The sequence below is a fragment of the Streptomyces sp. NPDC048185 genome (assembly GCF_043202495.1).
In the GTDB taxonomy this organism is placed as follows: domain Bacteria; phylum Actinomycetota; class Actinomycetes; order Streptomycetales; family Streptomycetaceae; genus Streptomyces.
Genome location: NZ_JBIDAN010000015.1, coordinates 64535 through 174919, shown reverse-complemented (window position 1 = coordinate 174919; position 110385 = coordinate 64535). Strand labels below are relative to the sequence as shown.

The window sequence follows — 110385 nt, the reverse complement described above, 5'->3', positions numbered from 1 at the left end:
GTGCGGGACGACTTCGGCCCCGGCGACACGGTGCTCTTCGCGCCGCCGGACCTGCCGTACGCCGGCCGTATCTGCACCGCCCGCTACAACATCACGATGCTGGACAGCTCGCTGCTGGACCAGGTCGCGGCCACCGGCCCCGCACGAGTGACGCAGCCCGTCCGGCTGACCGGCCACCGGCCGTACTCCCCGGCTGCGGCACGCCGGCTCAAGAGCACGATCGTCCACCTGCGCGATGGCGTTCTCGCCGACCCGGCCGCCGTCGCCGAGCCACTGATCACCTCGACCAGTGGCCAGCTCCTGGCGGCCGCCGTCCTCTCCGCCTTCCCGAACACCGCCCGGACCGATCCGACCGCGCAGGACCGCACCGACGCCCACTCCGCGACGCTCCGGCGGGCCGTCGCCCACATCGAGGATCACGCCCACGAGCCCCTGACCGTCGCCGACATCGCCGCCGCGGCGCACGTCACCGTCCGGGCCCTGCAGTACGCCTTCCGCCGTCACCTCGGCACCACGCCGCTCGGCCACCTGCGCCGTGTGCGGCTCGCGCAGGTCCACCGGGACCTGCGAGCCGCCGACCCGGCCGACGCGAGAGTCCGGGACATCGCCGCGCGCTGGGGGTTCGCCCACCCCGGCAGGTTCGCCACGCTCTACCGCGACGCCTACGGCACCAGCCCGTCGAACACCCTGCGCGGCTGAGCCACGACGCTCGTCCGGACCGCGGTCGTCACGGCCCGTTCCCGCGCGGGGCCGGTGTGCGTGTGGCGTTCCAGCGAGCTGCGCAGCGCGTGGTCGATCCGTGGGGGCAGCCGGCCGGAGTGCGGCCACCGCACGAGGTGCTCCGCGACCTCCCGCAGCTTGGTGTTCGTGTGCTGGGACACCTCCTTCAGGACCGTCCAGGCAGTCTCGGGCGTCAGCCTGCCGTGGGCGACGACGACTCCGATGGCCTGGTCGACGACGGCATGCGAGAGGACCGCCCGCTTCAGATGTCGGATCTCTTCCTGGAGGGCGCACATCGTACGGTCGGCATCCTCGATCTCGGGCATGGTGGCGCTGCTTCCTGACGCGACGGGTGGCTCTCAACCGCGTGTGCCCGGGCCGAGCACCACACGGGGGCCGCGGAACGAAAACCTTTCGCGACGCCTGTCCGGAAAACGAAAGAGCCGGCCGCGGGGCTGGGCGTCCTCTTCCGGCAGGACCGTTCCGTCCAGGTGGTCGTGGGCGACGTGGGCGTGGGGTCGTTCCGGTCGTCGAGGCCGACGTCCTGGGCATGGGCACCGAGCGCGCGGTGCGATCAAGCGCCCGCCCGGCTTCGCGCCGCGCAGGACGCCGACCACGCCGTGCCCGGCGATCCGGGTGCAGACCTCGTCCAGATGCGAGGAGCGCAGGCGGCCGGCGATGTAGCGGGCGGTTTCCGACTCCCGGTTCGACGGCTCCGGGTGCTGGTGCGGGTGGTGCCGCCGGGCGGTCCAGCTCGGTGTCGTGCCGGACGGGCGCGGTGATGCCTGAGGTCAGGGGGTGAGTTCGTCCTGGTGCCCGCCGCGCCACTCCGCCAGCAGGACGGTGGCGTCGTCGTCCATCCGTCCGGGGTGGTGGTCCAGTACGGCGTGCATGAGCCGACGCAGGGTCTCATGGAGGGTGAAGTGGCCGGAGTGGTGGCGAAGCACGAAGTCGATGAAGCGGTCCCTGCCGAATTCGTTGCCGTCCGCGTCACGCGCTTCGATGACGCCGTCGGTGTAGAGCACGAGCCGGTCGCCGGGTTGCAGCTGTTCGCGGCACACGATGACCGGGATCCCGAAGTCGGTGCCCATGGGACCGGAAGGCGGGCAGGTCAGGGTCGTGCCTACGCGCTGGTCGCGGATCAGGATGGGCAGGTGGTGGCCGCGGTTGATCCAGGTCAGCTCCCCGCTGAGGATGTCCAGGTCGCCAAGGATGCCCGTGACGTAGCGCTTGGTGCCGAACTGATCCAGCAGTGTCTGCTCCACCGCCCGGCTCGCCTCGGGCAGCGTCGCACCCTGCCGACGGGCATTTCGGCAGGCGGCGACGGCGAGATTGGCGGTGATCCCGGCGGCTGTGTCGTGGCCCATCGCGTCGAAGACCGCCAGATGCAGGGTCGCACCGGCCAGCGCGAAGTCGAAGGCGTCGCCGCCCAGGTCGTAGGCGGGCTCCAGCACCGCACCGACGGTGACGTTGTGGCCGGCGTACGCCGGGGGCGGCATCAGGTCCATCTGCATCTCCGCCGCGACGTTCATCGGCGCGCTGCGCACCAGCCGCGCGTAGGAGTCGCTGAAGGACCGCTTGCTCAGCAGCAGCAGCGCGAGGACCGAGGCGACGTCGCTCAACACCTGCTCCGGCTGCTCGTCCTCGGCCACGTCCGTGCGCAGCACACCCAGACGCTCCACGCCGTCCGTGATCGGGGTCCACCACCGGCGCCGCCCCTGCCGGCTGTCGGGTTCCGCGACGCTGTCCACCCGCTGCCAGGCCCGGCCCGGAAGCGTGCCGTCCACCCGCACTTCCTCGCCGCCCTCCCCCGCGTCCAGCCCTCGGCCCGTGACCTGCCGCATCATCCGGTCCTGAAGATCCACCAGGAACATGGCGCAGTCGTCCAGACCCACCGACCGGGCGTGCTCGGCCACCATCTGCGGCAGCGCCTCGAGGTTGGCGGTGTGGGAAACTTGGATCAGGTCCATCATCACCCGGGACGTGCGCTCGCGATCGATCACCTGCACCAGCCTCCGCACCGTGCGCACCGATGCCCCGCCCCCGTGGCACCAGCGCTGCGGCTCGAGTAGCCCGGCGTCCGGCCGGTCAAACCGCGTGAGCGCCTCCGCCCGGCCCGTTCGGTGCGCAGCGCACGCTGGTGGCGCAACCGTCGTTCCCGGGAGACTGCCCGGGCCCGCCCGGGCCGATCCTCCCCTGCCCTCCCACAGGACGTGTGCCGAAAGTCGGGCCCTGGCCTCCGGCCCCCCGGTCACGCTGCTTTCGCGTCCTCACCGGCCAGGAACGGACGCAGCAGCGTGAGCAGGGCGCGCGGCCGGTGCAGCGGGATGATGTGGCCGCAGCCTTCGATGACGTGTCCGGTGAGGTCGTCGGTGAACGGGCGGAGTTGGCGTTCCAGCGCGGCACCGACGGGCAGGGCGCCCAGCGCCATCGTCGGCACGGTCAGGCGGGTGGTGGCGACCACCTGCTCGATCTGTGCCGCGCTCTCGGGCAGCGCCCGGTAGTACGAGAACGCGCTGCTCAACGCCTCGCGTCCGGTGTACGCGCGGACGAAGGCGTCCCGGAGGGCAGGAGGCACCCCGTCGCCGAGCGTGCCGGCGCGCAGGAACCAGTCGACGTAGGCGGCTTCGTGGCCTTCCACCACGGTCTCGGCGAGGCCGTGCGCGGCGGAGTGAAAACCGAACCACCATGGCGGCCCGTCGGCGAGGAAGTGCTCGGCGCCGGGCAGCCTGCCCAGGAGGGACTCCATGACGACCAGGCGCCGGACGAGGCCGGGGTGGCTCAGGGCGAGGAGGACGGCCGGCGGGGTGCCCGCGTCGATGCCCACCACCGCGGCCGACGACACGCCCAGCGCGGCGAGAAGCGCCGCGGCGTCCTCGGCCAGGGTGCCCGCGTCGTACCCGGTGGCTGCCCGGCTGCTCGCGCCGAACCCGCGCAGGTCGGGCGCGATGATCCGGTAAAGAACGCTCGCCTCGTGGCGAACCGCCACCCCGCACCGTCGCCGGCCCCGCGGTCGATGACATCCGTCTGGCAGCACGCAGTACTCGGTGTCCTTCGAGTCCGGCACTGTGCCAAGATCCAACGTATGACTGTTCGATACCCGGCCCCCCTGCGTCCCGGTGACCGTGTGGGTGTCACCTCTCCGTCCAGCGGTGTCGCGAAGGAACTGCGTGAGCGGCTCGATGTCGCCGTTCGTGACGTCCAGGACCGCGGATACGAGGTCGTCATCGGCCGGTGCATGGACGGCTCCGGGCACGTCAGTGCCTCGGCCGCCGACCGCGCGGGCGAGCTCATGTCGATGCTGACCGACTCCACCGTCAAGGCCATCGTGCCGCCGTGGGGCGGAGAGACGGCGATCGACCTGCTCCCACTGATCGACTGGGACAGGTTGCGGGAGGCGGAGCCCACCTGGCTCGTCGGATATTCCGACATGTCGACCCTGATCACGCCGATGACTCTGCTCACCGGGACAGCGACGGTCCACGGCAACAACCTCATGGACACGCCCTACCGAGTGCCCGAGGGGCTCCGGTCGTGGCTCGACATCGTCGCAGCGCCACCTGGTCACCGGTTCACCCAGACCCCGCCCGGCCGCCACCGGACCACCGGCTTCGACGACTTCGCCGCGTGCCCCGACATCCGCGAGTACACGCTCGACTCCGCGGGCGCCTGGACCCGACTCGACGGGAGCGGCGACGTCGAGGCCGAGGGACGACTCATCGGCGGCTGCATCGAAACTCTGTGCAACCTCGCGGGGACGGCCTACCTCGACGTCTCGGCCTTCGCTCGCAACGAGTCACCCGACGGGCTCCTCGTGTACGTGGAGGCGGCAGGCGACGACGCTTTCACCATCTGCCGGAACCTGCACGGCATGAGGCTCGCCGGGTTCTTCGACCGGGCGAACGCCATTCTCGTCGGCCGGACCAACGCACCCGGCAACCGCTCCCTCAGCCAGCACGAGGCCGTCCTCGACGCACTCGGTTGTCTCGACGTGCCGATCATCGCCGACGTCGAGTGCGGCCATGTCCCGCCCTACATGCCGATCGTCAACGGAGCGTACGGCCGCATCGTCCACACACCGAGCCGGAGCGAACTGACACAGACCCTGGTCTGACGCATCAGGCCGGCCGCGACACCTGTCGCGGGGTGCGGTCCCGGTGTCCACCAGCGCGACGACACCGACATGGCCGGCGCCGCCTTCGACGGCCGCGATCTTCCGGGCGCACTGGGTCGGCGAGCTGTTCACCCGATGGCGTCCGGCCGGGCCGTGTCCGGTCCCTGCCCCGGCCGGCGGCAGGCTCGCGCGAGCGGGTGTCCATACGCAGCACGGAGGGGGAAAGGGTTGTTGCGCACAACGGCGGTACGCGTCTCGTGGCGGCGCCGCTCGGCGATGCCCGGCCGGTGGAGGCCCTCTCGCATGCCCGAGTCACGCCGCTCCCAACGACAGCAGGCGGTCGCCGAGTTGAGGGCGCAGGGGCGCTACGGCCCCGAACTGCGCGACGTGCTGCCCGCGTTCACCGGACTCGCTCTCGCCGCCGCCGGCCTTGTGGTGGCCCTCGCCTGGCTGTACCGCGCGCTCGGCGTGGGGGGCCTGATGCTGGGCGTGATCCTGCTTGCGGCCGTCACGGTGGTGGGGTGGCGCTGGCGCCGTGTGGCGGTTCGCCGGCGCGGCGGCATCTACACTCCGGCGGAACTGACGGCGTTGGACGAGCACGGCCTGGCGGTGGCGGCCGAACGGATGCTGCAGCGCGACGGCTGGCACGTCATCTCCATGCCGGACGCGGGCCGCCCTCGGCTGTACGCACGCGACCGCGGCGGCCGCCGACTCGACGTGGGCTTCCGTCCGGCCGACGAGGGGTCGGTCGAGGAGGACACACTGGTCGGCCCTCCTCCCGCCCTGACGGACGCGGGACGCCCCGGGGCCGACGGCCCGATCCGCGTGGTGGTCAGCCAGGTCTCGTACGGCCGTACAGATGTGCTCTGGGCCTCCCGAAGCGGAGTCCGCGTGATCGACGGCCGGCGGCTGCAGCAGTGGGCCTCCGGGACCTCTCTGGACGACCTGGACCTGCCCGGCTGACAGCCGAGGCGGAGCGGACACCCACCGGCGTCGGGCGGAAGGCTTCGACGCCGTGCTCACCCCACGCTCGGTCAGTGTCCGGTGAGGCGGGCCGTCAGGCGGGACAGCAGGGTGAGGGACTCGCTGAGCAGCTGCTTCTCGTCGGGGTCGAAGGTCTCACGGATGGCCGCTCCGAGGGCACCCGCGCGGAGTGCGCGTTCCCGTCGGAGGCGGGAGCGGCCGGCTTCGGTGAGGTGCAGCAAGAGCTTACGGCCGTCGTCGTGGTGCGGCTCCGCCCGGACCAGGCCGTCGCCGGAGAGCGCTTTGACCGACTTGGCGGCCGACTGGTGGGTGACGCCACGCAGCCGGGCAAGGTCGGCCGTGGTGAGGGGGCCACGGCGGTCGAGAAACCCGAGGATGGCGGCCTCGCCGGTCGACATGGTGTCCACGGTGCGCACCGCCCGTACCAGCTCTCCTACCTCTCGCCGCAGATCCTCGGCCAGCGCGTCTTCGTCCATGGGGACATCTTACCCACAGCTCCGCAACCTAGTTGTACAGTCGTGTTGTACATTCTCGGTCGGTCGGCGAAGACGGAAGGACCTGTGGACCATGGAACTCACCAAGTTCGGTCATGCGTGTGTGCGGCTCGAGAAAGATGGGCGTCGCCTGGTCATCGACCCCGGCGGTCTGACTGACCCGGTGGCATTGGAGGGCGCCGACGCCATCCTCGTCACGCACGAGCATTTCGACCACTTCTCGGAGGAGGTGCTGCGTCGGGCGGCCGCGGCGCGTCCGGGACTGAGCATCTGGACGAACTCTTCCGTGGCGAAGCAACTGGACGGCCTCGGCACGCAGGTGACCGTCGTCGGGGACGGGGACGCCTTCGGTGTCGCTGGCTTCGACGTCCAGGTGCACGGGACCTGGCACGCGCTCATCCACCCGGATGTCCCGCGCATTCCCAACATCGGCTTCCTGGTGGACGAGTCCCTCTTCCACCCCGGCGACGCCCTGACCGTCCCCGGTACGCCGGTCAGCACGCTGCTGCTGCCCGTACACGCCCCCTGGTCCGACGTCGGCGATCTGATCGACACGTGCGCGAGGTCGCCCCTCGCGAAGCCGTCGCCGTGCACGACGGCGCCCTCAACGACGTCGGTACGACCATGGTCGAGGGCTTCCTCGGAGAGCGGGGCCCTGGAATCCCGGCCCGCTACCGCCGATTGGCACCGGGCACGAGCATCGGGATCGACTGAGATCCGGCGCCATCCGCAAGGACGGCGCCTCCCGACCGGGCATCCCCACTGTGCGGTTGGGGTGTTGAGGCGGACGCCTTCGGCCGGCTGCTGCGGGACGGCGTCCGATCCGGTGCCGGTCCACCCGCTCTACCCCAGCGAGCGGCTCAGGCGGTACGAGTCGGCCAAGTCCCGCACCTCCGCGGACACCACCACCTCGTGCAGGTCCTCCGCACGCAGGTGCTTGCGGACCAGCAGCAGCACACCTTCCGAGAGCCGGGCTTTGGCCTCGTGCGGACGACCGGGCAACAGCCCGATCTCCACGTGCACGAACGCGACCTGCCCGGCCCCTCCCTGCCCGACATACGTTTCCGCTGCCGGCCGGAAGAAGGTCTTGCACACACCGAGTGAACCGGTTTCCTCGAGCACCATCGGATGCAGTTCCCGCACCAACTCCCGTCGGTCGAGGACGCCGACCAACTGGGCAGAGTAGTCAACGCTTATATGGGGCATGAGGGGGCCTCTCAGTGTGCATGCTCAATACACCCATCTTCCTCCATGAACGCGGCGCCGCGGCACCGGGCTCTGCTGAGGAACGCGCACCTCAAGAGTGTGCTCGACGCCGGTAGTAGTGCGTGGTGACGACAGCCAACAGCGGCCCCCACGCCACGATCGGCACGTAACAGACCGTCATCACCCACTCCCCCCACGGCGTGATCGCCATGTCGGCGTGCAACGTCGTCCACACGAAGAGCACACCGTAGACCGTGCAGGCGAGTGCGCCCAGCGCCGCGGGTACGGCCGCGGCGAGTACGGGGATGCGGCGTCCGCGGAGGCGCGGCACCCACCGGGGCCATACTTCGCCCCACGGCCGCACCAGCCCCAACGTCAGGAAGGCCAGGGCCTCCTGGAACACGGACAGCAACGGCACGATGAGGTATCCCCAGCCGGGAATGAGCATCGCGTCGTACTCGGAGTCGGCGAGCCCCAGCGGTACACCGAGCACGACGGCGAACCGCCACAGCGCCGACGGCATGGACGTCCACAAGACCGCGGCCGCCACGCGCCGGGCCCACAGGGGGACAGGTGCGGCAGTGACGAGATGGGCGGGAGTGGGTGGCAGCGTGCCGGCGGTCATGAGGACGGCTCCCTGTTCGGGGACTGATGGCGACATCCCGGAGGCTGTCACGCGCCCCCGGGCGGCGGCATCCGTCCTCAGGACGCAAACGCTCGCCTCTTCATCCGCCCCGCGGCGGGAGCGCGTGCGCCTCCGGGCGCACGCGCCCGGAGGGGAGTCCGCCGACGGAGTGAGGAGCAGAACGGAGCGGCGGCAGAGGACGACCGGTACCACCTCCCCAGGCCGTCCTCACCGCTCCAGGCGACGGCAGATGCCGCGGACGCGCGACTACCGGTTGACCGACCGCATCCCCGCCTCGTCGTACCGCTCCCCCGACGCCTCCGGCAGCTCCGCGGCGATGCGCGCCAGGTCGTCCTCGGTGAGCTCGACGTCGACCGCTCCGGCGTTCTGCTCGAGGTAGGTGCGGCGCTTGGTGCCCGGGATCGGCACCAGGTGCTCGCCCTGGGCCAGTACCCAGGCGATGGCCAGCTGGGCGGGGGTCACGTCCTTCTCCGCGGCGATCTCCTTCACCTTGGCCGCCAGGCGCAGGTTCGCCTCCAGGTTGGCGTCCTGGAAGCGGGGGTTCTCACGCCGCCAGTCGTTGGTGTCCAGCTCGTCCGGCGTGGTGAACCGCCCGGCGAGGAAGCCTCGTCCGAGCGGCGAGTACGGCACGAAACCGATCCCCAGCTCCTTGCAGGCGGGCAGCACCTCGGCCTCCACGTCCCGCGACCACAGTGAGTACTCGCTCTGCACGGCGGTGACCGGGTGCACGGCGTGGGCCCGCCGGATGGTCTCCGCGCTCGCCTCGCTCAGCCCGATGTACCGCACCTTGCCCTCGGCCACCAGCTCGCCCAGCGCGCCGACCGTCTCCTCGATGGGCACCTTCGGGTCGACCCGGTGCTGGTAGTACAGGTCGATGTGGTCCGTACCCAGGCGCTGCAGGGAGCCGTGCACCGAGCTGCGCACGTGCTCGGCCGAGCCGTCCTGCGGGCCGACGGTGCTGATGTCACCGGGCACGGCGTCGTCCATCCGGTAGTTGAACTTGGTAGCGATCACGTACGCGTCGCGCCGGCCCCGGATCGCCTCGCCGACCAGTGACTCGTTGGTGAGGGGGCCGTACATCTGGGCCGTGTCGAGGAAGGTGATGCCGAGGTCGAGGGCGCGCCGGATGGTGGCGATGCCCTCGTCCTCGTCGGTGGAGCCGTAGAACGCGGACATGCCCATGCATCCCAGGCCGATGGCCGACACCTCGAGGTCCCTCAGGCTGCGCTTCTGCATGATGTGTGCCAGTCCTTCCCTGCATGTTCGTTCGTCGTCCAGCGGCGCGAGAGCCACTCGTCCATCTGGCGACAGATGGCGCTGACCGGCATCCCGAGCCGGTACCGCGTGGCCGGCGCGTCGTACGGCCGCTGCCGTCGCACGGCCGCGACCGTACCGGCGCCCAGCCCGTACCTGTCTCCGTCTCCACGACGCTACGGCTTGGAGTGCGCTGTAGCGCAAGCGCTCGGCAGGCGGGGCGGTGCGCGCGTGTCGGTGCGGGGGGACCGTGGGGTTCCCGGCCGAACGGGCGCACGGCCCCCCTCCTTCCGTTCAGTCCTCGTCGTCGGTGGGTGCGCCCTTGAGGGCTTCGATGGCGTCCACGGCGCTGCCGTCGTGGTCGCTGCCGGCGGTACCGCTGCCGGTCTGTGCGTTGGCCGTGCGGTCGACCTCGATGATGGAGTCGGCGTGGGAGTTGTCGATGACGGTCACCACACTGCCGTCCCCTCGGCCGGTGCCGGGGCTGTCGTCCGCGGCCGCCGGAGCGGCAGCGGCGCCCAGCATGACCACCGCGAAGACGGTCGCCGTACGCGGCAGGAGCACGGATCGGCTCATACGCCCGCGCCCGCGCGCTCGGGCCGCCGGTGCGCCATGTTCCGCTCGAGCAGGCTGGTCGCCGCCTTCACGCCGATGCCGTTCTCCGTGTCGACGACGGGCAGGCGGCCGTCGGCCTCCTTGAGTCCGGTGAGCGCACGGTCCATCGCCTCGTGCGCGGCGAAGAGGCACGGGGTGCTGTAGATCGCCACGTCCACGCCGAGCGCGGACAGTTCGGGCAACGACAGGCGCGGGGACTTGCCGCCGGCGATCTGGTTGAACAGCAGCGGCTTGTCGCCGACCACGTCGCGCACCCGGCGGATCCACTCCACGCTGCGGATGCCGTCGACCAGGATGACGTCGGCGCCGGTCGCGGCGAGGGCCTTGGCCCGGTTCAGGATGTCGGCCTCGTCGGTGGCGTCGGTGCGGGCCACCACGACCAGGTCCTGTCGGGTCGCCAGCACCTGCTCCAGTTTGGTGAGGTACTCCTCCAGCGGGAGCACCTGCTTGCCGTCGGCGTGCCCGCACCGGCGGGGTCGCTTCTGGTCCTCGAGGATCACGCCGGAGGCTCCGATGCGCTCCAGCTGTTCCACCACGTGACAGGCGACCTCCGGGTCGACGTAACCGTCGTCGATGTCCACCAGCAGGTGGTGGGCGGGGAAAGCGCCCCGCAGCCGCTGGACGAAGGCCACCATGTCCGGCCAGGCGATGAAGCCGATGTCCGGCAGCCCGTAGTACGAGGCCGCGAAACCGAATCCGGAGACGAACATCCCGTCGTAGTGCCCGGCCGCGATGGACGCCGAGTACATGTCGTACACACCGATCAGCGGGGTGGTTCCCGCTCCGGCGATCTGCTCGCGCAGCTTCTTTCCGTACGTCAAGGCATGACTCCTCGGGTGGGGAACGAGGCGCGCGGTTCCGGCCGGCCACCGGGGCATCGGGCCGGCACGCACGCCGCGGAACGAACCAGCGGGCGCCGACGAGTACGCGACACGTCGGCCTTTGCCAAGACGAGAGGATTTCGAATGCGACGCGAAACGCCACCATCACGAACTCTTTACTCACCCCGTCGGCTCAACACATTCACCGCGGAAACGTTACTGAGCCACTCCGTGTCAACTCTGTTCTGAAAAGGGCTGAATGTTTCGTCAGTTGGGGGGTGAGCGGCGCGGTGCGGAAACCGAGAGGAGTCAGACGGGCTGGCCCATGGGCCGGATGGTCAGCGTGTTGAGATCGACGCCTGCCGGTTGGCCGAGGGCGAAGCAGACGGCCTCGGCGACGGGCTGGGGAGGCAGGGCGAAGGGGGGAACGCCGGCGCCTTGCCAGAAGGGTGTGTCGATCATGCCGGGGTTGACGAGGGTGACACCGACGCCGCGGGCCGTGGCGTGCAGACGCAGGTTCTCGGCGAGTCCGGTCGTAGCCCACTTGGTGGCCGAGTAGAGATTGGCGGGAGAGTTCTTCAGCCCGGCGACGCTGCCCATGAGCACGAGCCGTCCGCCGGTGGCCTCCAGGTGGGGCAGGGCGGCATGGGCCAGCAGGGCGGGGCCGAGGACGTTGGTGAGGACCATGGGCGACCACAGAGTCGGGTCGCCTGTCCCGATGGAGTCACCGGACATGAATCCGGCGTTGGCCACCGCCGCGTCAAGGGCGCCGAACTGCTCCACGGTTCGGGTCACCGCCGACTCGGTGGCCTGCCAGTCCGCCGCGTCCGCGACCAGACCCAGCAGCCGGTCGGGGTGGCCGGCGTCGTCGAGGAAGGTCTTCATTCTGGTCTCGTTGCGGCCGGTGACCGCCACACGGTGGCCGCGGTCGAGAAGCATCCGCGCGGTGTGGGCGCCGATGCCGCTGGTCGCGCCGGTGATCAGTACGGTCTTGCTGTTCATGGTCAAGCTCCTCAGGTGTGGATGGAGGGCGGCGGGCGGCGGCCCGCGCCGAAGGAGTGCCGTTCGCGTGCGCCGGCCTCAGAGAACCGGCGCCGTCAGAGGCGGGCAAGGTCGCGTTCATGGGGGGTACAGACACAACCTCGCTACCGGCAGGGCCGTGCGTATCGTGGAGGGATGGAGCGTCCGTCCGACCACAGCACTGGTGATTCCCCCGGCAACCGCTCGGAGATCCTCGACTTCCTCGTCAGCCGACGCGCCAAGCTCGCCCCGGAGCGGGTCGGACTGCCCACCGGGCGACGCCGCCGAGTTCCGGGACTGCGGCGCGAGGAGGTCGCGGCCCTCGCCGACGTGAGCACCGAGTGGTACACGCGGCTGGAGAAGGGCCACATCGGCGGAGTCTCCGAGGACGTGCTGGAAGCGGTCGCGCGGGCATTGCTGCTCGACGAGCACGAGCGCACCTATCTGTTCGAGCTGGCGAGAGCGGCTCGCCCCAGCCGCCGAAGGTCACAGCGTCGCAAGGACGTCGAAATTCCGACAGCGACACCACCGGCGACCGTGGCCGCGCCAATTTTTCCCGCTACTTCTTCCTCGACGCCGGCTCCCGCGACTTCTTCGTCGACTGGGAAGAAGGCGCGAGGGCCACGGTCGCGGTGCTCCGCGCCGAAGCCGGACGTGAACCCCACGACCGGGCCCTGCGTGAGCTCGTCGGCGAACTGTCCACGCTCAACCCCGACTTCCGCACGATGTGGGCCAGTCACGACGTCCGCATCCGCCACGAAGGCATCAAGCGGCTGAACCATCCGGAAGTCGGCACGGTGGAGATGACCTTCCGCTCCCTGGACCTGCCCCTGCCACAACGGGCCGTACACGACCTGATCATCTACACGGCCGAGCCGGGCACCCCCTCGGAGGACCGCCTCAGACTCCTCGCCAGTTGGACGGCACCGCAGACCTCGGTCACGGAACCGACCCGCCCACCCCACTGACCTCACGCGCGCCCACCCCCGCAACGGCCGCGGCGCCTGGCTCCTCCGTCCCTGCGCATCGGCGGGGGTGCCGGCTGCCGACGGGGGTAGCCGGTCATGCACGGTACGGGTGAAGGGGGATGGGCATGTCCGGGTCGGCCGACAGAACGCGCACGGGTACGGGACGCGCGAGCGCGGTGGGGATCCTCATGGCCGTACTGCTGGCAACGGCCTTCGCGGGCTTTCTGCTGGGAGCGGTCGTCGGCGAGGACGAAGTCGACGTGCACCAGGGCCTGCTGTTCGCCGCGGCCTTCCTGGTGCTGGGCCTGGGCGCGGCCGCCGGGACGTGGTGGTGGACTCGGCGCCGGGCGGCGCAGTTCGGGCTGAGCGCGAGCCGGTACATGCGGGTGGGCCGCGGCATACGGCGCGGCGAGCTGCCGGAGGACCCCGCCGAGCTGCCGGCCGCGGTCGACATCGTCACACGTCAGCGCCGTGCGCTGGATCCCCTGCAGCGCCGGTGGTGGCTCTGGCTCACAGTGGTCGCCGCGCTGCTGTGGCTGGTGAGCGCCGTGGCACAGTTGCTCGACCACGACTACGGAGACGCCTGCTTCCAGCTGCTCGTCGCCGGCATGTTCCTGGTCAACCCCCTCACCATGCGTCGCCAACGGCGGCGACTGGAGAACGTCGAGCAGGCCCTCCACACCCGTCGGCAAGCGCAGGGTACGTCCGACGCCCCCGAGGCCCCGCCCCGTCGGACATGAGCAAGATCAACGGGGCCCGGCGGGGGTGAGGACCGTTCGATGCGCACGTACGGCGCTCGGCGGCGCGCGCACCACAGCAGGAGCTCGCACCCTCCTCCAGGGGCTTCGGCAGCCTCGTGCGGCGTGAGGCCGGCGAGCGGCGTCGCGTCCTGGTCCCCCACTTCCCGCCTGCTGCCTGGTGGTGCTGACACCAGGCTCGTCACACGCTCCCCGGGTCACCGGCCTCCCGGCCACGATGACCGGCATGAGCCGACGCACCATTCTGATCACCGGCGCGAGCCAGGGCCTGGGCCGTGGCATCGCCTTCCGACTCGCCGAGCGGGGCCACACCGTCCTGCTGCACGGCCGCGACCGCGCACGCGTCGAGGGGGCGGCCTCCGAGCTGAGGGACACCGTCGCAGGTGCCTCCGTCCGCACCTACCTCGCGGACCTGTCCGACCTCGACCAGGTGCGCGACATGGCCGCCCGGATCCGTACGGCCGAACCCCGCCTCGACGCACTGGTCAACAACGCCGTCGCCGGCGGCGGTGCCCAGCCGCTCCGCCGGGAACTGAGCCGGCAGGGACACGAGCTGCGGTTCGCCGTCAACCACCTCGCCCCGTACGCCCTCACCCGCGGCCTGCTGCCCCTGCTCACCGCTTCCGCGCCCGCCCGCGTGGTCAATGTGGCCTCGATCGGGCAGGAAGCCGTCGACTTCGACGACGTGATGCTGGAGCGGGACTACGAGGGCCTGCGCGCGTACTGCCGCAGCAAGCTGGCGATGATCATGGCGACGTTCGACCTGGCCGCCGAACTGGAAGGCACCGGAGTCACGGTCAACACCCTCCACCCCGCACATCTGATGGACACCGCGGGAGTGCGCGAGTACGGCCTGACCCCGGTCACCGGCATCGAGGAGGGCGTGCGCCCCACCGTGCGGCTGGTGCTCGACCGGGACCTGGAGGGCGTCACCGGGCGCTACTTCGACCAGTTCACCGACACGCGCGCCCACGAGCAGGCGTACGACCCCGTGGCCCGGCAGCGCCTGAGAGAACTGACCCACCGTCTCCTGGAGCCGCGCCCGCCCCTCACCTGACGATCCGCGCTCAGGAGGCCGTGGGCGTCCACTCCCCCAGCCAGTCGGCGACCTCCTGGTCGGCTGCCTGGGCGTCGGTCAGGAAGGGGCGGTTCGTGCTCGCCGAGCCCGCGCCCGCGCCTGTGTTCCTGTACTCGGCGAAACGGTCGTCCTTCCATGAGAAGCCACTCATGTCGGTCCACGGCGTCGACTTGATCGCCGCGCTGAGGGCGGTGTTGCGGACGGTCGTCTGCGGGTCCAGGGTCGTGTCGCCGCCCGCGTGCCACGGGCGCCCCAGGTAGAAGGAGCCGTTGGACACATCGCCGTTGACCGTCGAGTTCGCGAGGAGAAGGCCCTTGCGTCCGGCGGGCGTACTGGGGGCGGTGACGTAACCGGCGGAGGAGCCGTCCCAGCGCTTGCGCAGGGTGATGACGGAGTGGTCGAGCACCGCTGTGGCACGGCCGAAGACGAAGTCGACGTTGCCGAGGACGTAGGAGTTGGAGACGTAGACCCGGCCGAGCCTGTCCTTGGCGGCCGTGTCCAGGAGCAGGGTGTCCTGGTCGCCGGTGACGATGACGCCGTCGAGGAAGACCTTGTCCGCGGCGGTGCGCAGGGCGACGGCCTGATGGCCGGAGAGGGACTGGTTGGCGCCCTCGTCGAAGTCGTTGGTGACGGAGAGGTTGCGAGCCTGGAAGTCGTCGGCCTCGACGGCGACCGTGGCGCTGCCGCTGGTGCCGTAGGTGCCCGAGCCGTCGGGCTTCGGTGTGCCCGCCGCGTTGTTGTAGACGATCACGGTGTCCTTGCGGCTGCCACCGGTGCCCTGGATCGTGACGTGCGGCTTGTCGGACGGGACCTTGACCGTCTCGCGGTACGTGCCCGGCCTGACGGCGATGACGACGCGGGCGGGGTTGTTCGCGGGGACGGCGTTCACGGCGGCCTGGACCGTCCTGTACTGGCCGGTGCCGTCCTTGGCGACCGTCAGCGTCGTCGCCGCGGCGCCCTTCGCGGTAGCGGTGGCTGTCGTACCGATCGAGGACCTGGGGCCCGCGCCCGACTTGACGACGGACGGGACGCTCGAGGCGGCGTCAAGGGAGTAGGAGTAGAACGCCTTCGGGTCGAAGGCCGTGCCGCCGGACTCGTTGCGTCCCGAGGTGCCGGTGAAGATGTTGCCCTTCTGCACGAGCGAGGCCGTGCCGTCCTTGATCACCGGGTTGTGGAAGCCCTGGAAGTAGCTGTTCTCCAGGACCATCGCGGTGCCGCCGCGCGCGTAGTTCCCGTACGACGAGGAGATGTCCGTGCCGGCCGTGTCCTCGAGGTAGTTGTTGTAGAGGTGCGCGTGGGCGCAGTTGTCGGCCGACGGGTTGCGCTGCTCGGTCTCGCGGATCCAGTTGTGGTGGATCGTGATGTCGGTGGTGACGTTCTCGGTCCAACCGATGCCGAAGGCCTTGTTGTTGTTGCTCAGTTCGTTCCAGGAGACGGTGACGTCCGTGGAGTCCTTGCGGACGTCGATCAGGCCGTCGGCCATGTTCCGGAAGTCGTTGTGGTCGATCCAGACGTGATGGGCGCCGTCCATCTGGATCGCGTCGTAGTCATGGTCCTTGTCGTTCCAGGTGCCCTGGTAGGTGTCCCGAATCGTGAGGTTCCGGATGATCACGTTGTGGACGCCGGTGCCGAGGAAGAAGCCCCCGCCGACGATCTGCCCGGCCGTCCCGGAGCCGACGATCGTCTTGTCCGAGGCGACCTTGATCTCCTTGCCGACCGGGGACATGCTGATCGCCGCGGCGACGACGATGACATAGGGCTCGGCGGCAGTGGCGTACTTCTCCAGCTCGGCCTGGGTGCGCACGGTGACCGTCGCGCCGTTCCGGCCGCCGTACGTGCCGTTCTGGCCGAGCGCGTCGACGGAGGCGAAACCGTCGGCGCCGGCGGTGGCCCAGGCGGGAGCGGCCACGGCGCTGCCCACGGCTTCCGCGCGGCCGGCCTCGGTGTCCGTGGCGTGAGTGAAGGCCGCGGCGGCGACCAGCGCCAGGGGGAGACCCGACGCCAGGAGACTTCTCACGTGATGGCGATGTGCCCTGCTGTGGGGGTGGCTCATCAGCTGCTTCCGATCAGTGGGGGTGCGTACATGACACCCACTGGTCGCAGCCGGGCGGCGGGAGGTTGCCGCCCTCGGCCACATGCCCGTCGACGGGTGCGGGCGCCGCGGCGCGGCTCGCGGATCACCGGCGTCGGACGGTCAGGCGGGTGGCCGTCCGGTGAGGGCCGGCAGAGTCGTCGTCCTGATCCGGCGGTAGGTGGCGAAGCCGTTCACGGTCAGTCCTGCCCAGATGACGGTGCTCACCAAGGGCCACCACAGATCCCAGCCCTGCTCACCCTGGACGAGGCCGCCGACCCAGTTCACCGCCCAGCCGAAGGCAAGCGCGAGCGCCGCCCATCTGGCCCACCGCCAGATCCGCATGGTCCCCCGGGCACGGGCCTCCTGGGACTTCTGTTCGTCCTGCCTGGATCGTGTGCCGTCCATGACTGTCGTCTACCCCCTCCGCGAGGAGTATCCGCGGTCCCTGGTGGCGTGCGATCCGTCCGGGCCGGTCAGTAACTGTCGTAGCTGGGCTTGCCGTTCGGCCGGTAGACGCCGACGACGGTGCCGCCCTTGGTCGTCGAGACGCTGACCGGCTCCAGCGCGGTGGGGATTGTTCCGTCGGCGAACAGCCGCTTGCCGGTGCCGATGATCACCGGATGGATGGTCAGCCGGTACTCGTCGACGAGGCCGTGCCGCATGAGGGTCTGGGCGAGGTCGCCGCTGCCGACGACATTGATGTCGCCCCCGTCGGAAGCCTTCAGCTCGCGTACGGCGTCAACGACGTCGCCCTCCAGCAGCGTGGAGTTCTGCCACTCGACGGACGTCAGGGTCCGGGACGCCACGTACTTGTGCATGCTGTTCAGCCGATGGGTGAACGGGTTGTCAGGATCGGCGGTCGGCCAGTACGAGGCGAAGATCTCGTACGTCTTCCGGCCGAGCAGCATCGCGTCGGGCCCCTCGTACCAGCCGGCGATGGCCGCGCCGACCTCGTCGTCGTCCACCGGCTTCTGCCAGCCGCCGTGCTCGAAGCTGCTCTCCTGGTCCTCGTCCGGGCCGCCCGGCGCCTGCATGACGCCGTCCAGCGTCAGGAACGTGCAAACGATGATCTCGCGCATGGTGCGCTCCCTTCGTCGACGGGTAGACCGCACGACCGCCGGGAACTCATCGGCGGAGACTTCCCCGGCCATTCCGGGGTCGGCGCCCTTACCTCGCCCGCGCCTCCGCTCCTTCCGTGCTCTCGCGGAGCACCAGCCGGTGGGCGACGACGAGGTCCTGAGGCGAGCGGACGCCGGCCGACGGGTCGGCTGTGGCGTCCGGGGCCTCGGCGGCCTCGTCCATCCGGCGCCGCAGCAGGTCGACGGCGATCCTGGCCACCGCGGCCTTGTCGGGGGCGACCGTGCTCAGCGTCGGCACGCTGAAGCGTCCGCCCTCCACGTCGTCGAAGCCTATGACGGCGACGTCCTCGGGCACTCTCAGCCCGTGGTCGTGGAGGGTGCGCAGCGCGCCCAGAGCCAGCTGGTCGTTGAGGCAGAGCAGCGCGTCGGGCCGCCCGCCGGCGCGCAGCGCCCGGTCCACGGCATCGGCCCCGTCGGGCATCCGGAAGGAGGCCACGGGCAGCAGCGCCGCCGGGTCGAAGGCGAGTCCCGCCGCGGCGAGGGCGGCGCGGTAACCGCGGGTACGGGCCTCGGCGGTGCCCAGGCCCGCGTCGTCCCGGCCGCCGACGGCCCAGACGACGCGACGCCCGAGGCCGATGAGGTGCTCGGTCGCCTCCCGCGCGGCCCGCTCGTTGTCGATGGCCACGTGGTCCGCGCCCTCCTCCAGGAGCTCCCCGAGCAGCACCGTGGGCGGGGCACCCGCGCGGGCACGGAGGTCCTCGGCGGTCAGGGCGAGCGGGCTGAGGATCACCCCGTCGACGAAGGTGGAGCCGAAGCCGGCCAGCGCCGCCAGTTCGTGGTCGCGGTCGGCACCGGTCTGGTGGATGAGGACGGTCAGGGAGCACCGTTCGGCCTCGCGGATGACGTGCCGGGCGAGTTCCGCGAAGTAGGGGACGTCGAGCTCGGGGACGACCAGGGCGATGATGCCGGTGCGGCCCTTGCGCAGGTGGCGGCCGGCCAGGTTGACCTTGTAGCCGAGGTGGTCGATGGCTTCCTGGACCACGCGCCGGGTCCGCTCGGAGACGTGGACGTAGTCGTTGATCACGTTGGAGACCGTCTTCTCCGACACTCCCGCGTGCCGCGCGACGTCCTTGATCCTTGGCCGTGCCACCGCTGCCTCCCTGCCCCGTACCGGCCCCGAGTGTAGATCGCGGAAGGTCCGGGGTGGGCGGGTGGCCTTGCCCGTCCGGCCTGTTGCAGGGAACGGATCACCCCGCCGCGGCCTCTTTACAGCCCATGTACATCGATGTAAAAACAAGCCACCGCACCGGGTCGGCCGGTGCGGGCCCCTGTCGCCGAACGCCGCGGGGACCACCCGGGCCGTGGTGCGCCACCGGTCCGGCACGTCCGGCCGTCGAAAGGTCAACGATGACTGCGCGATCCTCTGCCCCACCACCGCCCCCGGAGCCCGTCACGCGCCGCGGTCCGACCCGCCGCCGCCTCCTGGGCACCGGCCTGGCCGGGGCCGGCGCGCTGCTCGCCGCCGGCTCGCTGTCCGGCTGCGCCTCCCCGGCCTCGGCCTCCGGCGCCTCCGCGCTGAGCGTCTGGGACCTGTTCCAGGGCGGCGACGGCATGTTGATGGACGACATGATCAAGGCCGTCTCCCGGGGCGGGCGGGGCTTCGACGTGGACCGGACGATCCTGGACTGGGGACCGTCGTACTACACGAAACTGGCCATGTCGGCCGCCGGCGGGAGGGCCTCCGACGTGGCCGTCCTGCACCTGTCCCGGCTGGCCGGGTACGCCCCCGGTGGTCTGCTCGACCCCTTCGACCTGGACGTGCTCGCCGAGTTCGGCGTCACGGAGAAGGACTTCACGCCGGCGGTCTGGGCGCGGACGCAGCACGACGGCACCGTCTTCGCCGTCCCGCTGGACGTGCACCCCTTCATCGTCTTCTACGACAAGGAGGCCGCCGGCACCGCCGGGCTGCTGGACTCCTCGGGTGAACTCGCCCCCATGGGGTCCCCGGAGGCCCTGCTGGACGCGGGCCGCGGTCTCGCGAAGGCTTCCGGAGGGGCCGGCATCCTGTTCGGGCACGTCACCGACACCGCGCAGAACTGGCGGCAGTTCGCGGCCTTCTACGCCCAGACCGGCGCCGAGTTCGCCCTGCCCGACGGCGGTCCGCCGCGGATCGACGTCGACGCGGCGATCCGGGTCGTCTCGTTCATGCAGCGGCTCTTCGACGGCCGAACCAACCCCAACAACCTGGACTACAACGGGGCGCTCGCGGCGTTCACCTCCGGCCGCGGCGGCATGGCCATGCTCGGCGAGTGGGAGCTGCCCACGCTGCGGAAGTCCGGCATCCCGCTGGGCGCCGCGCCCTTCCCTCAGGTCTTCGGACGGCCGGCCGTGTACACCGACAGCCACAGCTTCGTCCTCCCTCATCAGGACGACCCCGATCCGGCCCGGCGGCGCGAGGCCCACCGGTACGTCGCCGAGATGATCAAGCAGAGCCTGACCTGGGCGAGCGCCGGTCACATCCCCGCCTACCAGCCCGTACTGGCCACGCCCGAGTACGCCGCGCTGAAGCCGCAGTCCTCGTACGCGGACGCCGGGAAGGTGGCGGTGCTCGACCCGCCGAACTGGTTCACGGGGGCCGCCTCCAACTTCCAGAACCGCATGTGCCAGCCGCTGCAGTCGGCGCTGCTGGGCAACACGACCGCCGAGAAGGCGGTGCGTCAGATGGTCCGCGAGGCGGACGCGCTGCTCCGGCAGCCCAACCCGGTGGCCTGACGAGCAGAAGGAGTGACCCCCGTGACCACCACCGCACCTCCCGACTCCGGCCCACTGCCCGGCCCTGTCGCCACCCGGACGGACGTCCCCGAGCGCGGCGGCAGGCCGTTCGGCCGCGGCTCCGGCCTGCTGTTCGTCCTGCCGTTCCTGGTGCTGTTCGTCCTGTTCCTGGTGTGGCCCGTCGTGCAGGGCCTGTGGATGAGCTTCACCGACTCCTCGCTGGCGATACGCGACACCGCGTTCGTCGGTTTCGACAACTACGCCGAGGCGTTCGGCGACCCGGACGTGTGGAGCAGCCTCGGCAACACGGTGTTCTTCACCGTCGTCTCCAGCGTGCCGCTGGTGCTGATACCCCTCGCCATGGCACTGCTGGTGCACAGCGGCCTGGCCGGACAGTGGGCGTGGCGGCTGGCCTTCTTCGCGCCGTACCTGCTGCCCGTGACCGTGGTGACGCTGATCTTCACCTGGCTGTACCAGCCGGAACTCGGCTTCGCCAACCAGTTCCTGGACGCCCTCGGCATGAGCCCGGTCGGCTGGCTGTCCGACGAGTCCGTCGCCATGTGGTCGATCGCCGCCCTCACCGTCTGGTGGACGGTCGGCTTCAACTTCCTGCTCTACCTCTCCGCGCTCCAGTCGCTGCCCTCGACCTTCGACGAGGCGGCCGCCCTGGACGGTGCCGGGGCGTGGCGGCGCCTGTGGTCCATCACCCTGCCGCAGCTGCGCCGCACCACGGCGCTGGTGGCCATGCTCCAGGTCCTGGCCTCGCTGAAGGTGTTCGACCAGATCTACATCCTCACCAAGGGCGGCCCGAACGCCTCCACCCGGCCTGTTCTGGAGTACGTCTACGACGTCGGCTTCACCGGATACCGGCTCGGTTACGCCTCGGCGGTCTCCTACCTGTTCTTCGCGCTGGTCATCGTCGTCTCGCTCGTGCAGCTCCGCCTCTTCCGCCAGGAGGACTGACCGTGTCCGCCACCGCTACGACCCTCCGTCCGCCACGCCGTGGGCCCCGGGACACGGCCGGCTCCCCGCTGCTGCTCGGCCACGGCCGGCTGCCGCGCGTCCTGGCCGGGACCGCCCTCGTCGTCCTGGCCGCCGTGTGGCTGCTGCCGTTCGTCTGGGCGATCGCCACGTCCGTGCAGAGCGAACAGGACCTGTCGAAACCCGGCCTCTCTCCGTTCAAGGGCGCCTTCACGCTCGCGGCGTACCGGGAGATTCTGGAACGCGGGAACGTACCCGTCTGGGCGTTCAACAGCTTCCTGATCGCCGCGCTGGTCACCGCGATCACGATGGCCGTCTCGACGCTCGCGGCGTACGGCTTCTCGCGCGGCACCTTCCGCGGGCGCAAGGCCCTGCTGGCCGTGACGGTGGCCGCCGTCATGGTGCCGCCGCAGCTGCTGGTCGTACCGCTGTTCCGCCAGATGCTGCTCTTCGACCTGGTGGACACCTACGCTGCCGTGATCCTGCCCCAGGCGGTCGCGCCGATGATGGTCTTCGTCCTGAAGCGCTTCTTCGACGGCATCCCCCGGGAGCTGGAGGAGGCGGCCCGGATCGACGGTGCCTCCGAGTTCCGGGTCTTCCGGTCCGTGGTGCTGCCGCTGTCGCGGCCGATCGTTGCCGCGGTGTCGATCTTCGTCTTCATCGGTGCGTGGAACAACTTCATGTGGCCGTTCGTCGTCACCAACGATCCCGACCTGATGACCCTCCCGGTCGGCCTGGCCACCGTGAAGGACGCCTACGGCATCCAGTACGCGCAGGCCATGGCGTCCGCGCTGCTGGCGGCGCTGCCGCTGATCGCGGTGTTCCTGCTGTTCCAGCGCCGCATTGTCGACTCCGTCGCGACCACCGGCCTCGGCGGTTCCTGACCCCGTTTCCGAAGCCGTGCGTACCCAACGATCTACCACTGGAGCATGTGTGCCCACCCCCTCCGTCCCGCGCCCCGAGTACCCGCGTCCGCAGTTCGTGCGCCGCGACTGGCTCAACCTCAACGGCGCCTGGCAGTTCGAGACCGACCGGGGCGACAGCGGCCTGGAACGCGGTCTCCTCGGCCGGGAACTGCGGGGCGAGATCCTCGTGCCCTTCCCGCCCGAGTCCGAGCTGTCGGGCATCGGCGACACCGACTTCCTGCACGCCGTCTGGTACCGGCGGACCCTGACCCTGCCCGCCGCATGGGCCGGGCGCCGGGTGCTGCTGCACTTCGGCGCGGTCGACCACGACACCACGGTCTGGGTGAACGGCGAGGAGGTCGCCCGGCACCGCGGCGGCTTCACCCCGTTCACGGCCGACCTCGGTGACATCGCCGGCACCGGCGAGGACGTCGTCGTCACCGTCCGCGCCCGGGACAGCAGGTCCGGTCCGCAGGCCCGCGGCAAGCAGGCGGTCCGGTACGCCAACCACGACTGCAACTACACCAGGGTGACCGGCATCTGGCAGACCGTGTGGCTGGAGCCCGTCCCCGAGGCCCATCTACGGCGCCCCCGGATCACCCCGGACCTGGCGGGAAGCGCCTTCCACCTGGAACTGCCGCTGTCCGGCAACCGGCCCGGCCACCGGGTCCGGGCGGTGCTGAGCGACGGTGACGGCGAGGTGAGCCGCGCCGAGGCGCGCGCCGACCTGGACCTCGCCCCGCGCCTGCACCTGCCGGTGCCCGAGGGCCGGCGCCGCGCGTGGGGACCGGACGACCCCCACCTGTACGGCCTCCGGCTCGAACTCCTCGACGCGGAAGGGGAGATCGTCGACGACGCCGAGAGCTACGCGGGCCTGCGCTCCGTGGCCCTGCGCGGGAAGGCCGTCCTCCTCAACGGGCAGCCCGTCTTCCAGCGGCTCGTCCTCGACCAGGGCTGGTACCCGGACGGCCTGATGACCGCGCCTACCGACGAGGCGCTGGTCCGCGACATCGAACTGGCCATGGAGGCCGGCTTCAACGGCGCCCGGCTGCACCAGAAGGTCTTCGAGGAGCGGTTCCTCCACCACGCCGACCGCCTCGGTTACGTGGTGTGGGGCGAGTTCGGCGACTGGGGATGCGAGACCGGGGGCTCCTCGGGCGACAACCAGAGGCCCGACGCCTCCTATGTCGCCCAGTGGCTGGAGGCCCTGGAGAGGGACTATTCCCACCCCTCGATCATCGGCTGGTGCCCGCTGAACGAGACCTACCAGAAGCTGCACGACCGGATCACGCAGCTCGACGACGTCACCCGCGCGATGTTCCTCGCCACCAAGGCCATGGACACCACCCGGCCGGTGATCGACGCCTCCGGTTACGCCCACCGGGTCGCGGAGACCGACGTCTACGACGCCCACAACTACGAGCAGGACCCGTCCGCCTTCCGGCAGTCGATGTGCGGTCTGGCCAAGGACGAGCCGTTCGTCAACGCCTACGAGAACGGCGCCGCCTACTCGCTGCCCTACGCCGGACAGCCGTACTTCGTCAGCGAGTTCGGCGGCATCTGGTGGGATCCCGAGGCGGCCGCCGGCCTGTCCGGCGAGGACCGTGAGCACTCCTGGGGGTACGGGGAACGCGTCCGGGACGAGGAGGAGTTCCACACCCGTTTCAGCGGTCTCACCGAGGTGCTGCTGAGCGATCCGCACATGTTCGGCTACTGCTACACGCAGCTGACCGACGTGTTCCAGGAGCAGAACGGCATCTACCGCTTCGACCGCGGCACCAAGCTCGACGTGGCGCGGGTGCGCGCCGCGCAGCTCCGGCCGGCGGCGATCGAGCAGCAAGAGTGAGGGAGGGCCGGGGGCCCGCGGCCGGCCGCCGGCACCGCGGGCCCCCGCCCGTCTCAGGCGCGCTCCAGTCGCCAGATCTGCGGCTGGAGACCGTTGCACGTCCACTGCTGGACGTTGGCGCCGGCCGTTCGCGACCCCTGGGCCACGTCCAGGCACTGTCCGCTGGAGCGGACGACGAGCCGGTAGTAGCCCCGGCCCACGTTCTCCAGCCGCCAGTCCTGGGCGGCGGCCCCGTTGCAGTACCACTGACGGACGTTGGCACCGGCCGCACCGGAGCCGTTCTCCACGTCGAGGCAGTAGCCGCTGTTGCGGCCGGTGAGCGTGAAGCGGCTGTCGCCGCGGGCGGTGAGGCGGAAGACCTGCGGGCCGAGGCCGTTGCACGTCCACTGCTGCACGTTGCCGCCGGCCGTCCGGGAGTCGGCGGCCACGTCGAGGCACTGCCCGCTGTTGGCGTTCACCAGCCGGTAGTCCGCGCCTCCGGCGAGGCCGGTGGCGTCACCGGTCCCGGTCACGGAGCCGGTGGCGTAGTACGGCTTGCAGACCGTGCCGTCGAAGTCGGTGGCGATCTGCAGGACCGTACGGCCGTCGGCCGAGGGCAGCAACGGGGAACTGTAGTTCTGGCAGTAGTTGATCTGCGGGTCCGGCACGTTCACCGGTGCCTCGATCTCGTACCACGGGCCGCTGCCGTTCTCGGTGTTGGCGAGGATCGTCCGGCCGCTCCCGGCGGCGACGCTGCCGTCCTTCGCGAGCAGGCGCTGTCCGACCAGCAGCAGCCGTCCGTTGACACCGCCGCCGGGGTCCGGGGCCCAGGCGATGGTCGGGGTGGCGCGGAAGTACGTGCCGTCGACCGTCTCGGGCCGGAAGCCGAGGTGGGTGGCGCTGCCCCAGTTCCAGCCGTCGGCGGAGGTGCGGTAGTGCACCACGCACTGGTACTGCCCGCCGGGGGTGCAGATCTCGTAGGCCATGACGTAGGTGCCGTTGGGGAGCTTGCGCACGACCGGCATGCCGGGCCGGTCGGTCCGCAGGGAGCTGGCGACGGTGTCGTGGCGTCCCTGCCAGGTGACGCCGTCGTAGCTGCGCACGGCGACGAGTTTCTGGCTGTGCGCGGTGTCCGTCTCGTCCGAGTAGTGGCAGACCAGAGCACCGTCCGAGGCGACGGAGAACTCCGGTTCCCACAGGCCGCCGGTACCGGTGGCCGTGGCGCACGCGGAGAGGTAGGTCCAGGTGCGGCCCATGTCGTTGCTGCGCCAGATCCGCAGTGCCATGCGCCGGTCGGACTCGTCCTGGCCGGCCGACGAGGCCCAGAGCAGGGTGCCGGCCGGCAAGGCGCCGACCTGCCGGGGCAGTTCGAACAGGGTGGTGCAGCAGAGTCCCTGGCCGGAGGCGGACTCGGGGTCGGAGACCCGGCCCACCTCGTGGAAGGTGGCGCCGTCGTCCGTGCTCTCGTGGATGGCGCCGATGCCGTTGTCGCCGTCGAAGGTGACGACACTGGCCAGGATCCGGCCGTTGCCGGCGCCGCTGTGGGCGAGCCGGACGGCGCGCGGGTACAGGCCCGTACCGTCGCGCAGCGGGGTGCCGGTGGCCGCGGCGGAGACGGCGTCCGTCGTGGACGGGGCGGTGGACGCGGGGGTGGCCGCGACGGCCGGTACGGCGAGCACCGCGCTCAGCATCGCGGCCAGGCAGAGCGGGACGGCGTGGTGGCGGCGTCTGAGGGCGTGGAACAGTCCGAGCATCAACACGTTCCCCTTTCCTGCAAGCTCCCGTGAGCTCCCGTGAGCTTCCGTGAGCCTTCGGGTGAGCCAGATCCGCGCCAGGCTAGAGCCGTATGTACATCGATGTAAACAAGGCATGCACGCCGAAGGGCGCCGGGCCGTCGCCGCTAAGGACCGGGCCTCCGCCGGGCGGGTCCCGGACGTGCCCGGTCGCCGGATCGGCCGTTCGACGACAGGGCATCCGCATGGGAGGCGCCGCAGTGCCGGGACTCTCGTGTCACCGGCGCCAGAACAGGTGGTGCGTCACCCCGCTCGGGCTGGGCACGACCTCCAGGTGGAACCGGTCCAGCAGTTCGTCGGGAGATTCCCAGAGCCGCAGGCCGGACCCGAGCCTCAGCGGCGAGACGGCCACGTGCAGGGCGTCGACGAGGTCGGCGGCAAGGAACTGCCGGACGGTGGTGACCCCGCCGCCGAGCCGGACGTCCTTGCCCTGCGCCGCTTCCCGCGCCTGTGCGAGGACCGCCGCCGGGTCGCCGCCGACGAAGTGGAACGTGGTGTCCGAGAGCGGGAACGACGGCCGTTCGTGGTGGGTCATGACGAACACCGGCGTGTGGAACGGAGGCTCCTCCCCCCACCAGCCGCGCCACTCGTGGTCCTGCCACGGCCCGCGCTGGGGCCCGAACTTGTTGCGGCCCATGATCTCGGCACCGATGTTGTGCGCGAAGTCGCGCGTGAAGTAGTCGTCGAGGCCTCGGCTCCCTCCGGGATCCGTGCGCATGGGCCAGCTGGCCGTGGCGCCGGCCCAGGCGAACAGCCGCTCGGGGCGGTCCAGGCCGAACGGAAGCTCGAGTGTCTGGTGCTCACCGGCACCGATCCCGTCACTCGAGACGTTGAAGTTCATCACTCTCAGCAGTTGATCCACGTTTCTTCCTCGTCAGGTCCCGTTGCGTGGTCGTACGGCGAGGCGCCGCACACCATGACGTCGAACGGAACGCGGCCGGATCGACAACGGCTCACGACCTTTTTCCGACACGCCCGGAAGCAGCCGTGGCGTCGTGCGGCCGTGGTCGAAAGCGACGGTTCAGGCACGACGTCCGCGCCGACGACCCACTGTAGGTATCCCGTGAGCTGGGACGACGCGGCACACGCCGGAAACGGAGCGCTTCTGCGGCGACGAGGTGACGGTGATCGCCGGCCCGACCGCGGCCGCCCCGGAAGGCGGTGCGTGCCGTACGCCGGCCATTCGTTGCCCAGGGCCCGCGGCCGACGGGTTCAGACGGTGATCGTCTTGTACTCGGTGTAGGTGCCGAGTCCGACGGCCCCGTACTCACGGCCGATGCCACTGGCCTTGAAGCCGCCGAACGGGCCGTCGAAGGCGACCGAGGCACCGTTGACGGTGACGGTACCGGTGCGGATGCGGCGGGCAACGGCGAGCGCGTGCTCCTCGTCGGCCGACCACACGCCGCCGGACAGGCCGTACTCCGTGTCGTTGGCGATCCGGACGGCGTCGTCCTCGTCGTCGTAGGCGATGACGACCAGGACCGGGCCGAAGATCTCCTCCTGCGCGATCCGCATCGAGTTGTCGACGTCGGCGAAGAGGGTGGGCGTGACGTAGTTGCCCTCTTCGAGGCCCTCGGGGATCTGTGGCCCACCGGTGACCAGGCGGGCGCCCTCCTCGACGCCGAGCCGGATGTAGTCGCGCACGCGCGCCTGCTGGTCGGGGCGGATCATCGGACCGATGAAGGTGTCGGGGTCGTCGGGGTCGCCGACCTTCAGCGACTCGATCAGCCCCTTGAGTCCGGCGACGACCTCCTCGTACCGGCTGCGCGGGGCGAGGATGCGGGTCTGGGCGATGCACGACTCCGCGTTGTTGAGCAGGGAGCCGAACTTGACGCCCGCGACGGCCTTCTCGATGTCGGCGTCGGGGAGGATGATCGCGGCGGACTTGCCGCCCAGCTCCAGACTGACCCGCTTGAGCTGCTCGCCCGCGAGGGAGGCGATGCGGCGTCCGGCGCGCGTGGACCCGGTGAAGGCGATCTTGTCGACGTCCGGGTGCCTGACCAGGTACTCGCTGGTCTCCCGGTCGGCGGGCAGCACGCTGACGACCCCCTCGGGCAGGCCCACCTGCTCCAGCAGTTCGGCCAGGAAGCCCATGCTCGGGGAGTTCTCCGGGGAGACCTTCAGCACCACGGAGTTGCCGGCGACCAGTGCCGGGATGATCTTGGAGGTGGCGGAGGAGAAGGGCGAGTTCCAGGGGATGACCGCGGCCACCACGCCGACCGCCTCACGGCGCACCACGCTGCGCACCGGGGAGGCCGGGTCGGACGAGGCGAACGTCTCCTCCCAGCCGAACTCCTCCGCGGCCTTCAGATAGGCGTTGGCCTGCCGGGTCAGGCCGGCTTGCCCGGCGCGGGTGAACCAGGCGGCCGAACCGTTCTCCAGGGTGATCAGGGCGGCGATCCTTTCCGCGTTCTCCTCGCGCAGCGCGTTGAACCGGCGCAGGATCGCGATCCGTTCGGCCGGCGGGGTCCGCCGCCATCCGCCCTCGTCGAACGACGTACGCGCCGCCGCGACCGCGCGGTCGATGTCGGCGGGGCGCGCCTGGGCGGCTCGGGCGATCACCGACCGGTCGTGCGGGGAGGTGATGCCGAGCAGCCCCGGGTCACTGGGCTCGACCCAGGAACCACCGATGAACAGCCGGTCGTAGGTGATCATGCGCTTCTCTCCTCCGCCTTCGGTGCTCTCGGCCGACTTGGACCGGACCCCATAACTGTCACTTGACTGTAGCACTTACTTCAGATTGCTTCTCACGGGAGAGACATTAGGTAGCCACAGAGGTCACATCGCGGGCCTACACTCAAGGGCGTGAGAGCCGACGCAGCACGCAATCTGGAAGCCGTTCTGACCACCGGAGCGCGCATGCTCGCCGCCGACCCCGGCGCGTCCATCGCGAGCATCGCGGCCGAGGCCGGCGTGGACCGGCGCACCGTCTACCGGCGCTTCGCCTCTCGCGAGGACCTCCTCGCCGCGATCTACGCATCACGCCTGGCGGCCGTCGAACGGGCCATCGAGGACGCCAGGCTGCGCGAGGCCCCCGTCGCCGTCGCCCTGCACCGCTACGTCGAGAACATCATCGCCGTGAACCGCACCTGGCCGGTCGACCTCACCCGCATGCTCGCCGACGAGGAGGTACGCGCACGCCGCGACGCCTCCGCCCACGAGGTCGACGACTTCCTGGACCGCGCCACCGCCGAAGTCTTTCTGCGCCCCGGCCTCCCCGAGGGATGGGCGAGCGCCCTGTTGCCCCAGCTCATGCATCTGGTCTCCCGGCAGCTGCCCGACCTGAGCCCCGCCCGGGCGGCGGACGTCGTCGTCGACACCCTGCTGAACGGCATCGGCGCACACTGACACGAGGTACCGGTGCCTCCAGGGAGGACGCTGCCCGACGCCGGCTTCATGGCCGCTCAGAGGCCTCCTGATGAACGTCGGCGGGCGGGGTGTCGAGGAGCAGGCGGGTGACCTCGAAGACGTCGGGGTTCAGGTCGACGGCGAGGCGCAGCAGTCGCAGCGGCTGGGGTCGCAGTCCGGTCACGGTCGTCCGGCGGTGGGGGCCGTGTCCGGGCGGAGTCGGGGTGAAGAGCAGGTGGAGGCCGGCGACGTCCATGAAGGCGGTGTGCGTCAGGTCCCACAGCAGGTCGGTCACCTGCGGCGGCAGCGCGTCGGCGGCGGCGCGCAGCGGGGGCAGGGTGTCGTAGTCGATGTCCCCGCACGGGGTGATGCGGGCAGAGGTGCCGTCGATGGTCGTGGTGGTGTTCATGCTGGGCACGCCCCCTCTCCGGGGGTTGATGAGCCCAAGGACGAACCACCCCGGCGAGAGGTGGACGACGATGGCGGAAAGCCCGGTGCCCTGGGTGGGGGCAACGCCCGGCTTTCCGAAAGACCGCCACCCGGAGGTGCCGGCCGGTCTCGTTGTCCGTCCACCGTCCCACACTCCGACCCCGACCCACGACTCCCCGCAAGGGGGAAATACCGCGCAGCCCGCCCGCTCGGTTCTGTTCTCCCTCTCTCGACGTGGGTATGGGGCCGCTGTAGGCAGTTACTCGGGTGCCCCGTGCGTCGAGTGCTCCGGCTGCAGCGCAGAGCCGGTTCACTTCGACGCATGACAGAACGCAGCAGGCCGGCCGCGCCTCCGACCGGAGGCTCCGGCACCGGTTCACGCGGGCGATGCGTCTGAGGCGGAGGCGGTCGAAGGTGGTCCGTCGTCATGGAGCGGGAAAGGCAGCGGGCCAGCTCTGGAACCGGCTCACCGCCGTCGACTTCTTCGGCCACTCGTTCCAGCTCGCCGCCCTGGCCATGCTGTGCTTCTTCCCCTTCCTCATCGTCGTCACGGCAGCGGTCGGCCGTGACGCCGCCACGTCGCTCGCCGATTGGCTGGGTCTGGACCAGAAGGCTGCGCAGTCTGTGGCATCCCTCTTCTCACCTCGCCAGGACACGGGCGCGCTCACGGTGACCAGCGCCTTCCTGCTGGTCCTGGGGGCGGGGGCCACCGCCGGCGTACTGCAGAACTGGTACCAGACGGTGTTCGACGTCCCCACTCGGGGATGGCGGGACAACGTGCCACGGCTCTACTGGCTCGTTTCCCTGCTCGCTTACGGCGTGGCTCAGGCTGCACTCGCCGGAGCGCTCGGCGCAGCGCCCGGCGGGCTGGTGTTCCAGACCCTGACCGGGCTCGTCGTGGCGACGCTCTTCTGGTGGTGGAGTATGCACGTACTGCTGGCCGGGGCCGTCGGATGGCGCGCCCTTCGCCCGGCTGCGGTGGCCACCGGTGTCTGCTGGACGGGCCTCGGCGTCTTCTCCTCCCGCTACTTCTCCTCGGCGATCGTGGCGAACGAGCAGGAGTACGGCTCCATCGGTGTCGTCATGATCATTCTGTCCTGGCTGGTGGCGGTCGGCGTGGTCATCCACCTCGGCGCGGTCGTCGGCCGCTTCTCCCTGGAACGACGCGCCCGCCCGTCCCCCACGAACGACCACCCGGACCCGAGCCCGGACCGGCCGCAGGACTGACGCTGCTGCGCACGGGCGGATCCCGAAGCGGCTGCGCCGGGAACAGGCGGTCCGGTCGGCATGGTTGCATCGACCGAGGCACCGGCGCCGCACGGGCCCCCGGGATCGCGGCACGACCGCCGCACCCCCGGACCGAAACGTCTTTCCACAGGAGGCTGTTGATGACTGACCGACCCTTGACGCTCATGGCCGTACACGCCCACCCCGACGACGAGGCCACCGGAACCGGAGGAGTCCTCGCGCGGTACGCGGCGGAAGGCATCCGCACGGTGCTCGTGACGTGTACCGACGGCGGATGCGGTGACGGACCGGGGGGTGTCAAGCCCGGCGATCCCGGGCACGATCCGGCGGCCGTCGCGTTGATGCGCCGTCAGGAACTCAAGGCGAGCTGTGACGTCCTGAAGGTCAGCGACCTGGAGATGCTGGACTACGCCGACTCCGGGATGATGGGCTGGCCGAGCAACGACGCCCCGGGGGCCTTCTGGCAGACCCCCGTACAGGAAGGCGCGGCCCGACTAGCGGAACTCATGCGGCACTACCGGCCTGATGTGGTCGTCACCTACGACGAGAACGGCTTCTACGGCCACCCCGACCACATCCAGGCCCACCGCATCACGATGGCCGCGCTGGAGATGACCGCGCTGACACCGAAGGTGTACTGGACCACGATGCCCCGGTCGGGGATGCAGCGGTTCGGCGAGATCATGCGCGAGTTCCATCCGGACATGCCGGAGCCGGACCCCGCCGAAGCGGCCGCGATGGCCGAGATCGGCCTTCCGGACGACGAGATCACCACGTGGGTGGACACCGCCGCGTTCAGCGGCCAGAAGTTCGACGCGCTGGCCGCGCACGCCAGCCAGGGCGAGAACATCTTCTTCCTCAGGATGGGCAAGGAGAGGTTCGGCGAACTGATGGGCACGGAGACGTTCGTACGCGTCCAGGACACGACCGGCGCGGCCCTGCCCGAGAACGATCTCTTCGCCGGACTCCGCTGATCCGCACGTCCGACCGGCCGGAGCAGCCCCGCTTACTGGGCCCTCGCCGACCGCGTGGACGCCAGGACGGACGGTGTGCGCCGGCCCGCTCGCTGCGACCGGGCCGGCCTCACGACGGGGCGGCCGTGATCCGGCCGGAGCGGCAGGCCGCACCGAGGGCCTCGTGGTCGCGTTGGTTCTGGTCGGCGTAGGACTGGGCGAACTCGGTGAGCGCACGGTCGAAGCGGTCGCTGCCGCCGAGGTAGGCGGCGAGCGCGACGGGGTCTCCGGAGCGGGCGTGGGACCTCGCCAGGCAGGCCCCGCACAGCCGGGCGAAGAGGGAGAGCAGGCCGGGGCCCATGGTCTCCGGCCGCACGATGCCCTTCCAGTCCCACAGCTGGCGCACGTAGAAGTCCCGGCCCTGTCCGTCCAGGCCGGCGACGTGCGTCCAGCCCAGGAAGATGTCGCTGGTGGTCTGGATCAGACGCTGGCCGGTCACGACCCTGCGGCCCTGGTTGTCGAAGCGTTCGCCGCCCGTGTGGGCGGCCAGCACCGATTCCGAGGCTTCCTTGGCCTGGAGCAGCAGGGGGTCGTCGTCGTCCCTGCCGAGCAGGAGCAGTACCCAGCAGCGGGTGCCGACGCTGCCGACGCCGACCACCTTGCGGGCCATGTCCACGAGCCGGTAGTGGCGCAGCAGGTGCCGACGCTCGGGCGACAGGGTCCGTGCGTAGCCGTTCACGACGGACCGCAGTTCCTCCTCCCGGCCCGCCTCGGCCGGGTCGGCGAGCAGGTCGCCGAGCGGGGTGATCAGGGGTGGGTCGGGGGTGATGCGCCGGCCCTCGGCCGTGCGGCGGGTGAGCTTCGCGAACGCCCTCATGTGTGTCCGTGTGCGGGCTTTCGCGGCCGCGTCCCCGAGCCGGTGCTCCGCTTCCTCCGCGGCCTCCGTCGCCAGCAGTCGCCGTACGTGGTCCACGTCGTCCTGGGCGTACCAGATGTCCAGGGTCGGCATGCCGGCGAACTCCCGCATGCGCTCCCGGTAGGCCCGCACACAGGCCCGGACGGTGCGGTTCTGCTCCTTGAGCGAGAAGCCGTTCGCCCGGGCCGCGATCACGAATCCGGCCGCCAGCCGTTTGACGTCCCACTCGAAGGGGCCGGGCAAGGTCTCGTCGAAGTCGTTGATGTCGAAGACCAGGCGGCGCTCGGGTGAGGCCAGGAGCCTGAAGTTCAGCGGGTGCGCGTCCCCGCACAGCTGCACCTGGAGTCCGCTGCTGGGCAGCGGTGCCAGATCCGCCGCCATGATCGCTGCGGCGCCGCGGTAGAAGCGGAACGGCGATTCCAGCATGCGGCTGTAGCGGATCGGCACCAGGGCCGGGACGCGCTCTGCGGACTGCTGCTCCAGCAGGTCGATCGGGTCGATCCGCCGTTGCCCCGTCTCGTACCATCCGTGGCACGACCGCGAGGCCCTTTTACGGGCCTTCCTGCCATGCTCGGCTCGCTCCGCCGGCGACAGGGAGGCGGTGAAGGCACTGGGTGTGGTCATGGTCCGGTCCCCGGCTCTTCCATGGGCGCCGTACCGAGGTGCCGCGGAGCCGCCGGCTCCCGGCGCTGTCGGTCCAGCCCCGGTAGAACAATGAATCCCACCTCACCGCCCCGAGCAGCAGCGCCGGATCACCCCTGACGGGTGAGCCCGGCCCTGCTGCACCACGACCACCCCACTGCGCCGCCGCGTACAAGCGTCGCGCTTCCGGACCGGGCACCGGTGAAGGCGGCCGCGCTCACCCGTGCCGGGTGATACCGGACAGTGTGGAGGCCACGGGCCGGCGGAAGCCCGGTGGCGGGCTCAGACGAGAGGCGTGTCGTCCGGCCGGGTGTCCGAGAACTCCCACCACGCGAGCGGCAGCCAGTCACCGTCCACGAAGCCGTCGACGGAGGCCCCGGTGCCCCGGATGGCGACCCGCGTCCCCGCCGGATAGCTGGTGCCGGACAGCCCGCAGACCGGGACGAGCAGTACGCCGAGACGTCGTGTCACGATTCCTGATCCTTTCAGTGCCGCAAAAGGCTGATTTGCCTTCCCTGGGTGCAAAGCATTGCATCGTGGACCAGTCTGGACAGTGAGGGAACCCACAAAAGGACTTGAACGAGCTGTACGTGATCGAGCGAGTGCACTGAGTGGAGGTGCTCGACGATGCAGGCCGTCGTGTACAAGGGACCGTTCGAGGTAGCTGTCGAGCAGGTGGAGGATCCCCGGATCCAGCACCCGAACGACGTGATCGTACGCGTCACGTCCACCGCCATCTGCGGTTCGGACCTGCACATGTACGAGGGTCGGACCGCAGCGGAGCCGGGGATCGTCTTCGGCCACGAGAACCTCGGCGTCATCGAGGAGGCCGGTGAGGGGGTGACGTCGCTCAGCCGCGGCGACCGGGTCGTCATGCCCTTCAACGTGGCGTGCGGCTTCTGCAAGAACTGTACGGCCGGCTTCACGGGCTTCTGCCTGACGGTGAACCCGGGGTTCGCCGGTGGCGCGTACGGCTACGTGGCCATGGGCCCGTACGTGGGGGGCCAGGCCGAGTACGTGAAGGTGCCCTACGCGGACTTCAACTGCCTGAAGCTCCCCGAAGGCACCGAGAAGGAGACCGACTTCATCCTGCTCGCCGACATCTTCCCCACCGGCTACCACGGCAACGAACTGGCCGACGTGCGCCCCGGTGACACCGTCGCCGTCTACGGCGGTGGCCCCGTCGGACTGATGGCCGCCTACTCGGCGCTGCTGCGCGGGGCGAGCAAGGTCTTCGTGGTCGACCGGGTGACCGAGCGACTGCAGAAGGCCGAGGAGATCGGAGCCATCCCGGTCAACTTCGCCGAGGGCAACCCGGTGGAGCAGATCAAGGAACAGACCGACGGGCAGGGCACGGACAAGGGCATCGACGCGGTCGGCTATCAGGCCCAGGCGGGTGGCGAGGGCCGTGAGGAGCCGGCGATCGTCCTGAACTCGCTGGTCGAGACGGTCCGGCCGACGGGTGCCCTGGGTGTGCCGGGACTGTATGTCCCCAGTGATCCGGGCGGGCCGGACGAGCAGGCCAAGCAGGGCATGCTGATGGTCTCCGTCGGCCGCATGTTCGAGAAGGGGCTCCGCATGGGCACCGGCCAGTGCAACGTCAAGCGCTACAACCGGCACCTGCGTGATCTGATCATCTCGGGACGGGCGCGGCCCAGCTTCGTCGTCTCCCACGAGCTGCCCCTCGACCAGGCGCCGTCGGCGTACGAGAAGTTCGACAAGCGCGTCGAGGGCTACACCAAGGTCGTCCTTCACCCGCACGAGTAGGAGCGCTTCGGGACGGGCGTGACTGGGGAGTGCCCGGGGTGTGCGTCTCGCGCCTTCGGTGCGGGGCGCGCACCCTCGCGGGTTCCTCCGCTCCGGACGCGCCCTCCGGTCGGTCGGGCGGGGCGCACTGCTAGGCTCGACGGGTCACAGGTAGCCGACGAGGAGTCACAGACGTGGTGGGTGAAGACGACATCTCCGGATGAGATCCGGACATGACGGCCACCGGCCGGCGCTCAGGAGCGCTGCCGAGGTGGTCCGTTTCGTCGTACCCCATTCCCACCGTCTGCCCAGGGCAGAGGTACACGCTCTGCCCTCAGCGCCTCTGAGGTCGTCTCATGTCCGACGCAGCGATCGTCTGCTCGCATCTTCCCTTCTCCTGGCCCGACGGCACCCCGGTCCTCCACGACCTGTCGTTCTGCGTTCCCCATGGCCGGACCGGCCTGGTCGCCCCCGACGGTTCCGGCAAGTCCACCCTGCTCAAGCTGATCGCCGGTGAGCCGGAGCCCGCCACCGGCTCGGTCTCCGTCAGCGGCACGCGCGGCCACGTCCCGCAGAGCCTGCCCCTGACCAGCGGCCTGGCCGGCCTCCCCCCGGACCGCGGCCCGGGCACCCTCAGCGAGGGCCGGGGCGTCTCCCTCGGCCTGGCCGCCCAGGTGCTCAGACGTCCCGACGGCCTGCTGCTCGACGAGCCCACCGACAACCTCGACCTGGTCGGCGCGCGCCAGTCGGAGAGTGCGCCCGGCTCCTGCCAGGGCGCCTCCCTGGTGGTCAGTCACGGCGAGCGGTTCCTCACCGGGATCGGGAACAGCCGCCGGCTGCGGCCGGCCGACGGGGTGCTGGAGGAGGCCGGATCCCTCGTGGTGTGAGCGGCGACGTGTGACCTGGCCCGCACCGAGGCTCGACGCCCGGCGGGCGACCACCCGCATTCCGGAAGGACACCCGTGCCCCGACCCGCACTGCTCGCCCACGACCTCGTCCGCGACCTGGGCGGACGACGTGTGCTCGACGGCGTCTCCCTGACTGCCTCCCCCGGCCGCCGCGTCGGCCTGATCGGGGAGAACGGAGTCGGCAAGTCCACCCTCCTGCGGGTGCTCGCCGGCGTGGACGAACCCGACGGAGGGAGCGTCAGCCGCCCCGCCGATCTCGGCTTCCTCCACCAGGAGATGCCGTTCGACGCCGCCTCGACCATCGCCTCGGTGCTGGAGACGGCGCTCCGCGAGGCCCGCGAGGACCTCGCCGAGCTGGACCGGCTCGGCGAGGAGCTCGCCCGGCTCCCGGAGGACGACCCCTGCCATCGCGCACTCCTCGACGCCTACGGCAAGCGGCTGGAACAGGCCCAGGACCGGGAGTCCTGGGACGCCGACCGCCGTGCCGCCCTGGTACTGGACGGCCTCGGCCTCGGTACGGTCCCGCACGACCGTCCGCTCGACTCGCTGTCCGGCGGGCAGCGCGGCCGGCTCGCCCTGGCCGCACTGCTCGTGCGGCGCCCCTCCGCGCTGCTCCTCGACGAGCCGACCAACCACCTCGACGACGGGGCCGCCGCCTTCCTGGAGGAGCAGGTCCGCACCCTGCCCGGGACGGTGGTGGTCGCCAGCCACGACCGGGCGTTCCTCGACGCCGTCTGCACCGACCTGATCGACCTCGACCCGGCGCTCGACGGCCCGGTCCGCTACGGCGGCAACTACAGCGCCTACCTGTCCGAGAAGCACGCCGAACGCCGGCGCTGGGAACGGCGGTACGCCGAAGAAGGACAGCAACTGGAGGAGTTGCGCCGGTCGGTTGGAGTGACCGCACACCGGGTCGCCCCGGACCGGGGCCGCGTAGACAACGAGAAGATGGGCTACGGCCTTCGGGCGGGCAGGGTGCAGAAGCAGATCTCCCGCCGGGTGCGCAACGCCACCCGGCGACTGGAGGAACTGGAGCGCGCCCGGGTCCCCGAGCCGCCGCGCCCTCTGCGGTTCGCCGCCGGTGACCTGACGGCCCGAGCCGAGGACGGCGCACAGCCGCTGGTGGCCCTGCGCGACGTGCGGGTTCCCGGCCGGCTCGTGCTGGACGTCCTGGACGTGACGGCGGCCGACCGCTTGCTGGTGACGGGCGGGAACGGGGCGGGAAAGTCGACGCTGCTCGGCGTGCTCGCCGGACACCTCCCCGCGGACGGAGAGGTGCGCAGGCAGCGCGGGCTGACGGTGGGGCTGCTCACCCAGGACACCGTGTTCGGTCGTCCCGAGCGCACCGTCCGCGACACCTACCGGCGGTCGCTCGGCGTGGCGAGGGCTGAGCGGGTACCGCTCGGCTCACTCGGGCTGATGCACGAAGCGGACCTGGACAGACCGGTGGGCGACCTCTCCGTGGGGCAGCGCCGCCGATTGGCGCTGGCGCTGCTGGTGGCCCGCCCGCCTCAGGTGCTGCTGCTCGACGAGCCGACCAACCACCTCTCCCCCCGCCTCTGCGACGAGTTGGAGGACGCGCTGGGCACCGGGCCGGGGGCGATCGTGGTCGCCAGCCACGATCGGTGGCTGCGCCGCCGCTGGCAGGGCCGTGAGATCCGGCTCGAGCCGGTCCGCGCCCATCGGCAGGGGTGACGCCGACCCGGCCGTGACGTGCGTACCACGCCCCCGACTGTGAGGGCCTCCGCGCTGAGCGCCACGAGATCTCGCTGAAACCTTTCAGTCCCGTGGTCGCGGGCGCGTGTACGCGGGGCCGCGATCGGCTGTTTCCCACAAGGGACCACCCTCGCCCGGGGCGCCCGCCTGCCGCCCGCGAACGGGCCGACTAGTCCCGGCCCACCCCGGCCTCGATGTGGGCGAGGTGGGCCGCGAGGATCTCTTCGAACGCGGCGCGACGATCCACCCCGAGGGGGCGTACGTCGCGGGCGAAGTGGGCGAGGGCCGGGAAGCGTTCGGGGTCGGCGCCCAGCACCGCGACACGGAACAGCTCCATGCCCTGCTCGAACTCGTCGGGCGTGACGGTGCTGACGCCGGCCTCGGAGGCGATCAACGCCGCGATGAGGACCGCGATCCGGTGGTAGTGCGCCGGGATCTGCTCGTCGGGCAGCCCCGATGCGCGCAGGGCCTGCAGCACCTCTTCCATGACCATCCGCGAACCGGTGCCGCTCGACGCGTAGCGTCCCCACACGGCGGCGAGCTGGGGCTGCCGCCCGAAGGCCTCGCGCGCGTGCAGTGCCAGGGACGTGATGCGCCGCTTCCAGTCGCCCTCGGGGCGGTAGCCCTCCATCGCGGCCAGGAGAATCCGGTCGGCGACCGCGCGCAGCAGCTCCGTCTTGCTGCGGAAGTGGCGGTAGAGGCTGGACGAATCCGTCCCGAGGACCGCGGCCAGCTTGCGCACGCTGAACGATTCCGCGTCGCTCGTGCGCAGCAGTTCCGCCGCCGCGTCCAAAATCTCGTCGGTCGACCAACGCCTTCGGCCTGCCATCTTGCTCCTCTCTCCGCCGTCAGCCTAACGCATGCACTTGGTGTTGCACGCACCGCGTGCATAATGGGGACATGGGGGTGCCCGATAGTCGGCACGCCGTTCATGCCCTGTCGTCCGGGCCGGACGACCGACCCGGTGTTCATCACCGGGGAACACGAAGGGACGCATGAGATGAAGAAGCCTTTGGATCGCGCAGCACTGGACTCGGCGATCGAGGAGGTCCACCGCGCCGGCATGCCGGGGCTGTTCGCCGAGGTACGGGACGGCGACGAGGTCTGGCGCGGCGCCGCCGGGGTCGCCGACCTGGTCACCGGCCGTCCCGTCACCGCCGACATGCGGCACCGCGTCGGCAGCGTCACCAAGACGTTCACCGCCGCCGCGGTCCTGCAGCAGGTCGAGAGCGGTCAGGTGGGCCTCGACTCACCTGTCGGCCGGTACCTCCCGAAGCTGGTTCCAGGAGAGCGCGGTGACGCGATCACGGTCCGGATGCTGATGAACCACACCAGCGGCCTGGCCGAGTACCTCCCCTACGCCTATCCCTCCCTCAAGGCGTACCCCTCCCTCGCGGACACCGGGCCCGAGAGCCTGGACGACCACCGGCTCACGCGGTTCGACCCCGTCGAACTGATCCGGCTGGGGGTCGCGGCGCCTCCCGTCGGCGCCCCGGGCGGCACTCCGGGGGTGTACTCCAACACCAATTACCTGCTCCTCGTCGAGCTCCTGGAACTGGTGACCGCGACGACGGCCGAGCAGTACATCACCCGGAACGTCATCGAGCGTGCCGGCCTCCGGGACACCGAACTCCCCACCGGGCCGTACGTCGACGGTCCGCATTCCCGGCTCTACGAGGCGTGGTTCGGCATGATCGACCCGCCGCGCGACTACAGCGTGTACGACATGTCCTGGGTCGGGCCGTCGGCCTCGCTGATATCGACCGTCACGGACCTCAACCGGTTCTTCGGCATGCTGCTGACCGGGGAGATCGTCCGTCCGTCGTCCCTCGCGGAGATGCGACGCACCGTCCCGGTCGTCTCCCAGGAGGGCAGGACGATCGACTACGGTCTCGGCCTGCACCCGATGAGTGAACCCGGCCGGGTCACCTTCTGGGGCCACGGCGGCACCGTGTGGGGTGGTGGAGCGCTGACCATGACCCGTGCCGACGGCCGGCGGCAGATGTCGGTCGCGGTGAACCTGCAGCGGTGGAACAGGCTGGACTCTGCCGGCAGGCCACTGCCCCATGCGATCGACGACGCGCTGGCGGCTCTTTACCGCCTGGCGATGTACGGCTGACCCGGGGAGCACGCGCGCGAGCGGACGGCGTCGGGCACACGCCTGCCCGGCGCCGAGGCGTGTGCCCGTGAGCCGGTCCGGCGCCGAGGCGTGTGCCCGTGAGCCGGCCCGGCTCGCCGCGCACCGTCCGCGTGCACGCCGGAACCGACCGGCTGCACGGGGGTCCGGGCCGAGTCGGTGCCGTTCGACGGCGGGACCACTCGTCGCAGCAGGCCGACCGTTCGTCGCTGAGACCGCGTCGTGATGTTGACCCGATCGGCGAGCGCTGATTGATTCGATTCACTTCCTTCTCGCACCACCCGTCCCCACCACTCCTCGAGCCCGTCGGTCCCCGCCCCCCGAGGTGATGGCCCGCGCGCTCCCACAACCGCAGAGGAAGCCCATGAAGCGATCACGCGCCATCTCCGCCGTCGGAGCGGCCACCGCGCTGCTGCTCGGCGTCTGCGCCGCCGGTCCGGCCTGGGCCAGTCCCACGGCCCCACCGCCGATCCCGACCCGCCAGGTGACCACGTGGGCCGCGAGCGACGACATGGCCGGAGGAACGATCTCGGACCGGACCATTCGCAACATCGTGCACACCAGCATCGGTGGAGCCGGGTTGCGGATCCGTCTCTCCAACGCCAAGGGAACCTCGACGTTGCGCCTCGACAGCGTCTACCTGGGCGTGCAGAAGGACGGAGCCGCCCTGGTCCCGGGTACCAACCAGCGAGTCGAGTTCGGCGGCGGCACCACGGCCACGATCCCCCCTGGCGCGACGGTGCTGAGTGACCCGCTCCCGGGCACGGTGCCCGCCCAGCAGAATCTGGCGGTCAGCATCCACGTGTCGGGGGACAGCGGCCCCCTCACCGCGCACAACCGCTCGATGCAACACAGCTTCAAGTCGACGAGCGGCGACCACGCCGCCGACGAAGACGGGACCGAGTTCCTCACGGAGACGGCCGCATGGGTCTGGCTGGACGCTCTCGTCGTCGACGCTCCCAAGCAGACCGGGACGGTGGCGGTACTCGGAGACTCCATCACGGCCGGCGTCGGCACGACCATCGATGCCAATCGCCGCTGGCCCGACATCCTGGCCGATCGCTTCGCAGCCCTCCCGCCGGTTCGTCAGATGGGCGTCGCGAACGAAGGGATATCGGGTAACCGTGTCCTCAGCGGCGTCTCCCGGCCGGGTGGTGCCGGCGATGCCGCCCTGGTCCGCCTGACCGGCGACGTCCTCACGAAACCCGGCGTCGAGACCGTCCTCCTGTTCGAGGGCGTCAACGACATCGGCGCCGGAGCGTCGGCGGAGGAGATCATCGGAGGCTATCGCCGGCTGATCTCCCAGTCCCATGACGCCGGCGTCTGCATCGTCGCTGCGACCGTCACGCCGTTCGGCGGTTCGGTGTACGTCGACCCGGAAGGCGAGACGGTGCGACAGGCCGTCAACGACTTCATCCGGAACAGCGACGCGTTCGACGACGTGGTGGACTTCGACGCGGCGACCCGCGACCCGGACCGGCCCGATCGGCTCCGCCCCGACTTCCACGACGGCGACGGACTGCACCCCAACGACGCCGGCAACGCCGCCATGGCCGCCGCGATCGACCTCGACGCGCTGCGGTGCGGCTGACGTAGAACGGGCTGAAAAGGCGGTCCCGCCAGTAGCGAGCTCCTCAGGTGGTGGTCCGTTCCGCCTGGTTCGGGCCGGGCATCATCGACATCAGCAGGCCGTGGGTCTCGTCGTCGGCGGCGGCCACGAGGCCACGGCCTGCCGCACCGACCGGGGCGCCGTCGACGCCGGTGACGGTGCAGCCGGCAGCCCGGCACAGAGCGATGCCGGCCGCGAAGTGCACGCTCGTGGACAGGTCGCCGCCATCGGTGACGTACCCGGCGCGCCTGCCGGCCGCGACCCACGCCAGGGCCAGGCTCGTCGAGACGACACGCGGCCGGAAGCGTTCGACGAACGCGGGGTGGCCCAGCAGGTCCACGGCCCGGAATCCGGGCGCACTCGGGAACGGCGGATCCAGGTTGACGTCCACCAGTCCAGTGGCGGACGAGGGCGTCAGCCGCGCGTCGTCAGCCCCGTCACGACGAATCCAGGCACTCTCCCCGTCGGTGAAGAAGACCTCGCCGCTGAACGGGTCGGCCACCGCCGCCGCTCCGTCGCGCAGCGCCACGTTGACGGCCACCGCCATGGTGCCGACGGCGTAGTTCAGCGTGCCGCACAGGGGATCCACCAACCACTGGCGCACGCTGTCGGCCGCGCCCTGCTGCCCGCCTTCCTCACCGAGCACCGCGTCATCGGGCCGCGCGGCACGGATGACACCGAGGATCGCCTTCTCGGCCTCCAGGTCAGCGGCGGTGGCGAAGTCCCCCGCACCCTTGTCGATGCGTTCGAGCGGCCGGCCGTACAAGGTGCGGACCACGTCGGCACCGGCCGTCGCCCCGGCTGTCGCCACTGCAGCATCGTCGGAACTCGCGTGTGCGTCGGTCACGTCGCTCAGACTATCGAGGCGCACAGGCCGCGGCACGCCCCGGCGTGCGGGGTGGGGCGGACACCACCCCGTGATCGGGGTGCTGGGCCCACTGCCTCGCGGGCCCGCGCGGAGGAGAGTTGGCCGCGTCACGAGGAGTCCGGCACGGGAGCCGGGCACCGACAGCGGAACGGGGACGCATGATGGCCAGTCATACACGGCGGAAGATCCTCGGGGGCGCCGCGGCCGTGGCCGCGGGCAGTGTCGTGGGGGGCGCTCCGGTGCCCGGCGCCCGCGCGGCCGCGGCGCAGGCGGGCCCGTCGGCCGGAAAGGGCGTCGCGAGCGAGGAGCGCCCGTTCCTGACGGGTGCCTTCGCACCGGTCACCGAGGAGCTGACCGCCTTCGATCTCGAGGTCACCGGCCGCATCCCGCGCGACCTGGACGGCCGCTACCTGCGCAACGGCCCGAACGCGCTCGGCCTCGAGGACGTCCGCGCCCACCACTGGATGCTCGGCGACGGCATGGTGCACGGAGTCCGGCTGCGCGGCGGACGGGCAGAGTGGTACCGCAACCGCTGGGTGCGCTCCTCACAGGTGAGGGCGAAGCTGGGCGAGTCCGGTCCGGGCCAGGCACCGCCGGACGACTTCGCCTGCAACACGCACGTGATCCCCTACAAGGGCCGCATCCTGGCGATGCAGGAAGGCGGGCCGCTGCCGTACGAGCTGGACGGCGACCTCGGCACCGTCCGCCCGTACGACTTCCGGTCGACGCTCGAGGGCGCCTTCACCGCGCACACCAAGTACGACGCCGCGGCCGACGAGTTGCACGCGATCGCGTACTACCCCGCGTGGGATCACGTGCGGCACATCATGATCGACGGGACGGGCCGGGTGGCGCGGGCCACGCGCATCCCCGTCGCGGACGCGCCGATGATGCACGACTTCGCGCTCACCGAGAAGTACGTGGTGATCGCAGACGTGCCGATCACCTTCGACGGTGCCGCCGCGGAGGCGGGCGCCACGGTGCCGTACGTCTGGAACGACGACCACCCCATGCGCGTGGGGCTGTTGCCGCGCGCCGGCGGCACCACGCGCTGGTTCGACATCGACCCGGTGTACTACTCGCACACCCTCAACGCCTACGACCAGGGCGACACCGTCGTGGTGGACTACACCGCGTTCCCCGCCCCGTTCCACGCCGCAGGGCGCGGCAGGGGCGGTCCCTCCGCGACCGGGGCGCCGACGCTCGACCGCTGGGTGATCGACCTGCGGGCGGGACGGGTGCACAGCAGCCGGCTGGACGACCGTCCGCAGGAGTTCCCCCGTATCGACGAAGCCCTGGTCTCACGCCGCCACCGCTACGCCTACACCGCGAGCACGGCCGAGATGTGGCGTGCGTACGAGGCCGTCGACGCGACGTGGCCGGACGAGAAGTTCACCAACTACCTGGTGAAGCACGACATGCTGCGGGGCGGCAGCCAGCTCCACCGCTTCCCCGGGGACGCCGCGGTCAGCGAGCCGGTCTTCGTTCCGCGGCACGGCGCGCGGGACGAGGACGACGGCTACGTGCTGTCGTACGTGAACGACCCCGAGCGCGGCGCGACCGACCTGTGCATCCTGTCCGCCCAGGACTTCGGTGGCCACCCGCTGGCCCGCGTCCATCTGCCCGGCCGCGTGCCGCTGGGCTTCCACGGCAGCTGGATCGCGGACGCCTGACACTCCGGCCGTGGGGTTCGGAGAGCGCGCTTCACCCGGCGCTTCGGGGATACACGTAGGGCAGTGTCATCCAGCTTGGGGGAATTGCAGTGGAGGAATCGTCACTACGGGCAGTGGGCTGGGCGCGTTCGCTGCCCATGCAGAGCACTCCGAAGGCGGCACGTGACTGGGCTCTCGGGCACTTGAAGACGCTCGACTGGACCGCCGGCGCTCCGCAGACGGTGGACGCCGTGCTGATCACCGTCTCTGAACTGGTCACGAACGCCCACGTCCACGCGCAGTCCCATGCGCAGTTGGTGATGACGTGGGACGGCCGGTGTCTGCACGTCGCGGTGCGTGACGGCTCCAGTGAGCTGCCGAGAACACGCCCGCCGAGCAGTCAACGCCTGGGCGGGCGGGGCATGTTCCTCGTCGAGGCGTTGGCGGACGAGTGGGAGGCCCGTCCGTGCCAGGACGGCAAGACGGTCATCGCCTGCTTCCGCCCGCCCACCGAGGCGGAGGAAACGACACCGGTTGCGCCGGTACGGTGACCATCGCGGCCGTGGCGTGCGACGTCGTTCGCTCGCCACGGAGCCGTCGAGCACCGCGGGTTGTCCCTGGGCGTGATGTCCGTCACTGCGTGGGTTTTTCGGCCGGGCCTGCGTGATCCTGTCCGGATGGACGCTCGTTACCTCGGTATTCCCGAGCTGGTCGAAACCCCGTCCGTGGCGGTCGTGGTCGACGTCATGCGCGCTTGCACGGTCGCGGCCTGGGCCTTCGCCCGCGGAGCCGAGAAGATCGTTCTCGCCGAGTCGCTGGACGAGGCCCTGAGGCTCAAGGCCCGCCATCCGGAGTGGGTGGCGATCAAGGACGGGGCCCCCGCGCCCGGGTTCGACGCCGTCAACTCGCCGGGCCTGCTGCGGTCTGCCGACCTCGGCGGACGGACCGTGGTGCAGAAGACCACGGCAGGCACGGTCGGCGCCCTCGCCGTCAAGGAGGCGTCGCTCGTGCTGTGCGCCGGCTTCGTGGTGGCGGAGGCAACGGCCCAGCTCCTGCGGGCCCGCGGGAGCGGCCGTGTCACGTTCGTGGTCACGGGCGAGGACGGGCGGGCCGACGAAGACCTGGCGTGTGCGCAGTACATCGCCCGAAGGGCCGCCGGTGTCGAAACGGACGCAGCCGAGTTCCTCCGCCGCGCCGGCCGGTCACGAGCCGCCGCCGAGCTCGAGCAGGGTGTGCGCCGGGGAGCCCACCCCGACGACGTCGCACTCTGTCTCGAGCTCGACCGGTTCCGCTTCGCCATGGTGGCGGCCTCGGAAGGCTCGCTCATGGTCCTGCGCCGGTGCGCCGTACCGTCGCCGGCGCACCACACTTCATGAGCCGTCGATCAGCTTCTTCACCTCGGGTGGAACCTCCGAGCCGGAGTAGGCGGCGACGAGAGCGGCTTCGCCAGGTGTGTCGCCGACGGCGATGGCCACCTGGGGGGAGATGCCGTCGACTGCGTAGGCGGTCTCCGTCGTCCCCCGCTCCTCGGCTTCGCCCTGGCCGCCGGTGTCGTCGCAGGGCGGCTCGGTGGCGACACCGATCCGTCCCCCGACCGTGAACTCCACGTCCGCGACGTCCCGATAGGTCCGGTCCTGGTACAGGATCCGGAACGCGCAGGACCCCTGCGCCTCACCGTCGCCACGGCTGTCCGCCGTGCACGCGGCCGCCGACACCATCACGACCGCCAGCGTCGCGGATCGCACGATCCAGCTCATCACACCCTCCTCACCGGCGTGCCTTCGGCGCGCCGTCATGTCCGGCCTCATGAGGAGGACGCAGCAGATGCCGTGAACGTTCGATCACCTGGTGCACCGCTCGTCCGGGTCCCGCCACTGCTGCGGCGCCCTTGTCGAAGACGTCTCAGCAGGTCGCGGCCTCTTCCACCGTCGCCCGTACCTTCAGGACGGTGTCGACTGCGGTGAGTTCGAGGAGACGGGTCAGCTGCTGGGTCGGCGCGGCCACGCGGAAGTCGGCCGCCTGGCGGGTGAGGATCAGCAGATTGAGCAGGGTCGAGTCCGCGAAGGTGATGCCGGAGGCATCCAGGACCACCTTGGGATGCTCCTTGGCCGCGCTCTCCAGCGCGGCGCCCAGGGCCGTGATCGAGTTCAGGTCGTACGCGCCTCGTGCGGCGACGACCCAGGCGCCACACCTCTCGTACTGCACCACCATGGTGTCGTCCATGGCCTGCAGCCGACTCCCGGGGGTGTCGCTCGAGCGCATCGTGACCGCTTCATCCGTAGACACCTGCGGGACCCTCCTGTGTCTCCCCCGACGAAATACTGTCATCCATTGCGCGAAAAGTATGTCATGCATTAGGCGTCAGGCAAAGACGGTCCCTAAAATGCTGTGCATGGTTGAAGTGCCTGGATCTCACACCGGATGGACGTTCGTCACGAACCACGCGCGCGTGCTTGCGGCCATCGCCGACAATCCGAACGTCCGGATCCGCGACATCGCCGCCCACTGCCGCCTCACGGAGCGCGCGGTTCAGCGGATCATCGCCGACCTCGAACAGGACGGATACCTGTCCCACACCAGGGACGGGCGCACGAACACCTACCGCATCGAGCCGGAGAAGGTTTTGCGCCACCCGGCGGAAGCCGGCCTGACGGTGGCCGCGCTGCTCTCCCTGCTCGTCCAGGACGAGTCCGACCGCGGACGGAAGCCCGGTGTCCAGTCGTCCCGCCTGGTCGATTCCGGCGGGGGTCGGTAGCGGCGGACCGGACGGGCGTCGTGCGCCTCCGTGTCCGCCAGTGCCACGCCCGCTGCGCCCCGGCCACGCCGGCGGAGGGGGAAGGGCCGCTTCGACCTCCCCAGGTGTCGCTGCCCTTCCCCGCCTGCGCGTGACTACCCGCCCGGAGCGGCCTCATTCCACTTTCGTCGGGGCTATGCGGCCGGGCTCTCGGGCAGCAGCGAGAAGACCTGGTCGAGGCCGACGATGCGCAGCACGCGCAGAGTGTGGTCGGGGACTGCGGCGAGCGCCACATCGGCCTGTGCGGCCTGGGCGTGGTTGCGGACCACGATCAGGGCGGTGATGCCGCTGGAGTCGCAGAACGCCAGGCCGGCCAGGTCCAGGACGAGGCGCTGGCCCGGCCGGAGGGTCAGCCCGGGGAGCAGGTCGCGCAGCCGTCCGGCGGTGTCGTAGTCGAGGTCTCCGACGACCTCGAGCACCGGGCCGGTGGAGGCGTCTCGGGTGGTGATCTTCAACGGGCTCATGCGGTGGTTCTCGTCCGGGGGTCGGAGGCGGGGACGCCGAGGGCGAGCAGGGCGGTGTCGTCGTCGAGTCCGTCGCCGAAGTCGTCGAGGAGGCCCGAGAGAGCCTGGATCACGGCCTGGGGGGACGCGCCGGCGTGGCCCCCGACGAAGGTGAGCAGGGCGTCGTCCCCGAAGAGCGTGCCGCGGTCGTCGCCGGTGCGGGCCTCGGTGAGGCCGTCGGTGTAGAGCAGCAGGGTGTCGCCGTGGCCGAGGACGGTCGTGGCGGTGGCGAAGGCCGCGTCGGGCAGGACGCCGACGAGGAGACCACCGGGGGTGGGCAGGAAGCCGGCTGTGCCGTCCGCGCGCAGGACGACGGCCGGAGGGTGCCCGCCCGAGGCGATGCGGACGGTGACCCTTCCGGTGGCGGGGTCGGGCTCGAGAACGCCGAAGATGACGGTGCAGTAGCGCGGGTCGCCGCGCGTGTAGCGCTCGTGCAGGACCTTGTTGAGGGTCGTCAGGGCGGAGACGGGGTCCGGGTCATGCAGGGCCGCGGCGCGCAGGGTGTAGCGGGTCAGCGAGGTGACCGCGGCGGCCTGCGGGCCCTTGCCGCACACGTCACCGAGGAAGAAGGCGAACCGGTCGCCGTCGATCCGGAAGAGGTCGTAGAAGTCGCCGCCGAGCCGGTCGGGGGACGCGGCGCGGTAGTGCACCGCCGCCTCCATGCCCGGCACGGGAGTCAGCGTGGCCGGGAGGAGGGACTGCTGGAGGACGGCCAGCGCGTCCTGGAGCCGTGCCCGGTCGGCCTCCGCCTCCTTGCGCGCCTCCTCCGCCGCCTTCCGGGCTCGCAGGAGTTCCTCCTCGTAGGCGCGGCGGTCCCGTGCGTCGAAGAGGGTGGTCCGGATCAGCAGGGGCTCGCCGGTGCTGCCGCGCTTGACGACGGAGGAGATCAGCACGGGTACGCGACCGCCGTCGGCCCGTTTGACCTCGAGGGCGATGCCGTTGATCTCGCCCTGCATCCGCAGCAGGGGCGCGAAGTGCGTCTCGTGGTAGAGCTTGCCGCCCACGGTCAGCAGGTCGGTGAACCGCATCCGGCCCACCACTGCCTCCCGCTCCATGCCGAGCCAGTCCAGCAGGGTGGCGTTGATCTTGGCGATGGTGCCGTCCATCAGCGTGGACAGGTACCCGCACGGCGCGCTCTCGTAGAGTTCCTCGGCGCTGTCCTCCAGCAGCGCGGCGAACGCCGCGTCGGACGCCTTCTCGCTCTCCGGCTCGTGCGGGTCGGGCTGCTGCCCTGTGCGGCACATCACTGGAGGCGCGCCAGGAAGTCGGTGATCGCGTCGTTGGTGGCCTCCGGCGCGGACAGGTGCGGGCAGTGCCCGGTGGCGTCGAGCGTGACCAGCCGGGAGCCGGGGATCGTCCGGTGGACGAAGGCGCCGACCTCCCGGGGGGCGATGACGTCCTGGGTGCACTCCAGCACCAGCGTCGGCACCGTCACGCCCTTCAGATCGTCCCGTGAGTCCGACAGGAACGTGGTGCGCGCGAAGACCCGCGCCATGTCGGGGTCCGTGGCGCAGAAGCTGTTCTTCAGTTCGTCGCCGAGCTCGGGCCGGTCCGCGTTGCCCATGATGACCGGTGCCATGGCCGCCGACCAGCCCAGGTAGTTGGCCTCCAGGGAGGCCAGCAGCTCGTCGATGTCGTCGGCACTGAAGCCGCCCCGGTAGCCGTCGTCGTCGATGTAGCGCGGGGACGGGGCGACCATCACCAGCGCCCCGATCCGTTCCGGAGCCTTCCGGGCGGCCAGCACTCCGATCATCGCGCTCACCGAGTGCCCGACGAACACGGCATCGCGCAGATCGAGGGCCTCGCACACCTCCACGGCGTCCTGGGCGTAGCCCTCCAGCGAGGCGTAACGGTCCGGCGAGAACGCGGCCGGGTCGGCACGACCGGAGCCCACGTAGTCGAACAGCACGACCCGGTACTCCTCCACGAGGGCGGGCACCGTCAGCCGCCACATGTTCTGGTCGCACCCGAACCCGTGCGCCAGCACTACCGTGCGGCCCCGGGGGTTGCCCGTCACCGTGACATGGTTCCTGCGCTCGATATCCACGACATCACTCTCTCAGGCCGCGCCCACCGTTCCCGCACACGCCCGTTCCGGGCGGCATGGGCGACATCGCGCCCGGGGCAGCGAAAAGCGCGCGCTCATCAAGCGGATGCTCCCGATCCGCGACAGGAAACCGTGACTTAGATCACCAGGGTCACGAGGATCAGGAGCGGGATCACGGCGAGAGTCTTCGCTCGTACCGCCGTCCTGCAGCGGCCTTGCGCTCGCGGCGCCTACCGATCGGCGGGGCGGGTCTCGTGCCAGTCCAGGACCATGACGGTCGCGTCGTCCTGGAGGTCGCCGTGGCAGGCGTCCCGGACGGCGGCCGTGAGTGCGCGGACGGTCTCCCGGGGGTGCAGGGAGCGGGTGTCACGCAGGAGCCCGGCCAGGCCGACCGCGGCGGCGCCGCGGTCCTGCATGCCGTCGGTGAGCAGGACCAGCCGGTCGCCGGAGCGCAGGCGCAGCTCCTGCAGCCGGTAGGGAACCGGAGAGACCACGCCGAACGGCAGGTTCACGGCGAGCCTGACCTCTTCCACGGTCTCGCCGCGCACCCGCCAGGGCCAGGGGTGCCCGGCGTTGACGAGTTCTCCGACGCCTGTCTCCAGGTCGATGCAAAACAGTTGTCCGGTGGCCAGACCGCGGCCGTAGGCCAGCAGCGCGTCATGGGCGTGGCTGGCCTGTTTCAGGGCGTCGCAGCCGCTGCGGCGGGCCCGGCGCAGCGCACCGACCAGCAAGGTGGCCAGCAGGGCCGAGTCGGTGTCGTGCCCCATGGCGTCCGTGATGGACAGGTGCAGGGTGTCGCTGTCGAGGCTGTAGTCGTAGGTGTCGCCGCCGATGTCGTCGGCCGGGACCAGCCCCGCGGCGAGGGTGAACCGGTCGGCCTCGCAGCACGGGGCCGAGGGCAGCAACTGGTGCTGGATCTCGGCGGCCATGCTGGTCGTGGTGGTGCGCTGGCCCATGTGGTAGAGGTCGGTGAAACGGCGGTCGGTGACGATGATGTAGGCCAGCGCGTGCGCCGCCTCGCCGACCTGTCGGAGGACGGTGTCGTCGGCGTGTTGCAGGGTCACCTCCAGCACGCCGATGCAGTCGCCGCGGTTGGTGACGGGTGCGATGACGCGCTGTCCTCCCTGGCCGTCCGGTTCCACACGCCTGCGCTGGCTGCGCAGGACGCTGTCGTAGACGCTGCCTTCCAGGTCGATCGTCCGGGACCGGGCGGCGACGTCGTCGCCGTCCACGGCCGCGGGCAACCGCACCAGCCGCCGGCCGATGAGGTCGACGAAGAGGAAGGACACGCGCTCGGCTCCGAACCGCTTCTGCAGGTCCCGCGCGACCACGTCGACGGATCGTCCGGGCGGCGCCGCCTCCGCTGCGGCCAGGAGCTCTCCCAGTTCCAGATCTGCACCGTCCACGGCAACCTCCTGTCCAGTGCCGTCACGTCTTCCCCGCAATCTTTCGAAGTCACCCGGGGCAGGCGGACACGGCGACGAAGGCCCGCGCACTCGAACGGGCCTTCGTGTACAGCACGCGGCTTCTGTCCTGGCGGTCCGCGTCGTCGCACCGACGACCACCCCACGGCGGCCGGATGCACCGGGGCCGCACGTGCCGGCGGCGGCCGTGCGGTCAGGTCTCGCCGATGACGACGATCTCGTCGCCGGTGACCCAGTGGCGTCGCTCGGTCTTGGGCGGGTTGATCCGCAGGCCGTACCCGGGGCCGGTGGACACAGCCCGGTGGTCCCGGTAACCGATGGCGCATTCGCCGCGCTCGCGTGCCGCGGCCACGAGGGTGGCGAAGGACGTCTCGTGGTCCGGCAGGACGTAGTCCGTCGCGGGCCTCAGGTGGATTCCGGGGCCTCCGCCGGCGAACAGCGCCTCGAAGACCGCGGCAAGGTGCCGGTTCTGTGAGATCTGTGCCATCAGCAGTCCGATGAGCTTTCCGCTGATGATGACGTCGGCGCCGGGGTCGACGGGGGCCAGTGCCCGGTTGCGGTCGTCGATCAGCTCGGTGACCACCGGCAGCTCGCGCCCGGTCTCCTCCTCGATGTGACGCAGCAGAAGAAGGCCGGCGAGTGTCCGGTTGTCGGGTTCTTCCGGCGGCTGTCCCGCGGCGGCGTCCCGGCCGAGGACGATCACGCTGTCGTACGAAGCGATGTCCAGGCGTCGCAGCGTCTCGAGGCACATCACGTCCCCCTGGTGCAGTCGCACGGTGAGTCCGGTGTCCCCCGGGTCACCGGCGTCGAGCACCTGCCGGGCGGGGGCCTCGTCGCCGTCCGCGATCACGTCGACGGTCGAGCCGGGGCGCACGCTGCGCCGGAACTGGTCGACCATGAGCGGTGCCCGCCGGTTCCAGCCCAGCAGGAGCACGCGTTCGCGGCCCGTGGACGCCGTCCGTCCGGACGCCATCACGTGCTTGTCGACCGCCTCGGAGCAGTCCTCCGGTGCGGCGGTGTCGTCGTCGCAGCTGATGACGACGAGCTGGTCGCCGGCGCGGATCGGTGTCTGCGGTGCCGGGCTCAGCAGAGGCACGTCGCCCCTCATCAGGCCGACCACGCTCGACGTCGAGTAGGCCAGGAGCGTCTCCCCGAAGGGGCGTCCCACCCAGGCGGGTTCCGTGGTCAGGTAGAACTCGTCACCGGCGAAGTCGAGGAGCTCACGGTGGACGAGGGAGAGCCCGGGGCTGCGCGCGGCCTGGACGATCAGGCGGGCGGTGACGGTGTCGCTCTCCAGGACGATGCCGTGACGTCCCGCCGCCAGGGCCGCCGCTTGCCGGAACCGGTCGTGCCGCACGGCGGCGACCACGACCGGGCCGGTCGGCCGGCCCTGCGGGAGGGCGGCTCTCAGGGCCAGCAGTGTCCTGACCACCTCGGGATCGGCGTCGGGTTCGCTCCTGGGCAGGACCAGGACCGAGCCGGCTGCGGCGGGGTTGGTCAGGGCGAGGACCGCGGGGTCGGTGGTCGGGCCGCTGCGGCAGATCAGCCGCGTACTGCCCAACGGCCCGAGCCTCGCGCAGAGTTCTTCCTCCATCGCCGTCTTGTCCTGGTCGGCCAGCACGACCACCGCGCCACGCCGTTGATTGGCGTTCGCGGCCACCAGTTCGCCGACCACGGTGAAGACCTGCTCGGACCAGCCCAGCACCACGGCATGGCCCTCCTCCAGGACGGTGGAGCGGCCCCGCCGCAGGGCGGTCAGCCGCTCCGTGAACGCCGTCGTGACCAGGCCGACGAGGGTGGAGACGTAGAGCAGCGCGACCAGTGCCAGCAGCACCGACAGCAGCACGCGCACGGGCGTTCCCGTCGCGCCGCCGAGCCGTAGGGTCTCACCGGTGAGGCGCCAGACCGCGACGAGCCTGGCCCCGAGGGACTCCGGCGCCTTCGGGTCCGTCCAGACCATGACGGCGCTGGCCGGAACGACGAACGTCAGGCACAGCAGTACCAGCCAGCCGACGAGGGCGGAGGCGCCACGGCTCAGCGTGGAGTCGAACCAGTAACGCGCCCTGTCGCCGAGCGGAGTGCGCCGCTGCGCCACCCGTCCCCCTTAGTCGCCCCATGCTCTCCGCACCGCACGACCTGGGCGGCACAACGGCAGTGTGGGGGATCCGTCCGGTGAACCAGGCGTGGTTCGGCGCACGTTCACACGTTAGGGAGAGGGCTGGCGTCCGCGGCGCCGACCGGCCGTCCTCGGGGGAGACGTCGGTCCCGCGGGCGTGGAGGCGCAGGGTTCCCACTGCTGCGCCCGCGGGGCCGACGGGGCGTCCAGTACCCATCGGTCCACCCGGTATGCCGGATGCGTTCTTCCGAGTCCGTTTTCCGCCCCGCGGGGACCGAACCGTGGAGGGACGACGACAGAAGGGTGGGTTCGGCCTGTCCGGCCGAACCCACCCTTCCCCAGCCACCGTTCGAGGTGGCGTGACCGCGCCGCGTTCATCGCGCGGCGGGCGTCACCACCGGTACCAACGGCCCTTGCGGCCGCCACCGGCCGCCGGGCGGACGACGAAGCCCAGCAGCCACACCACCAGGACGATCACCGCGACCCACCACAGGGCCTTGAGCGCGAAACCCGCACCGAAGAGGACCAGGGCCAGAAGAAGAACCAGAAGCAGGGGAACCATTGTCATCAACCTCCTGGCCGACGTCTGCTCTTATCTCGCCCCTACAAACACGGAATCGGCGCGTTCCTTTCACGGAACGGGGGGCATACGCGCACACCGCGCCGCTGCCCGCGTTGGTGATGCGCACTCGCCTGCCGCGCAACCGAACAGTTGCCCCGGTCGTCCTACACCGATGTCCGACCGGACCCCAGACTTGAACGGGAGCACAGTGGCGTCGAGAAGACGAGTGCGGATCGCGGTCGCCGTCGGCGTGGCCGTACTGACGGCCGCCGGAAGCGCGGTGGCCATCGCGGCCGACGACGGCCGGCGGCTGCTCCCCCGCGCCTCCTACGATCCGTTCCGCGGGTCGGCCGCCGCACAGGAATGGGTCGCCTACGGCGATCACGCCGCGGTCGTCCGGGTCGTACGGGAATCGGCGGCCCCGGCCGATCCGAAGGACGGCGATTACGTTCCCCGCACCGTCACCGCGACCGTCACACAGGTCATCTGGTCGAGGCCCGGGGCGCCGCGCCTGCCCGGGGAGGTCACCCTGCGGGCGCACGGCTGGTACACCACCTTCTGGGGCGGCAGGGAGGAGGCCGCACGGGAGGGAGCTCCCCGGCTCGAGCCCGGCCACACCTACGTCGTGGGTCTCATCGGCGGCCGAAGCGGCGACAGAAGCGCGGCGGAGCTGATCGGCGACGACGCCGCACTGCCCTACGACGACGGGACGCTCGGCCTCGGGGAGCTCGAAGGCCACGCCGTCGTCCCCGACGCGTACCGCAGGGCGGTCCGGACTCTGCCCGACGACGCGGTCGCCGGCTTCGCCGCCGGCGAGACCTACAACCGCCGGACGCTGCGCGACGTCCAGCGGCTGCTGGAGGTCACCTCACCGCGGAACGTCTACCGGCGCACGGCGTTGAGCGGTCTGTACACGGACCTCGACCTGGACCGGAAGGCGGACCGGCCCGCCGACGAAGGCACCGGAGACCTGCCCGGCCGGAGCCGCCGGAGCGTCCCCGCACTCGATCCCGGCACCGACTACTTCCTCGCCGTGGCCTGCTCCGGCCGCGGTGCGGCCGTCACGGTCCGGCTCACCGTCGACGGGACGGACACCACACACCGACTGCCCTGCAACACGGGCAGCGAACTGGTGGCCGTCAAGCGGCCACGCGGTGAGGTGTCGTACGAGATCGCCTCCGACGGGCCCGACGTCGGAGCCGTCGCGTGGAACCTGTCCAGAGCCCCCGAGGTCGCCGGCGGAAGCCGGTGAGGTCAGGTGCGGCGGTGATGCCCGCCGCACCTCGAACGGAAGGTGCGGCGGCAGGTGTCCGGAGGAACCCCGCCGGTGCGGTTGACATGGCGGCGCAAGGTCGTGGCGGTGCCCATGCCGGTGGCCACCGCGATGGCGTCGACATTGTCGTCGGTGGTCTCCAGCAGTGCCTGCGCGTGGCGGATCCGCCGGGTCAGCAGCCACTGCAGCGGAGTCGAACAGTTCCTCGAGGGGATGATTGTCCGGGGCGGGCGCCGGGGTGGTGACGAACTGGGCCTGTCCGCCGTCGCGTTGGGGCGGCACGACCAGGCGGCGGGCGGCGGTGTCGGCGACGGACGACCCGTGGTCGAGACGGACGAGGTGCAGGCACAGGTCCATGGCGGCGGCCTTGCCGGCGGACGTGAGCACGCTGCCGTTGTCCACGTAGAGGACGTCCGGGTCCACCGTCACGCGGGGGTAGCGTGCGGCCAGGACATCGGTGTGGGCCCAGTGGGTGGTCGCCCGGAGCCCGTCCAGCAGGCCGGCGGCGGCCGGCACGAACGCACCCGTGCACAGGGAGGCCACGCGCGCGCCCGACACGTGGGCGGCGCGCACCGCCTCGACCAGGTCCGCGGGAGGGTCCTCGTCGACGTCGGCCCAGCCGGGGACGATCACGGTGTCGGCGTGCGGGAGCCGGTCGAGACCGTGGGCGGGCTCCAGGGCGAACCTGGAAGTGCACCTGTAGCGGGCACGTTCCCCCGGCCGCCGGGTGCTCGGCCGGGGGCGTTGTTGACCTTGACACGGTGACAAGGTCTTCACTGCGTGCCGAGGAGGTGGTCTCGATGACGGACACGGGACAGAAGACGGGACAGGACACTGGTCAGGACACGGATTCGGCGCGCGTGCTCCGGGCGTTGGCGGACGGGCGTTCGTCCGTGCGGCTGCGGGCCGCGCTGGCGGCCGGCACGACACCGGACCCGCGCTTCGTCGGCACACTCGTCGAGCGATGCGCGGTCGAGCCCGAGTTCTTCGTCCGCGACATGCTGACCTGGGCGCTCACCCGCCAGCCGCTGTCCATGACGCTCCCCCGGCTGCTCCGCGAGGTCCGCTCGGCGCACGCGCAGGCACGGAGCCAGGCGCTGCACACGCTCTCCAAGATCGGGGACCGGCAGGCGTGGCCGGCGATCACACCGGCACTCCTGTGCGACGCCGAGGACGAGGTGGCGCGCAGCGCCTGGCGGGCAGCGGTCGTGCTCGTGCCGGAGGGCGAGGAGCCGGCGCTGGCCGCGCAACTGGTGACGCAGCTCGGGCGCGGAGGGCAGGAGACGCAGCGGAGTCTCAGCCGGGCGCTGGTCGAGCTGGGCGATGCGGCCGTGCCGCTTCTGATCGCCGCGGAGTCGGCCCCCGAGCCGCCGGTGCGCGCGCACGCGCTCGCCACGCAGCGGCTGCTGCGCGACCCGGACGCCGCGTTCCCGTTCCTGATCGAGGAGGCGAAGCGCATCGTGGCTGTCGGCGGGCCCGGCCATGGGGGAGGATAGGACGTGTTGATCGGTGAGGTGGCGCGACGGTCCGGGGTCAGTTCCCGCATGCTCAGGCACTACGAGTCGCTCGGTCTGGTGCGCCCCTCCGCGCGGACCGGCTCCGGGTACCGGGAGTACTCCGGGGAGGACATCCAGCGGATCTTCCAGATCGAGAGCCTGCGGTCACTGGGTCTGTCGCTGCGTGAGATCGGTCGCGCGCTCGACGAGCCCGGCTTCGCCCCCTCGGCGCTCGTCGACGACCTCATCCGCCGGACGCGTGAACGCATCGCGGCGGAGAACGAGTTGCTGACGCGCCTGTGCCGGATCCACGCCACGGACCCCGGCGGCTGGGAGGACGTCCTCCAGGTCGTCGCGCTCCTCCAGGCACTGGGCTCGAAGAGCGCCGACGCGCGCCAGCGTGCGGCCCTCTCCCCGGCCGCCGCGATGCCGGTGGAGGCCCTGGTCGAGGCGGCACTGCGCGAGGCGGAACCGAATGTCGCCGGGGCTCTTCGATGGGCGCTGGCACGGTCGGGCGACGGCGGCCCGGCACTGCTCGCGCGGGCCCTCGACTCACCCACCGCCGCGGTACGGGAACGTGCCGTCCGCTCCCTCGCGGAGCTGCCCGGTGACGAGGCCGCCGCACAGCTGCGCAAGGCCCTCGCTCATCCCGACCTCGTGGTCCGTGGACACGCGGCCCTCGCGCTCGGGTCACGCGGCGGGGCCGACGCGGTCCCGACGCTCATCGACATGATCGTGGACGGCAGGAACGACACCGACGCGGCGGATGCGCTGAGTGTGCTGGCGAGCGACGCCACGACGGCGGACCGGATCGCGACCGGGCTCGTCGACCGCCTCGCGCACGGCTCCACTCGGGCGCCGGCACGCGGACGGCTGACCCAGGCGCTGGCGGACATCCCGGGGACGCAGGCATCGCGTGCCCTCGGTGAGCTGACCCACGACGCGGACCCGGCCGTGGCGCTGACGGCGACGTACCTCCTCCGGCTTCGCGACGCGCGGTGAGCTCCGTCTTCACGGGTCCCGGTCAGCGGCCGGGCGCGGCCAGGCATATGACCGCGCGCCAGGGGCACGCGGAGGGCGAACGAACTCACGCATCACCGCTAGGAGGAGAGTCGTGTCGTTTCTCTGGGCCATCATCGCGGGGCTCGTCATCGGCCTGCTGGCCAAGCTGGTCGTCCCCGGGCGCCAGCCCATCCCGCTGTGGCTGACGACCATCCTCGGCATCCTCGGGGCCGTCGCCGGCAACGCACTCGCCACCGCCTTCGGCGTACGCGACACCGGCGGCATCGACTGGATACGCCACGTTCTGCAGATCGGTGTGGCCGCCCTGCTCATCGCCCTCATCACCCCGTTCTGGGCCCGACGGCACGCCTGAGTCAGGTCAGCAGGAGGTGTGCCCGCCGGCAAGTCGTCGGCGGGCACACCTTTGTGCGTCCCTCACCGGTCCCCGGCTCCCGCACGCCCGGCAGGTGACGCCCCGTTCCCGCCGTCGGTGCGGGCCGGAACACGCGCTGCGCCAGGGCGCGCGGACGCCGTGTCACCAGTGTCGCGTGGAGGCGGCCTCCGGAACAGGGGTGGAAGGAGGCGCGGGCCTCGTTCCGCCGAGCGGGACCCCGTTCGTGCGGGGCCGTGTCGGGCACCCGGACCGCATGACCACTGACCCACGCCGCCTCCGCCTGGTGCAGACCGTGCTCGACAGCACCGATGCCCGCCGGCTCGCCGAGTTCTACCGCTCCCTGCTGGGTCTCCGCTACGCCGAGGGCGACGAGCCGCCCCCGGCCGGACAGCCGGACGAGCGCGGCCGGGACTGGCTCGTCCTGCGTGCGCCCGACGGTGACCATCAGCTCGCCTTCCAGCAGGTGCCCCGTCTGCGCCGACCGGACTGGCCCGACGGCCCGGTGCCTCAGCAGCTGCACCTCGACATGAGCGTCGGCTCGCCGCAGGAGCTGCGCGACCAGCACGAGCGCGTGATCGCCCTCGGCGGCAGCCTGCTCAGCGACCGGGACCGGCCGGACCCCGACGACGAGGAACGCTTCCGCGTCTACCGGGACCCCGAGGGCCATCCGTTCTGCATCTTCGTCACGGAACGGGACGAGTAGCGGCCCCGGTCCTCGGCCCCGGCCCCCGGGAAGGGCCGGGCCACGCTCGGAGGTGTCAGCCGCGCGGGAGCAGGAAGCGGGCGAGGACGGCAGTGGCGAGGAGCAGGGCGGCGACGACCAGGAGGCCCAGCCGCATGCCCGGCAGCGAGAAGCCCCCGTGGGAATCGGCGAGCATGCTGCCGAACAGGGCGACGGCGAGCGCGCCGCCGGTCTGCCGGGAGGCGTTGAGCAAGCCCGAGGCGATCCCCGCACGCCCGGCCGGCACGGCCTCCATCAGCAGCGCGGTCAGCGCCGGCACCGCGAGTGCCCCGCCCACGCTCAGCGGCACCAGCAGGACGATCACGAGCCACAGGGGGGTGTGCGCGGCCAGCGGCAGCATGGCGACCATGGCCGCGCCGAACACCGTCTGGCCGGTGACGATCACCGCACGCCGGCCGATCCGCTCCGCCAGCCGCGGTGAGACGAGGTTGGTGGTCGTCACCAGCGCCGACATCGGGACGAACATGAGTCCGGCCGCGATCCCCGACATCCCGCGCAGCTGCTGGTAGTACAGCCCCAGGACGAAGATCCCGCCGTAGAAGGCGGCGTTGAGGGTGAAGCCGACGGCCAGGGCGGGCGCCACCCGGCGATCGCGCAGCATGCTCAGCGGGACCATCGGACTGTCGTGCCGGGCCTCCACCCGGTGCAAGGCGTACGCGGAGACGACGGCGAGCACGGCGGCGGCCAGTACGGGCTGGCTGGTCCAGCCCAGGTGGCCGCCCTCGATCGCGGCGAAGACCAGGGCGGCCAGCGCCAGTACGGCGGTGAGCTGGCCGGCGCCGTCCAGCGCGGTGGGCCGTCGCGGGGAGCGTTCCACCCGCACCAGCAGGCCGAGGATCACCGCGCCCACCGGCAGGTTCAGCAGGAACACCGACCGCCAGCCGGCGCCGTCGGTGAGCAGCCCGCCCAGCACCGGGCCCGCGGCCATCGCCACCGACCCGCCGACCGTCCACAGCGCGATGGCGCGGGCGCGCGCCCTGGCGTCCTCGTAGGCGTGGCGGATCAGTGCCAGCGAGGCCGGCATCACCACCGCGGCGGCGATTCCCTGGACGACGCGCGCACCGATCAGCACCCCGATGCCGGGCGCGAGGGCGCAGCCGAGGGAGGCGAGGGTGAAGAGGGCGACGCCCGAAGCGTAGGCGCGCCGGGCGCCGACCCGGTCGGCGAAGGCACCGGCGGAGAGCATCAGGGCCGCGAACATCAGGGTGTACGCGTCGACCACCCACTGCAGGCCGGCCATTCCGCCGCTGAGGGAGTGCTGGATCGCGGGCAGCGCGATGTTGACGGCGGAGACGTCGACGGTGATCACCGTGAAGCCGAGCAGGGCCGCGACGAGCGCCGTCGTGTTCCGCCTCGGCGCGACGGCGTCGTCCGCGGGGGCTTCGGCAGGCCGGCTCCTGGCGGGCTGCCACCGCCGGAGCGCGCGCAGCGGCGGCTCGCCGGCGCCCCCGGATGCGATGTCCTCGGACGAGGCGGCGGACGGCGACGAGGTTGCAGGCACGGCGATCTCCCGGATCAGGCGACGGACCCGCTCCTCGGGAGCGGGTGGGCGGGCGGTCCCGTTCGCCGGGCCGCGGTCCGGTGTCGTGCACCCCCTGGGCCCCGGCGGCCTGGCCGCCCGCTCCGGTACCGACTCTGCCCGGGTACGGCCCGGCCCGGCAGACCGCGCTGTACCGGGGTGGCGCGTTCCAGGTCCTGACACGGCCCCTCACGTCCCGCGACCGCCTGTCACAATGGCCGGATGGCTGCAACAGGGGACACGCGCGGCACCGAACTCGGCCGGTATCTGAAGGCGCGCAGGGCTCAGGTACGGCCGGAGGACGTCGGGTTGCCGGCCGGCGCGGGGCTTCGCCGTACCCCAGGGCTGCGTCGCGAGGAACTCGCCACGCTGGCAGGGGTGAGCGTCGACTACTACATCCGCCTGGAGCGCGGCCGGGAGACCAACCCCTCCCCCGCGGTGGTGGACGCCCTCGGACGCGCGCTGAGGCTGCGCGGTGACGGTTACGAGCGTCTGCACGAGCTGGCGGAGCTGGCGTCCGGCCGGCCCTCCGAGCTGCCCGCGTCCTCCGACCACGGTGTCCGTGACTCGGTGCTGCGCATGCTGGAATCGGTGCGCCCCCTGCCCGCCTACGTGGTGAGCCGCTTCAACCGGGTGCTGGCGGCGAATCCGCCCGGGCGGCGGCTGCTGCCGGGGCTGTGGGACTGGCCGGAGGAGCGGCGCAATCTGACGCGGTACCTCTTCCTCCACCCGGTGGGCCGGACCCTCTACGAGCCGTGGGAGGACACCGTCGCCAGCTCGGTCGCCCACCTGAGGGCAGTGGCCGGCGCCGCCCCTGACGACTCCGAGCTCACCGCGCTGGTCGGTGAACTGGTACTGAAGTCACCCGAGTTCGCGAGGCTCTGGGAACGGTACGACGTCTGCGAACGCGGGGGCGGGCAGAAGTCGTTCCGGCATCCGCAGGCGGGGGCGATGACCCTGACCTACGAGGTCATGCAGCTCGCCCGGACGGGCGGCCAGCGGATGGTGGTCTACCAGGCGGTCCCCGGAACACCGGACGAGGCGAACATGCTCCGGCTGGATCCGGAGCGGCACGCGGACGACCCGGTGCCCGCGCCACGCTCCACGCCGGCCGACGAGCCGGACTCCCCCGCGGTCCCCGTCCTCACCGGCGTGGTGTCCGCCGCGCTGTCGGGGTCGGACGTTTCTCGAACCAGTGGTGGGCGTAGGGCTCGTCGTTGAAGGCCGGGACCTCGGTGCAGCCGCTGTCGCGGCAGAGGCGGGTGGCCACCTCCAGGGCGCGCCTTGTCGGTGTCGAGCCGTACCCGATCGCTCGCTCGGCCAGGAGGCGCCGGGCCAGGCCGAGAAGGCCCGGTCAGTGCCACGGGATCTCGGTGGAGGCCAGATAGCGGAGTCCGCGATCGCGCCACAGTCGGCCGTGGCGGGCGAGGCGGTCGCGGTGGGTGTTCCAGTCCGGTGCCCGGCCGGTCCACGCGGTGTGCGCGACCGAGGCGAGGCGCGGCAGCAGCAGCGTCGTCAGGTCGTCGAACGTCTCGACCGACTCCCCGAACACCGTCGCCGAGATCCCCGCGGTGCTCTCGTCGGGGATCCCGTGCGCGGCCGGGTCCCAGGCGGCGGTGTGCCGCACCCCGCGGGGCCGGTACGCGGCGAATCCGAGGCGGGCGGCGGTCTCGGCCTGCTCGGGCGGGGTGACGTCGGACGCGTAGGGGCGGTCGAGGTAGAGGTGGGACTGCGGGGAGAGCAGCACGCGGGCACCGCCGTCCAGGACGCGCGCGAGGTCGTGATCGGTGGGGGCGAAGAACCGCTTGAGGGCCTTGACGAGGTCGACGGTGTACCCGGCCGCGAGCAGTTCGGGGCGGCGGGCGAGTTCCTCCTCGGTGTCGGGCAGGTCCATCATCGGCACGTCCACCCAGAACTGGGCGATGTCGTCCGGGCCCACCCCTGCCCGTGACGCCTCCTGCCAGGCCAGCGGGCGCTTGCCGGCGCCGCGCACCAGGGCGCGCAGTTCGCGTACGGCCAGGGCGAAACTGTCCGCGGTCATCCCGAGGGCCTCGTCACCGCCGATGTGCACGTAGGGCCCGTCCGTCGCGTCGCACACCTCGGTGAGGACGGAGGCCACCAGGGACCGGGTCGCGGGGTCGGCGAGGTCGAGCGGCGGGACGTACGGGTACCGGCCGGCCAGCCCTTCCGGCGCGGGCGCGGCGGGCAGCCCGGGCACGGCCTCGCGGAGGGCGGCACAGTGGCCGGGGAGGTCGATCTCGGGGACGACCGTGACGAAGCGTTCCGCCGCGTAGTCCTGGAGCGCCCGGTAGTCCTCCAGCGTGTAGTGCGGCCGGGGGGTGCCGTCCGTGTGCCCGGCGGGCAGCGGCAGGCGCCAGCCTTCGTTGTCGGTGAGGTGCAGGTGCAGGACGTTCAGTTTGTACAGGGCCGCGAGGTCGATGACGCGGCGCAGCTCGCCGGGCGTGAGGTAGCCGCGTGCCGGGTCGACCATGAGCCCGCGCCATGCGTAGTGCGGTGCGTCCGCCGCCTCCCCGCACGGGATGTGGTCCGTGCCCGTGGCGATCGCCTGGAGTGCGGTGGTGGCGGCGCGGAACACGCCCTCCGGCGTGGCGGACCGGCAGCTGATGCCTCGTTCGGTGACCGTGAGGCGGTACGACTCGTCGCCGGGTTCCGCGGCCCCGCGCGGTGACACGCCGACGGGCGGACCGGGCCGGTCCGACGGGGCCGCGTCGAGGGCGAGTTCGAGACCGCGCACGGCGGCGCCGGCCGCCTCCGGGGGCGACAGACGGTCGCCCAGGTGAGGGGCGAGCAGTGCGCGGACCGTCCGGCCGACCGCGGTGAGCCGAGGGTCCGTGGAGACGACCCTCCACGCTCCGCCGAGGCTCAGCACCCCGCCGGCGGTCGCTGCCGTGTGCCCCGCGAGGCCCGGAATGACGACGTCCATGGTTCTCCTCCACGCGACTGGTGCCTTGTCGGTGCCGCCTGCCGACCCGGGTGCGGCGCGGTGCCGCCGACCCGGGGCCCGACGCCTCGTCAGGTGAGCGCGGGCCCCGGGGCGGTGGGCCGTTCCGGAGGACCGGGGGCCTGCGCGCCTTCCTGCCGGAGCGGCTCGGCCTGTACGCTAACACGAAAACCGATCAATGAACGCTTTTCACGGAGTCCGGTTCCGGCCCCACGCCGGCCGGGCTCGAGGCGGAAGGAGCCCCCGTATGACACCCCCGACCGGGCCCGGTCTCGTGCTGCCGCACGGCTTCCTCATGGGAGCCTCCACCTCCGCCCACCAGGTCGAGGGGAACAACGTCTCCAGCGACTGGTGGGCCATCGAGAACCGGCCGGGCAGCTTCGTCGCCGAGCCCAGCGGGGACGCGGCCGACAGCTTCCACCGCTGGCCGCAGGACATGGACCTGCTGAGCGAACTGGGTTTCAACGCCTACCGTTTCGGCATCGAATGGGCCCGTGTGGAGCCCGAGCGCGGGCGGATCTCGCGGGCCGCCGTCGCCCACTACCGGGACATGGTCCGCGGGGCCCTGGAACGCGGGCTGGAGCCGGTGGTGACGCTGCACCACTTCACCTCACCGCGCTGGTTCAGCGAGCTCGGAGGATGGTCCTCGCCCGAGTCGGCCGACCTGTTCGCGGCCTACGCGGCCGTGGCCGCAGAGGTGCTCGCGGCCGGTGCCCGTCACGTGGCCACGATCAACGAACCCAACATGGTGGCGCTGATGCACGCCCTGAAGCGCGAGGCCGCCCGCACGCCGGTCCGCCTCGGTGACCGCTCGGGCGCGGCGGCCTTCGACCCGGGTTCCCTGGAACCGGACGCCGACGTGACGAGGGCGCTGATCCGGGCGCACCGGGCGGCGTTCGGCGTGCTGAAGGCCGCCGACCCCGGGCTGCGGGTGGGCTGGACCGTCGCCAACCAGGTCTACCAGGCCGAGCCGGGCGCCGAGGAGGTCGCCGCCGCGTACGCGGGGCCCCGCGAGGACGTCTTCCTGGAGGCCGCCCGCGAGGACGACTGGATCGGCGTCCAGGCCTACACACGGCACCGGATCGGCCCGGACGGCCCCCTGCCCGTGCCGCCGGGTGCCGCGACCACGCTGACGGGCTGGGAGGTGTACCCCGAGGCGCTGGGCGAGGCGGTACGGCACACCGCCGCCGTGGTCGGCCCGGGCGTCCCCCTCCTGGTCACGGAGAACGGCATCGCCACCGACGACGACGCGCTCCGCGTCTCCTACACCACCAGGGCGCTGGCGAGCCTGGCCGCCGCCCTGCGCGACGGCGTGGACGTGCGCGGCTACCTGCACTGGAGCGCGCTGGACAACTACGAGTGGGGTTCCTACCGGCCGACCTTCGGGCTCATCGCGGTCGATCCGCACTCCTTCGCCCGGCACCCCAGGGAGTCGGCCCGCTGGCTGGGCTCCGTGGCCCGCTCCGGGCGCCTGCCGGACGCCCCCGCCGCCACGGCGGCCGGCGTCGTCGGTGCGGGTTAGGCTGACCGGCATGGCGAAACGGGGCCCGTACGAGAAGGGCGAGGCGAAGCGCGGCGAGATCCTGCACGCGGCTCTGGAGATCTTCGCGGCCGAGGGCTACCGGGGGACCTCGCTGCGCAAGGTCGCCGCCCGGTGCAATCTCAGCCTCCCGGGGCTGATGCACTACTTCGACTCCAAGGAGGACCTGCTCACCCAGGTGCTGCGCATGCGCGACGAGACCGCCCGGATGCGGCAGGACGAGCGCACCAGCCCCGAGAGCTACCGCGAGATCATCCGGGAGGGTGCCAGAACACCCGGTCTGGTGGAGTTGTTCGTGTCCATGGCGGCGGCCGCCAGTGACACCGGGCACCCCGCGCACGCGCACTTCGCCGAGCGCTACCCGGTGCTGCGCGAGCGGGTGGCCGCGTACGTGCGCAAGGCGATGGACGAGGGCCGCATGACGACGGTCGTCCCGCCCGAGCGGCTGGCGGTGCTGCTGCTGGCGGTGGCCGACGGCATCCAGCTGCAGTGGCTCATCGACCGATCGACGGACATGGAGCAGCCCGTCGACGACGTCATGCGGCTGCTCGCTCCGCGGCAGGACGACTGACCCGGGACGGCCGGGAGACGGAGGGCGGGACCCGGTGCGGGTCCCGCCCTCCGTGCTCCCCGGCCGGCGCGCGGGGTGCGTCGTCCCCGGCGCTCACCGGGGCGCGGCGCGCGGGGCGTCGCCGTCGGCGGTCGCGGCACCGGTCTCGACGGCATCGGCCAGTTCCCGTACGGCCTCGGGCGACACCGGGCTCTGCGGGAACTCGGAGATCACGTCGAGCGGAATGCCGGCGAGGAACCGCCGCATCACCGGATCGTCCATGGCGCCGGGCCCGGCCGCGTCCGCCCGGGCGCGGGCGAACCGCTCGGCCAGGAGCGGTCCGCCCACCGGATGCCGCAGCCACTCCGCGAGCGTGTTGCGGCCGGTCAGGCGCAGCCGCGAGGGATCGCCGTCGACGGTCAGCTCGGCCGACAGCCGGATGTCCCGCGACGAGGCGCCCACCTCGATGCGGTACGCACCGCCCTCGACCCGCCAGCCGCCCTCGCGTTCGCTGTAGTGGGCCAGGTCGGCGCGGGCCAGCTCCACGACCGCCTCCCGGCTCTCCCCGGGAGCCAGGAACAGCGAGGCGAAGGCGCGCAGTTCCCTCGGCGGGCGGGCGACCACGGAGGCGGCGGGTGCGGCGCTGTAGAACTGGACCACTTCGCGGCCCGCGCGGTCACCGGTGTTGGTGACGGTCACCCACACGGTGAACGACTCGCCGTCCTCCGTCGCGTCCACGCGCAGGCCGGAGTAGGCGAACGTGGTGTAGGAGAGCCCGTGACCGAACGGGAAGGCGACTTCGCGGCGAGCCGCGTCGTATCCGCGGTAGCCGACGAACACTCCCTCGCCGTAGCGGACCCGGCCCTCCTCGCCGGGGAAGGACAGGTGGCTGGGGCTGTCCTCCAGACGCAGCGGGATCGTCTCGGCCAGCTTGCCCGAGGGGTTGACCACGCCGAACAGGACCCGGGCCAGGGCGCCGCCGCCCGCCTGGCCGAGCAGCCAGCCCTCCACCACGGCGGGGACCGTGTCGTGCCAGGGCGAGGTGCGCACGGCACCGCCGTTGGACAGCACCACGCACACCCGGTCGTTGACGGCACGGACGCGCTCCAGCAGGCGCAACTGGTCGGCGGGCAGGTCGATGTGGGTGCGGTCGAAGCCCTCCGACTCGTCCAGCGCGGCCAGGCCGAGGAAGAGGACGACGGTGTCGCTCCCGGCGGCGAGACGCACCGCTTCGTCCTCGTCGGACGCGGCCGGGCCGGCGCCCCCGGCTCCGGCGAGGGCGTAGCCCGGGGCGAACTCCACGCGCGCACCGTCGGCGAGACGTCGCAGGCACTCCAGTGGCGTGTCGAGGCGGGTCGGTGTCACCTGGGAGCTGCCCGCGCCCTGGTAGCGGGGAGTGCGGGCCAGTTCGCCGATGACCGCGACGGTGCCGGAGGACGCGTCCAGGGGCAGGATGCCGGCGTCGTTCTTGAGGAGCACGACGCACCGGTCCGCCGCCTCGCCGGCCAGGCGGTGGTGCTCTTCGGCGGAGAACCCGGGGCCGGACCGGGCGCCTCGCGTCGCGCGCCGGGCGAAGCGGGCGAGACGTTCGACCGCGGTGTCGAGCACCGCCTCGTCGAGGTCGCCGCGGTTCACGGCGTCGACGACCTCGCGGTCGGTGCGCCCGCCCGTGCCGGGCATCTGGAGGTCCAGACCGGCACGCAGTGCGGCGACCCGGTCGCGTACCGCGCCCCAGTCGGACATGACGACGCCGTCGAAGCCCCATTCGGTGCGCAGGATGCCGGTGAGCAGCCGTGTGTTCTGCGACAGCGGTACGCCGTTGAGCGCGTTGTAGGAGGCCATGACCGACCAGGGGCGGTCGCGGCGGACGATGCGTTCGAAGGCCCGCAGGTAGATCTCGCGCAGCGGGCGCTCGTCCACGTCGGCGCTGACGCGCATGCGGTCGGTCTCCTGGTTGTTGGCGGCGTAGTGCTTGAGCGCCGCGCCGACGCCCGCCTCCTGCAGGCCGCGGACCACGGCACCGCCCATCTCCGCCGTGAGCAGGGGGTCTTCCGAGAAGTACTCGAAGTTGCGCCCGCACAGCGGTGACCGCTTGATGTTGATGCCCGGTCCGAGCACCACGTGCACGCCGTGGGCCGACGCCTCCGCCGCGACAGCGCCCGCGACGCGGCGGGCGACGTCCGGGTCCCAGCAGCTGCCCAGCGCCACGGCGGGCGGGAAGCAGGTGGCCGGTGCGGCGCTGTGCAGGTCGAGCTGACCGCCGTCGCCGCTCTCCTTCGGCAGCCGCAGACCGTGCGGGCCGTCGGACAGGGAGACGGCGGGAATCCCGGCCGCGGTGAGGCCGACCGTGACGAAGTCGCCCGCTCCGCTGGTCAGTGAGGCCTTGTCGGCGAGGCCGAGAGACGGCGTCGACGGGTCCGGGTGGGTCGTCGGCGCACCTGTCGGGGGCTGCTGGGGCATACGCGCACCTCTTTGGTTCCGGTGAGGCAGATGAGTACGGGGTGGAGGGGAGCACAGGCGGGGAAAGTACAAAAACCGTAAAGTGATCGGTTTTTACTGTCAAGGGATCTCTACCAGCCGGTAGCCACGGCGGCCGACATGGCCCGGCCTTGACCGCACGGCCTATTGACGACCAGAAACCGATCACCGTACGGTTTTCGCATCTCCCCACCGACGAATCGAGGAACCGCCATGTCCCGGTCCAGTCAGCCGTCCGGTGCACCACCCGCAAGACGCGCGACGCGGCGCGCGGCACGGCACGCGGCCACCGCCGTGGTGGCCGTCGCCGCCCTGTCCGGCGCCGCGACGGCCGCCGCCGCGGCCCCGGTGCCGGCGCACGCGGCCGGGCGGAGCGCCGCCGAGGTGCGTTACGTCGCGCTCGGCGACTCCTTCAGTTCGGGGCTCGGCATCCCCGAGCAGACCGACCCGGTCTGCGGGCGCTCCTCGGCGGACTACCCCTCGCTGGTGGCCCGGGCGGTGGGCGCCGCCTCGTTCACCGACGTGACCTGTGCGGGCGCCGAGACCCGTCACATGACGGAGCCGCAGGACGCGGTCCCGCCGCAGCTCGACGCCCTGCGGCCCGACACCACCCTGGTGACGCTGGGCATCGGCGGCAACGACCTCGACCTGACCGGCGTCATCACGCGCTGCGTGCTCCTCGGGTACCTCGCCCCGCACGGAGCGCCGTGCAAGGGGAGTTACACGCTGTTCGGCACCGACGAGATCGGTTCCCGCATCACGGCCACGGCACCGCGCGTGGCGGCCGTCGTGGACGAGATCCACGCCCGCTCCCCGCACGCCAGGGTGCTGGTGGTCGGGTATCCGGCGATCTTCCCCGACGACGGCACGGCCTGCCGGGAGACGGTCGCGCTCGCCGAGGGCGACTTCCCGTGGCTGCGGGACAAGGCCAAGCAGCTCGACACCACGCTCGCACAGCAGGCCGGGGCGCACGGGGCCGCCTACGTCGACGCCTACGGCCCCTCCGTCGGTCACGACGTGTGCCGGCCGGAGGGTGTGCGCTGGATCGAGCCCGAGGACACGGCCGCGGCGGCCGGTTTCCATCCCAACGCCGCCGGGCACCGGAGCACGGCCGATGCGGTGCTCGCCGCGCTCACCCGCTGACGCCCGTCTCCGGCTCACCGCCGTCCGGACCGAGACCCAGCCGGACCAGGTAGTCGCGCACCAGGTCCTCCATCGCCACGGCTTCCGGCTCCAGCAGCCACTGGGTCTGGAGCCCGTCCATCAGCGCCAGCAACTGCCGTGCGACGACCGCCGGTTCGACCGCCGGCGGCGGATCCGCCGCCGCCCGCAGCGCCTCGACGAGAACGGTCAGCTCCTCCCGCAGGACGCGGTACCGCTCCTTGAAGTAGTGGTGGGCTGGGTGCCCCGGGTCGGTGGCCTCGGCCGACAGCTTGGTGTAGAGGGCGACCAGACCCGGGGTCGCGCTGTTGCGGGCGACCACGCCGACCAGCATCCGCAGCCGCTCGGCCGGCACCGGCTCGGGCGCACCCGGATGCGTGATGCCGGGGAACACCGACTGGGCGTCCAAGCGGTCCCGGTGGCTCAGCACCGCGGCCAGCAGGGCCTCCTTGCCGGCGAAGTGGTGCAGCACACCGGCGTGGGTCAGCCCCGCGTGCGCGGCGATGTCCCGCAGCGACACGGCGTTGAAGCCTGCACGGGAGAACAACTCGGTCGCGGAGTCGAGGATGCGGGCCCGCGTCCGCTCGCCCTTGGAGGGGCGGCGCGCGGCGTCCTCGGGTCGTGCGCTCACTTCGGCACTCTCCTGCCGTCGTCACCGGTGGATCGCAGGACGGCGCCGTCACGGCCCCGCCAGGACCCCAGGAAATTACCAGTCGGCCGACCTGACCGCGAGAAAAACCTACCGAGTGGTTAGTTCTGCGGTTAAGCTCACCGCCCATCTCGTCCGGGACGACCCTCCCCCGGCCCTCCACACGGAGTGATCCTCATGACCAGAACCGTCCGAACCGGGGCCGTGGCCGCCTGTGCCGCGGCGTCGCTCGCCCTCGCGGGATGCACCGGCTCCGGCACCACCGCCACCGGCTCGTCGGCACTGAACATCGCGACCATGACCTTTCCGCAGAGCCTCGACCCCGCCCAGGCGGTCGGCAGTGCCCTGCCGTTCTTCCAGGCCACGTACGACACCCTGGTCGAGCGCGAGCCCGACGGCGTGTTCCGCCCCATGCTCGCCACCGCGTGGAAGTACAACGCCGATCGCACGGAACTCGCTCTCACCCTGCGCACGGACGTGAAATTCGCGGACGGCTCGGCCTTCGACGCGGCGGCGGTGAAGGCGAACATGGAGCGCTTCGCCAAGGGCGGCGGCGCCGACGCCAAGTGGCTGAAGGACCTGGAGTCGGTGGAGGTCCGGGACGCCTCGCACGCGACGCTGAAGCTGAAGCAGCCCAACCCCGCGATGCTCTTCTACCTGAGCGACGCGGCCGGCCTGATGGCCAACCCGGCGGCCTTCGCCAAGGGCGACGCTCTGAAGACGACCCCCGACGGCACCGGCCCCTACCGTCTCGACAAGGCGAGGACGACGGTCGGCACCAAGTGGGTCTACCAGCGCAATCCCGACTACTGGGGCGAGCCCCTGCCGTACGAGACGCTCACGATGAGCTTCTTCGACAACGAGACGGCCATCGTCAACGGCCTGAAGACCGGTCAGGTGAACGCCGCCCTCCTGCAGAGCGCCGATCAGCAGATCAGCATCGAGTCCGACCCCCGGATGAAGACGACGAAGCAGGAGTTCGACTTCCAGGGCCTGCTCCTCTTCGACCGGGGCGGGAAGCTCACCCCGGCGCTGAAGGACCCCCGCGTCCGCCAGGCACTCAACCTCGCCATCGACCGGAAGACGATGCTCGAGGCCATCCGGCAGAACCGCGGTGAGATCACCTCGCAGGTCTTCGGCCCCGACACGCACGGCTACGACGAGAAGCTGGACACCTACTACCCCCACGCCCCGGACCGGGCCAGGGAGTTGCTGCGGGCGGCCGGGTACGGCGACGGATTCACGCTCAGGCTCCCCCGCATCGCCGCCATCGTCAACGACGCGCTCGCCGCGTCACTGGCCGGCGACTTCGAGGCCGTCGGGGTGAAGCTGGTCTGGGACGACCTCGACGGTGCCTCGGCCGTGCAGAAGGTGTTCACCGACCGCGCGTACTCCGGGATGGTGATGAACATGGGCCAGTCCTCGTCGGACTGGGTCGTGGTCGACGAACTGGTCAACCCCGGCGCCTTCAACATGTTCGGCACCACCGACGCGACCGTGCGGGACCTGGTCCCGCGGATCCAGTCCGGAACGGCCGAAGAGGCCGGAGCGGCGGTCCGGACGCTGGGCGAGCACCTGGTGGAGGAAGCGTGGTTCGTGCCCTTCTACCGGATGAGCTACCTGCACGTCTCCGACGGGTCGGTGACCATCCGCCCGCAGTCCGGCATGGCCGTCCCGTCGATCTACAACTACTCCCCCGCCAAGTGACCCGGGAGCTGCCGGGGCGGAACGGGCCGCCGACGCCCGCACCGCCCCGGACGGCCCGTCACGGATACCGAGTGCCATGCTGAACTTCATCGCCCGCCGGATCGCCTCCGGCATCCTGCTCCTGGTCGTCATCTCCCTGCTCAGTTACGTCCTGCTGTCGGTTCCCGGCACCGACGTCGGACGGCAGCTCCTCGGCCAGGGCGCCGACCAGGCCGCCGTCGACGCGAAGAACGCCGCCCTCGGCCTGGACCGGCCGGTGCTGCGGCAGTACGCCGACTGGCTGGCCCACGCCCTGCGCGGCGACCTCGGCACCTCGTGGTTCACCAGCGAGGACGTCACCCGGGCGGTGACGGGCCGACTGCCGGTCACCCTCAGCCTGATGGCCGGCGTCACGCTGGTCACCACGGTGGTCTCCTTCCTGCTCGGCGTCCTGGCGGGGGTGCGGCGCGGCGCCGTCGACCGGTTCGTCCAGGTGCTGGGGGTCGTGGGCTACGCGCTGCCCGGCTTCCTGGTGACGCTCGTCCTCGTGCTGGTCTTCGCGGTCCGGCTGAACTGGTTCCCGGCCATCGGCTACACCCCCTTCACCGCATCACCCGGCGGCTGGCTGTCCACGGTCACGCTGCCGGTGCTGTCCCTGTCGGTCGCCTCCGTGGCCGGCGTCTCCCAGCAGGTGCGCGGCGCGGTGATCGACGTCCTGCGTCAGGACTACGTCCGTACGCTGCGCGCCCGAGGTCTGCCGGCCTCCCGGGTCGTCTTCCGGCACGTGCTGCGCAACGCCTCCGCGCCCGCGCTGTCGGTACTCGGCATGCAGTTCGTGGGCCTGCTGGGCGGTGCGGTCGTCGTGGAGCAGATCTTCGGGCTGCCCGGCATCGGCAGCATGACCGTCACCTACACGACCCGGGGCGACATACCCGTGATCATGGCGCTGGTCATGCTCAGCGTCGTCGGTGTCGTCCTGATCAACCTCCTGGTCGACATCATGATCGGCTGGCTCGACCCGAAGGCGAGGGCCGCATGAGCGAGAACCTTCCGGCCGACGTACCCGCCCCTGCCGCGGGTCCTTCCAACAGCGCGGCGAGCGCCGGAGGGAGGGGGGCGGTTCCCGGTCGCCGCGTGCTGCGGCGCCTGCTGCGCAACCCCCTCGGCGCGGGGTCCGCCGCCGTGCTCCTGCTGCTCGTCGCCGCGGTGCTGCTGGCCCCCTGGCTGGCGCCGCAGGATCCCTCGGCCGCCTCGCTCGGCCAGGCCTTCGCCGACCCGGGCGGCGGGCACCCGCTGGGCATGGACTCCGCGGGCCGCGACATCCTCTCCCGCATCCTGTACGGCGGGCGCAACACCCTCGCCGGAGCGCTGATCGCCCTCGGCATCGCCCTGTTCCTCGGCGTGCCGGCCGGGCTGTACGCCGGCTACCGCGGCGGCCGGTTCGACTCCGCCGCCAACTGGACGGTCGACCTCGTCATGGCCCTGCCCGCGATGGTGGTGCTGCTCGCCTCCCGCGCCATTCTCGGTCCCCGCGTGTGGGCCCTGATGGTCGTGCTGGGCGTGCTCGCCGCACCGAGCTTCCACCGCCTGGTGCGGGGCGTCGTCGCCGGCGTGCGCAACGAGCTGTACATCGACGCCGCCAAGGTCTCCGGCCTGTCCGACGCCCGCATCGTGGCCCGGCACGTCCTGATCGTCGTGCGCGGACCGGTCATCATCCAGGTGGCCCTCGTCGCCGGCGTCGCGATCGGCCTGCAGGCCGGCCTGGAGTTCCTCGGCGTCGGCAGCGGGTCGACGGCGACCTGGGGCGCGATGCTCAACGAGGCGTTCCAGAACATCCAGCGCGCGCCCCTGCTGATGCTGTGGCCGGGCCTCGCCCTGGGCCTGACCAACGGCGCTCTCGTCCTGTTCGCCTCGGCCCTGCGCGACGGCCTGGAGGACCGTGCCGGACGGCCGGCCGCCGCCCGCCCGCGGAGTGCGCGCCGCCGCACGGCGCCGGTGCCGGGCGACAAGGACCGCAGCACAGCCGGGGGTGCGTCGGACGACCGGGCCGAGCTGCTGTCCGTGCGCGGGCTCACCGTGACCTACGCACAGCCGGACGGCACCGAGAAGCAGGTCGTGCACGGGGTCGACCTCGATGTGCGCGCCGGGGAGATCGTGGGACTCGTCGGCGAGTCCGGCTCCGGCAAGACCCAGACCGCCTTCGCCGTGCTCGGGCTCCTGCCCGACGGCGGGCGGATCGGCGGCGGCAGCGTCCTCGTCGGCGGACGGGAGGTGACCGGGCTGCGCGAGCGCGACCGCCGGGAACTGCGGGGCCGCACCGTCGCCTACGTCCCGCAGGAGCCGATGAACAATCTCGACCCCGCGTTCACCGTCGGCAGCCAGCTCATGGAGCCCATGCGGCACACCCTCGGCCTCTCCCGGCGGGAGGCGGCCCGGCGCGCGGCCGAGCTGCTGCGCCTGGTGGAGGTCCCGCGGCCCGAACACGCACTGCGGCTGTACCCGCACCAGATCTCCGGCGGCATGGCCCAGCGGGTCCTCATCGCCGGCGCGATGTCCTGCGACCCCGAACTCCTCATCGCCGACGAACCCACCACGGCACTCGACGTACGGGTCCAGGCGGAGGTCCTCGACCTGCTGCGCCGCCTTCAGCGGGAGCGCGGGCTCGGCGTCCTCCTGGTCACCCACGACCTCGGGGTGGTCGCGGACCTGTGCGACCGCGTCGCGGTGATGAACGGCGGCCGGATCGTGGAGACCGGCACCGCCGAACAGGTCCTGCACTCCCCCGGGGATCCCTACACCCGCACTCTGCTCGATGCCGTCCTCGACGAGGCTCCGGCACGTGGCCCCTGGCAGCCCCGAGAGGCGAGGAGCACCACCGTATGACCGCCGCCCACGTCACCGGGACCGCCGGTCCCGCCGTCCCGCAGGTCCCCCTGCTCAAGGTGCGGGACCTGAGGGTGTCCTTTCCCGGCCGCGGCCGGCGCGCCCCGCGGACGGAGGTGCTCAAGGGGGTGTCCCTCGACGTCCGGCCGGGCGAGACCCTCGGTCTGGTCGGGGAGTCCGGGTCGGGCAAGACCACCATCGGACGCGCCGTGCTGGGTCTGGTGCCGGTGCGGTCCGGCACGATCACCTTCGACGGGGAGCCCGTCCACGCGGCCGGCCGCAACCGCCGTCGCGCTCTGAGCCGGGACCTCCAGGTCGTCTTCCAGGACCCGTACACCTCCCTGAACCCCTCGCTCACCGTCGGGGACACCCTCGCCGAGCCCCTGATCGCGCACGGCACGGGTCCGCGTGAGGCCCGGGAGCGGGTCCGTGACCTGCTCGACCGGGTCCAGCTGCCCGCGGACGCCGCCCACCGCCTGCCCCGCGAGTTCTCCGGTGGCCAGCGGCAGCGTGTCGCCATCGCGCGTGCGCTGGCCCTGCGTCCCCGGCTCGTCATCTGCGACGAGCCGGTCTCCGCACTGGACCTGACGACACGGCGGGCGGTGCTCGACCTGCTGCTGGACATCCAGGAAGAGACCGGCACGGCGTACCTCTTCGTGACGCACGACCTGTCCGTGGTGCGGTTCATGAGCCATCGGGTGGCGGTGATCCACCGCGGGGAGATCGTGGAGACGGGTGACGCCGCCGACGTCACCGGGGCTCCCCGGCACGCCTACACCCGGGCGCTGATGTACTCCGCCCCCGTGGCGAACGTCGCCGCGCAGCGCCGGCGCAGGGAGGAGGCGCGGAACCTGGCCGGCCCGCGCGAGTGAAGGGAACCGGGAAATCGATTCACCCGCGCTCGACCGTCCGGTACGGTCGCCGAGTCGTTCTCACCGCCGGGGACCATGGGCTTCGCGTGTGGTCCCTCCGGCAGTCACCCGGCTGAAAGCAGGTCTCTCATGGCGTGTCGGATCAGTGAACTCGTACTCGGCTGCCGTGACCCGGAGTTGCTGGCGCGGTTCTGGTGCGAGGTCCTGGACTTCGTCGTGCTGGACCGCGAGGACGACGGCACCCTGGAGATCGGGCCGCGTGAGGGGTTCGGCGGTCCGCAGCCGACGATCATTCTGAGCCGCCGGGACGAGCCGGAGAAGGGCAAGTCCCGGCTGCACATCGACGTCAACGCGACCGACCGCGACCAGGACGCCGAGCTGGAGCGCCTCCTGGAACTGGGTGCGCGCCCGGCCGACATCGGCCAGACGGGCGAGGAACAGTGGCACGTCCTCGCCGACCCCGAGGGCAATGAGTTCTGCCTGCTCAAGACCCGCCTCGCGCCGCTGTAGCGGAGCGGGGCCGGAGCTGACCGCCGGTGGTGTCCGTGCCGTGTGCCCCTCAGCGCACCTCTGTTGGTGAGGGCACCAGAGTTGTACCGGCGGCAGGCAGTTCACCTCGTGCGCGGAGTGACGACGACGGTGACGTGTGCGCCGGGCCGTGCTCCGACGCGCGCGATCGCCGCGCGGTCCCCCCGCAGCACGGGGGTGGCGGTCCGGGCGGCCCCGGTCAGGCCGATCCGCCAGCCGCCCGCCCGGGGCGGCACGGAGATCTCGGTGACGCAGCGTCCGGCCCGGTACGAGAGCCGGAAGGCGCCGCTGCCCGGCGTGTACGTCTCGGCGGTGATCCGGCCGGCGACCGCCGGGGCGTACGGCGCCATGGTCTGCTCCTTGTTGGTGCGGAAGCGCCCCTGGGCGTCGACGGCGCAGTACCCGTCGCCGTAGCACCAGACGTAGCCCGCCCAGCCGGAGCTGTAGCGGTTCAGGGACGACAGGGCGTCACGGTAGAAACGCCCCATGTTCGGCAGGGAGTTGTTGAGCGGACCCCACTCCCCCACCACCACGGGGACGCGGTACCGGCGCGGGTAGTCGGTCACCGCGGCCTCGTACGCCTCGACCCAGCCGGCCGAGGGGTCGTAGTCGGCGCCCGCCTCCATCGCCGTGTTGTAGAAGTGGGGCGCGTAGACGGCCCTGGGGTCGTCGACACGGCCCAGACCGGTGGGGACGCCCTCCCCCACGGCGGGAGTCGGTTCGAAGAAGAGCCAGGAGTCGTCGTCGACGGAGCGGACGGCGTCGGCGAGGCGGTTGTACAGGGGGGTCAGGTGGTCGCGCTCGATGCGCCTGGCGGCCGTCGGCACATCCTCGCCCGGTGCGATCTCGCCCATGGGCTCGTTCATCAGGTCGTAGCCGAGGACGGCGGGATGGTTCCCGAGGCGTGTGGCCAGCACCCGCCACATGTCCCCCTGGGCGCGCCGCAGGTCCGGGTCCTCGTAGAGGTGGGTGAACGCACGCTGCACGGCCGGTTCGAAGTACTCGGAGAACCAGTCTCCGGGGTGCGGGGTGAACGCCAGTCCGTCGGTCCTCGTCGCCCACTCGGGGATGCCGCGGTGTCCGAAGGCGGGCCCGAAAACGTCCTGGTGCGCGTCGATCAGCACCTGGATGCGGTACGTGTGCGCCCAGTCCAGGATGCGTTCGATCCTTTGGAGGTACCTCTCGCTGTAACGGCCTCGTTCGGGTTCGAGGTCGTCCCAGAAGACCAGCAGCCGCGCGAAGCCGAACCCCCGGGCCCGCAGGTCCCGGAAGTGCCGCTCGCCGATCGCGGACAGGGCGGCCTCACCGCGGTGGGACTTGTCCTCGACGTTCCAGCCGCGCAGCGTCAGGACGCGGCCCCGGTCGTCGGTGAGTCGCGGAACGCCCGGGAGCGGATCGCGGTGCTCCTCGACGGCGGGCCGTGCGTGGGCGGTTGCGGTGGACAGCAGGACGGTGCAGACGAGCGCGGCGAACAGACGGCGGTACATGAGACCTCCGGCACGGTCGGTCGGCAGTGCGGCAGATCACATCAGGAAAGCTGAGCATTGTTCAAGAGTGCGGACCGGCCGTACGGCCGCACCCCTTGCCGAGGGGGCGACCGGGCCGTTACGTTCCCGGCGAGCCCGTTCATCTACGCGCGTCACTCCTCAGGGGGAGCTCCATGCACATACGCAAGGCCGTCCTGTCCACGATCGCTCTGCTCGGCGCGGGACTCTCCGTCGCCGCCTCCACGGGCGTGACCGCGGCCCGGACCGGTGCCACGACGAGTGGCACGACGGCTGGTACGACGGGTGGTACGACGGGTGGTACGACGCATCCTGCCGCCGCGGCCGACGGATGGCAGCAGGTCGGATCCGACATCAGAAGCGGCGTGAGCGGGCTCACCGTCATCTCCCGGTCGGGCGGCACCTACCGCGCCCTGGTCGCCCTCGACAACAAGCGGCCCGGCGAGACCCGCATCGCCCGGCTCACCTACGGGCCCGGCGAGTCCGGATCCGCGACGGGCGTGCGGCCGCTCGAGTGGCAGGGCGGCGCCGAGCCGATCGACCTCGAGGCACTCGAAGCCGTGCCGGGCACCTCCGACGAGTACCTCGCCGTGGCGAGCCGGGGCCTCGTCTACCACCTCCGGAGCACCGGTGACGGCAAGACGGTCGAGGTCCGCGATCTCTCACCGCTCCCGGCGATCGGCCAGGCCGACAACTTCGAGAGCTTCACGCTCGTTGCGCAGCACGGCAGACTGGCGGCCGTCTGGGCCGACCGGGGCGAGGGCACCGACCGGCCGGCGACGCTCTACGCGGCACCGCTGTCGTTCGACGCATACGGGGGGTCGGCGTTCGGCGCCGTGACGAAGGCCGTCTACCGTGCGCCGTATCCCACAGGCCACGTCCGGCACGCCTCCGACATCGCCGTCACCGACTCGGGCCGCCTGCTGATCGCCTCGGCGTCGGACGAGGGGGACGACGGCCCGTTCGACTCGGCGGTGAGCGACGCGGGTTCGGTCCGGCTCGACCGCTCGGGCCGGGTGCGGCTGAGGGCGGCCGGCCGTCCCGAGGTGCTGCGGACGTTCCAGGGCCACAAGGTCGAAGCGGTGGACTGCGTGCCCGGCTCCGGCGTCGCGGTCCTCGGCACGGACGACGAGAACGCCGGGGGTGCGGTCACGACCGCCCGCATCTGCGACTGACCATCCGTTCCGCGCCGACTCTTCCGGGCACGCCGGCCCTGCCGCATCCGCCACCGGTGGACGGCGGGGCCGGTGGGCAAGGGTGCCCGGAAGTCCGACTGAGACGCCTATCGTTGGGGTCATGGCCTTCCACCCGACGACGGAGCCCTCCGTCTTCCGCGCAGCGCTCCGGGAGCAGTTCGAGACGTTCCTCGACGAGCACCGGACCGCGCTGCACGACAGCCTCGACGGACTGACGGAGGAGCAGGCGCGCCGGTCCCTGGTCGCGTCGAGGACCACCTTGCTGGGGCTCGTCAAGCACGCCACGTTCGTCGAGAAGGTCTGGTTCGACGAGGCCGTCACGTGCCGGCCGCGCAGCGAGATCGGTATCCCGGGCACGCCCGACGAGTCGTTCGAACTCCACGACGACGACACGGTCGCCTCGGTCCAGCACGCCTACCGGCAGACCTGTGCCGCGTCCCGCCGTGCCACGGCGGACCTGTCACTGGACGACCTCGTGCGGGGCAACCGCCGGGGTCCGCTGCCGCTGCGCTGGGTCTACCTGCACACGCTGCGCGAGCTGGCCCAGCACTGCGGCCACGCGGACATCCTGCGCGAGCAGATCCTCGGCGGCACGGCACACGCCTCCTGACGCCGGCCACGGGGAGTCCGGCGTGAGCGTCCGCCCCTCGGTGCGGCACGTGTGGCCCGTTCATGTCGATCTTGTGCACCTTTGCAGCCGACGCCATGGAAGCCGGACAAGGCCTCACATCTCGCCACGTGATCTCCAGCGCCTCCGTGATAACACGAAGTGATCACTTCCGAGAGGGGCCTACGATCTCATGGGTATCTTCAGCCGCCGCCCGTCCACCCTGGCCGAGCCCACGTCGACTGTCCGCTCCCATGCGCACGTCGCGGTGGCCGACGCCGACGGTGCCGCGCTCGACCCGGCGCTGCGGTCCCTGACCGGCCGCTGGACCATCGACCGCCCGCACAGCCGCATCGGCTTCTCGGTGCGGCACGCCATGGTCACGACGGTGCGCGGGGCGTTCGCCGACTACGACAGCACCCTGTACTTCGACGGTGCCCGGCCCTCCGAGTCACGGGCAGAACTCGTCATCCGGGTCGGCAGCGTCGACACGGGCGTGGAACAGCGGGACGCGCACCTCGTCGGCCGGGACTTCTTCGACGTACGCCGTTACCCGGAGATGGTGTTCCGCAGCACCACCACCACCCACGAGGGCGGCGAGACCTTCCGGATGACGGGCGACCTGACCATCCGTGACGTCACCCGGTCCGTCGACCTCCAACTCGACTACCTCGGTTCGGTCGTGGACCCATTCGGCTTCGAACGAGCCGGCTTCGACGGCACCACCACCATCGACCGCACCGAGTGGGGTCTGGTCTACAACCAGCGCCTGGAGGCGGGCGGCGCGATGGTGAGCGAGAAGGTCCGGCTCCAGTTCGACATCTCCGCGATCAGGTCGGCGGCCTAAGAGGTCGTTTTCGCCCGATGTTTCATCCCGAGATGAGGGGTTTGTTGGCTTCTTTCGGGTCGCGCCAGGAGATCGAATCCGACCGACCGCGGCAAGAGGGGATCGAAAATCCACCTCATCGTCGATCGCCAGGGCCTGCCCCTGTCGGTCGGCATCTCCGCCGCCAAGGCAGAGTCGATGGCCCGGCCAATGTCAGCTCTGGGCCGGCGCGGCTTGTCGAACGTCTGCCTCCGCGAGACCACCGGGCGAGAAGACCGCGGCGGCGATCCGAAGCTGAGGCGGCAGAGAGGCCCACAGCTCATCGAGAAGACCGCGGCGGTTTCCGGCGGTGATGCGGACCTCAGTGAACGGGTCGCCGGTCGCGATCTCATGCCCGTCCGAGCGGTATGTAGTCATGAGCACCCCCTCACCGGGCTCCAGGTAACTGACCTCGAGAGTCAGCCGGTTTGTAGCCGTGCGTCCCCCGCTGCTGTGTCGCGCGGCGCCGAACCAGGCTCGCCCGCCGACCTGGCCGTCAGCGACGACGGTCAGCCGCGGGGTGAATATCGGCGGGTCTGGTTCGTAGTCCAAACCGTCCAGGGCCAGGGCGGGAAGCTCACCAGAGTCGAGCCGGTCGGCGACTGTGGCGACCTGTTCACCGTTGCCGAAGACCAGCCACTGGCCGCTCTGGCGGGCGGCGACGTAGTGACGCAGGTGATCGTGTGCGCTCGATTCCGACGGAGCGACAAGCAGCGCTCCCTCCGGAGTGCGGTGCAGAGCACGGGCCTTGGAGGCAGGGCTTCGTCCTGTGAGGAAGTACCCCCCAAGCGAGTCCCCGTCGCCGGTTCGGCACCACAGCACCCCGCGTCCGGGGTAGTGGTTGTCCGCCAGTACGTTGTTCAAACCGTTCACCGAGCTCAGCACTCCTCCGAGGTTATGGCGTCCCCGCATCGTGCGAGGCCGTCGACGACATCCAAGCGAATCGGCACGCGATGCCGTTCGCGGGGGGCCGCCATCGGGCCTGTCACAGCCACTCGTTGATCGCCGCGACCAGCACGGTTGCCTCGTAGCGGACGGAGGGCTTGTCATATCCTCGTGGCTACTGCACGGTGCCTCTTGAGACGATTGATTCCGCACCGCCCTCGGTTCGCCAGCGGCGGACCCATTTGTGGGCCGTGGGCCGGGATACCCCATATCCGCCGCGACGTGCGCGACGCGACGGCCCGCCAGGACGCGTTCGACCAGGATCCGTCTGCCGTGAACGGCCAGCCGGGCATTACGGTGGGACACGAAGACCTCCGTGTGCGGTGAAGCCTAGGACCTGTCTGTTAATTGATCTTGTGGTGGGTCGTGGAACCCGGCGGCGATCTGCGCGAGGGTGTCGTGCCGACGAAGGTAGACCAGACCGACGAGAGCACGCTGGTGGGGCGGGAGCTTGCAGCGGAGGCAGGTCGAGTGCGGCAGGGTAGGGAACCAACGAGGCTCCTGCGCTGATGAGTTGAGACGTCGAACACCTCTCTCAACGGCACAGGAGCCTCGTACGTTGCGGAAGAGCAGCCCGTCACCCGACCAGTGGCCATTCTGAAAACGCTCACTGGCAGTCAACGAAGTCACGCGGTGGCCGCCCGGAGACAGCGTCACCACTGTCCCGGTGCGGCTCCGGGTCCGCTCGTGATCTGCCGGACGTTGGTCACCTCCAGGCGCGGGAGCACAGGACCAGGCGATAGCCGTCCGGGTCGGCGATCGTCATGCCGTGCTTCTCCCAGTACGGGTTGTGGGCCAGAACACGGGTACCGCCGGCCGCCACCAAACGGTCGGTCAGGGATCCGTCGGCCGGTTTGCCCAGGTAGACCACGAACAGATCGTCCACTGTCGGGGTCGGCTCCAGTGGGTGTTCCGGGTCATGCGTCAGCTCGAAGTGCCAGGTCGCCTCCGGCCAGCCGACCATCAACAGGTCGTGCTCGCCCGGGACACGCTTGGCGGTGCGCTCCAGGATGGCCAGGCCGAGCCCCTCGACGTAGAAGCGTTCGGCGGCGGCGAGGTCCCGCGAGGGCCGGGCAAGCCGGACACGGACGGGGTGGTCGATCATGCCGACGCTTCCAGGGCAGAGCGCCAGACGGGGCTGTCGACATAGTGGTTGTCGAACCGCTCCGCCGATTCGGCGATCTCCTTCGCGTCCGACTCCCCGCGCATCACCCGGCCGAGCAGGCGCAGGTAGTCGAACCGGCCCATGCCCGGAGTGAAGACGAACAGGACGTCGGCTTCACAGCCGGGTGCTGCGGCGAAGGCGTGTGGGGTGTGCGGCGGCACTGCGAGGAAGTCACCCGTCTCCAGGACGGTGACCTCCTCGTCCACCAGTACCTGAAGAGATCCGCTGATGACGAAGAACAGCTCCGTCGCCTTGGTGTGCAAGTGCGCGGGTGCCCCCACGGCTCCCTTGGCGAAAGTGGACCGGTAGCTGGTGAAGCCGTCGGCCGTGTCGTCCGAGTCGGCGAGCAGTGTCATCACACTGCTGGGGTCGGCACTGGTCTCGGCTTCCGCGTGGCGCGTCAGTATCGGCGGGAACGGCGCGGCGGGCAGCGCCTCGGCAGGCATGTGGTCGACGTGCACGTCGACGGTGGCGGACTCGGACGCACCGGCTATCGCTTCGGACGGGCCATGGCCGGTGCGCGGGTCCACGCCGGTGGGGCGGGCATGCGGCTGCGTCTGGTGCCCGGCCGCCGTCGGTGGCCGGCCTGTCCCGCCGATGTCGGAGTACTTCATGTCGCGTCCTTCTTTCGTGGTGTTGTGGTACCGGTGTCAGTGTGCTGTTGCTACGGCCGTGTTTCGCGTGGGTCGGGACGCAGTGACCTGGTGCGGTCAGACGCCGAAGATCGCGAGCGGATCGCCGGTGAGCCAGGTGTTCTCGATGTGTATCCGGCGGATGAGCCAGCGGCTGCCGTCGCGGATCAGGTCGACGGTGTAAGGGTTCTTCAGCAGCGCGTGTGTGTCCGGGGCGTCGATGAGCACGTGCTGGGCCTCGACCAGCGCGGTGAGGCGGGCGGTGTCCCCATCGATGCCGATGCGCACGTTGGCGACCTGGTGAGTGGTGTCCACCCTGCCCGTGAACATGGCCAGGATGGTGCTGACGATGGTGTCCCGGCCGCTCATCACGGGAGGCTCGCCGCCCCAACGTGCGGCGGCCGGGCGGAAGTCCAGCTCCGCATCGGCGGTGAACGCCGAGGCGAACAGGTCTCCGTCCTTCAGGTCCTGCCCCAGAGCGAACCGGTGGAGAGCATCAGCGATCTCGGCGCGGTCGCGCAGCTCGGCGACAACCGCGGCGGTGTCGCCAGGTTGTGCGGCCAGGGTGAAGGGGGTCTCGGCGTCCATGTCATCCTCCGGTTGCCGGTGGCGTCGTGTTCGACGTCACCCACTCTGCTGCCGCATCAGCTGGCGACCAACGTCCACCTGCGCAATGATCGTGAAATCAGACTTAATGATGGGGGCGGGCGTGATCGAGCGGCACGAGGTGGAAGCGTTCCTGGCGCTCGCGGAGGAGCTGCACTTCGGCCGCACCGCCGCGAAGTTGCACGTGTCGACCGCACGCGTCAGCCAGACCATCCGGAAGCTGGAGCGGAGGGTGGGCGTACCGCTGTTCCACCGCACCAGCCGTCGCGTCTCGCTCACCACGGTGGGACAGCAGCTGCGCGACGAGCTCCTCCCTGCCTGGGGCGGTTTGACGGCAGCGGTACAGCGCGCGATCGAGAGGGGGCGCGGCCTGTCCGGCGCCCTGCATGTCGCCTTCGTCAGCGCCGCCGCCGCGCAGCTCCTGGCCGGTGTGACGCAGGTCTTCCGCGAGCAGGCGCCCGACTGCGAGGTGCGCATCCAAGAAGTGCAGGCCGACCAGATGCTGCGACGGATCCGCTCGGGAGAGGCAGACCTCGGGCTGACGACCCTGCCCATCGACGACCCCGACCTGACCCGCGGTTCGGTCCTGGTACGTGAGGCCCAAGTGCTCGCGGTTCCCGTCGGCCACCCCTTCGCCCGCCGTGGAAGCGTCCTGGCCGCCGACTTGACGCGCGTCCCCCTGGTACGGCTTCCGGGGCACACGGCAATCCTGCACCGGCAGGCCGACGCACCTCCCAACACCGCAGATCCGACGGCCGGGACGTTGCAGGAGGCACTCACCCTCGTCGGCGCCGGACAGGGCGCCCTCCCCGCCGGCGCCCACGCCCGCCGCTACTACGCGCGCCCCGACATCGCCTACGTCCCCGTCAGCGACGCCCCTGCCCTGGAATGGGTCCTGGTCTGGCCGACTGACCGTCACACCGCGCGCGTCCGCGCCTTCGTGGAGGCAGCTGACAGTTTAATCCACGGCCATGGGACAACACGGCAGCCGCCGCAGTGAATGCCGGATCTACTGCGGCAGGGCGGGAAGGCGGGACGGGTGGCGATGGGACGGGCGGCCGTACCGGAGCGCGGTGTCGCCATCGTTCTCGCCGAACTGCAGCAGGCCGGCGGATACCGGCGTGGCATGGCCGCCCGCCTGGCCTGCGAACACGGAGGCGCTGAACGCAACTGGCAACGCGCCATGACCGAATCCCGCACCCAGTACGAACAGCCAGGAGCACGACGGCACGGCCGAGGGCGCTGGCTGATGCATTCCGAGATCATCATCGTCTGGGCCGACTCCGCCCATGCCGGAAAGCTCGTGAGCTACGGGAAAACAGCACCTGAGCCTCACGATCAAGACTGTGAGCCGCCCCAAGGACTCCTCAGGTTTCGTCGCGCTGCCCCGCACGTCGGCATGCGCCTACGAACGGCTCGTCCAGCACTCCGAAACGCTCATCACCTGGGCAGCGATCACACTGATGGCCCAGGGCAGAAAAGAGCCTGGCCCGCCTCTCCGTCACCCCGTCGGTCGCGCAAGCAATCTGATCTAGTCGGTTGCGGCTGCGGCCTCGATCAAGAGTCCGTGCGAAGCGAGTAGCTTGCCGACATCTCTCAGCGTTGCCACACAGAGGTCCGCCTCATGAAGGGCACTTTCTGAGTGAGTGGTCGTGAGCCCCACAACGGTGCAGCCAGCCGCCTTGCCCGCTCGGACCCCGGCAGGGGCGTCCTCGACCACCAGACACTTGGACGGATCGACGCCCAGGCGCGACGCGGCCAGAATGAAACAGTCGGGCGCGGGTTTTGCCTGTTCGACATCAGCGGCAAATACCTGCACATCGGGCAATGGCAGACCAGCTGCGACGAACCGCTGATGTACAGACTTGAGGTCACCCGAGGTCACGATCGCCCATCCCTCGCCCGGCAAGGTCGCCAAGAGTGCGGCAGCCCCCACAACCGGAGGAAAGCCATTCTCCTCCTGAGACAGAAGATGATCCAGAACGCGCCGTTCGGCGCTGGGGTCCAAGTGGGGAGCCACGTCCCTAACGGTGTCCTCCGGACGACGCCCAAACGTGAGCTGCCAGACCAGGTTGGGATCGAGGCCCCGCATCACCGACCAGGAGTTCCATACCCGGCGATGAGCGGCGGTGGAGTCCAACAGAACACCATCCACGTCGAAGAGCACAGCAGCAATCGTCATCCATGCATGCTCTCAAGACACCGGTGGCTACCGAGGAACTCCCCCGGATTGAAACAGGTACTGAGAGGTCGTTCTCATCTATGTCACCCGGATATATGCCGACTCTCGGAGTGCAAGGTCGCGATCTTGTACGTCGACCGGACCGGGGTCCAGTGGCGCTACCTCCCGCACGACTTCCCGCACTGGAACACGGTCTACGGCTACTTCGCCAAATGGGCCGATGAGGGCGTGTTCGCCCAGCTCGAACGGCATTCTCCAACAGCTCTTACGGGAGAAGGAGGGCCGGGACGGCGAGCCGTCGGCCTGCGTGATCGACGCTCAGAGCGTCAAGACCTCCACCAGCGTCCCCGCCGCCGGCCAGGGCGTCGACGCCGGGAAGAAGCTTGTCGGCCGGAAGCGGAGCATCGTCACCGACACGCTCGGACTCCTCCTCGCAGTGCTGGTCACCGCAGCGAGCGTGCAGGACTCCGTCGCCGGCACCGCGCTGCTCGACCGGGTCGCCGCCGAGCACCCCGGCATCCGCAAGGTATGGGTCGACGGTGGCTACCGGCAGCACCTCGTCGAGCACGCCGCGACCCTCGGCATCGACATGGAGCTCACCGCCCGCAAGCCCGGGACCAGGCTTCACCCCGATCCCGAAACGCTGGGCCGTCGAGCGGACCTACGGCTGGCTCATGCTCCACCGGCGCCTGGCCCGCGACTACGAAACCCTGCCCAACCGGTCCGAAGCGGTGGTCCACATCGCCATGACCGACCTCATGGCCCGCCGCCTCACTGGCGAGAACACGATCTCCTGGCGCGACCCGAAAGAAGCCAACAAACCCCTCGTCTCGGGAGAAACATCGGGCGAAAACGACCTCCAAGAGCGTCATCGGCCGCGGGCGCCGCCGCGCAGGTCAGCCGGCCGGGACGGGCCCGGGCGGGAGGTGGACGGTCATGATCAGGTGGCAGGTCTCGTCGCCCGCGCCGCGGTAGGTGTGGGGGGCGTCACCGTCGAAGGCGGCGGTCTGTCCGGCGTGCACGGAGTGCTCGACGCCGTCGACGACGAGGGTCATGCGCCCTGACGTCACACTGACCGTTTCGACGACCCCGGCCTGGTGGGGGTGGCTGGGGTACTCCTCGCCCGGCCGGAGCCGCCAGCGCCAGACCTCCACCGGGGCGGGGCCCGACGTCGTCAGCATCAGCCGGGCCTCGCTGCCCTGCTCGCCCGCCCACAGCGGCATCACGGCGTCGGCGGACACCACACGGACGCGGCCCTCGGCCGGCCCTTCCATCAGGGCGGACACCGAGACGCCGAGAGTGTCGGCCAGCCGGACCAGCGTGGCGAAATTCGGATTCCCCTGGGCCTTCTCCAGGCCGACCAGCGCCCCCTTGCTGACCTTCGCGCGCCGTCCCAGCTCGTCCAGGGACAGGCCGGCGCGGGTGCGGGCGACCCTGACGTTGTGCGCGAGGGTGCGCAGAGCTGCCTCTGTTTCGGTCATCCGATCCCTGTCCTGGTGAATGGACCACTTCAATGCACCGTCCGGTCGTTTGGTTGACAACGGCCGGTCGTTTCATTGTACGGTCTGGTCGTTCCGTTGCGATAGTAAGGGATGTACCTCCGTGATCGCTCTGCTGCTGGCCCTGGGCAGCTCCCTCGCCTACGGCTGTGCCGACTTCCTCGGCGGTCTCGGCGCCCGCAAGGCCCACGTCCTGCGCACCGTCGTCGTGGCGGCGCCCGCGTCCCTCGCGGTCGAGCTGCTGCTCTGGCCACTGCTCGGTGCCACGTTCAGCGCCGGCGCACTCGGCTGGGGCGCCGCGTCCGGCGTCGCATCGGCCGCCGCCTTCGCCCTGCTGTACCGCACGCTGGCGATCGGGCCGATGAACGTCCTCTCGCCCGTCACCGCACTCGTCTCCGCCATGCTTCCGGTCGCCGTCGGCCTGCTGCAGGGCGAGCATCTCGGCCTCGCCGGCCTGCTGGGCCTGCCTCTGGCGCTGGTCGCCGTGGTGCTGGTCAGCGCCGGACAGCGCGACGGGGCGGCCCGGCCGTCGCGCACCGCGCTGCTGTCGGCCTTCGGCGCGGGCGCCGCGATCGCGCTGCAACTGGTCTTCCTGCACCAGGCGCCGTCCGACAGCGGCGTCGCCCCGCTGGTCGTCGGCCGTGCCGTCTCCACGGCCGTCACCCTGGCCGCGGCCGGACTGATGTTCCGCAGGCTGGGGACGGAGAAGCCCGCGTACGCCGTGTCGGCCGCCGCCGGCGTGCTGGACTCGGTGGCGAACCTGCTGTTCCTGCTCGCCGCCCGCAGCGGGGACCTCGCCGTGGTCGCGGTGATCACCGCGCTCTACCCGGCCGGGACCGTCCTGCTCGCCCGCGGCGTCCTCGCGGAACGCGTCCACCGCGGCCAGCTGGTCGGCCTGGGCACCGCCGCCGTCGCCGTCAGCCTCCTCGCCCTCACCTGACCCGCTCCCCCTCACCACCCCGTGCAAGGAGTACCGCATGTTCATCCAGCCCTGGGACGCCGGCCTGGACGAAGCCGAGTGGCGGACCTGGATCGCCGACGGACACGACTTCGGCATCCTCAGCGTCAACGGTGCGTCGGGCGAGCCGCCCCTCGCCGTCCCCACGCACTTCACCGGCGGCCCCGGCCACCTCCTCATCCACCTCGCCCGGCCGAACCCGGTCTGGAAGGCGATCGAGAACGACCCGAACGTCCTGTTCACCGTCTTCGGCGACTACGCCTTCGTTCCCGGCCCCTGGCGCGCCGCGCCGGGCACCCCGCCCACCGACGGCGTCCCCACCAGCTACTACACCGCCGTCCAGTTCACCTGCCGCGCCACGGTCGTCGACGAGCCCGAGGCGAAGGCCGAACTGCTGCGACGCCAGATGGCCCACTTCCAGCCGGACGGCGACCACGCCCCGCTCGCCGTCGACCGGCCCCCGTACGGCCGGATGCTGTCCGGCATCCGCGGTCTGCGCCTGGAAGTGACCGATGTGCGGGCCAAGTTCAAGTACGACGACCACAAGCCCGTCGAGCACCGAACGGCCGTCGCCGACCACCTCACCGAACGTGCCCGGGGCCTCGACCTCCCCACCGCCGCCCAGCAGCGCCGCCGCCTGGACCGCATCGGCCCCTGGAAAGCCTGACCGACCACCCCGCACGAAGGACGGAACACCAGCCTCCCATGACCGACTTCCGCATCTCCCCCGCCGTCGCCGACGCCTTCCCCGACACGCTCGTCACGTTGGTCACCGCCGACGGCCTGCGCGGCGGCGAACCCTGGCCCGACACCCTCGCCGCCCTGGAGGCGCTGGAGCAGCGGCTCGCCGACGGCACCTGGCGGCCCGCCGACGAGACCGATCCCCGCATCGAGGCCTGGCACACCGCCTACCGGTCCTTCGGCACCAATCCCCGCCGCATCCGCCCGAGCGTCGACGCCCTCGGCCGCCGTCTGGCCAAGAAGGGCAGCCTGCCGCGGATCAACCCGGCGGTCGACTCCTACAACGCCGTCTCCGTCCGCCACGGCCTGCCCGCCGGAGCCTTCGATCTCGGTCACGTCGCGGGGGACGTCGACATCAGGCATGCGGACGGCACCGAGGAGTTCACTCCCCTCGGCGAACCCGGCACCGTCGAGCATCCCAAACCCGGCGAGATCGTCTACGCGGACGCCGCCGGCATCCTCACCCGTCACTGGAACCACCGCGACGCCCACCGCACCCGTGTCACCGAGGACTCCACTCACGTCGCCTTCGTCCTCGAAACCCTCCATGCCGGCCGGGACGGCCGTCTCGTCGAGGCGGCAGCCGAGGAACTGCGGGGGCTGCTCGTCCCGCACGCCACCGAGACCCGGATCCTCCACCTCACCCGGGATCAGCCCCAGGCCACGGTCTGAACCCCCGGTCGTGCGCAGCCGGCCGGCCCGACCGCGGAACTCAGGGGCGCAGGGCCTCGAGCTCGTCCGCGCGACGGTGGTCCTTGGGACGGCCGAGGGAACGCCGCATCAGGATCAGGTCGTCCAGGTCGGCACAGCGGATGACGAAGCCCTCCGGATCCCGGACGCCGACCGCCCGGGCGAGGCAGGGCTCGGTGTCCATGCCTCCCCAGGGCAGGGCGGGTGTGCACAGGTCGCCGCCGGCGCCGGTCACTCGGTAGTCGGCCTGGGGCCGGCTCAGGTCGGGCAGCTCCGTGCAGCCCGTCGCCACCAGAGCGTCGCGCAGGGCGCGCGCCTGTGCGGGAGTGCCGTCCCACAACAGGTCGAGGTCGCCCGTGAGTTCTTCCGAGCCGTGCATGATGCCGGCGACCTGGCCGATGACCACCGCGCGCGATCCGGCCTCGTGCAGGGCCCGCAGGAAAGGGAACGGATCGAAGCCGAGCGCGCCGTCCGTGGCGAAGGTGCCGACGACGTCGTCGGCTTCCTCCGGCCCGCGCCCCGTGGCGGCACGTTCACGGGTGGCGGTCTCGATACGGCGAACGGCCCGACGCAGTCGCAGAACAGCAGTCTCCTTCACCCGGCCCATTCAACCGCAGCGCGGCGGCCTCGCGCGGATTCCCCGGCGGCATCCGTCCTCAGGGCTGGGACGTGGCGACCTTGATGCCGAAGCCGATGAGCACGACGCCTGGGATGCGGTCCAGGGCGCGCCTCACGGCGGAGCGTTCGAAGAAGGCGCGGGCCTTGGCCAGGGCCAGCACGTAACCGCTGAGCCACACGAGCGTGAGGGTCGCGTGGAGGAGGACCAGCGTGGCCATCCCGAGGCGCGGCGGGACGCCGGACGGCGCGAGCGTGGGGAGCAGGCCCGTGTAGAAGACGGCGATCTTCGGATTGAAGACGTTGCTGACCAGTCCCGTGCGCCACGGGCTGCCGGACGGGGCCGGGGTGCCCGGGGCCGAGGGCAGCCCGCGGTCGCGCCGGCTCTGCCGCAGGGACTGGATGCCCAGCAGGACGAGGTAGGCCGCGCCGGCGAGCTTGACGACCGTGTAGGCGGTGGCGGACGCCGCCAGGACGGCGGCCAGGCCGACCACGGTGAGCACACCCCAGACGAGCAGTCCCGCCGTGATGCCGCCGACCGTGCGCAGGCCGTCCCGCCAGCCGGAGGCGATGGCTCGCTTCGTCACCACCGCCATGTCCGGGCCGGGAACCAGGGTCAGGACGGCGAGCACACCCGTGGCCGCGAGGAGCTGTACGAACATGGCCTCAGTCTCGCCCATGCCCCGTGCCGCACCGCGGAGGGGGTTGTCCCGAAACCGGTGGCGACGGGCGGTGCGATGTCCGCCGGGCCGCGGGGGCCTGGAGCCCCAGCGGGCCTGGCCTGAGATCCGGTTTGCCGGAAACCGGGATGCTCCCGCGGCGGCGGGGGTTACAGTCGGCGGGCAGTGGTCGCCCGCCGACGGGACGGCGGGGTCTTCCGGGAGTCGTGCGCCATGACCCGTCGGGTCACCGTCGTGATCCGTGAGCCGTCGTAGAGGTGGTAGCCCATGAGCATCGTCGACCTGGCCGCACTCGGTGACTCCTTCACCCGCGATCCGTACCCCGTGTACGCCCGCTTACGGGCGCAGGGCCCCGTGCATCGCGTCCGGATGCCGGAGGGGAACGCGGAGGCCTGGCTCGTCGTCGGCTACGAGGCCGGCCGCGCCGCGCTCGCGGACCCGACGCTGTCGAAGGACTGGGGCAAGGCGTCCCCCTCGCTCCCCATCGGTGCCGTCTCCTCCGGACCCCACATGCTCAGGGCCGACCCGCCCGACCACACGCGGCTGCGCAGGCTGGTCGCCCGCGAGTTCACCGCCCGCCGGGTGGAGGAGCTCGCGCCGCGCGTCCAGAAGACCACCGACGCGCTCCTGGACCGGATGCTCGCAGCCTCCGACGGACGCGCCGACCTCGTCGAGGCCCTGTCCTTCCCGCTGCCCATCTCCGTCATCTGCGAACTCCTCGGGGTCCCCGACCTCGACCGCGATTCCTTCCGCACCTGGTCGAACGACGCCCTCGGCGCGACCGACCCGCGAGCCCGCGCGGCAGCCGCGGCGTCCATGGCGCGGTACCTGGAGGACCTGCTCGCGAGCAAACGGCAGCGGCCGGGCGACGATCTCATGAGCGCGCTGATCCACGGTCCGGACGGCGACGGCGACGGCGATGGCGGCGACCGGCTGTCACCCGAGGAACTCCTCGGTATGGCCTGGCTGTTGCTGGTGGCAGGCCACGAGACCACCGTGAACCTCATCTCCAACGGCGTACTCGCCCTGCTCACCCATCCCGAGCAACTGGCCGCGCTGCGCGCCGATCTCACGCTCATCGACTCCGCCGTCGAGGAGATGCTCCGCTACGACGGTCCGGTGGAGACCCCCACGTACCGGTTCACCACCGAGCCGCTGACCATCGGTGACACGGTCGTCCCCGGGGGTGGGGAGCTCGTCCTCGTGGCCCTGGCCGACGCCGACCGCGATCCGGCGCGCTTCCCCCGGCCCGGACGCTTCGACATCACGCGCGACGCCCGTGGCCACGTGGCCTTCGGACACGGCATCCACTACTGCCTCGGGGCGCCTCTGGCCCGTATGGAGGCGCGCATCGCCGTACGGACGCTCCTGGAGCGCTGCGCGACCCTCGACCTGGACATCCACCCGGCGGCCATCGCCTGGCGCCCCGGGCTGATGATCCGTGGCCCGCGACGTCTGCCGGTGCGGTTCACCTCGTGATCACGGCGCCCCGGTACGGCGCTACGGCTTGCGGGCCAGTCCCGCGGCGATGAGACGCTCCCAGACGGTGAGCTCCCGCTCGCCGGTGCCGCTCCACCGGCCGCCGCCCGCGTCAGGTCGCCAGGCGGAAGCCGGGACTATCCCGGGCTCGAGGATCTCCAGGCCCTCCAGCAGGGACGCGATCTCCTCGTCCGTCCGCCACCGGCCACGGCCGAAGGTTCCCTGGAGCACCTTCTCGGCCTCCACGGTCTCCGGATTGTGGCCGGAACGGAAGTGGCTGACGAAGAAGTGACTGCCGGACGGCAGGAGGTCGCGCCAGTAGCGGACGATGTCGCCGGGGCCCTCCTCGTCGTTCACGTGGTGGAGGACGGCGCTGAACACGACGGCGACGGGACGGTCGAAGTCGATCAACGCCTCGGTGTCCGGATGGGTACGCACACCTTCGGGGTCACGCACATCGACCGGCACGACCCGCGTCCGGTCGTTCTCCTCCAGCAGGGCCCGCCCGTGCACCAGCACCTGGGGATCGGTGTCGACGTACACCACCCGGGACTCGGGGGCGTGCCGTTGCGCGACCTGGTGCACGTTGTCGGCGGTCGGAAGGCCGCTGCCGAGGTCGATGAACTGCCGTATCCCGGTGGTCGTCACGATCTCCCGCACCGCCCGCGTCAGGGCGGCGCGGTTGGCGAACGCGATCGCCACCGAACCAGGAAGGTCACGCTTGAACACGTCTCCGATCTCCCGGTCCACGGCGTAGTTGTCCTTGCCGCCGAGGAGGTAGTCGTAGACGCGGGCGATGCTGGGCTGGGTGTTGTCGATAGAGGAACTCTCTCCCGTCATGGCATTCATCCTCTCCCGCGACGGCGGCCGGCCACCACCACTTCCGCAACACCACGGGCCCGACCACGCGTGTACGGCGCGTGGGGCCGGGTAGGCGCCACAACCGGATCACCGAATTCCGTTTGTATTCGGCGTCGCGTGAAGCGGGAGTGAGACTCATGAACAAGCCGATGCGGCACGCCCTGACCACGGGGATCGCAGCCATGGGGGTCGGAGGTGCGGTGCTGGCCGGCGCGGGCCCGGCGACGGCGGCGACCCCGCAGCACAGCAGGCACCCCGATCGCCCTGCCGCGGCGACGGCCCGGCACCATCATGCGCAGAGGCCGGCCTCTCACCGTCGCGTCGACCCGTGGGTCATGGACCAGCTGCGGCTGTTCGATCCCGCGGCCGCCCAGCGGATCGCGGTGTACGACCCCTGGGTGAAGGACCAGCTGGCGCAGTTCGCCGGGCAGACCGACTGAGCCTCCACCCGGGCGGGCGGACCGGCCCCGCTCCGTACGTCTAGGCTTCTGTCGGGGTCGGATCTTCGGCCGGTCGGGGATCAGGGGGACGGCAGTTCGATGAGCAGCGGCAGCACCGAGGTGTTCCAGCCTCTCGAGGCGGGCGACCCTCCGGTCGTGGCCGGCTACCGGCTCGTGGCCCGGCTCGGCGCGGGGGGCATGGGCCGGGTGTACCTGTCGCACACCCACGGCGGCCGCCCGGTGGCGATCAAGGTGGTGCGGCCGGAGCTGGCCGACGATCCTGCCTTCCGACGGCGGTTCCGCAGGGAGGTGGAGGCCGCCCGGCGGGTCAAGGGCGCCTACACCGCGGAACTCGTCGACGCCGACACCGACGACGTACCTCCCTGGCTCGCCACGCTGTACGTGCCCGGGCCGTCTCTCACGGCGGCCGTCGCCCGGCGTGGCCCGCTGCCGGTGTCCGCCGTGCTGTGGCTGATGGCCGGCGTGGCCGAGGCGCTCCAGGCGATCCACAGCGCGGGGGTCGTGCACCGCGACCTCAAGCCGTCCAACGTTCTGCTGGCCGCGGACGGGCCACGGGTGATCGACTTCGGCATCTCGGTCGCCGCCGGCCTCTCCTCGCACACCGCCACCGGCTCCACGGTCGGCACGCCACACTTCATGGCCCCCGAGCAGGCGACCGCCGGCGACGTCTCCCCGGCCACCGACGTCTTCGCACTGGCCCAGACGGCGGCCTTCGCGGCTCTGGGCGAACCGCTGTACGGGGACGGCATGGCGCCGGTCGTGCTGTACCGGATCGTGCACGAGGAACCCGACCTGTCCCGGCTCCCGGAGCCGCTGCGTCCGCTGCTCGCCCGGTGCCTGGCGTCCGATCCGCGGGAGCGGCCCACACCGGCGGAGGTCGTCCAGTGGTGCCGGGGGCTGCTGGGCACGGACGCCACCGCGGGCGCGGGGCCGGCCGTCTGGAGCGACGTCACCGGTCCCGAGGCGACCGTTCCGGGCCCCGCGCGCACTCCTGTGGCTCCGTCGACCGCGGCCGCGACGCTGTCCCTGAGGCCCACCCGGCGCCGGGTGCCCGGGCGACGGACCGTGCTGGTCACAGGCGCGATCGTGACCGCGGGCGCTCTGGCGTGGACGGGCCTGACGTGGTGGGGCGGCGATCGGTCCGGCGCCGGCGAGCGGGTCGCGGGCACGCCCGCCCCGACGGCCGCGCCGACGAGGTCCGCACGGTCCGCGGCATCGCCGTCACGCTCCACGCCGGCCGCCGGTGAATCCCCGCGGACCTCGCAGGGTGCCCCGAGCGCCTCTCCGGCTGTGGGAGCCGTTGCGCTCTCCCCTGTGTGGCTGTACCGGACGAACTCCCTGAGCCTCAGCGACCCGATGCTGCGCACCGACCGCGGGGGCGACATCCGTCTCGTCTGCGAGGACGACACCGACTGTGCGCTGCGCAGCGATACCAGTCGTTTCGTGCAGCTGTTCAACGGGAAGGCCGCCTCCGCCGACGTCTGCCGTCACCTCCTGACCGGCGCCACCGGCTCCGCCTACCGCACGTGGTCGCTCGCGGCGGCCGACGCCGGCACCCGGATCTGCGTCGGCAACGACGCGGGCGACGTCGCGGCCCTCGCCATCCAGGTCAAGCAGACAGCCCTGCCGGAGGAGGCCTTCCTGCAACTGGGCATGACGGTCTGGGGGAAGGCGGCCTGAGGCGTGGGTTGCTCCCGTCCGGGCAGCAGCCGTGTTCGAGGTCGCGTCCCGGTCCGCGATCGCCGGCGAGACGCCGCAGGTCTTAACCTGACCCCATGCCCTCCCCCGTGCACGCGCTGGCCCACCGCCCCCTGACCCCGGCCGCCGTGGCAGAGTTCCTTGCCCTGCCGCAACAACCGGCCGCTGCGGACGACTTCGACGCGTTCGACACCGTTCTGCGTGCTCGGGGCTGGAGTTGGGAACACGACTGCGTGACGGACTCCTACCGGACGGGCTTCGGGCACGTGTTGTGCACCGAGGGCGACTCCCCGTTCGGGGATCCGACGGCACGAAGCTTCCTGGCGTTCGGGGAGCTGTACCCCGTCGACCCGGACGACGAGCACCTCACCAACATGCCCTGGCTGGGCGACCTCGTGGACGACTGGGGCCGGGCTCCGGGCTGGACCGTCCGACGCCCGTCCACCGTGGAAGCGTGCACAGAGGTTCTCGACCGGGCCGCGGACGCCGTCACCGCCCATCTCGGAACCGCTCCGGAACGGGTGGTCACCAGCGACGCAGCCGTGGTGACGGGGCCGCCGATGCCTCACCGGATATGGCGCACCGCGACGCAGGCCGTGATCGTGGGCCCGCACGCGGACAACGGCCCGTACGGCTACCTGACCCATCTGCAGCTCGCTGCTTCTCCCCTCGGCCTGGCCCCCGAGTTGCCGCCCGCGGGCGACACGGCGGGACTGGACCGCTGGATCGAGGCACACGTCGACTGGTGACACGCGGTGGCGGCCCGGAGGGCACGTGCTGAAGCGCTCCGGCATTCCGCGCGGTCGGTCGCGGCCCGATGTGAAGCTTGACCCTCACGTGGCGTGATGCCGCATGGTCGGTGGTGTGGAGGAACACCTGACCGTGGGACGCGTGGCCGAGCTGGCCGGCGTGAGCGTCCGCACGCTGCACCACTACGACGAGATCGGCCTCGTCCGGCCGTCCGCGCGGACCGCCGCCGGATACCGGACCTATTCTGCGCGCGACGTGGAGCGACTGCGGGAGGTGATCGCCTACCGGCGGCTCGGCTTCGGGCTTCGCGAGATCGCCGATCTGGTCGACGACCCGGCCACCGACGCGGTCGCGCACCTGCACCGGCTGCGCGGCCTGCTGCTGGAACAGCGCGACCGCGCCGCTGCCATGGTGACGGCCATGGACAGGGAGCTGGAGGCCCGGGCCATGGGGATCAGGACGACACCCGAGGAGCAACTGAAGATGTTCGGCGCGCAGTTGTACGAGGCGATCGGAAGTGCTTATCCGGCGACGCGGCGCACCGAGCCGCGGATCGCCGCGAGGGTCTGGGACGCGCTCGGGGACGCACGGACGGTGCTGAACGTCGGTGCCGGCACCGGCTCGTACGAGCCTGCGGACCGCGAGGTGACCGCCGTGGAACCGTCGGCCGTCATGCGGGCGCAGCGACCCGCCGACGCGGCACCGTGCGTGGCCGCCGCCGCGGAACGCCTTCCGTTCGCGGACCGGTCCTTCGACGCCGCGATGGCCTTCAGCACCGTTCACCACTGGCACGACCCGATCGCCGGGCTGCGCGAGATGCGCCGAGTCGCCCGCCGCGTGGTGGTGTTCACGCACGACGCCGGTGACACCGGCTGGCGTCACCGGTTCTGGCTGACCCGCGACTACCTGCCCGAGGTCGCCGGGCTCGTCGCCGGCCGGCCGTCGGTGGACCGGCTGGCTCACGCGATCGGGGCCCGCATGGAACCGGTGCTCATCCCGTGGGACTGCGCCGACGGCTTCCTCGAGGCCTACTGGCGCCGGCCCGAGGCCTACCTGGAGGAACACGTACGCCGCGCGGTGTCGGTGTGGACCAGGGTCGGGCCGGAGGCCGAGCGGCGGGCCGTGGCCGGACTCCGCGAGGACCTCGCCTCGGGCCGGTGGGCCGAACGCAACCGCGAGCTCGTCTCCCTCGACTCGGCGGAGCTCGGCCTCCGCCTGCTGGTGGCCTGACCCCGCGCGCGAGAGGTCCGGCGGCTCGGTCCGGCCGGGTTCGTGACGAGGAGCGCGGTACGGCGCGGCCTCACCGTGGCGGTGCGCCCGGCCCGGTGGCCGCCCCGTTCACCAGCAACTCCCGTGCCCGGTCGACGGCCTCGCCGAACGGGTCGGGGAAGACGCCCAGCCCGTGCGCCACCAGTGCCCCCTCGTGCAGCAGCATGAGCGCTCGCGCCAGCCGGTCCGCGCCGGGCTCGTCGACCTCGCGGGCCAGGCGGGTGAACAGATCGAGCATCCACCGCTTCTGCCCGACGATGACCGCGTACGCCGGGTGGCCCGGATCGCCGATCTCCGCATGGGCGTTGACCATGCTGCACCCCCTGGGCCCGTGTTCCACCGCCCACACGCGCGACGCCTCGAAGACGGCCAGGACCCGGGCGGCCGGCTCACGTTCCGCGACCGCGTCCAGACAGCCGCCGAGGAGTCCCCGCCAGCGCTCGTCCCGCGCGGCGAGGTACTCCACGACGATCTGCTCCTTCGAGCCGAACCGGTCGTACAGCGTCTTCTTGGTCACCCCTGCCTCGGCGGCGATGAGGTCCACGCCCACGGCATTGATTCCGCGCTCGTAGAACAACCGCTCGGCGGCTTCCACCACGCGGCGCGCCCCGGGGGTCATGCGGACGCGGTGCGGCTCCTCCAAGGACTCCATGACGGCAAGTATACCGATCTGTATAGTGGGCACCCGAGATCTCAGTAAACCGATCTGTATACCTCGATCCGTCCACGGGATGTGGTCCACGTGAACGCCCTGCTCTCGGCCGCCTTCGTATTGAGCTGGAGTTCCGGCTTCATCGGCGCCAGACTCGGCGCCGGGACCGCGGACGCGGCGACGCTCCTGATGTGGCGTTTCCTGCCGCTCGCGCTGGTCCTCGTCGCCGTCGCGCCCGCCTCCCGGGCGGCATGGCGGGGTCTGAGGCCGCGGGACGCGGGCCGGCAGGTCGCCGTCGGCGCGTTGTCGCAGAGCGGGTATCTGCTCAGCGTCTACTACGCCATCCAGCTCGGCGTCTCCAGCGGCACCACCGCACTGATCGACGGCGTCCAGCCCCTCGTCGCCGGCGCGCTCGCCGGGCCCCTGCTGCGGCAGTACGTCTCACGCCGGCAGTGGGCCGGCCTGTGGCTGGGGCTGGCCGGCGTCGCCACGGTCACCCTGGCCGACGCGGCGGCGAAGGGGGCGGACGTCGCCTGGTGGGCGTACTTCGTTCCCTTCCTCGGGATGCTGTCACTGGTGGCGGCCACCTTCCTGGAGGGCCGCACACGCGTGCCGGTCGCGCCCCGGGCGGCGCTGACGCTCCACTGCGCGACCAGTGCCGTCCTCTTCTCCGGGCTCGCGGTCGCCACCGGGACGGCGGCCCCGCCGGCCGACGCCTCGTTCTGGGCGGCGACCGCCTGGCTCGTGGTGCTGCCCACCTTCGGCGGGTACGGGCTGTACTGGCTGATCCTGCGCCGGTCCGGCATCACCGCGGTGAACACCCTCATGTTCCTCATGGCACCGGTCACCGCCGTGTGGGGTGCGCTGATGTTCGGCGAGCCCTTCGGTGTGCAGACCGCTCTCGGACTGGCCGTCGGCCTCGCGGCCGTGGTCATCGTGCGGCGCGGAGGCGGCGCGCACCCGGCACGTCCCACCCGCTCCGGGGCGGACCGCGCGGTCGATCCCTGTGCCGCCAAACGCTGACCTCCGCGGGGCGGCCGACGACCGCGCGCTCAACCAGCCTCGGGAGCGTCCACGACGGCACCGCTCTCGTCGATCATGTGGGTACGCCAGTACACGTCCCACTCGTCGTCGACGTGCCGCGGCACCTCGCCCTCCGGGTAACGGGTGTAGCCCGCGGGCGGCCGCTCGTCGTCCGAGACGCACGCCGAGCCGGTGCCGCCGATGGACGTGACCGGGTACTCGCCGTGGCTGCAGACGTCCTCCCGGTACTCGAGGGAGCATCCGCTCAGCGCCAGGGCCGCCGTCGCGCACCCGAGGGCGGCGGCAGTGGCGACGCGGACGGCGGGTCGGCTGGTGCCGCTGTTCTTGCGCACGGGGTCTCCTGACGTCGGTGGGCAGGCTCCCCACCTTCGCCGACGCCCGGCGGCCGGTCCTGAGTACGGGTACTCAGCGCACGCCTTCCTCGGTACTCACCGGTGCCACGGAGCCCAGCTCTGCACCCCGGGGCCGTTGTAGGCGCCCCGGTGGGGCTTCGTGGTGGTGGAGACGGGGTCGCCCCAGTAGTCGCGGCCGCCGTTGTCCGTCACCACCGCGCCGTTGCCGAGCGCGGGCGACGAGGCCTTCAGCTTGTATCCGTCCACGGAGTAGATGGTGTTGCCGCCCGTGCCGGGGTTCACGAACCCGGGGTCGCCGGTGATGCCGTTGCCGGTCGGCCGTGGCACGCCCTGGAAGACGTTCCACTTCCAGGAGATCCCGGTACCGGTGGGCAGCCGTGAGTCGCTGGTGCCCACCCAGATGTTGTTCTCGAGCACGCTCTCGTCGGGGAGCGTGATGTCGAACCTCTTGTCCGTGCAGTACATGACGTTGTTGTACATGTGCAGGGCGGATCGGCCGCTGCCGCCGCTGCTCATGCGGCAGTCGTTCTCGGAGATGTTGTAGCGGACGACCTCCTTCGCCCCGCCGACGGTCCCGCAGCCGTCGCAGTCGAGGAAGAAGCCCTCGATGTTGTCCCGGCTGAAGTTGTACTGGACGGTGCAGCGGCCGGTGTTGCCCCAGTCGCAGTCGAAGGCCTGGCTGTCGGCGACGGACATCCTCGTGATGCCGTAGACGGCGTTCTTCTGGATCGTCGGATCGTGGTCGCCGAGCACCCAGATCCCGGCGAAGTTGCCACCGGAGAAGGGGTACACGCCGTTTCCGGTGCCGGAGGCCACGTTGTACTGGATCAGAGGTGCGTCGGCGTAGCTCCCGATGATGGCGTCACCGCCGACGTCCCGCACGGTGTTGTGCTCGATCAGCACGCCCGATCCCTTGGTGGCCATGGAGCCCACGCGGATCTTGAGTCCGCCGCCGCCGGTGTTGCTCACCTGGTTGTGGTGCACGTACACGTCGTCGAGGGTCGAACCGGCTCCGGTCGCGCCTGTGACGATGCCGGCGGACTGGACGTAGTCCTCGGTGGTCGTGCCGCCCTTGTCCGTCTGTCCCGCCACCCGGTCGACGACCAGGTTGCCGACGTCGAACCCGCGGTGCGACCGGCCGTCGGTCGCGGAGATGCGCACGCCCGTCCGTCGGGCAAGGGACGCCGCCGGGTTCGTCAGTCTGAGGTTGCGGATGGTCCAGTGGTCCTGGTCGGTCAGCCTCAGCACGTCGGCCGCGCCGTTGCCGTCGATGACGGGCAGGGCACCGGTGCCGTAGCTGGTCACGGTGACCGGGGCGGCGGCCGTGCCACTGCCCGCCGGGGCGAGGGTGCCGGTACAGGTGGTCGAGGTCGCGAAGGCCAGGGTGTCGCCCGGCCCGTAGGCCCTCGCGTTCGCCTGACTGATGCTGTTGAGCGGGCTGTTCCGGCTGCCCGTGCCGGCCTTCGACGCCGAACAGTCGACATAGGTGGTCGTTCCGGCGGCCGACGCCGGTACGGCCGGTACGACCACGCTCGCGCCGGCGAGCGCCGCGGCGAGGAGCGCACCGCTCCACGCCCGTCGTCCGCCACCGTCGGCTTCGTCCGCCCTCATGGATGCGCCTCTCTGCTGGAGTGCGCCAGAAACTAGGCCGATCCCTCGATCGAGTCAATGGTTCCGTATCGTTCGATCAGATTCCGATCGATCTCCAAGGGCATCGGGACAGACAGCGCGGAGGCGTGGGGAAGCCCTTCGGGGATCGGCCCCTGACCGGGGACCCGGAGCAGGAGAACTGATCAGATGACCCGTGCGTGATCGGATAAGGTCTCCGGGAGACCGCGCAGGCCGGCTTCCGGGACGCCGGATCCCATCACAAGGAGGAGTGTCGATGGCTGCTTCGGCCGAACGACGTCGCTCTCGCATCCTCGACGTCGTGCGCGAGACCGGCTCCATCCGGATCGTGGAGCTGGCCGAGCGCCTCGGCGTCCCGGCAGTCACCGTCCGGCGGGACGTCGCCGCGCTCGCCGACGAGGGCAAGGTCGAGCGGACCCACGGCTCGGTGGCCCTCTCCGTCGGCGCCTCCGGCGGGCAGGGCGCGGGTCGCGGCCGGGTGATCGGCATGCTGGTGCCGACCGTCGGCCAGTACTTCGACGACGTGATCGCCGGGGCCAGCGCCGCGGCGACCGCCGCCGGGGCCCGGCTGGTGCTGGGCATCGCGCCGTACGGGGCCGGCAGTGACCGGGCCCAGGTGGAACGGCTGCTTGAGTCGGACGTCGACGGCCTGCTGCTCACGCCGGGCTGGACCCCGGACGGAGGGCTGGAGGGCGGCGACTGGCTGGGCGAGCTGCCCGTGCCGGCCGTCCTGGTGGAACGCCGGGCGGCACCGCTGAGCCCGGCGGCGCACCTGGACGCGGTCTGCTCCGGTCACCGCCACGGGGTCCTGCTGGCGCTGCGCCGCTTCGTCGCGCTCGGGCACGACTCGGTGCTGCTCGCCGCCCGCGCCGACACCCGCACCGCCCGCGAGGTGCGCGCCGGCTATGCCGATGCGGTCGCCCAGCTCGGGCTGCCGACGCTGCCCGTGATCGACGTGTCCAGTCCCGAGAGCTCCCGTTCGCCCGGGGACGACTCGGACCTGGCCGCCCGGATCGCCGAGGCCGTCCGGACCGGCGTGCGGGCCGTGGTCGTGCACAACGACCAGGACGCCCTGCAACTGCCGTCGCTGTTGCGCACGCACGGTCTCTCCGTGCCGGAGGACGTCGCGATGATCGCGTACGACGACGTGTACGCGTCGTTGTCGGAGCCGCCGCTGACGGCGGTGGCGCCGCCGAAGCGGGCGGTCGGCTCCGGCGCGTTGGACCTGCTGCTGCGACGGCTCGACGCGGGCGGCACGATGCCCGTGCACCAGGTGGAACTGCTCCCCACCCTCAAGCTGCGCACGTCGTGCGGAGGGCCGGCGCAGACAGTCGGTGCCGGCCGGGAACCGGGCCCTGATTCCCGGCGTGCCGCGTCGGTCCGGAATGGGCACGCGTCCGCTTTCTGATCGGATGATCGCTCGGTCGTCCTGAGCCGTCCCCGGCCCCACCCTCCGCCCACCCTCGGTCGGTCCCGGCTGGGCGCGGGCGGCACAGCTGGGCAAGAAGAGGTCGGTCACCACCGTTGCGGCAGGTCTAGTTTCGATCATTCAGATCATTTGATCGAAAGGTATTGACTTCGATCGCCCCCGCATCTCAGGATGGCGCTCACCTCAGCGTGACCCCCCGCAGCGCCCGGCCGGACGCCGGTGCTCGTGACCTCTCCAAGGAGCCGCGCCATGCCTTCCTCCTCCTCGCTCCCCCGCCGCAGAACGTACCGTTCGGGCCTCGTCGCGGCCGCGACCGCGCTGTGCCTCGCCACCCTCTCCGCCTGCGGTTCGGGCGGCGACACCGACACCTCCGCGGGGAAGGGGCCCGTCACCATCACCTTCTGGGGCTGGGCCAAGGGGACTCAGGAGGTCGTGGACGCCTTCAACGCCTCGCAGCGGGACGTCCGCGTGAACTTCCAGGAGATCCCGTCCGGCAACGCGGGCGGCTACGCCAAGATCTCCAACGCCGTGAAGGCGGGCAACGCCCCCGACGTGTTCAACGTCGAGTACCCGCAGCTGCCGGACTTCGTCAGCCGCGGCGCCGTCCAGGACATCGGTGAGCACGTGTCCGACGGCCTGAAGTCCACGTACCTGCCGCAGGCGATGCAGATGGCCACCCTGGGCGGCACGACCTGGGCCCTCCCGCTGGACGTGGCGCCGCAGACCTTCTACTACCGCAGGGACGTCTTCGAGAAGGCGGGCATCACGGCCCCGCCGAAGACCTGGGACGAGTTCCGGACGGACGCGGAGAAGATCAGGAAGGCCGTTCCCGACGCGCGCATCGCCACGTTCTTCCCCGACGACCCGAGCACCTTCGAGGCCATGGCCTGGCAGGCCGGTGCACAGTGGTTCAAGGCGGGGGCGGAGTCCTGGAAGGTCGGCTTCCAGGACGGGGCCACCAACAGGACCGCCGCCTACTGGCAGAAAATGATCGACGACGACCTGGTGCAGGTGGCCCCGTCCTTCTCCCAGCAGTGGACGGCCTCCCTGCAGAAGAACCGGACCGTCGGCTACCTGGGCGCGAGCTGGGGCGCGGGGGTGCTGGGCAGCACCCTTCCCGACCAGAGCGGCAAGTGGGCCGCGGCCCCGATGCCGACGTTCGACGGGGCGCCGGCGAGCGGCATGCTCGGCGGCACCACGTTCGCCGTGTCCAAGGACAGCGAAAAGGCCGAGGCGGCGGTGAAGTTCGCGGCGTGGGCGACCACCACCGAGGACGGCATCAAGGCGCGCATCTCCACCGGTACGTCCTCCGCCTACCCGGCCGCTCCCGCTCTCGTCCCGGTCGCCAAGAGCGCCTTCAAGAGCACCCTCTTCGCCGGCCAGGACCTCTACGGCCTGTTCCAGGACGGCGCGAGGTCCATCCGGACCGACTGGGCGTGGGGCCCGGTCATGGGCACCACCGACAACTCGCTCAAGGACTCCTTCGCCGAGGTCCACGACGGCAGCGACATCATGACCGCCGTACGGGGCGCCGAGACGGCGACGAAGAAGGAACTGGACAAGCGCGGGATCAAGGTGACGGGCTGATGGCCGGCCCCGCGCCGCGCACAGCCGGCTCACCCACCGCCCGCCCCGTCCCCCTGCGGCCGTGGCGGCCGGGGGCCCCGGCCCTCCTCCTGCTCCCGTTCTTCGTCCTGTTCACCGCCTGCACGCTGATCCCGATGGGGAACGCCCTCTACCTCAGCCTGTACGGCGAGAAGCGCTCCGGACTCGGCTTCGGCGGTGTGGAACGCGTCTTCAGCGGCCTCGACAACTACACCGGGGCCCTGCACGACCCGGCGTTCCGCGACGGTTTCGTCAACCTCGCGCTGTACTGCCTGCTCTACATCCCGCTGATGATCGGCCTGTCGCTGCTGCTCGCCCTGCTGCTCGACTCCTCCCTCGCCCGTGCGAAGCGGTTCTTCCAGCTGGCCCTGTTCCTGCCGCACGCCGTGCCGGGCATCATCGCGGCCCTGATCTGGATGTACCTCTACACACCGGGCGTGAGCCCGGTGATCGGCGCCCTCGACTCGGCCGGTCTGCAGACCGACATCCTGGGCAGTCCCGTACCGGCCGTGGTCAACATCGCCCTGTGGGAATGGACCGGGTACAACCTGATCATCTTCTTCGCCGCGCTGCAGGCGATCCCCCGCGAGGTGCTGGAGGCGTCCGTCGTCGACGGTGCCGGCCCGCTGCGCACGGCCCTGAGCGTCAAACTCCCGCTCATCCGGCCGTCGTTGGTCATGGTCGGGCTCTTCACCGTGATCGGCTCGCTCCAGCTGTTCACCGAACCGATGATCCTCCACGGCGCGGCTCCCGGCGTCGTCACCACCTGGACACCCAACATGTACGCCTACACCGCGGCCTTCGAACGCAACGACTACGGCCTGGCCGCCGCCGCCTCCGTCCTGCTCGCACTGGCGGCCGCCGCCCTCTCGTTCCTGGTCACCCGGTTCTCCGGCGGCCGCTCGGCCGGGACGAAGGGAGCCGAGGCGTGAGCACCGTCGCACCCGTGAGGCCGCGGCAGCGACGAGGCCCCGCCGCTCCCCCGCCGCTGGACACCGGGCGGCGCCACTGGTCGATGTCGAAGGCGGCCGTGAACGGCGTCCTCGTCCTGGCCGCGCTCTACATGCTCCTCCCGCTGCTGTGGCTGCTGACGGCCGCGGCGAAGAACACCGGTGACCTGCTGGGCGGGCGCACCCTCTCGCCCGAGCGCTGGCACCTGGGCCAGAACCTCTCCGGCCTGGCGTCCGCCGGTGACGGGATCTACTTCCGCTGGTACCTCAACTCGCTGCTGTACGCCGGAGCCGGCGCCGCCCTGTGCGCCCTCGTCTGCGTGGCCGCCGGCTACGCCTTCCACGTCTACCGCTTCCCCGCCAAGGAGAAGCTGTTCGGTCTGGTCCTGCTGGGCGTGCTGGTGCCGACGACGGCGCTCGCGCTGCCGATGTACCTGCTCGCCTCCAAGGTGGGGATCGTCAACAGCTTCTGGGCCGTCTTCCTGCCGTCGCTGGTCAACCCGTTCGGCGTGTACCTGGCCCGGGTCTTCTGCGCCGGATACGTGCCCGGAGAGGTCCTGGAGGCGTCCCGGATGGACGGTGCCGGCGAGCTGCGCACCTTCTGGTCGATCGGGCTGCGGATGGTCATGCCCGGCTTCGTCACCATCTTCCTGTTCCAGTTCACCGCGATCTGGAACAACTTCTTCCTTCCGCTGGTGATGCTCTCGGACACCAAGCTCTTCCCGGTGAGCCTCGGGCTCTACTCCTGGAACACCCAGACGCGCTCGTTCCCCGAGTACTACCCCCTCGTGGTGACCGGCTCGCTGCTCGCGGTCGTCCCCCTGGTCGTCGCCTTCGTCGGACTGCAGCGGTTCTGGAAGGCGGGTATGACGGCCGGAGCCGTCAAGTAGGCCCGCCACCCGCGACCGTCGTCCGCCCACGCCACACGTCACCCGGGAGAATCCCGTGCACAACCCCGCTTCCGTCTCCGACGCCGCCCCGGCGCCGGTGCCCGGCCACCGGCCGCGGGCCCTGCTCGCCATGCACACCGATCTGGTGTCCAAGCTGATCGACGCCCCGACGATGCGCCGGCTGACCGAGCTCTCCGCTCTCGACCCGGCGCTGGTCGCCGACGACTTCGGCACCGAGGCGGCGTCTGCGGCCCTGCGCGACGCCGAGGTCCTCATCAGCTGCTGGGGCTGCCCGCCGCTGACGGAGGAGGTCCTCGACCGGGCGCCCCGGTTGCGGGCTGTCATCCACGCCGCGGGGTCCGTCAAGCACCACGTCACCGCGGCCTGCTGGCACCGGGGTGTCGCCGTCACCTCGGCGGCCTCGGCCAACGCCGTGCCCGTCGCGGAGTACACCGTCGCCTTCGTCCTCCTGGCGGGCAAGGACCTGCTGCGCATGCGGGACGACTACCGTCGCCGCCGCGCCGACCACGACTGGCAGGCGGCCTACGCGGGAGCCGGCAACTACCGCCGGACCGTGGGCGTCGTGGGGGCCTCCCGGATCGGCCGCCGTGTCCTGGAACTGCTGCGGCCGCACGATCTGCAACTGCTGCTGCACGACCCGTACCTGCTGCCGGGCGAGGCGGAACGGCTGGGCGCGACGGCCGTCGGGCTCGACGAACTGTGCGTCCGGAGCGACGTCGTGAGCGTGCACGCGCCCGAACTTCCCGCGACGCACCACCTGGTGAGCCGCGAGCGGCTGGCCTCGATGCGTACCGGGGCGACGCTGATCAACACGTCCCGGGGCTCGCTGGTCGACCAGCGGGCACTCACCGAGGAACTGGTGTCCGGGCGGCTCGACGCCGTGCTCGACGTCACCGTCCCGGAGGTCCTGCCGGCCGGCTCCCCCCTATACGACCTGCCCAACGTGGTCCTCACCCCGCACGTCGCCGGTTCCGTGGGCACCGAGCTCCACCGCATGGCGGCGGCAGCGGCGGACGAGCTGGAGAGGTACGTGCACGGCCGGCCCTTCGCGCACCCGGTGTCCGCCGAGGAGTGGGAACGCTCGGCCTGAACCGCCGGACACGCCGCCCCGGGCCGCCCGGTGCACGGTTCCGGGGCCGCGCGACACGGCGGCCCCGGAACCGTCTCGCCGGAGCCGGAGCCGCAGTCGGAGCCGCTCAGCCCACCAGGCGGGCCATCCATGCCTCGATCTCGTCCGCGGCCCGGGGCAGGCCCGCCGACAGGTTCTCGTGGCCGCCGTCGGTGACGACCAGGTCGTCCTCGATCCGGACGCCGATGCCCCGCCACTCCTCCGGCACGGTCAGGTCGTCCGCCTGGAAGTACAGGCCGGGCTCGACGGTCAGGCACATGCCCGGCTCCAGCACGCCGTCGACGTAGTCCTCGGTGCGGGCCCGAGCACAGTCGTGGACGTCCAGGCCCAGCATGTGTCCGGTGCCGGCCATGGTGAAGCGGCGCTGCAGGCCCAGCTCGTAGGCCCGCTCGACGGGGCCCTCGATGAAGCCCCAGTCGACGAGCCGTGCGGTCAGGTGCCGCTGCGCCGCCTCGTGGAAGGCGCGGTACGGCGCACCGGGCTTCACCGTCGCCATACCGGCCTCCTGCGCCTCGTAGACCGCGTCGTAGACCTCTCGCTGCAGGGACGTGAAGGTTCCGCTGATGGGCAGCGTGCGGGTGACGTCGGCGGTGTAGAGGGAGCGCGTCTCCACGCCGGCGTCGAGCAGGAGCAGGTCTCCCGGGCGCACCGGGCCGTCGTTGTCCGTCCAGTGCATGATCGTGGCGTGCTCGCCGGCCGCACAGATCGAGCCGTAGCCGACCGAGTTGCCCTCCAGGCGCGCCCGGCGGAAGAAGGTGCCCTCGATCCAGCGCTCCGAGGACGCGATCGCCCGGGAGAGCTCTCCGACGACGTCGGTGAAGCCGCGCACGGTGGAGTCGACGGCCTTGCGCAGTTCGCCGAGTTCCCAGGCGTCCTTGACGAGACGGAGGTCGCTGAGCGCGTCCTCCAGTTCGGCGTCGCGCTCGGCGTCGGTGGTGACGGCGGCCTCGAGGGCGGGGTCGATCCCGCGGACGATGCGGGTCCGCGGGCCGACGGCGGCCGCGAGGTCGGCCACGGCGGTGCGGACGTCGCGGCACGGCAGGCCGAGCACGCGCTCCGATTCGGCGAGCGAGCGGCGCCGGCCGGTCCAGAGTTCGGCGTGGGCGCCGGTCCAGAACTCGTCGTCGTCCCTGCTGTCCCGCGGCAGCTGGTAGCAGTAGGCGTCGTGGCCGCCGTCCGCGCGGGGTTCGAGGACGAGGGCGCCGTCCCGGGCCTGGTCGCCGGTCATGTGCACGTAGCCCGTGTACGGCCGGAAGGGGTAGGTGTCGTCGTTCGAGCGGACCTTGAGGTTGCCCGAGGGGACCACGAGGCGCTCGCCGGGGAACCGTGCGGAGAGCGCGGCGCGGCGGCGGGCCGCGTGGGGGGCCTGCTCGGCGGGCCCGAGGTCGTGTCGTTCCGTGTCCGCCCAGCCCGTCCGCATCAGAGCGGACAACTCCGCGGAGATCCCCGGGTAGAGGCTGTTCTTGCGACGGTTCGCCACGTCATGCACCTTCCGTTGCGCTCCCTGGGGGCTGCCAGGGGGTTGTCACCGCCGCCGGTCCGGGGGCGGCATCCGGACGGTACCGTCCGGCGACGGGCCTGGGTGCCCGAGTGTGCCAGTGGCACTGATCGGCCAGGGGACCGGCCGGAGCAGCGATAATCGCCCCATGGCGAACGGGAAACTCGGCGATGCCCTGCGGATGCTCGGGCTCGATGACGCGACGTGCCGGGTCTATCTGGCCCTGCTGGAGCTGGCTCCCGCTCCGTTGGAGGCGGTCGGCGCTGCGGCCGGGCTGGGCGGGGCCGACCTCCGCGCGGCGTACGGCGAACTGGCGGACGCCGGCCTGGCCGGCGCCGCGGCCGGGGGCCGGGACGTGGTGGCCCCGGTACCGCCCGCGGCGGGCCTGGAGATCCTCGCCCGGCACCGGGCGGCCGAGCTCGAGGAGTCGCGCATCGCCGTCGGAGGCGCGTTCGAGTCGTTCCGGCGCCGGCGGCTCGCCGCCCGCAACGACGATCTCGTCGAGGTCGTGACCGGGGAGGCCGTCGGGCCGAGGATGCACCACGCGTGGGCCAGCGCCCGCGAGCAGATCCGCCAGTTCGAGTCCCCTCCGTACGCGCCGCTGGCCACGGCGACCGACGACGCCCTGGCGACGCTGGCCCGCGGGGTGCGGCAGCGCGTCGTCTACTCGCGGGAATCGCTGGAGCACCCCGGTCATCTGAAGGACGTCATCGAACCCTGCATCGAGGCGGGCGAGCAGGCCAGGGTGCTGCCTTCGGTGCCGGTGAAGCTCCTGATCATCGACGAGGCGTACGCGCTGGTGTCGTTGTCGATCAGGGAGGCGGACGTGCACAACACCATGCTGGTGGTGCAGCCCTGCGGCCTGCTGTCCGCGCTGACGGCCCTGTTCGAGCAGGCCTGGCAGAACGCCCTGCCCATCCACGGCCTCGCCGCCCGTCCCGCCGGGCTGCCGCCCGCCGACCGCCGGCTGCTGCGTCTGCTGGCCGGTGGCGCTACCGACGAGGTCATCGCCCGTGAACTGGGCATCAGCCGCCGCACGTTGTTCCGGCGCCTGCAGATCCTCATGACCCGGCTCGGCGCCGCGAACCGCTTCCAGCTGGCCCTGCAGGCGCAGCGCTCGGGCTGGCTGTGACCGGGTCCCGGGCGGCGCGCGTCAGGGCCACGACGAGCCATCCAGCCGCCGCGCCGACGGCGTACCAGAGCAGGTCCGGTGCGTTGAAGGTGGAACCGAGGACCAGACGGGCCACCGTGCTGTGCCGGGAGAGGGCGGCCGGCAGGTCGGTGAGCTGGAGGAACTCGACGCCCCAGCTCACGGCCAGGGCCACGGCGGCGGCCTTCCACGGTGTCGCCCTCGGCGCCGCCAGGACGACCAGGGCGAGGAGCAGAAGGGTGTAGAGGGCGTCGCCTCCGTACTTGGCCACCACTCCCTCCGACACGGCCCTGAGGCCGGTCCCCGCGCCGACGATCACCAGGGCGGCCACCCCCGCCGCGAGCCGGACGTGTGCCGGGGCGCCCTCGACGGGGGCACGGGTGACGGGAGTCCGGGTCATGCGGTCATTCTGCTCGACGCCCGACGCCCTCTGGCGTACGCGCGTAGACCTCGGGCACCATCGTCGTGCACCGCATGCTCAACCACCCCACAGGCAGCATGACGCACTGCATGGAGGTTCCTGATGAAGTCTCCGAGAGGCACCCGCATCCGGTCGGTGGTCACGGCTCTCGCCCTGGTGGCCGCACCGGGCGCCGTCGTCGTCGGCAGCGCCGGTGACGCGTTCGCGGTCACCAAGATCAGCCACGCGACCGCGACGTCGATGTTCCGCGAGGTCGGGATCACCTGGTCGTCCTCGGGCAACTGCTCCAACCGCAACAACTCCACGTGTACGTCCTTCGACCAGCTCAACCTGGCCACCGCGCAGGGCGCCCAGACCCTCAAGCGGGCCAGCGGGTGCGCGCTGAACATCACGGGCGGCACCGAGACCGGGCACGCCTCCGGCACCTACTCGCACTGGAACGGCTACAAGCTCGACTTCGGCAAGGCCACCTGCGTCACCAACTACGTCAAGAACAGCTTCACCTACATCGGACTGCGCGGCGACGGCGCCCCGCAGTGGCGGTCCGGCTCCGGCAACGTCTACGCCGACGAGGGCAACCACTGGGACGTCACGTACTACAACTGCGGCGGCTGCTGAGCGCTGCCGCCGGGGGCCGGGGGGGGCCCCCCCCCCCCCCCGGGGGGCCCCCCCGCGGGGTGAGGGGGGGGGGGCGGGGGGGGGGCCCCCCCCCCGCGGGGGGGGGGGGGGGGGGGGGGGGCCGGCCCACCC

General features: G+C 71.5%; 103 protein-coding genes and 10 pseudogenes (1 of these 113 running past the window's edge). 60 read left to right on the top strand and 53 right to left on the bottom strand.

Translation table 11 applies throughout. From position 1 onward, the window contains the following. Positions 1-699, top strand: partial view of a helix-turn-helix transcriptional regulator gene (locus ACGF3H_RS33000; RefSeq protein WP_362493237.1) — the 3' portion only. 255 nt of this gene lie to the left of the window's left edge; 699 of the gene's 954 nt are visible here — the last part of the coding sequence; its start codon lies off the left edge, out of view; it ends in the stop codon at positions 697-699. Here ACGF3H_RS33000 and ACGF3H_RS32995 read toward each other — a convergent pair. The 3 genes from ACGF3H_RS32995 to ACGF3H_RS32985 all read right to left on the bottom strand — a co-directional run bounded on the left by ACGF3H_RS32995 (position 663) and on the right by ACGF3H_RS32985 (position 3709). Continuing rightward, the gene (locus ACGF3H_RS32995) at positions 663-1046 is read right to left on the bottom strand and encodes an ANTAR domain-containing protein (protein WP_362493235.1); all 384 of its coding nucleotides are present in this window, start codon (positions 1044-1046) and stop codon (positions 663-665) included. The two genes, ACGF3H_RS33000 and ACGF3H_RS32995, sit on opposite strands and share 37 nt — an antisense overlap. A gap of 465 nt (positions 1047-1511) precedes the next feature. Continuing rightward, on the bottom strand, positions 1512-2723 hold the full coding sequence (locus ACGF3H_RS32990) for a PP2C family protein-serine/threonine phosphatase (RefSeq protein ID WP_362493233.1): 1212 nt from the start codon (positions 2721-2723) through the stop codon (positions 1512-1514). 248 nt (positions 2724-2971) lie between these two features. After that, on the bottom strand, positions 2972-3709 hold the full coding sequence (locus ACGF3H_RS32985; protein WP_362493230.1) for an alpha/beta fold hydrolase: 738 nt from the start codon (positions 3707-3709) through the stop codon (positions 2972-2974). 96 nt (positions 3710-3805) lie between these two features. On the opposite strand from ACGF3H_RS32985, the gene ACGF3H_RS32980 reads away from it, so the two are divergent. Continuing rightward, a complete protein-coding gene (locus ACGF3H_RS32980) occupies positions 3806-4834 on the top strand; it encodes a S66 peptidase family protein (RefSeq protein WP_362493226.1) in 1029 nt (342 codons plus the stop codon). Positions 4835-5137: 303 nt separating this feature from the next. Next, positions 5138-5797, top strand: coding sequence for a hypothetical protein (locus tag ACGF3H_RS32975; protein ID WP_362493223.1), 660 nt, complete (start codon positions 5138-5140; stop codon positions 5795-5797). Positions 5798-5868: 71 nt separating this feature from the next. On the opposite strand, the gene ACGF3H_RS32970 is transcribed toward ACGF3H_RS32975, so the two are convergent. After that, positions 5869-6294 (bottom strand): MarR family transcriptional regulator, encoded by a 426-nt coding sequence (locus ACGF3H_RS32970; RefSeq protein WP_362493220.1) that lies wholly within the window; start codon positions 6292-6294, stop codon positions 5869-5871. Between the two features lie 91 nt (positions 6295-6385). On the opposite strand from ACGF3H_RS32970, the pseudogene ACGF3H_RS32965 reads away from it, so the two are divergent. Continuing rightward, positions 6386-7026: pseudogene (locus ACGF3H_RS32965) on the top strand (MBL fold metallo-hydrolase). A 129-nt stretch (positions 7027-7155) separates the two neighbouring features. On the opposite strand, the gene ACGF3H_RS32960 reads toward ACGF3H_RS32965, so the two are convergent. The 6 genes from ACGF3H_RS32960 to ACGF3H_RS32935 all read right to left on the bottom strand — a co-directional run bounded on the left by ACGF3H_RS32960 (position 7156) and on the right by ACGF3H_RS32935 (position 11856). After that, positions 7156-7485 carry a 5-carboxymethyl-2-hydroxymuconate delta isomerase gene (locus ACGF3H_RS32960; RefSeq protein WP_362493218.1) on the bottom strand — a complete coding sequence of 110 codons (330 nt, stop codon included), beginning with the start codon at positions 7483-7485 and terminating at the stop codon, positions 7156-7158. Positions 7486-7609: 124 nt separating this feature from the next. Next, positions 7610-8143 (bottom strand): hypothetical protein, encoded by a 534-nt coding sequence (locus tag ACGF3H_RS32955; RefSeq protein ID WP_362493216.1) that lies wholly within the window; start codon positions 8141-8143, stop codon positions 7610-7612. A 267-nt stretch (positions 8144-8410) separates the two neighbouring features. Then, entirely contained in the window at positions 8411-9400 is a 990-nt protein-coding gene (locus ACGF3H_RS32950) for an aldo/keto reductase (protein WP_362493212.1), read from the bottom strand. Positions 9401-9712: 312 nt separating this feature from the next. Continuing rightward, positions 9713-9994, bottom strand: a complete 282-nt coding sequence (locus ACGF3H_RS32945) for a hypothetical protein (protein ID WP_362493209.1) — start codon at positions 9992-9994, stop codon at positions 9713-9715. Further along, positions 9991-10854 carry an isocitrate lyase/PEP mutase family protein gene (locus ACGF3H_RS32940; RefSeq protein WP_362493207.1) on the bottom strand — a complete coding sequence of 288 codons (864 nt, stop codon included), beginning with the start codon at positions 10852-10854 and terminating at the stop codon, positions 9991-9993. Before ACGF3H_RS32940 ends, ACGF3H_RS32945 begins: the two co-directional genes overlap by 4 nt. 309 nt (positions 10855-11163) lie before the next feature. Next, positions 11164-11856: an SDR family oxidoreductase gene (locus tag ACGF3H_RS32935; protein WP_362493204.1), complete on the bottom strand. Its 693-nt coding sequence runs from the start codon at positions 11854-11856 to the stop codon at positions 11164-11166. Positions 11857-12030: 174 nt separating this feature from the next. Between ACGF3H_RS32935 and ACGF3H_RS32930 the strand changes: the two are divergent. The 3 genes and pseudogenes from ACGF3H_RS32930 to ACGF3H_RS32920 all read left to right on the top strand — a co-directional run bounded on the left by ACGF3H_RS32930 (position 12031) and on the right by ACGF3H_RS32920 (position 14657). Next, positions 12031-12842, top strand: a pseudogene (locus tag ACGF3H_RS32930) (helix-turn-helix transcriptional regulator). A 188-nt stretch (positions 12843-13030) separates the two neighbouring features. Then, positions 13031-13582 (top strand): hypothetical protein, encoded by a 552-nt coding sequence (locus ACGF3H_RS32925; RefSeq protein ID WP_362493201.1) that lies wholly within the window; start codon positions 13031-13033, stop codon positions 13580-13582. 244 nt (positions 13583-13826) lie between these two features. Then, a complete protein-coding gene (locus ACGF3H_RS32920) occupies positions 13827-14657 on the top strand; it encodes an SDR family NAD(P)-dependent oxidoreductase (RefSeq protein WP_362493199.1) in 831 nt (276 codons plus the stop codon). 10 nt (positions 14658-14667) lie between these two features. On the opposite strand, the gene ACGF3H_RS32915 is transcribed toward ACGF3H_RS32920, so the two are convergent. The 4 genes from ACGF3H_RS32915 to ACGF3H_RS32900 all read right to left on the bottom strand — a co-directional run bounded on the left by ACGF3H_RS32915 (position 14668) and on the right by ACGF3H_RS32900 (position 18981). Beyond that, positions 14668-16731: a pectinesterase family protein gene (locus ACGF3H_RS32915; RefSeq protein ID WP_362493196.1), complete on the bottom strand. Its 2064-nt coding sequence runs from the start codon at positions 16729-16731 to the stop codon at positions 14668-14670. Between the two features lie 141 nt (positions 16732-16872). After that, positions 16873-17157 carry a hypothetical protein gene (locus ACGF3H_RS32910; protein WP_362493193.1) on the bottom strand — a complete coding sequence of 95 codons (285 nt, stop codon included), beginning with the start codon at positions 17155-17157 and terminating at the stop codon, positions 16873-16875. Positions 17158-17225: 68 nt separating this feature from the next. Continuing rightward, complete coding sequence (locus ACGF3H_RS32905) at positions 17226-17831, bottom strand: dihydrofolate reductase family protein (protein ID WP_362493190.1); 606 nt, start codon at positions 17829-17831, stop codon at positions 17226-17228. A gap of 88 nt (positions 17832-17919) precedes the next feature. Next, entirely contained in the window at positions 17920-18981 is a 1062-nt protein-coding gene (locus tag ACGF3H_RS32900; RefSeq protein ID WP_362493187.1) for a LacI family DNA-binding transcriptional regulator, read from the bottom strand. 257 nt (positions 18982-19238) lie between these two features. On the opposite strand from ACGF3H_RS32900, the gene ACGF3H_RS32895 reads away from it, so the two are divergent. Genes ACGF3H_RS32895 through ACGF3H_RS32880 form a run of 4 tightly spaced genes read left to right on the top strand, consistent with a single transcriptional unit; the run spans position 19239 to position 24335 of the window. After that, entirely contained in the window at positions 19239-20603 is a 1365-nt protein-coding gene (locus ACGF3H_RS32895) for an extracellular solute-binding protein (protein ID WP_362493184.1), read from the top strand. A 21-nt stretch (positions 20604-20624) separates the two neighbouring features. Next, a complete protein-coding gene (locus tag ACGF3H_RS32890; RefSeq protein ID WP_393816573.1) occupies positions 20625-21566 on the top strand; it encodes a carbohydrate ABC transporter permease in 942 nt (313 codons plus the stop codon). A 2-nt stretch (positions 21567-21568) separates the two neighbouring features. Then, complete coding sequence (locus tag ACGF3H_RS32885) at positions 21569-22468, top strand: carbohydrate ABC transporter permease (RefSeq protein ID WP_362493181.1); 900 nt, start codon at positions 21569-21571, stop codon at positions 22466-22468. Positions 22469-22517: 49 nt separating this feature from the next. Then, the gene (locus tag ACGF3H_RS32880; RefSeq protein ID WP_362493178.1) at positions 22518-24335 is read left to right on the top strand and encodes a sugar-binding domain-containing protein; all 1818 of its coding nucleotides are present in this window, start codon (positions 22518-22520) and stop codon (positions 24333-24335) included. 53 nt (positions 24336-24388) lie between these two features. On the opposite strand, the gene ACGF3H_RS32875 is transcribed toward ACGF3H_RS32880, so the two are convergent. From ACGF3H_RS32875 to ACGF3H_RS32865, 3 genes are all read right to left on the bottom strand, one after another. Next, positions 24389-26068 (bottom strand): RICIN domain-containing protein, encoded by a 1680-nt coding sequence (locus tag ACGF3H_RS32875; RefSeq protein WP_362493175.1) that lies wholly within the window; start codon positions 26066-26068, stop codon positions 24389-24391. 256 nt (positions 26069-26324) lie between these two features. Beyond that, positions 26325-26969, bottom strand: a complete 645-nt coding sequence (locus tag ACGF3H_RS32870) for a dihydrofolate reductase family protein (protein ID WP_362493172.1) — start codon at positions 26967-26969, stop codon at positions 26325-26327. Between the two features lie 350 nt (positions 26970-27319). Then, positions 27320-28762: an aldehyde dehydrogenase gene (locus ACGF3H_RS32865; RefSeq protein WP_362493169.1), complete on the bottom strand. Its 1443-nt coding sequence runs from the start codon at positions 28760-28762 to the stop codon at positions 27320-27322. Positions 28763-28966: 204 nt separating this feature from the next. Between ACGF3H_RS32865 and ACGF3H_RS32860 the strand changes: the two genes are divergently transcribed. Then, complete coding sequence (locus ACGF3H_RS32860) at positions 28967-29455, top strand: TetR family transcriptional regulator (RefSeq protein ID WP_362493348.1); 489 nt, start codon at positions 28967-28969, stop codon at positions 29453-29455. 46 nt (positions 29456-29501) lie between these two features. On the opposite strand, the gene ACGF3H_RS32855 is transcribed toward ACGF3H_RS32860, so the two are convergent. Continuing rightward, on the bottom strand, positions 29502-29864 hold the full coding sequence (locus ACGF3H_RS32855; RefSeq protein ID WP_362493166.1) for an STAS domain-containing protein: 363 nt from the start codon (positions 29862-29864) through the stop codon (positions 29502-29504). 434 nt (positions 29865-30298) lie between these two features. Between ACGF3H_RS32855 and ACGF3H_RS32850 the strand changes: the two genes are divergently transcribed. Next, positions 30299-31111, top strand: a complete 813-nt coding sequence (locus ACGF3H_RS32850) for a YhjD/YihY/BrkB family envelope integrity protein (protein ID WP_362493163.1) — start codon at positions 30299-30301, stop codon at positions 31109-31111. A 161-nt stretch (positions 31112-31272) separates the two neighbouring features. Next, the gene (locus tag ACGF3H_RS32845) at positions 31273-32106 is read left to right on the top strand and encodes a PIG-L family deacetylase (RefSeq protein ID WP_362493160.1); all 834 of its coding nucleotides are present in this window, start codon (positions 31273-31275) and stop codon (positions 32104-32106) included. Between the two features lie 109 nt (positions 32107-32215). On the opposite strand, the gene ACGF3H_RS32840 is transcribed toward ACGF3H_RS32845, so the two are convergent. Both ACGF3H_RS32840 and ACGF3H_RS32835 read right to left on the bottom strand, forming a co-directional pair. Next, positions 32216-33625 (bottom strand): DUF2252 domain-containing protein, encoded by a 1410-nt coding sequence (locus tag ACGF3H_RS32840; RefSeq protein WP_362493157.1) that lies wholly within the window; start codon positions 33623-33625, stop codon positions 32216-32218. A gap of 300 nt (positions 33626-33925) precedes the next feature. Then, positions 33926-34117, bottom strand: coding sequence for a hypothetical protein (locus tag ACGF3H_RS32835; RefSeq protein WP_362493346.1), 192 nt, complete (start codon positions 34115-34117; stop codon positions 33926-33928). Between the two features lie 153 nt (positions 34118-34270). Here ACGF3H_RS32835 and ACGF3H_RS32830 point away from each other — a divergent pair, with 153 nt between their 5' ends. The 3 genes and pseudogenes from ACGF3H_RS32830 to ACGF3H_RS32820 all read left to right on the top strand — a co-directional run bounded on the left by ACGF3H_RS32830 (position 34271) and on the right by ACGF3H_RS32820 (position 37992). Beyond that, positions 34271-35410 (top strand): glutathione-independent formaldehyde dehydrogenase, encoded by a 1140-nt coding sequence (locus tag ACGF3H_RS32830; RefSeq protein ID WP_362493154.1) that lies wholly within the window; start codon positions 34271-34273, stop codon positions 35408-35410. 335 nt (positions 35411-35745) lie between these two features. Beyond that, positions 35746-36201 (top strand): annotated as a pseudogene (locus ACGF3H_RS32825) (ATP-binding cassette domain-containing protein); the annotation flags it as partial. 150 nt (positions 36202-36351) lie between these two features. Continuing rightward, the gene (locus ACGF3H_RS32820; RefSeq protein WP_362493151.1) at positions 36352-37992 is read left to right on the top strand and encodes an ABC-F family ATP-binding cassette domain-containing protein; all 1641 of its coding nucleotides are present in this window, start codon (positions 36352-36354) and stop codon (positions 37990-37992) included. Between the two features lie 190 nt (positions 37993-38182). Here ACGF3H_RS32820 and ACGF3H_RS32815 read toward each other — a convergent pair whose 3' ends face one another. After that, the gene (locus tag ACGF3H_RS32815) at positions 38183-38842 is read right to left on the bottom strand and encodes a TetR/AcrR family transcriptional regulator (protein ID WP_362493148.1); all 660 of its coding nucleotides are present in this window, start codon (positions 38840-38842) and stop codon (positions 38183-38185) included. Between the two features lie 171 nt (positions 38843-39013). On the opposite strand from ACGF3H_RS32815, the gene ACGF3H_RS32810 reads away from it, so the two are divergent. Next, on the top strand, positions 39014-40132 hold the full coding sequence (locus ACGF3H_RS32810) for a serine hydrolase domain-containing protein (RefSeq protein WP_362493145.1): 1119 nt from the start codon (positions 39014-39016) through the stop codon (positions 40130-40132). A 382-nt stretch (positions 40133-40514) separates the two neighbouring features. Continuing rightward, positions 40515-41741 carry a GDSL-type esterase/lipase family protein gene (locus ACGF3H_RS32805; protein ID WP_362493142.1) on the top strand — a complete coding sequence of 409 codons (1227 nt, stop codon included), beginning with the start codon at positions 40515-40517 and terminating at the stop codon, positions 41739-41741. A gap of 43 nt (positions 41742-41784) precedes the next feature. Here ACGF3H_RS32805 and ACGF3H_RS32800 read toward each other — a convergent pair whose 3' ends face one another. Then, on the bottom strand, positions 41785-42606 hold the full coding sequence (locus tag ACGF3H_RS32800; protein ID WP_362493139.1) for an inositol monophosphatase family protein: 822 nt from the start codon (positions 42604-42606) through the stop codon (positions 41785-41787). Positions 42607-42788: 182 nt separating this feature from the next. On the opposite strand from ACGF3H_RS32800, the gene ACGF3H_RS32795 reads away from it, so the two are divergent. The 3 genes from ACGF3H_RS32795 (at position 42789) to ACGF3H_RS32785 (ending at position 45655) form a co-directional block, all read left to right on the top strand. After that, positions 42789-44300 carry a carotenoid oxygenase family protein gene (locus tag ACGF3H_RS32795; RefSeq protein ID WP_362493343.1) on the top strand — a complete coding sequence of 504 codons (1512 nt, stop codon included), beginning with the start codon at positions 42789-42791 and terminating at the stop codon, positions 44298-44300. A gap of 137 nt (positions 44301-44437) precedes the next feature. Continuing rightward, a complete protein-coding gene (locus tag ACGF3H_RS32790; RefSeq protein ID WP_362493136.1) occupies positions 44438-44830 on the top strand; it encodes an ATP-binding protein in 393 nt (130 codons plus the stop codon). Between the two features lie 126 nt (positions 44831-44956). Then, complete coding sequence (locus tag ACGF3H_RS32785) at positions 44957-45655, top strand: 2-phosphosulfolactate phosphatase (RefSeq protein WP_362493133.1); 699 nt, start codon at positions 44957-44959, stop codon at positions 45653-45655. Here ACGF3H_RS32785 and ACGF3H_RS32780 read toward each other — a convergent pair. Together ACGF3H_RS32780 and ACGF3H_RS32775 are read right to left on the bottom strand one after the other, a co-directional pair. Beyond that, entirely contained in the window at positions 45650-46036 is a 387-nt protein-coding gene (locus ACGF3H_RS32780) for a DUF6281 family protein (RefSeq protein ID WP_362493130.1), read from the bottom strand. The genes ACGF3H_RS32785 and ACGF3H_RS32780 overlap by 6 nt on opposite strands. Positions 46037-46181: 145 nt before the next feature. Next, the gene (locus ACGF3H_RS32775; protein ID WP_362493126.1) at positions 46182-46502 is read right to left on the bottom strand and encodes an STAS domain-containing protein; all 321 of its coding nucleotides are present in this window, start codon (positions 46500-46502) and stop codon (positions 46182-46184) included. 169 nt (positions 46503-46671) lie between these two features. On the opposite strand from ACGF3H_RS32775, the gene ACGF3H_RS32770 reads away from it, so the two are divergent. Then, the gene (locus tag ACGF3H_RS32770) at positions 46672-47034 is read left to right on the top strand and encodes a helix-turn-helix domain-containing protein (protein WP_362493123.1); all 363 of its coding nucleotides are present in this window, start codon (positions 46672-46674) and stop codon (positions 47032-47034) included. 173 nt (positions 47035-47207) lie between these two features. Here ACGF3H_RS32770 and ACGF3H_RS32765 read toward each other — a convergent pair whose 3' ends face one another. The 6 genes from ACGF3H_RS32765 to ACGF3H_RS32740 form a co-directional block, all read right to left on the bottom strand. After that, positions 47208-47537, bottom strand: a complete 330-nt coding sequence (locus ACGF3H_RS32765; protein ID WP_362493120.1) for an STAS domain-containing protein — start codon at positions 47535-47537, stop codon at positions 47208-47210. Next, positions 47534-48820, bottom strand: coding sequence for a SpoIIE family protein phosphatase (locus ACGF3H_RS32760; protein WP_362493117.1), 1287 nt, complete (start codon positions 48818-48820; stop codon positions 47534-47536). The genes ACGF3H_RS32765 and ACGF3H_RS32760 overlap by 4 nt, the downstream gene beginning before the upstream one ends. After that, positions 48820-49623, bottom strand: a complete 804-nt coding sequence (locus ACGF3H_RS32755) for an alpha/beta hydrolase (protein WP_362493114.1) — start codon at positions 49621-49623, stop codon at positions 48820-48822. The genes ACGF3H_RS32760 and ACGF3H_RS32755 overlap by 1 nt, the downstream gene beginning before the upstream one ends. A gap of 230 nt (positions 49624-49853) precedes the next feature. Next, complete coding sequence (locus tag ACGF3H_RS32750) at positions 49854-51029, bottom strand: PP2C family protein-serine/threonine phosphatase (protein ID WP_362493111.1); 1176 nt, start codon at positions 51027-51029, stop codon at positions 49854-49856. A gap of 211 nt (positions 51030-51240) precedes the next feature. Then, positions 51241-53142: an NAD-binding lipoprotein gene (locus ACGF3H_RS32745; protein WP_362493108.1), complete on the bottom strand. Its 1902-nt coding sequence runs from the start codon at positions 53140-53142 to the stop codon at positions 51241-51243. A 412-nt stretch (positions 53143-53554) separates the two neighbouring features. Continuing rightward, entirely contained in the window at positions 53555-53725 is a 171-nt protein-coding gene (locus tag ACGF3H_RS32740) for a hydrophobic protein (protein ID WP_161163313.1), read from the bottom strand. 226 nt (positions 53726-53951) lie between these two features. Here ACGF3H_RS32740 and ACGF3H_RS32735 point away from each other — a divergent pair, with 226 nt between their 5' ends. Further along, a complete protein-coding gene (locus ACGF3H_RS32735; RefSeq protein WP_393816572.1) occupies positions 53952-54977 on the top strand; it encodes a hypothetical protein in 1026 nt (341 codons plus the stop codon). Between the two features lie 2 nt (positions 54978-54979). On the opposite strand, the pseudogene ACGF3H_RS32730 reads toward ACGF3H_RS32735, so the two are convergent. Next, positions 54980-55775, bottom strand: a pseudogene (locus ACGF3H_RS32730) (DJ-1/PfpI family protein). Positions 55776-55798: 23 nt separating this feature from the next. Between ACGF3H_RS32730 and ACGF3H_RS32725 the strand changes: the two are divergent. The 4 genes from ACGF3H_RS32725 (at position 55799) to ACGF3H_RS32710 (ending at position 58593) form a co-directional block, all read left to right on the top strand. After that, the gene (locus ACGF3H_RS32725) at positions 55799-56494 is read left to right on the top strand and encodes a HEAT repeat domain-containing protein (protein WP_362493101.1); all 696 of its coding nucleotides are present in this window, start codon (positions 55799-55801) and stop codon (positions 56492-56494) included. A 3-nt stretch (positions 56495-56497) separates the two neighbouring features. After that, the gene (locus ACGF3H_RS32720; protein ID WP_362493098.1) at positions 56498-57496 is read left to right on the top strand and encodes a MerR family transcriptional regulator; all 999 of its coding nucleotides are present in this window, start codon (positions 56498-56500) and stop codon (positions 57494-57496) included. A gap of 112 nt (positions 57497-57608) precedes the next feature. Further along, a complete protein-coding gene (locus tag ACGF3H_RS32715; protein ID WP_362493095.1) occupies positions 57609-57869 on the top strand; it encodes a GlsB/YeaQ/YmgE family stress response membrane protein in 261 nt (86 codons plus the stop codon). 274 nt (positions 57870-58143) lie between these two features. Then, a complete protein-coding gene (locus ACGF3H_RS32710) occupies positions 58144-58593 on the top strand; it encodes a VOC family protein (RefSeq protein ID WP_362493092.1) in 450 nt (149 codons plus the stop codon). A gap of 55 nt (positions 58594-58648) precedes the next feature. On the opposite strand, the gene ACGF3H_RS32705 is transcribed toward ACGF3H_RS32710, so the two are convergent. Then, complete coding sequence (locus ACGF3H_RS32705; protein WP_393816574.1) at positions 58649-59956, bottom strand: MFS transporter; 1308 nt, start codon at positions 59954-59956, stop codon at positions 58649-58651. Positions 59957-60373: 417 nt separating this feature from the next. On the opposite strand from ACGF3H_RS32705, the gene ACGF3H_RS32700 reads away from it, so the two are divergent. After that, positions 60374-61372 carry a helix-turn-helix domain-containing protein gene (locus tag ACGF3H_RS32700; RefSeq protein WP_362493086.1) on the top strand — a complete coding sequence of 333 codons (999 nt, stop codon included), beginning with the start codon at positions 60374-60376 and terminating at the stop codon, positions 61370-61372. Here the strand turns inward: ACGF3H_RS32700 and ACGF3H_RS32695 are convergent. Beyond that, positions 61296-61496 (bottom strand): annotated as a pseudogene (locus tag ACGF3H_RS32695) (MarR family transcriptional regulator); the annotation flags it as partial. The gene ACGF3H_RS32700 and the pseudogene ACGF3H_RS32695 overlap by 77 nt on opposite strands. Before the next feature lie 9 nt (positions 61497-61505). Further along, entirely contained in the window at positions 61506-63095 is a 1590-nt protein-coding gene (locus ACGF3H_RS32690) for a family 20 glycosylhydrolase (protein ID WP_362493083.1), read from the bottom strand. A gap of 265 nt (positions 63096-63360) precedes the next feature. Here ACGF3H_RS32690 and ACGF3H_RS32685 point away from each other — a divergent pair, with 265 nt between their 5' ends. Beyond that, positions 63361-64635: a family 1 glycosylhydrolase gene (locus ACGF3H_RS32685; RefSeq protein WP_362493080.1), complete on the top strand. Its 1275-nt coding sequence runs from the start codon at positions 63361-63363 to the stop codon at positions 64633-64635. A gap of 10 nt (positions 64636-64645) precedes the next feature. Continuing rightward, on the top strand, positions 64646-65224 hold the full coding sequence (locus ACGF3H_RS32680) for a helix-turn-helix domain-containing protein (RefSeq protein ID WP_362493077.1): 579 nt from the start codon (positions 64646-64648) through the stop codon (positions 65222-65224). Positions 65225-65317: 93 nt separating this feature from the next. Here the strand turns inward: ACGF3H_RS32680 and ACGF3H_RS32675 are convergent, their stop codons facing one another. Further along, a complete protein-coding gene (locus ACGF3H_RS32675) occupies positions 65318-67663 on the bottom strand; it encodes a glycoside hydrolase family 3 C-terminal domain-containing protein (protein WP_362493074.1) in 2346 nt (781 codons plus the stop codon). Positions 67664-67894: 231 nt separating this feature from the next. Between ACGF3H_RS32675 and ACGF3H_RS32670 the strand changes: the two genes are divergently transcribed. After that, positions 67895-68824 carry an SGNH/GDSL hydrolase family protein gene (locus ACGF3H_RS32670; RefSeq protein ID WP_362493071.1) on the top strand — a complete coding sequence of 310 codons (930 nt, stop codon included), beginning with the start codon at positions 67895-67897 and terminating at the stop codon, positions 68822-68824. On the opposite strand, the gene ACGF3H_RS32665 is transcribed toward ACGF3H_RS32670, so the two are convergent. Continuing rightward, a complete protein-coding gene (locus tag ACGF3H_RS32665) occupies positions 68814-69473 on the bottom strand; it encodes a TetR/AcrR family transcriptional regulator (RefSeq protein ID WP_362493068.1) in 660 nt (219 codons plus the stop codon). The two genes, ACGF3H_RS32670 and ACGF3H_RS32665, sit on opposite strands and share 11 nt — an antisense overlap. Before the next feature lie 195 nt (positions 69474-69668). Here ACGF3H_RS32665 and ACGF3H_RS32660 point away from each other — a divergent pair, with 195 nt between their 5' ends. The 5 genes from ACGF3H_RS32660 (at position 69669) to ACGF3H_RS32640 (ending at position 75442) form a co-directional block, all read left to right on the top strand. Continuing rightward, a complete protein-coding gene (locus tag ACGF3H_RS32660) occupies positions 69669-71198 on the top strand; it encodes an ABC transporter substrate-binding protein (protein WP_362493065.1) in 1530 nt (509 codons plus the stop codon). Positions 71199-71274: 76 nt separating this feature from the next. Beyond that, the gene (locus tag ACGF3H_RS32655; RefSeq protein WP_362493062.1) at positions 71275-72216 is read left to right on the top strand and encodes an ABC transporter permease; all 942 of its coding nucleotides are present in this window, start codon (positions 71275-71277) and stop codon (positions 72214-72216) included. Continuing rightward, the gene (locus tag ACGF3H_RS32650; RefSeq protein WP_362493059.1) at positions 72213-74060 is read left to right on the top strand and encodes a dipeptide/oligopeptide/nickel ABC transporter permease/ATP-binding protein; all 1848 of its coding nucleotides are present in this window, start codon (positions 72213-72215) and stop codon (positions 74058-74060) included. Before ACGF3H_RS32655 ends, ACGF3H_RS32650 begins: the two co-directional genes overlap by 4 nt. Next, positions 74057-74932 (top strand): ATP-binding cassette domain-containing protein, encoded by an 876-nt coding sequence (locus ACGF3H_RS32645; RefSeq protein ID WP_362493056.1) that lies wholly within the window; start codon positions 74057-74059, stop codon positions 74930-74932. The genes ACGF3H_RS32650 and ACGF3H_RS32645 overlap by 4 nt, the downstream gene beginning before the upstream one ends. A gap of 129 nt (positions 74933-75061) precedes the next feature. Next, positions 75062-75442 (top strand): VOC family protein, encoded by a 381-nt coding sequence (locus tag ACGF3H_RS32640; protein ID WP_362493054.1) that lies wholly within the window; start codon positions 75062-75064, stop codon positions 75440-75442. Positions 75443-75543: 101 nt separating this feature from the next. Here ACGF3H_RS32640 and ACGF3H_RS32635 read toward each other — a convergent pair whose 3' ends face one another. Next, positions 75544-76947, bottom strand: a complete 1404-nt coding sequence (locus ACGF3H_RS32635; protein WP_362493051.1) for a cellulase family glycosylhydrolase — start codon at positions 76945-76947, stop codon at positions 75544-75546. Between the two features lie 173 nt (positions 76948-77120). Between ACGF3H_RS32635 and ACGF3H_RS32630 the strand changes: the two genes are divergently transcribed. The 4 genes and pseudogenes from ACGF3H_RS32630 to ACGF3H_RS32615 form a co-directional block, all read left to right on the top strand. Further along, entirely contained in the window at positions 77121-78140 is a 1020-nt protein-coding gene (locus tag ACGF3H_RS32630) for a hypothetical protein (protein ID WP_362493048.1), read from the top strand. A 121-nt stretch (positions 78141-78261) separates the two neighbouring features. Next, the gene (locus ACGF3H_RS32625) at positions 78262-78771 is read left to right on the top strand and encodes a DinB family protein (RefSeq protein ID WP_362493045.1); all 510 of its coding nucleotides are present in this window, start codon (positions 78262-78264) and stop codon (positions 78769-78771) included. A gap of 190 nt (positions 78772-78961) precedes the next feature. After that, complete coding sequence (locus ACGF3H_RS32620; RefSeq protein ID WP_362493042.1) at positions 78962-79615, top strand: YceI family protein; 654 nt, start codon at positions 78962-78964, stop codon at positions 79613-79615. A 51-nt stretch (positions 79616-79666) separates the two neighbouring features. Continuing rightward, positions 79667-79881: pseudogene (locus ACGF3H_RS32615) on the top strand (IS5/IS1182 family transposase); the annotation flags it as partial. Here the strand turns inward: ACGF3H_RS32615 and ACGF3H_RS32610 are convergent. The 6 genes and pseudogenes from ACGF3H_RS32610 to ACGF3H_RS32585 form a co-directional block, all read right to left on the bottom strand. Then, entirely contained in the window at positions 79808-80518 is a 711-nt protein-coding gene (locus ACGF3H_RS32610; RefSeq protein ID WP_362493039.1) for an IMP cyclohydrolase, read from the bottom strand. The pseudogene ACGF3H_RS32615 and the gene ACGF3H_RS32610 sit on opposite strands and share 74 nt — an antisense overlap. A 214-nt stretch (positions 80519-80732) precedes the next feature. Then, positions 80733-80884, bottom strand: a pseudogene (locus ACGF3H_RS32605) (helix-turn-helix domain-containing protein); the annotation flags it as partial. Positions 80885-80947: 63 nt separating this feature from the next. Continuing rightward, a pseudogene (locus tag ACGF3H_RS32600) lies at positions 80948-81071 on the bottom strand (transposase family protein); the annotation flags it as partial. 213 nt (positions 81072-81284) lie between these two features. Beyond that, complete coding sequence (locus ACGF3H_RS32595; RefSeq protein ID WP_362493036.1) at positions 81285-81683, bottom strand: VOC family protein; 399 nt, start codon at positions 81681-81683, stop codon at positions 81285-81287. Continuing rightward, positions 81680-82189 (bottom strand): cupin domain-containing protein, encoded by a 510-nt coding sequence (locus tag ACGF3H_RS32590; RefSeq protein ID WP_362493340.1) that lies wholly within the window; start codon positions 82187-82189, stop codon positions 81680-81682. Before ACGF3H_RS32590 ends, ACGF3H_RS32595 begins: the two co-directional genes overlap by 4 nt. A gap of 264 nt (positions 82190-82453) precedes the next feature. Continuing rightward, positions 82454-82963: a nuclear transport factor 2 family protein gene (locus ACGF3H_RS32585; protein ID WP_362493033.1), complete on the bottom strand. Its 510-nt coding sequence runs from the start codon at positions 82961-82963 to the stop codon at positions 82454-82456. Positions 82964-83084: 121 nt separating this feature from the next. Here ACGF3H_RS32585 and ACGF3H_RS32580 point away from each other — a divergent pair, with 121 nt between their 5' ends. Together ACGF3H_RS32580 and ACGF3H_RS32575 are read left to right on the top strand one after the other, a co-directional pair. Next, complete coding sequence (locus ACGF3H_RS32580; RefSeq protein ID WP_393816571.1) at positions 83085-83981, top strand: LysR family transcriptional regulator; 897 nt, start codon at positions 83085-83087, stop codon at positions 83979-83981. A gap of 246 nt (positions 83982-84227) precedes the next feature. Then, a pseudogene (locus ACGF3H_RS32575) lies at positions 84228-84474 on the top strand (IS5/IS1182 family transposase); the annotation flags it as partial. 38 nt (positions 84475-84512) lie between these two features. On the opposite strand, the gene ACGF3H_RS32570 reads toward ACGF3H_RS32575, so the two are convergent. Further along, a complete protein-coding gene (locus ACGF3H_RS32570; protein WP_362493027.1) occupies positions 84513-85163 on the bottom strand; it encodes an HAD-IA family hydrolase in 651 nt (216 codons plus the stop codon). Between ACGF3H_RS32570 and ACGF3H_RS32565 the strand changes: the two are divergent. Further along, positions 85101-85966: pseudogene (locus ACGF3H_RS32565) on the top strand (IS5 family transposase); the annotation flags it as partial. The gene ACGF3H_RS32570 and the pseudogene ACGF3H_RS32565 overlap by 63 nt on opposite strands. Before the next feature lie 93 nt (positions 85967-86059). Here ACGF3H_RS32565 and ACGF3H_RS32560 read toward each other — a convergent pair. Then, entirely contained in the window at positions 86060-86644 is a 585-nt protein-coding gene (locus ACGF3H_RS32560; RefSeq protein ID WP_362493024.1) for an XRE family transcriptional regulator, read from the bottom strand. Between the two features lie 121 nt (positions 86645-86765). On the opposite strand from ACGF3H_RS32560, the gene ACGF3H_RS32555 reads away from it, so the two are divergent. Genes ACGF3H_RS32555 through ACGF3H_RS32545 form a run of 3 tightly spaced genes read left to right on the top strand, consistent with a single transcriptional unit; the run spans position 86766 to position 89033 of the window. Continuing rightward, positions 86766-87602, top strand: coding sequence for an EamA family transporter (locus tag ACGF3H_RS32555; protein ID WP_362493021.1), 837 nt, complete (start codon positions 86766-86768; stop codon positions 87600-87602). Positions 87603-87639: 37 nt separating this feature from the next. After that, entirely contained in the window at positions 87640-88287 is a 648-nt protein-coding gene (locus ACGF3H_RS32550; RefSeq protein ID WP_362493018.1) for an FMN-binding negative transcriptional regulator, read from the top strand. A 38-nt stretch (positions 88288-88325) separates the two neighbouring features. Further along, positions 88326-89033: a phenylalanine--tRNA ligase beta subunit-related protein gene (locus ACGF3H_RS32545; RefSeq protein ID WP_362493015.1), complete on the top strand. Its 708-nt coding sequence runs from the start codon at positions 88326-88328 to the stop codon at positions 89031-89033. A 40-nt stretch (positions 89034-89073) separates the two neighbouring features. Here the strand turns inward: ACGF3H_RS32545 and ACGF3H_RS32540 are convergent, their stop codons facing one another. Next, positions 89074-89649, bottom strand: coding sequence for a hypothetical protein (locus ACGF3H_RS32540; protein ID WP_393816570.1), 576 nt, complete (start codon positions 89647-89649; stop codon positions 89074-89076). Between the two features lie 58 nt (positions 89650-89707). Further along, positions 89708-90328, bottom strand: a complete 621-nt coding sequence (locus tag ACGF3H_RS32535) for a LysE family translocator (RefSeq protein WP_362493009.1) — start codon at positions 90326-90328, stop codon at positions 89708-89710. A 285-nt stretch (positions 90329-90613) separates the two neighbouring features. On the opposite strand from ACGF3H_RS32535, the gene ACGF3H_RS32530 reads away from it, so the two are divergent. Beyond that, a complete protein-coding gene (locus ACGF3H_RS32530) occupies positions 90614-91825 on the top strand; it encodes a cytochrome P450 (protein ID WP_362493006.1) in 1212 nt (403 codons plus the stop codon). A gap of 21 nt (positions 91826-91846) precedes the next feature. Here the strand turns inward: ACGF3H_RS32530 and ACGF3H_RS32525 are convergent, their stop codons facing one another. Further along, positions 91847-92665: an SAM-dependent methyltransferase gene (locus ACGF3H_RS32525; RefSeq protein ID WP_362493003.1), complete on the bottom strand. Its 819-nt coding sequence runs from the start codon at positions 92663-92665 to the stop codon at positions 91847-91849. Between the two features lie 158 nt (positions 92666-92823). Here ACGF3H_RS32525 and ACGF3H_RS32520 point away from each other — a divergent pair, with 158 nt between their 5' ends. The 4 genes from ACGF3H_RS32520 to ACGF3H_RS32505 all read left to right on the top strand — a co-directional run bounded on the left by ACGF3H_RS32520 (position 92824) and on the right by ACGF3H_RS32505 (position 96825). Next, positions 92824-93126: a hypothetical protein gene (locus ACGF3H_RS32520; RefSeq protein ID WP_362493000.1), complete on the top strand. Its 303-nt coding sequence runs from the start codon at positions 92824-92826 to the stop codon at positions 93124-93126. Between the two features lie 99 nt (positions 93127-93225). Further along, positions 93226-94827: a protein kinase gene (locus tag ACGF3H_RS32515; protein WP_362492997.1), complete on the top strand. Its 1602-nt coding sequence runs from the start codon at positions 93226-93228 to the stop codon at positions 94825-94827. Between the two features lie 95 nt (positions 94828-94922). Beyond that, on the top strand, positions 94923-95594 hold the full coding sequence (locus tag ACGF3H_RS32510) for a hypothetical protein (protein ID WP_362492994.1): 672 nt from the start codon (positions 94923-94925) through the stop codon (positions 95592-95594). A 103-nt stretch (positions 95595-95697) separates the two neighbouring features. Next, a complete protein-coding gene (locus ACGF3H_RS32505) occupies positions 95698-96825 on the top strand; it encodes a MerR family transcriptional regulator (protein WP_362492991.1) in 1128 nt (375 codons plus the stop codon). 70 nt (positions 96826-96895) lie between these two features. Here ACGF3H_RS32505 and ACGF3H_RS32500 read toward each other — a convergent pair whose 3' ends face one another. Further along, the gene (locus ACGF3H_RS32500) at positions 96896-97516 is read right to left on the bottom strand and encodes a TetR/AcrR family transcriptional regulator (protein WP_362492988.1); all 621 of its coding nucleotides are present in this window, start codon (positions 97514-97516) and stop codon (positions 96896-96898) included. Between the two features lie 90 nt (positions 97517-97606). Here ACGF3H_RS32500 and ACGF3H_RS32495 point away from each other — a divergent pair, with 90 nt between their 5' ends. Further along, positions 97607-98539, top strand: a complete 933-nt coding sequence (locus tag ACGF3H_RS32495) for a DMT family transporter (protein ID WP_362492985.1) — start codon at positions 97607-97609, stop codon at positions 98537-98539. Between the two features lie 29 nt (positions 98540-98568). On the opposite strand, the gene ACGF3H_RS32490 is transcribed toward ACGF3H_RS32495, so the two are convergent. After that, positions 98569-98892 (bottom strand): SCO0607 family lipoprotein, encoded by a 324-nt coding sequence (locus ACGF3H_RS32490; RefSeq protein WP_362492982.1) that lies wholly within the window; start codon positions 98890-98892, stop codon positions 98569-98571. Positions 98893-98988: 96 nt separating this feature from the next. Then, on the bottom strand, positions 98989-100524 hold the full coding sequence (locus tag ACGF3H_RS32485; RefSeq protein ID WP_362492979.1) for a right-handed parallel beta-helix repeat-containing protein: 1536 nt from the start codon (positions 100522-100524) through the stop codon (positions 98989-98991). 274 nt (positions 100525-100798) lie between these two features. On the opposite strand from ACGF3H_RS32485, the gene ACGF3H_RS32480 reads away from it, so the two are divergent. The 5 genes from ACGF3H_RS32480 (at position 100799) to ACGF3H_RS32460 (ending at position 106527) form a co-directional block, all read left to right on the top strand. Further along, positions 100799-101950 (top strand): substrate-binding domain-containing protein, encoded by a 1152-nt coding sequence (locus ACGF3H_RS32480; RefSeq protein WP_362492976.1) that lies wholly within the window; start codon positions 100799-100801, stop codon positions 101948-101950. 270 nt (positions 101951-102220) lie between these two features. Beyond that, entirely contained in the window at positions 102221-103558 is a 1338-nt protein-coding gene (locus ACGF3H_RS32475) for a sugar ABC transporter substrate-binding protein (RefSeq protein ID WP_362492973.1), read from the top strand. Continuing rightward, complete coding sequence (locus tag ACGF3H_RS32470) at positions 103558-104508, top strand: sugar ABC transporter permease (RefSeq protein ID WP_362492970.1); 951 nt, start codon at positions 103558-103560, stop codon at positions 104506-104508. Before ACGF3H_RS32475 ends, ACGF3H_RS32470 begins: the two co-directional genes overlap by 1 nt. Before the next feature lie 83 nt (positions 104509-104591). Beyond that, positions 104592-105416 (top strand): carbohydrate ABC transporter permease, encoded by an 825-nt coding sequence (locus tag ACGF3H_RS32465; RefSeq protein ID WP_362493337.1) that lies wholly within the window; start codon positions 104592-104594, stop codon positions 105414-105416. A gap of 130 nt (positions 105417-105546) precedes the next feature. Next, entirely contained in the window at positions 105547-106527 is a 981-nt protein-coding gene (locus ACGF3H_RS32460; protein WP_362493334.1) for a hydroxyacid dehydrogenase, read from the top strand. Between the two features lie 106 nt (positions 106528-106633). Here ACGF3H_RS32460 and ACGF3H_RS32455 read toward each other — a convergent pair whose 3' ends face one another. Then, complete coding sequence (locus ACGF3H_RS32455) at positions 106634-108046, bottom strand: aminopeptidase P family protein (protein WP_362492967.1); 1413 nt, start codon at positions 108044-108046, stop codon at positions 106634-106636. Positions 108047-108212: 166 nt separating this feature from the next. Between ACGF3H_RS32455 and ACGF3H_RS32450 the strand changes: the two genes are divergently transcribed. Further along, on the top strand, positions 108213-109196 hold the full coding sequence (locus ACGF3H_RS32450; protein WP_362492964.1) for a helix-turn-helix transcriptional regulator: 984 nt from the start codon (positions 108213-108215) through the stop codon (positions 109194-109196). Here the strand turns inward: ACGF3H_RS32450 and ACGF3H_RS32445 are convergent. Continuing rightward, positions 109126-109614 (bottom strand): DUF2809 domain-containing protein, encoded by a 489-nt coding sequence (locus tag ACGF3H_RS32445; RefSeq protein WP_362492961.1) that lies wholly within the window; start codon positions 109612-109614, stop codon positions 109126-109128. The two genes, ACGF3H_RS32450 and ACGF3H_RS32445, sit on opposite strands and share 71 nt — an antisense overlap. 123 nt (positions 109615-109737) lie before the next feature. On the opposite strand from ACGF3H_RS32445, the gene ACGF3H_RS32440 reads away from it, so the two are divergent. Then, on the top strand, positions 109738-110253 hold the full coding sequence (locus ACGF3H_RS32440; RefSeq protein ID WP_362492959.1) for a hypothetical protein: 516 nt from the start codon (positions 109738-109740) through the stop codon (positions 110251-110253). Positions 110254-110385: the final 132 nt, after the last annotated feature.

What these genes read in the sequence shown, in the direction of transcription:
- ACGF3H_RS32765 (WP_362493120.1), bottom strand. Translation starts at nt 47,537, where the DNA reads ATGAGCCCGTTGAAGATCACCACCCGAGACGCCTCCACCGGCCCGGTG.
- ACGF3H_RS32950 (WP_362493212.1), bottom strand. Translation starts at nt 9,400, where the DNA reads ATGCAGAAGCGCAGCCTGAGGGACCTCGAGGTGTCGGCCATCGGCCTG.
- ACGF3H_RS32700 (WP_362493086.1), top strand. Translation starts at nt 60,374, where the DNA reads ATGGCTGCAACAGGGGACACGCGCGGCACCGAACTCGGCCGGTATCTG.
- ACGF3H_RS32570 (WP_362493027.1), bottom strand. Translation starts at nt 85,163, where the DNA reads ATGACGATTGCTGCTGTGCTCTTCGACGTGGATGGTGTTCTGTTGGAC.
- ACGF3H_RS32660 (WP_362493065.1), top strand. Translation starts at nt 69,669, where the DNA reads ATGACCAGAACCGTCCGAACCGGGGCCGTGGCCGCCTGTGCCGCGGCG.
- ACGF3H_RS32680 (WP_362493077.1), top strand. Translation starts at nt 64,646, where the DNA reads ATGGCGAAACGGGGCCCGTACGAGAAGGGCGAGGCGAAGCGCGGCGAG.
- ACGF3H_RS32860 (WP_362493348.1), top strand. Translation starts at nt 28,967, where the DNA reads ATGCTCGCCGCCGACCCCGGCGCGTCCATCGCGAGCATCGCGGCCGAG.
- ACGF3H_RS32995 (WP_362493235.1), bottom strand. Translation starts at nt 1,046, where the DNA reads ATGCCCGAGATCGAGGATGCCGACCGTACGATGTGCGCCCTCCAGGAA.
- ACGF3H_RS32640 (WP_362493054.1), top strand. Translation starts at nt 75,062, where the DNA reads ATGGCGTGTCGGATCAGTGAACTCGTACTCGGCTGCCGTGACCCGGAG.
- ACGF3H_RS32830 (WP_362493154.1), top strand. Translation starts at nt 34,271, where the DNA reads ATGCAGGCCGTCGTGTACAAGGGACCGTTCGAGGTAGCTGTCGAGCAG.
- ACGF3H_RS32845 (WP_362493160.1), top strand. Translation starts at nt 31,273, where the DNA reads ATGACTGACCGACCCTTGACGCTCATGGCCGTACACGCCCACCCCGAC.
- ACGF3H_RS32770 (WP_362493123.1), top strand. Translation starts at nt 46,672, where the DNA reads ATGGTTGAAGTGCCTGGATCTCACACCGGATGGACGTTCGTCACGAAC.
- ACGF3H_RS32920 (WP_362493199.1), top strand. Translation starts at nt 13,827, where the DNA reads ATGAGCCGACGCACCATTCTGATCACCGGCGCGAGCCAGGGCCTGGGC.
- ACGF3H_RS32530 (WP_362493006.1), top strand. Translation starts at nt 90,614, where the DNA reads ATGAGCATCGTCGACCTGGCCGCACTCGGTGACTCCTTCACCCGCGAT.
- ACGF3H_RS32635 (WP_362493051.1), bottom strand. Translation starts at nt 76,947, where the DNA reads ATGTACCGCCGTCTGTTCGCCGCGCTCGTCTGCACCGTCCTGCTGTCC.
- ACGF3H_RS32970 (WP_362493220.1), bottom strand. Translation starts at nt 6,294, where the DNA reads ATGGACGAAGACGCGCTGGCCGAGGATCTGCGGCGAGAGGTAGGAGAG.
- ACGF3H_RS32725 (WP_362493101.1), top strand. Translation starts at nt 55,799, where the DNA reads ATGACGGACACGGGACAGAAGACGGGACAGGACACTGGTCAGGACACG.
- ACGF3H_RS32795 (WP_362493343.1), top strand. Translation starts at nt 42,789, where the DNA reads ATGGCCAGTCATACACGGCGGAAGATCCTCGGGGGCGCCGCGGCCGTG.
- ACGF3H_RS32915 (WP_362493196.1), bottom strand. Translation starts at nt 16,731, where the DNA reads ATGAGCCACCCCCACAGCAGGGCACATCGCCATCACGTGAGAAGTCTC.
- ACGF3H_RS32545 (WP_362493015.1), top strand. Translation starts at nt 88,326, where the DNA reads ATGACCGACTTCCGCATCTCCCCCGCCGTCGCCGACGCCTTCCCCGAC.
- ACGF3H_RS32810 (WP_362493145.1), top strand. Translation starts at nt 39,014, where the DNA reads ATGAAGAAGCCTTTGGATCGCGCAGCACTGGACTCGGCGATCGAGGAG.
- ACGF3H_RS32780 (WP_362493130.1), bottom strand. Translation starts at nt 46,036, where the DNA reads ATGAGCTGGATCGTGCGATCCGCGACGCTGGCGGTCGTGATGGTGTCG.
- ACGF3H_RS32470 (WP_362492970.1), top strand. Translation starts at nt 103,558, where the DNA reads ATGGCCGGCCCCGCGCCGCGCACAGCCGGCTCACCCACCGCCCGCCCC.
- ACGF3H_RS32760 (WP_362493117.1), bottom strand. Translation starts at nt 48,820, where the DNA reads ATGTGCCGCACAGGGCAGCAGCCCGACCCGCACGAGCCGGAGAGCGAG.
- ACGF3H_RS32440 (WP_362492959.1), top strand. Translation starts at nt 109,738, where the DNA reads ATGAAGTCTCCGAGAGGCACCCGCATCCGGTCGGTGGTCACGGCTCTC.
- ACGF3H_RS32450 (WP_362492964.1), top strand. Translation starts at nt 108,213, where the DNA reads ATGGCGAACGGGAAACTCGGCGATGCCCTGCGGATGCTCGGGCTCGAT.
- ACGF3H_RS32740 (WP_161163313.1), bottom strand. Translation starts at nt 53,725, where the DNA reads ATGGTTCCCCTGCTTCTGGTTCTTCTTCTGGCCCTGGTCCTCTTCGGT.
- ACGF3H_RS32590 (WP_362493340.1), bottom strand. Translation starts at nt 82,189, where the DNA reads ATGCCTGCCGAGGCGCTGCCCGCCGCGCCGTTCCCGCCGATACTGACG.
- ACGF3H_RS32840 (WP_362493157.1), bottom strand. Translation starts at nt 33,625, where the DNA reads ATGACCACACCCAGTGCCTTCACCGCCTCCCTGTCGCCGGCGGAGCGA.
- ACGF3H_RS32670 (WP_362493071.1), top strand. Translation starts at nt 67,895, where the DNA reads ATGTCCCGGTCCAGTCAGCCGTCCGGTGCACCACCCGCAAGACGCGCG.
- ACGF3H_RS32785 (WP_362493133.1), top strand. Translation starts at nt 44,957, where the DNA reads ATGGACGCTCGTTACCTCGGTATTCCCGAGCTGGTCGAAACCCCGTCC.
- ACGF3H_RS32620 (WP_362493042.1), top strand. Translation starts at nt 78,962, where the DNA reads ATGGGTATCTTCAGCCGCCGCCCGTCCACCCTGGCCGAGCCCACGTCG.
- ACGF3H_RS32485 (WP_362492979.1), bottom strand. Translation starts at nt 100,524, where the DNA reads ATGAGGGCGGACGAAGCCGACGGTGGCGGACGACGGGCGTGGAGCGGT.
- ACGF3H_RS32655 (WP_362493062.1), top strand. Translation starts at nt 71,275, where the DNA reads ATGCTGAACTTCATCGCCCGCCGGATCGCCTCCGGCATCCTGCTCCTG.
- ACGF3H_RS32560 (WP_362493024.1), bottom strand. Translation starts at nt 86,644, where the DNA reads ATGACCGAAACAGAGGCAGCTCTGCGCACCCTCGCGCACAACGTCAGG.
- ACGF3H_RS32535 (WP_362493009.1), bottom strand. Translation starts at nt 90,328, where the DNA reads ATGTTCGTACAGCTCCTCGCGGCCACGGGTGTGCTCGCCGTCCTGACC.
- ACGF3H_RS32585 (WP_362493033.1), bottom strand. Translation starts at nt 82,963, where the DNA reads ATGGACGCCGAGACCCCCTTCACCCTGGCCGCACAACCTGGCGACACC.
- ACGF3H_RS32460 (WP_362493334.1), top strand. Translation starts at nt 105,547, where the DNA reads ATGCACACCGATCTGGTGTCCAAGCTGATCGACGCCCCGACGATGCGC.
- ACGF3H_RS32480 (WP_362492976.1), top strand. Translation starts at nt 100,799, where the DNA reads ATGGCTGCTTCGGCCGAACGACGTCGCTCTCGCATCCTCGACGTCGTG.
- ACGF3H_RS32465 (WP_362493337.1), top strand. Translation starts at nt 104,592, where the DNA reads ATGTCGAAGGCGGCCGTGAACGGCGTCCTCGTCCTGGCCGCGCTCTAC.
- ACGF3H_RS32500 (WP_362492988.1), bottom strand. Translation starts at nt 97,516, where the DNA reads ATGGAGTCCTTGGAGGAGCCGCACCGCGTCCGCATGACCCCCGGGGCG.
- ACGF3H_RS32505 (WP_362492991.1), top strand. Translation starts at nt 95,698, where the DNA reads ATGGTCGGTGGTGTGGAGGAACACCTGACCGTGGGACGCGTGGCCGAG.
- ACGF3H_RS32955 (WP_362493216.1), bottom strand. Translation starts at nt 8,143, where the DNA reads ATGACCGCCGGCACGCTGCCACCCACTCCCGCCCATCTCGTCACTGCC.
- ACGF3H_RS32520 (WP_362493000.1), top strand. Translation starts at nt 92,824, where the DNA reads ATGAACAAGCCGATGCGGCACGCCCTGACCACGGGGATCGCAGCCATG.
- ACGF3H_RS32975 (WP_362493223.1), top strand. Translation starts at nt 5,138, where the DNA reads ATGCCCGAGTCACGCCGCTCCCAACGACAGCAGGCGGTCGCCGAGTTG.
- ACGF3H_RS32905 (WP_362493190.1), bottom strand. Translation starts at nt 17,831, where the DNA reads ATGCGCGAGATCATCGTTTGCACGTTCCTGACGCTGGACGGCGTCATG.
- ACGF3H_RS32910 (WP_362493193.1), bottom strand. Translation starts at nt 17,157, where the DNA reads ATGGACGGCACACGATCCAGGCAGGACGAACAGAAGTCCCAGGAGGCC.
- ACGF3H_RS32925 (WP_362493201.1), top strand. Translation starts at nt 13,031, where the DNA reads ATGGCCGTACTGCTGGCAACGGCCTTCGCGGGCTTTCTGCTGGGAGCG.
- ACGF3H_RS32675 (WP_362493074.1), bottom strand. Translation starts at nt 67,663, where the DNA reads ATGCCCCAGCAGCCCCCGACAGGTGCGCCGACGACCCACCCGGACCCG.
- ACGF3H_RS32980 (WP_362493226.1), top strand. Translation starts at nt 3,806, where the DNA reads ATGACTGTTCGATACCCGGCCCCCCTGCGTCCCGGTGACCGTGTGGGT.
- ACGF3H_RS32805 (WP_362493142.1), top strand. Translation starts at nt 40,515, where the DNA reads ATGAAGCGATCACGCGCCATCTCCGCCGTCGGAGCGGCCACCGCGCTG.
- ACGF3H_RS32650 (WP_362493059.1), top strand. Translation starts at nt 72,213, where the DNA reads ATGAGCGAGAACCTTCCGGCCGACGTACCCGCCCCTGCCGCGGGTCCT.
- ACGF3H_RS32935 (WP_362493204.1), bottom strand. Translation starts at nt 11,856, where the DNA reads ATGAACAGCAAGACCGTACTGATCACCGGCGCGACCAGCGGCATCGGC.
- ACGF3H_RS32475 (WP_362492973.1), top strand. Translation starts at nt 102,221, where the DNA reads ATGCCTTCCTCCTCCTCGCTCCCCCGCCGCAGAACGTACCGTTCGGGC.
- ACGF3H_RS32790 (WP_362493136.1), top strand. Translation starts at nt 44,438, where the DNA reads ATGCAGAGCACTCCGAAGGCGGCACGTGACTGGGCTCTCGGGCACTTG.
- ACGF3H_RS32595 (WP_362493036.1), bottom strand. Translation starts at nt 81,683, where the DNA reads ATGATCGACCACCCCGTCCGTGTCCGGCTTGCCCGGCCCTCGCGGGAC.
- ACGF3H_RS32775 (WP_362493126.1), bottom strand. Translation starts at nt 46,502, where the DNA reads ATGGACGACACCATGGTGGTGCAGTACGAGAGGTGTGGCGCCTGGGTC.
- ACGF3H_RS32855 (WP_362493166.1), bottom strand. Translation starts at nt 29,864, where the DNA reads ATGAACACCACCACGACCATCGACGGCACCTCTGCCCGCATCACCCCG.
- ACGF3H_RS32865 (WP_362493169.1), bottom strand. Translation starts at nt 28,762, where the DNA reads ATGATCACCTACGACCGGCTGTTCATCGGTGGTTCCTGGGTCGAGCCC.
- ACGF3H_RS32895 (WP_362493184.1), top strand. Translation starts at nt 19,239, where the DNA reads ATGACTGCGCGATCCTCTGCCCCACCACCGCCCCCGGAGCCCGTCACG.
- ACGF3H_RS32445 (WP_362492961.1), bottom strand. Translation starts at nt 109,614, where the DNA reads ATGACCCGGACTCCCGTCACCCGTGCCCCCGTCGAGGGCGCCCCGGCA.
- ACGF3H_RS32645 (WP_362493056.1), top strand. Translation starts at nt 74,057, where the DNA reads ATGACCGCCGCCCACGTCACCGGGACCGCCGGTCCCGCCGTCCCGCAG.
- ACGF3H_RS32815 (WP_362493148.1), bottom strand. Translation starts at nt 38,842, where the DNA reads ATGGCAGGCCGAAGGCGTTGGTCGACCGACGAGATTTTGGACGCGGCG.
- ACGF3H_RS32550 (WP_362493018.1), top strand. Translation starts at nt 87,640, where the DNA reads ATGTTCATCCAGCCCTGGGACGCCGGCCTGGACGAAGCCGAGTGGCGG.
- ACGF3H_RS32690 (WP_362493083.1), bottom strand. Translation starts at nt 63,095, where the DNA reads ATGGACGTCGTCATTCCGGGCCTCGCGGGGCACACGGCAGCGACCGCC.
- ACGF3H_RS32685 (WP_362493080.1), top strand. Translation starts at nt 63,361, where the DNA reads ATGACACCCCCGACCGGGCCCGGTCTCGTGCTGCCGCACGGCTTCCTC.
- ACGF3H_RS32710 (WP_362493092.1), top strand. Translation starts at nt 58,144, where the DNA reads ATGACCACTGACCCACGCCGCCTCCGCCTGGTGCAGACCGTGCTCGAC.
- ACGF3H_RS32630 (WP_362493048.1), top strand. Translation starts at nt 77,121, where the DNA reads ATGCACATACGCAAGGCCGTCCTGTCCACGATCGCTCTGCTCGGCGCG.
- ACGF3H_RS32875 (WP_362493175.1), bottom strand. Translation starts at nt 26,068, where the DNA reads ATGCTCGGACTGTTCCACGCCCTCAGACGCCGCCACCACGCCGTCCCG.
- ACGF3H_RS32510 (WP_362492994.1), top strand. Translation starts at nt 94,923, where the DNA reads ATGCCCTCCCCCGTGCACGCGCTGGCCCACCGCCCCCTGACCCCGGCC.
- ACGF3H_RS32525 (WP_362493003.1), bottom strand. Translation starts at nt 92,665, where the DNA reads ATGACGGGAGAGAGTTCCTCTATCGACAACACCCAGCCCAGCATCGCC.
- ACGF3H_RS32625 (WP_362493045.1), top strand. Translation starts at nt 78,262, where the DNA reads ATGGCCTTCCACCCGACGACGGAGCCCTCCGTCTTCCGCGCAGCGCTC.
- ACGF3H_RS32945 (WP_362493209.1), bottom strand. Translation starts at nt 9,994, where the DNA reads ATGAGCCGATCCGTGCTCCTGCCGCGTACGGCGACCGTCTTCGCGGTG.
- ACGF3H_RS32515 (WP_362492997.1), top strand. Translation starts at nt 93,226, where the DNA reads ATGAGCAGCGGCAGCACCGAGGTGTTCCAGCCTCTCGAGGCGGGCGAC.